The organism is Streptomyces sp. NPDC087901 (assembly GCF_044742205.1).
Classification (GTDB): Bacteria; Actinomycetota; Actinomycetes; order Streptomycetales; family Streptomycetaceae; genus Streptomyces.
The window spans coordinates 673,548-785,193 of sequence record NZ_JBIUUC010000003.1 but is presented as its reverse complement, the minus strand read 5'-3'; the positions used below and the strand labels follow the sequence as shown (position 1 = coordinate 785,193).

The 111,646-nt window shown below is 71.8% G+C and carries 101 protein-coding genes and 1 pseudogene (2 of these 102 only partly in view); 53 read left to right on the top strand and 49 right to left on the bottom strand.

Translation table 11 applies throughout. The features are described from left to right. The 3 genes in view from ACIOEW_RS13250 to ACIOEW_RS13240 are tightly spaced (at most 4 nt apart) and all read right to left on the bottom strand, a layout consistent with a single transcriptional unit that may run on beyond the window. Positions 1 to 456: the 5' portion of a hypothetical protein gene (locus ACIOEW_RS13250; protein ID WP_401963709.1), read on the bottom strand. 165 nt of this gene lie to the left of the window's left edge; the window shows 456 of its 621 coding nt (coding positions 1-456); it begins with the start codon at positions 454 to 456; its stop codon lies off the left edge, out of view. Between the two features lie 4 nt (positions 457 to 460). Beyond that, entirely contained in the window at positions 461 to 640 is a 180-nt protein-coding gene (locus ACIOEW_RS13245) for a DUF397 domain-containing protein (RefSeq protein ID WP_401963707.1), read from the bottom strand. After that, positions 637 to 1,449 carry a Scr1 family TA system antitoxin-like transcriptional regulator gene (locus ACIOEW_RS13240; protein WP_401963705.1) on the bottom strand — a complete coding sequence of 271 codons (813 nt, stop codon included), beginning with the start codon at positions 1,447 to 1,449 and terminating at the stop codon, positions 637 to 639. The genes ACIOEW_RS13245 and ACIOEW_RS13240 overlap by 4 nt, the downstream gene beginning before the upstream one ends. Before the next feature lie 81 nt (positions 1,450 to 1,530). On the opposite strand from ACIOEW_RS13240, the gene ACIOEW_RS13235 reads away from it, so the two are divergent. From ACIOEW_RS13235 to ACIOEW_RS13220, 4 genes are all read left to right on the top strand, one after another. Further along, positions 1,531 to 1,956 carry a hypothetical protein gene (locus ACIOEW_RS13235; RefSeq protein ID WP_401963703.1) on the top strand — a complete coding sequence of 142 codons (426 nt, stop codon included), beginning with the start codon at positions 1,531 to 1,533 and terminating at the stop codon, positions 1,954 to 1,956. Positions 1,957 to 2,066: 110 nt separating this feature from the next. Then, on the top strand, positions 2,067 to 3,071 hold the full coding sequence (locus ACIOEW_RS13230) for a hypothetical protein (protein ID WP_401963701.1): 1,005 nt from the start codon (positions 2,067 to 2,069) through the stop codon (positions 3,069 to 3,071). A 93-nt stretch (positions 3,072 to 3,164) separates the two neighbouring features. Beyond that, on the top strand, positions 3,165 to 3,824 hold the full coding sequence (locus tag ACIOEW_RS13225) for a TetR/AcrR family transcriptional regulator (RefSeq protein ID WP_401963699.1): 660 nt from the start codon (positions 3,165 to 3,167) through the stop codon (positions 3,822 to 3,824). A gap of 68 nt (positions 3,825 to 3,892) precedes the next feature. After that, positions 3,893 to 4,483, top strand: a complete 591-nt coding sequence (locus ACIOEW_RS13220) for a helix-turn-helix transcriptional regulator (protein ID WP_362544268.1) — start codon at positions 3,893 to 3,895, stop codon at positions 4,481 to 4,483. Positions 4,484 to 4,543: 60 nt separating this feature from the next. Here ACIOEW_RS13220 and ACIOEW_RS13215 read toward each other — a convergent pair whose 3' ends face one another. Together ACIOEW_RS13215 and ACIOEW_RS13210 are read right to left on the bottom strand one after the other, a co-directional pair. Next, a complete protein-coding gene (locus ACIOEW_RS13215) occupies positions 4,544 to 5,548 on the bottom strand; it encodes an NADP-dependent oxidoreductase (RefSeq protein ID WP_401963697.1) in 1,005 nt (334 codons plus the stop codon). Positions 5,549 to 5,693: 145 nt separating this feature from the next. Beyond that, positions 5,694 to 6,380 carry an SDR family oxidoreductase gene (locus ACIOEW_RS13210; protein WP_401963896.1) on the bottom strand — a complete coding sequence of 229 codons (687 nt, stop codon included), beginning with the start codon at positions 6,378 to 6,380 and terminating at the stop codon, positions 5,694 to 5,696. A 140-nt stretch (positions 6,381 to 6,520) separates the two neighbouring features. On the opposite strand from ACIOEW_RS13210, the gene ACIOEW_RS13205 reads away from it, so the two are divergent. Further along, positions 6,521 to 7,081, top strand: a complete 561-nt coding sequence (locus ACIOEW_RS13205; protein ID WP_401963695.1) for a TetR/AcrR family transcriptional regulator — start codon at positions 6,521 to 6,523, stop codon at positions 7,079 to 7,081. A 201-nt stretch (positions 7,082 to 7,282) separates the two neighbouring features. Here ACIOEW_RS13205 and ACIOEW_RS13200 read toward each other — a convergent pair whose 3' ends face one another. Further along, positions 7,283 to 7,987, bottom strand: coding sequence for a GDSL-type esterase/lipase family protein (locus ACIOEW_RS13200; RefSeq protein ID WP_401963693.1), 705 nt, complete (start codon positions 7,985 to 7,987; stop codon positions 7,283 to 7,285). A gap of 58 nt (positions 7,988 to 8,045) precedes the next feature. Here ACIOEW_RS13200 and ACIOEW_RS13195 point away from each other — a divergent pair, with 58 nt between their 5' ends. The 3 genes from ACIOEW_RS13195 to ACIOEW_RS13185 all read left to right on the top strand — a co-directional run bounded on the left by ACIOEW_RS13195 (position 8,046) and on the right by ACIOEW_RS13185 (position 10,029). Next, complete coding sequence (locus ACIOEW_RS13195; RefSeq protein ID WP_401963691.1) at positions 8,046 to 9,041, top strand: WD40 repeat domain-containing protein; 996 nt, start codon at positions 8,046 to 8,048, stop codon at positions 9,039 to 9,041. 137 nt (positions 9,042 to 9,178) lie between these two features. After that, a complete protein-coding gene (locus ACIOEW_RS13190) occupies positions 9,179 to 9,829 on the top strand; it encodes a DUF6338 family protein (RefSeq protein ID WP_362543908.1) in 651 nt (216 codons plus the stop codon). Continuing rightward, a complete protein-coding gene (locus ACIOEW_RS13185; protein ID WP_401963689.1) occupies positions 9,826 to 10,029 on the top strand; it encodes a hypothetical protein in 204 nt (67 codons plus the stop codon). The genes ACIOEW_RS13190 and ACIOEW_RS13185 overlap by 4 nt, the downstream gene beginning before the upstream one ends. A gap of 11 nt (positions 10,030 to 10,040) precedes the next feature. Here ACIOEW_RS13185 and ACIOEW_RS13180 read toward each other — a convergent pair whose 3' ends face one another. Continuing rightward, positions 10,041 to 14,852 carry a CHAT domain-containing protein gene (locus ACIOEW_RS13180; protein ID WP_401963687.1) on the bottom strand — a complete coding sequence of 1,604 codons (4,812 nt, stop codon included), beginning with the start codon at positions 14,850 to 14,852 and terminating at the stop codon, positions 10,041 to 10,043. A gap of 180 nt (positions 14,853 to 15,032) precedes the next feature. After that, the gene (locus tag ACIOEW_RS13175; protein ID WP_362543916.1) at positions 15,033 to 15,428 is read right to left on the bottom strand and encodes a PPOX class F420-dependent oxidoreductase; all 396 of its coding nucleotides are present in this window, start codon (positions 15,426 to 15,428) and stop codon (positions 15,033 to 15,035) included. A 101-nt stretch (positions 15,429 to 15,529) separates the two neighbouring features. Here ACIOEW_RS13175 and ACIOEW_RS13170 point away from each other — a divergent pair, with 101 nt between their 5' ends. Further along, positions 15,530 to 16,039: a GNAT family N-acetyltransferase gene (locus tag ACIOEW_RS13170; RefSeq protein ID WP_401963685.1), complete on the top strand. Its 510-nt coding sequence runs from the start codon at positions 15,530 to 15,532 to the stop codon at positions 16,037 to 16,039. Positions 16,040 to 16,049: 10 nt separating this feature from the next. On the opposite strand, the gene ACIOEW_RS13165 is transcribed toward ACIOEW_RS13170, so the two are convergent. From ACIOEW_RS13165 to ACIOEW_RS13125, 9 genes are all read right to left on the bottom strand, one after another. Continuing rightward, positions 16,050 to 16,547, bottom strand: coding sequence for a DinB family protein (locus ACIOEW_RS13165; protein WP_401963683.1), 498 nt, complete (start codon positions 16,545 to 16,547; stop codon positions 16,050 to 16,052). A gap of 44 nt (positions 16,548 to 16,591) precedes the next feature. Further along, complete coding sequence (locus ACIOEW_RS13160; protein ID WP_362543924.1) at positions 16,592 to 17,203, bottom strand: Uma2 family endonuclease; 612 nt, start codon at positions 17,201 to 17,203, stop codon at positions 16,592 to 16,594. Positions 17,204 to 17,371: 168 nt separating this feature from the next. Further along, on the bottom strand, positions 17,372 to 18,490 hold the full coding sequence (serC, locus tag ACIOEW_RS13155; RefSeq protein WP_401963680.1) for a phosphoserine transaminase: 1,119 nt from the start codon (positions 18,488 to 18,490) through the stop codon (positions 17,372 to 17,374). A gap of 104 nt (positions 18,491 to 18,594) precedes the next feature. After that, on the bottom strand, positions 18,595 to 19,803 hold the full coding sequence (locus tag ACIOEW_RS13150; RefSeq protein WP_401963678.1) for a cytochrome P450: 1,209 nt from the start codon (positions 19,801 to 19,803) through the stop codon (positions 18,595 to 18,597). Continuing rightward, positions 19,800 to 21,065, bottom strand: coding sequence for a cytochrome P450 (locus ACIOEW_RS13145; protein WP_401963676.1), 1,266 nt, complete (start codon positions 21,063 to 21,065; stop codon positions 19,800 to 19,802). Before ACIOEW_RS13145 ends, ACIOEW_RS13150 begins: the two co-directional genes overlap by 4 nt. Then, complete coding sequence (locus ACIOEW_RS13140) at positions 21,062 to 21,715, bottom strand: ATP/GTP-binding protein (RefSeq protein ID WP_350996905.1); 654 nt, start codon at positions 21,713 to 21,715, stop codon at positions 21,062 to 21,064. Before ACIOEW_RS13140 ends, ACIOEW_RS13145 begins: the two co-directional genes overlap by 4 nt. After that, positions 21,696 to 22,061: a DUF742 domain-containing protein gene (locus ACIOEW_RS13135; protein ID WP_219573777.1), complete on the bottom strand. Its 366-nt coding sequence runs from the start codon at positions 22,059 to 22,061 to the stop codon at positions 21,696 to 21,698. Before ACIOEW_RS13135 ends, ACIOEW_RS13140 begins: the two co-directional genes overlap by 20 nt. Beyond that, the gene (locus ACIOEW_RS13130; protein ID WP_362543938.1) at positions 22,058 to 22,486 is read right to left on the bottom strand and encodes a roadblock/LC7 domain-containing protein; all 429 of its coding nucleotides are present in this window, start codon (positions 22,484 to 22,486) and stop codon (positions 22,058 to 22,060) included. The genes ACIOEW_RS13135 and ACIOEW_RS13130 overlap by 4 nt, the downstream gene beginning before the upstream one ends. Then, on the bottom strand, positions 22,483 to 23,979 hold the full coding sequence (locus ACIOEW_RS13125; RefSeq protein WP_401963673.1) for an ATP-binding protein: 1,497 nt from the start codon (positions 23,977 to 23,979) through the stop codon (positions 22,483 to 22,485). The genes ACIOEW_RS13130 and ACIOEW_RS13125 overlap by 4 nt, the downstream gene beginning before the upstream one ends. 279 nt (positions 23,980 to 24,258) lie before the next feature. On the opposite strand from ACIOEW_RS13125, the gene ACIOEW_RS13120 reads away from it, so the two are divergent. Beyond that, complete coding sequence (locus tag ACIOEW_RS13120) at positions 24,259 to 27,144, top strand: FAD-binding and (Fe-S)-binding domain-containing protein (RefSeq protein WP_401963671.1); 2,886 nt, start codon at positions 24,259 to 24,261, stop codon at positions 27,142 to 27,144. A 127-nt stretch (positions 27,145 to 27,271) separates the two neighbouring features. On the opposite strand, the gene ACIOEW_RS13115 is transcribed toward ACIOEW_RS13120, so the two are convergent. Both ACIOEW_RS13115 and ACIOEW_RS13110 read right to left on the bottom strand, forming a co-directional pair. Beyond that, positions 27,272 to 28,423 carry a serine hydrolase domain-containing protein gene (locus tag ACIOEW_RS13115; RefSeq protein WP_401963669.1) on the bottom strand — a complete coding sequence of 384 codons (1,152 nt, stop codon included), beginning with the start codon at positions 28,421 to 28,423 and terminating at the stop codon, positions 27,272 to 27,274. A 75-nt stretch (positions 28,424 to 28,498) separates the two neighbouring features. Then, positions 28,499 to 29,428 (bottom strand): LysR substrate-binding domain-containing protein, encoded by a 930-nt coding sequence (locus ACIOEW_RS13110; protein WP_401963894.1) that lies wholly within the window; start codon positions 29,426 to 29,428, stop codon positions 28,499 to 28,501. 181 nt (positions 29,429 to 29,609) lie between these two features. On the opposite strand from ACIOEW_RS13110, the gene ACIOEW_RS13105 reads away from it, so the two are divergent. The 10 genes from ACIOEW_RS13105 to ACIOEW_RS13060 all read left to right on the top strand — a co-directional run bounded on the left by ACIOEW_RS13105 (position 29,610) and on the right by ACIOEW_RS13060 (position 42,275). Beyond that, the gene (locus tag ACIOEW_RS13105; protein WP_401963667.1) at positions 29,610 to 30,566 is read left to right on the top strand and encodes an EamA family transporter; all 957 of its coding nucleotides are present in this window, start codon (positions 29,610 to 29,612) and stop codon (positions 30,564 to 30,566) included. 305 nt (positions 30,567 to 30,871) lie between these two features. Beyond that, entirely contained in the window at positions 30,872 to 31,396 is a 525-nt protein-coding gene (locus ACIOEW_RS13100; protein ID WP_401963665.1) for a DinB family protein, read from the top strand. Between the two features lie 542 nt (positions 31,397 to 31,938). Then, a complete protein-coding gene (locus tag ACIOEW_RS13095; protein WP_401963664.1) occupies positions 31,939 to 32,733 on the top strand; it encodes a TIGR03084 family metal-binding protein in 795 nt (264 codons plus the stop codon). Further along, the gene (locus tag ACIOEW_RS13090) at positions 32,730 to 34,451 is read left to right on the top strand and encodes an acyclic terpene utilization AtuA family protein (RefSeq protein ID WP_401963662.1); all 1,722 of its coding nucleotides are present in this window, start codon (positions 32,730 to 32,732) and stop codon (positions 34,449 to 34,451) included. Before ACIOEW_RS13095 ends, ACIOEW_RS13090 begins: the two co-directional genes overlap by 4 nt. After that, a complete protein-coding gene (locus ACIOEW_RS13085) occupies positions 34,448 to 36,046 on the top strand; it encodes an acyl-CoA carboxylase subunit beta (RefSeq protein WP_401963660.1) in 1,599 nt (532 codons plus the stop codon). Before ACIOEW_RS13090 ends, ACIOEW_RS13085 begins: the two co-directional genes overlap by 4 nt. A gap of 8 nt (positions 36,047 to 36,054) precedes the next feature. Continuing rightward, on the top strand, positions 36,055 to 38,046 hold the full coding sequence (locus ACIOEW_RS13080; RefSeq protein ID WP_401963658.1) for an acetyl/propionyl/methylcrotonyl-CoA carboxylase subunit alpha: 1,992 nt from the start codon (positions 36,055 to 36,057) through the stop codon (positions 38,044 to 38,046). Continuing rightward, positions 38,043 to 39,203, top strand: coding sequence for an acyl-CoA dehydrogenase family protein (locus ACIOEW_RS13075; RefSeq protein ID WP_401963656.1), 1,161 nt, complete (start codon positions 38,043 to 38,045; stop codon positions 39,201 to 39,203). The genes ACIOEW_RS13080 and ACIOEW_RS13075 overlap by 4 nt, the downstream gene beginning before the upstream one ends. Positions 39,204 to 39,400: 197 nt before the next feature. Further along, positions 39,401 to 40,975 (top strand): 4-coumarate--CoA ligase family protein, encoded by a 1,575-nt coding sequence (locus ACIOEW_RS13070; protein WP_401963892.1) that lies wholly within the window; start codon positions 39,401 to 39,403, stop codon positions 40,973 to 40,975. Beyond that, entirely contained in the window at positions 40,972 to 41,706 is a 735-nt protein-coding gene (locus tag ACIOEW_RS13065; protein WP_401963654.1) for an enoyl-CoA hydratase family protein, read from the top strand. The genes ACIOEW_RS13070 and ACIOEW_RS13065 overlap by 4 nt, the downstream gene beginning before the upstream one ends. Further along, entirely contained in the window at positions 41,694 to 42,275 is a 582-nt protein-coding gene (locus tag ACIOEW_RS13060; RefSeq protein ID WP_362543973.1) for a TetR/AcrR family transcriptional regulator, read from the top strand. The genes ACIOEW_RS13065 and ACIOEW_RS13060 overlap by 13 nt, the downstream gene beginning before the upstream one ends. An 18-nt stretch (positions 42,276 to 42,293) precedes the next feature. Here the strand turns inward: ACIOEW_RS13060 and ACIOEW_RS13055 are convergent, their stop codons facing one another. Next, positions 42,294 to 42,869, bottom strand: coding sequence for a hypothetical protein (locus tag ACIOEW_RS13055; protein WP_401963652.1), 576 nt, complete (start codon positions 42,867 to 42,869; stop codon positions 42,294 to 42,296). Between the two features lie 107 nt (positions 42,870 to 42,976). On the opposite strand from ACIOEW_RS13055, the gene ACIOEW_RS13050 reads away from it, so the two are divergent. The 7 genes from ACIOEW_RS13050 to ACIOEW_RS13020 all read left to right on the top strand — a co-directional run bounded on the left by ACIOEW_RS13050 (position 42,977) and on the right by ACIOEW_RS13020 (position 48,247). Continuing rightward, entirely contained in the window at positions 42,977 to 43,522 is a 546-nt protein-coding gene (locus ACIOEW_RS13050) for a GNAT family N-acetyltransferase (RefSeq protein WP_401963650.1), read from the top strand. 50 nt (positions 43,523 to 43,572) lie between these two features. Then, complete coding sequence (locus ACIOEW_RS13045) at positions 43,573 to 44,076, top strand: GNAT family N-acetyltransferase (protein WP_401963648.1); 504 nt, start codon at positions 43,573 to 43,575, stop codon at positions 44,074 to 44,076. A gap of 337 nt (positions 44,077 to 44,413) precedes the next feature. Next, complete coding sequence (locus tag ACIOEW_RS13040; RefSeq protein WP_401963646.1) at positions 44,414 to 45,172, top strand: GntR family transcriptional regulator; 759 nt, start codon at positions 44,414 to 44,416, stop codon at positions 45,170 to 45,172. A 50-nt stretch (positions 45,173 to 45,222) separates the two neighbouring features. Then, on the top strand, positions 45,223 to 46,482 hold the full coding sequence (locus ACIOEW_RS13035) for an MFS transporter (RefSeq protein ID WP_401963644.1): 1,260 nt from the start codon (positions 45,223 to 45,225) through the stop codon (positions 46,480 to 46,482). Positions 46,483 to 46,622: 140 nt separating this feature from the next. Next, the gene (locus ACIOEW_RS13030; protein ID WP_401963643.1) at positions 46,623 to 47,408 is read left to right on the top strand and encodes a Scr1 family TA system antitoxin-like transcriptional regulator; all 786 of its coding nucleotides are present in this window, start codon (positions 46,623 to 46,625) and stop codon (positions 47,406 to 47,408) included. After that, complete coding sequence (locus ACIOEW_RS13025; protein WP_362543990.1) at positions 47,405 to 47,644, top strand: DUF397 domain-containing protein; 240 nt, start codon at positions 47,405 to 47,407, stop codon at positions 47,642 to 47,644. Before ACIOEW_RS13030 ends, ACIOEW_RS13025 begins: the two co-directional genes overlap by 4 nt. A 15-nt stretch (positions 47,645 to 47,659) precedes the next feature. Next, on the top strand, positions 47,660 to 48,247 hold the full coding sequence (locus ACIOEW_RS13020) for a hypothetical protein (protein ID WP_401963641.1): 588 nt from the start codon (positions 47,660 to 47,662) through the stop codon (positions 48,245 to 48,247). 61 nt (positions 48,248 to 48,308) lie between these two features. Here ACIOEW_RS13020 and ACIOEW_RS13015 read toward each other — a convergent pair whose 3' ends face one another. The 3 genes from ACIOEW_RS13015 to ACIOEW_RS13005 all read right to left on the bottom strand — a co-directional run bounded on the left by ACIOEW_RS13015 (position 48,309) and on the right by ACIOEW_RS13005 (position 52,466). Continuing rightward, complete coding sequence (locus tag ACIOEW_RS13015) at positions 48,309 to 49,916, bottom strand: TROVE domain-containing protein (protein WP_401963890.1); 1,608 nt, start codon at positions 49,914 to 49,916, stop codon at positions 48,309 to 48,311. Positions 49,917 to 50,407: 491 nt separating this feature from the next. Next, positions 50,408 to 51,052, bottom strand: coding sequence for a hypothetical protein (locus ACIOEW_RS13010; protein ID WP_401963639.1), 645 nt, complete (start codon positions 51,050 to 51,052; stop codon positions 50,408 to 50,410). Positions 51,053 to 51,356: 304 nt separating this feature from the next. Continuing rightward, a complete protein-coding gene (locus ACIOEW_RS13005; RefSeq protein WP_362543999.1) occupies positions 51,357 to 52,466 on the bottom strand; it encodes a citrate synthase 2 in 1,110 nt (369 codons plus the stop codon). Positions 52,467 to 52,682: 216 nt separating this feature from the next. Between ACIOEW_RS13005 and pdxH the strand changes: the two genes are divergently transcribed. Both pdxH and ACIOEW_RS12995 read left to right on the top strand, forming a co-directional pair. Next, positions 52,683 to 53,315 carry a pyridoxamine 5'-phosphate oxidase gene (gene pdxH / locus ACIOEW_RS13000; protein WP_401963888.1) on the top strand — a complete coding sequence of 211 codons (633 nt, stop codon included), beginning with the start codon at positions 52,683 to 52,685 and terminating at the stop codon, positions 53,313 to 53,315. 414 nt (positions 53,316 to 53,729) lie between these two features. Further along, entirely contained in the window at positions 53,730 to 55,085 is a 1,356-nt protein-coding gene (locus ACIOEW_RS12995; RefSeq protein WP_362544002.1) for a PAS domain-containing protein, read from the top strand. A 15-nt stretch (positions 55,086 to 55,100) separates the two neighbouring features. Here the strand turns inward: ACIOEW_RS12995 and ACIOEW_RS12990 are convergent, their stop codons facing one another. Both ACIOEW_RS12990 and ACIOEW_RS12985 read right to left on the bottom strand, forming a co-directional pair. Further along, positions 55,101 to 55,664 carry a chloramphenicol phosphotransferase CPT family protein gene (locus tag ACIOEW_RS12990; protein ID WP_401963637.1) on the bottom strand — a complete coding sequence of 188 codons (564 nt, stop codon included), beginning with the start codon at positions 55,662 to 55,664 and terminating at the stop codon, positions 55,101 to 55,103. 78 nt (positions 55,665 to 55,742) lie between these two features. Next, positions 55,743 to 56,498 carry an SIS domain-containing protein gene (locus tag ACIOEW_RS12985; RefSeq protein WP_362544008.1) on the bottom strand — a complete coding sequence of 252 codons (756 nt, stop codon included), beginning with the start codon at positions 56,496 to 56,498 and terminating at the stop codon, positions 55,743 to 55,745. Positions 56,499 to 56,704: 206 nt separating this feature from the next. Here ACIOEW_RS12985 and ACIOEW_RS12980 point away from each other — a divergent pair, with 206 nt between their 5' ends. Both ACIOEW_RS12980 and ACIOEW_RS12975 read left to right on the top strand, forming a co-directional pair. Beyond that, positions 56,705 to 57,397 (top strand): metal-dependent transcriptional regulator, encoded by a 693-nt coding sequence (locus tag ACIOEW_RS12980; protein ID WP_362544011.1) that lies wholly within the window; start codon positions 56,705 to 56,707, stop codon positions 57,395 to 57,397. A gap of 702 nt (positions 57,398 to 58,099) precedes the next feature. Then, positions 58,100 to 58,993, top strand: a complete 894-nt coding sequence (locus ACIOEW_RS12975; protein ID WP_362544014.1) for an alpha/beta hydrolase — start codon at positions 58,100 to 58,102, stop codon at positions 58,991 to 58,993. Positions 58,994 to 59,026: 33 nt separating this feature from the next. Here ACIOEW_RS12975 and ACIOEW_RS12970 read toward each other — a convergent pair whose 3' ends face one another. The 3 genes from ACIOEW_RS12970 to ACIOEW_RS12960 all read right to left on the bottom strand — a co-directional run bounded on the left by ACIOEW_RS12970 (position 59,027) and on the right by ACIOEW_RS12960 (position 62,252). After that, positions 59,027 to 60,676, bottom strand: coding sequence for a transporter (locus ACIOEW_RS12970; protein ID WP_401963635.1), 1,650 nt, complete (start codon positions 60,674 to 60,676; stop codon positions 59,027 to 59,029). Then, a complete protein-coding gene (locus ACIOEW_RS12965) occupies positions 60,673 to 61,503 on the bottom strand; it encodes an ABC transporter ATP-binding protein (RefSeq protein ID WP_362544020.1) in 831 nt (276 codons plus the stop codon). Before ACIOEW_RS12965 ends, ACIOEW_RS12970 begins: the two co-directional genes overlap by 4 nt. A 92-nt stretch (positions 61,504 to 61,595) precedes the next feature. After that, entirely contained in the window at positions 61,596 to 62,252 is a 657-nt protein-coding gene (locus ACIOEW_RS12960; protein ID WP_362544282.1) for a bifunctional DNA primase/polymerase, read from the bottom strand. 321 nt (positions 62,253 to 62,573) lie between these two features. Here ACIOEW_RS12960 and ACIOEW_RS12955 point away from each other — a divergent pair, with 321 nt between their 5' ends. Both ACIOEW_RS12955 and ACIOEW_RS12950 read left to right on the top strand, forming a co-directional pair. Further along, complete coding sequence (locus tag ACIOEW_RS12955; RefSeq protein WP_362544023.1) at positions 62,574 to 63,956, top strand: transcriptional regulator; 1,383 nt, start codon at positions 62,574 to 62,576, stop codon at positions 63,954 to 63,956. A gap of 264 nt (positions 63,957 to 64,220) precedes the next feature. Then, positions 64,221 to 65,750 carry a hypothetical protein gene (locus ACIOEW_RS12950; RefSeq protein ID WP_401963886.1) on the top strand — a complete coding sequence of 510 codons (1,530 nt, stop codon included), beginning with the start codon at positions 64,221 to 64,223 and terminating at the stop codon, positions 65,748 to 65,750. 43 nt (positions 65,751 to 65,793) lie between these two features. Here ACIOEW_RS12950 and ACIOEW_RS12945 read toward each other — a convergent pair whose 3' ends face one another. Continuing rightward, positions 65,794 to 67,074 carry an ABC transporter substrate-binding protein gene (locus tag ACIOEW_RS12945; RefSeq protein ID WP_401963633.1) on the bottom strand — a complete coding sequence of 427 codons (1,281 nt, stop codon included), beginning with the start codon at positions 67,072 to 67,074 and terminating at the stop codon, positions 65,794 to 65,796. A gap of 174 nt (positions 67,075 to 67,248) precedes the next feature. Here ACIOEW_RS12945 and ACIOEW_RS12940 point away from each other — a divergent pair, with 174 nt between their 5' ends. Next, positions 67,249 to 67,695, top strand: coding sequence for a hypothetical protein (locus ACIOEW_RS12940; RefSeq protein ID WP_266786353.1), 447 nt, complete (start codon positions 67,249 to 67,251; stop codon positions 67,693 to 67,695). 28 nt (positions 67,696 to 67,723) lie between these two features. Next, the gene (gene purU / locus ACIOEW_RS12935; protein WP_362544032.1) at positions 67,724 to 68,602 is read left to right on the top strand and encodes a formyltetrahydrofolate deformylase; all 879 of its coding nucleotides are present in this window, start codon (positions 67,724 to 67,726) and stop codon (positions 68,600 to 68,602) included. 30 nt (positions 68,603 to 68,632) lie between these two features. Here purU and ACIOEW_RS12930 read toward each other — a convergent pair whose 3' ends face one another. Then, the gene (locus ACIOEW_RS12930) at positions 68,633 to 69,961 is read right to left on the bottom strand and encodes a maleylpyruvate isomerase N-terminal domain-containing protein (RefSeq protein ID WP_401963884.1); all 1,329 of its coding nucleotides are present in this window, start codon (positions 69,959 to 69,961) and stop codon (positions 68,633 to 68,635) included. A gap of 56 nt (positions 69,962 to 70,017) precedes the next feature. Beyond that, complete coding sequence (locus ACIOEW_RS12925; RefSeq protein ID WP_362544035.1) at positions 70,018 to 70,647, bottom strand: sigma-70 family RNA polymerase sigma factor; 630 nt, start codon at positions 70,645 to 70,647, stop codon at positions 70,018 to 70,020. A 443-nt stretch (positions 70,648 to 71,090) separates the two neighbouring features. Here ACIOEW_RS12925 and ACIOEW_RS12920 point away from each other — a divergent pair, with 443 nt between their 5' ends. Next, entirely contained in the window at positions 71,091 to 71,414 is a 324-nt protein-coding gene (locus tag ACIOEW_RS12920; protein ID WP_401963883.1) for an STAS domain-containing protein, read from the top strand. A gap of 104 nt (positions 71,415 to 71,518) precedes the next feature. Beyond that, positions 71,519 to 72,040, top strand: a complete 522-nt coding sequence (locus tag ACIOEW_RS12915; RefSeq protein WP_401963631.1) for an EF-hand domain-containing protein — start codon at positions 71,519 to 71,521, stop codon at positions 72,038 to 72,040. A 614-nt stretch (positions 72,041 to 72,654) separates the two neighbouring features. On the opposite strand, the gene ACIOEW_RS12910 is transcribed toward ACIOEW_RS12915, so the two are convergent. Further along, positions 72,655 to 74,196, bottom strand: coding sequence for a class I adenylate-forming enzyme family protein (locus ACIOEW_RS12910; protein WP_401963630.1), 1,542 nt, complete (start codon positions 74,194 to 74,196; stop codon positions 72,655 to 72,657). Between the two features lie 144 nt (positions 74,197 to 74,340). Here ACIOEW_RS12910 and ACIOEW_RS12905 point away from each other — a divergent pair, with 144 nt between their 5' ends. The 4 genes from ACIOEW_RS12905 (at position 74,341) to ACIOEW_RS12890 (ending at position 78,699) form a co-directional block, all read left to right on the top strand. Then, entirely contained in the window at positions 74,341 to 75,534 is a 1,194-nt protein-coding gene (locus ACIOEW_RS12905) for an amidohydrolase family protein (protein ID WP_401963629.1), read from the top strand. 11 nt (positions 75,535 to 75,545) lie between these two features. Continuing rightward, positions 75,546 to 76,703, top strand: coding sequence for an acyl-CoA dehydrogenase (locus ACIOEW_RS12900; protein ID WP_401963628.1), 1,158 nt, complete (start codon positions 75,546 to 75,548; stop codon positions 76,701 to 76,703). Positions 76,704 to 76,710: 7 nt separating this feature from the next. Beyond that, positions 76,711 to 77,658: an acyl-CoA dehydrogenase family protein gene (locus ACIOEW_RS12895; RefSeq protein WP_401963627.1), complete on the top strand. Its 948-nt coding sequence runs from the start codon at positions 76,711 to 76,713 to the stop codon at positions 77,656 to 77,658. Between the two features lie 486 nt (positions 77,659 to 78,144). Beyond that, positions 78,145 to 78,699, top strand: a complete 555-nt coding sequence (locus ACIOEW_RS12890) for an ATP-binding protein (protein WP_401963626.1) — start codon at positions 78,145 to 78,147, stop codon at positions 78,697 to 78,699. 64 nt (positions 78,700 to 78,763) lie between these two features. On the opposite strand, the gene ACIOEW_RS12885 is transcribed toward ACIOEW_RS12890, so the two are convergent. Then, the gene (locus ACIOEW_RS12885; RefSeq protein ID WP_401963625.1) at positions 78,764 to 79,690 is read right to left on the bottom strand and encodes a cyclase family protein; all 927 of its coding nucleotides are present in this window, start codon (positions 79,688 to 79,690) and stop codon (positions 78,764 to 78,766) included. An 83-nt stretch (positions 79,691 to 79,773) separates the two neighbouring features. On the opposite strand from ACIOEW_RS12885, the gene ACIOEW_RS12880 reads away from it, so the two are divergent. Next, positions 79,774 to 80,691, top strand: coding sequence for an SDR family oxidoreductase (locus ACIOEW_RS12880; RefSeq protein WP_362544058.1), 918 nt, complete (start codon positions 79,774 to 79,776; stop codon positions 80,689 to 80,691). A 268-nt stretch (positions 80,692 to 80,959) separates the two neighbouring features. After that, entirely contained in the window at positions 80,960 to 82,009 is a 1,050-nt protein-coding gene (locus ACIOEW_RS12875) for a Zn-dependent alcohol dehydrogenase (protein ID WP_362544061.1), read from the top strand. Positions 82,010 to 82,061: 52 nt separating this feature from the next. On the opposite strand, the gene ACIOEW_RS12870 is transcribed toward ACIOEW_RS12875, so the two are convergent. After that, positions 82,062 to 83,546, bottom strand: a complete 1,485-nt coding sequence (locus tag ACIOEW_RS12870) for an MFS transporter (RefSeq protein WP_401963624.1) — start codon at positions 83,544 to 83,546, stop codon at positions 82,062 to 82,064. A gap of 114 nt (positions 83,547 to 83,660) precedes the next feature. On the opposite strand from ACIOEW_RS12870, the gene ACIOEW_RS12865 reads away from it, so the two are divergent. Then, entirely contained in the window at positions 83,661 to 84,383 is a 723-nt protein-coding gene (locus ACIOEW_RS12865; RefSeq protein WP_401963623.1) for a TetR/AcrR family transcriptional regulator, read from the top strand. 16 nt (positions 84,384 to 84,399) lie between these two features. Here the strand turns inward: ACIOEW_RS12865 and ACIOEW_RS12860 are convergent, their stop codons facing one another. Continuing rightward, entirely contained in the window at positions 84,400 to 85,392 is a 993-nt protein-coding gene (locus ACIOEW_RS12860) for a GlxA family transcriptional regulator (RefSeq protein ID WP_401963622.1), read from the bottom strand. A 143-nt stretch (positions 85,393 to 85,535) separates the two neighbouring features. On the opposite strand from ACIOEW_RS12860, the gene ACIOEW_RS12855 reads away from it, so the two are divergent. Continuing rightward, positions 85,536 to 86,741: an MFS transporter gene (locus ACIOEW_RS12855; RefSeq protein WP_401963621.1), complete on the top strand. Its 1,206-nt coding sequence runs from the start codon at positions 85,536 to 85,538 to the stop codon at positions 86,739 to 86,741. Then, on the top strand, positions 86,738 to 87,157 hold the full coding sequence (locus tag ACIOEW_RS12850; RefSeq protein WP_401963620.1) for a DUF2809 domain-containing protein: 420 nt from the start codon (positions 86,738 to 86,740) through the stop codon (positions 87,155 to 87,157). The genes ACIOEW_RS12855 and ACIOEW_RS12850 overlap by 4 nt, the downstream gene beginning before the upstream one ends. Here ACIOEW_RS12850 and ACIOEW_RS12845 read toward each other — a convergent pair. Next, positions 87,114 to 87,446 (bottom strand): hypothetical protein, encoded by a 333-nt coding sequence (locus tag ACIOEW_RS12845; protein WP_401963618.1) that lies wholly within the window; start codon positions 87,444 to 87,446, stop codon positions 87,114 to 87,116. The two genes, ACIOEW_RS12850 and ACIOEW_RS12845, sit on opposite strands and share 44 nt — an antisense overlap. Before the next feature lie 210 nt (positions 87,447 to 87,656). Here ACIOEW_RS12845 and ACIOEW_RS12840 point away from each other — a divergent pair, with 210 nt between their 5' ends. After that, a complete protein-coding gene (locus ACIOEW_RS12840; protein ID WP_362544082.1) occupies positions 87,657 to 88,976 on the top strand; it encodes an MFS transporter in 1,320 nt (439 codons plus the stop codon). A gap of 5 nt (positions 88,977 to 88,981) precedes the next feature. Here ACIOEW_RS12840 and ACIOEW_RS12835 read toward each other — a convergent pair whose 3' ends face one another. After that, a complete protein-coding gene (locus ACIOEW_RS12835; RefSeq protein ID WP_401963617.1) occupies positions 88,982 to 89,605 on the bottom strand; it encodes a flavin reductase family protein in 624 nt (207 codons plus the stop codon). 147 nt (positions 89,606 to 89,752) lie between these two features. Here ACIOEW_RS12835 and ACIOEW_RS12830 point away from each other — a divergent pair. Further along, positions 89,753 to 90,346, top strand: a pseudogene (locus ACIOEW_RS12830) (phosphatase PAP2 family protein); the annotation flags it as partial. Positions 90,347 to 90,433: 87 nt separating this feature from the next. Here the strand turns inward: ACIOEW_RS12830 and ACIOEW_RS12825 are convergent. Together ACIOEW_RS12825 and ACIOEW_RS12820 are read right to left on the bottom strand one after the other, a co-directional pair. Continuing rightward, entirely contained in the window at positions 90,434 to 91,120 is a 687-nt protein-coding gene (locus ACIOEW_RS12825; protein WP_401963616.1) for a response regulator, read from the bottom strand. Positions 91,121 to 91,158: 38 nt separating this feature from the next. Beyond that, a complete protein-coding gene (locus tag ACIOEW_RS12820) occupies positions 91,159 to 92,583 on the bottom strand; it encodes a sensor histidine kinase (RefSeq protein WP_401963614.1) in 1,425 nt (474 codons plus the stop codon). Between the two features lie 165 nt (positions 92,584 to 92,748). Here ACIOEW_RS12820 and ACIOEW_RS12815 point away from each other — a divergent pair, with 165 nt between their 5' ends. Beyond that, positions 92,749 to 93,312 (top strand): Uma2 family endonuclease, encoded by a 564-nt coding sequence (locus ACIOEW_RS12815; RefSeq protein WP_401963612.1) that lies wholly within the window; start codon positions 92,749 to 92,751, stop codon positions 93,310 to 93,312. Between the two features lie 12 nt (positions 93,313 to 93,324). Here ACIOEW_RS12815 and ACIOEW_RS12810 read toward each other — a convergent pair whose 3' ends face one another. The 4 genes from ACIOEW_RS12810 to ACIOEW_RS12795 all read right to left on the bottom strand — a co-directional run bounded on the left by ACIOEW_RS12810 (position 93,325) and on the right by ACIOEW_RS12795 (position 98,426). After that, positions 93,325 to 94,179, bottom strand: a complete 855-nt coding sequence (locus tag ACIOEW_RS12810) for an enoyl-CoA hydratase/isomerase family protein (RefSeq protein ID WP_401963610.1) — start codon at positions 94,177 to 94,179, stop codon at positions 93,325 to 93,327. A 189-nt stretch (positions 94,180 to 94,368) separates the two neighbouring features. Further along, positions 94,369 to 96,597, bottom strand: a complete 2,229-nt coding sequence (locus tag ACIOEW_RS12805) for an acetate--CoA ligase family protein (protein ID WP_401963608.1) — start codon at positions 96,595 to 96,597, stop codon at positions 94,369 to 94,371. A gap of 324 nt (positions 96,598 to 96,921) precedes the next feature. After that, entirely contained in the window at positions 96,922 to 97,191 is a 270-nt protein-coding gene (locus ACIOEW_RS12800; RefSeq protein WP_401963606.1) for an FAD-dependent oxidoreductase, read from the bottom strand. Between the two features lie 44 nt (positions 97,192 to 97,235). Then, positions 97,236 to 98,426 carry a flavin-containing monooxygenase gene (locus tag ACIOEW_RS12795; RefSeq protein WP_401963604.1) on the bottom strand — a complete coding sequence of 397 codons (1,191 nt, stop codon included), beginning with the start codon at positions 98,424 to 98,426 and terminating at the stop codon, positions 97,236 to 97,238. A gap of 148 nt (positions 98,427 to 98,574) precedes the next feature. On the opposite strand from ACIOEW_RS12795, the gene ACIOEW_RS12790 reads away from it, so the two are divergent. Together ACIOEW_RS12790 and ACIOEW_RS12785 are read left to right on the top strand one after the other, a co-directional pair. After that, positions 98,575 to 99,027, top strand: coding sequence for a DoxX family protein (locus ACIOEW_RS12790; protein ID WP_401963602.1), 453 nt, complete (start codon positions 98,575 to 98,577; stop codon positions 99,025 to 99,027). After that, on the top strand, positions 99,024 to 99,500 hold the full coding sequence (locus tag ACIOEW_RS12785) for a Zn-ribbon domain-containing OB-fold protein (RefSeq protein ID WP_401963600.1): 477 nt from the start codon (positions 99,024 to 99,026) through the stop codon (positions 99,498 to 99,500). Before ACIOEW_RS12790 ends, ACIOEW_RS12785 begins: the two co-directional genes overlap by 4 nt. A gap of 6 nt (positions 99,501 to 99,506) precedes the next feature. Here ACIOEW_RS12785 and ACIOEW_RS12780 read toward each other — a convergent pair whose 3' ends face one another. From ACIOEW_RS12780 to ACIOEW_RS12755, 6 genes are all read right to left on the bottom strand, one after another. Then, positions 99,507 to 100,097 (bottom strand): DUF1707 domain-containing protein, encoded by a 591-nt coding sequence (locus tag ACIOEW_RS12780; RefSeq protein WP_401963598.1) that lies wholly within the window; start codon positions 100,095 to 100,097, stop codon positions 99,507 to 99,509. A gap of 71 nt (positions 100,098 to 100,168) precedes the next feature. After that, the gene (locus tag ACIOEW_RS12775; protein WP_401963882.1) at positions 100,169 to 102,268 is read right to left on the bottom strand and encodes an ATP-binding protein; all 2,100 of its coding nucleotides are present in this window, start codon (positions 102,266 to 102,268) and stop codon (positions 100,169 to 100,171) included. A gap of 77 nt (positions 102,269 to 102,345) precedes the next feature. Next, positions 102,346 to 103,053, bottom strand: a complete 708-nt coding sequence (locus ACIOEW_RS12770; protein WP_401963596.1) for a DUF4255 domain-containing protein — start codon at positions 103,051 to 103,053, stop codon at positions 102,346 to 102,348. Then, complete coding sequence (locus tag ACIOEW_RS12765; RefSeq protein WP_401963880.1) at positions 103,050 to 106,175, bottom strand: hypothetical protein; 3,126 nt, start codon at positions 106,173 to 106,175, stop codon at positions 103,050 to 103,052. Before ACIOEW_RS12765 ends, ACIOEW_RS12770 begins: the two co-directional genes overlap by 4 nt. 274 nt (positions 106,176 to 106,449) lie before the next feature. Beyond that, on the bottom strand, positions 106,450 to 107,763 hold the full coding sequence (locus tag ACIOEW_RS12760; RefSeq protein ID WP_401963594.1) for a hypothetical protein: 1,314 nt from the start codon (positions 107,761 to 107,763) through the stop codon (positions 106,450 to 106,452). A gap of 116 nt (positions 107,764 to 107,879) precedes the next feature. Further along, positions 107,880 to 108,554, bottom strand: coding sequence for a LuxR C-terminal-related transcriptional regulator (locus ACIOEW_RS12755; RefSeq protein WP_362544299.1), 675 nt, complete (start codon positions 108,552 to 108,554; stop codon positions 107,880 to 107,882). 308 nt (positions 108,555 to 108,862) lie between these two features. On the opposite strand from ACIOEW_RS12755, the gene ACIOEW_RS12750 reads away from it, so the two are divergent. Further along, positions 108,863 to 110,158: a hydrolytic protein gene (locus ACIOEW_RS12750; protein ID WP_401963878.1), complete on the top strand. Its 1,296-nt coding sequence runs from the start codon at positions 108,863 to 108,865 to the stop codon at positions 110,156 to 110,158. 623 nt (positions 110,159 to 110,781) lie between these two features. Next, positions 110,782 to 111,646, top strand: partial view of a phage tail sheath family protein gene (locus tag ACIOEW_RS12745; RefSeq protein WP_362544120.1) — the 5' portion only. 662 nt of this gene lie beyond the right edge of the window; the window shows 865 of its 1,527 coding nt (coding positions 1-865); the start codon lies at positions 110,782 to 110,784; the stop codon falls past the right edge of the window.

The window sequence follows — 111,646 nt, the reverse complement described above, 5'->3', positions numbered from 1 at the left end:
CGGGAACGTGTCCGTGTCCAGGGGTTTCCCGTCACGGAGGATCTGCCGCGTCTGCGAGCCGGCGCTGCGGGTCCCGTCGATCTCCTGGTTGATGGTTTCCACCGCGTCGACCCCGAAGACCGTTCCTCCGCCGCCTCGTTGATACATCACAAGCATCCGGGGGCGGGCAAGGGCCACGTGCTTGCTGTCGAGCGGGCAGATGTACGCGCGGTGCGTGGAGAGGTCGAGCATGGCCTGCTCGTTCGCCGGCACGATCACCGCGTGGTTGTGCAGAGAGCGGAACCAGCCGATCGCGACTTCCTCGTTCCACACGAGCTTGTTGCGATTGCGGAACGCGGGATCTGCGACCAGGCCTCTGTACGCCATCAGCTCGATGCTGCGCGGCGGGCGTCCCACCAGGGCTCCGAAGTCGGCCCGGGTGATGACCTCGGGCAGTTCGTCGAACCAGGTCGTCATCGCGCTATACCACCGTGTGCTTGAGGAAGGCCGTCCAGGCGGAGGGGGAGAGGGTGAGGGCGGGGACGGTGAGGTCCTTGGAGTCGCGGACGTGGATGGCGTGGGGGCGGGTGGCCACCTCTACGCAGTTGCCGCCCTCCTCACTGCTGTGGCTGCTTTTGAACCACTGGAGGTCAGTGCTCATAGTCCTTCTGCTGTCTGTTCAATCAGTTTCCGTGACTCTTCTGGTCTGAGAGCCTGGGTCCGCAGAATGCCATATCTGGCGAACAGGGTTCCCAGATGGTCCTGTTCGCTGACAAGGAAGTTCCGGCGCTGGACCTCCAGGTACGCCAGCCGCCGCCGGTCATCCGTCTCCAGCAGGACGAAGGGCCCGCTCAGTCCCGCGTGGGTCTCCCGCTGAGGTGGCATGACCTGAATGTGCACGTGGCGCAGCCGACTGACCTCAAGAATGTGGTGGAGCTGCGCTCGGTGTACGTCCCGTCCGCCGATCGGGCGAGTGAGTGGGCTAAGTTCCAAGACGAAGCTGATGTCCGGCATCGGTTTGCGGGTCAGCATGTGCTGTCGTGCGAGACGGCCTGCGACTAATCCCTCGATCTCGTCGTCATCAAGGGGTGGGCAGGATCCGCTGAAGACGGCGCGCGCGTGCTCCTCGGTCTGCAGCAGTCCGGGCACGACGTTGGACTCGTACTCGTATCGTGCCCTGGCCATGGCTTCCTCTTCAGCGAACGGGCCGAACCAGGAAGCCACGCGGCTGGACGTCAATTTCTCACCCGCGGTGATCAGAGCACCGTTGGCACCGAGCGCGGCGTCGGCCTGTGGAGTGAAGCCCCCTTTCGGCGGGCGGTCCCCCCGCTCCACCATCGCCACCTGCGACTTTGAGAAGCCGATCTTCTGCCCCAACCCCTCCTGGGACAGCCCGGCCCGTTCGCGGTAGTGCCGCAACAACGCCCCGAACATCTCGGCGTTGCCGCCCCCGTTATTACTGGTGTGCACAGCCTGACCCCCAAGTGCACAACAGTGCACAGACGCCTTGTGTCCCTGGTCACGGTACGTGCGAGTGCCGACGCTTTCCGTATGGATCAGAAAAGTTCACCGGACCTGATGCCCTCCTGGATCCCCGCGACGGGCCACGCGCTCCGTCACGCCGGGATCCACTTCGACGCCGTGCGGATCATCGGCATCCTGGGCGAGCAAGTGGCGTACGAGGTAATGCAGTTCACGGATTTCCAGGCCGGGCCCATCGTCCGCTCGCGGATCGGCGAGCGGAGCATGTACTTCCTGCTGCCGCCCGGGAGCGCCCGTGACTACCGATGGCCCGTCGGGGCCGAGGCGTTGGTGCGGGAGGGGGCGGCCTTCGTCGGGGTGCCCGCCGTGCATGGGCTGACGTACCCGCTGGACTGGCGTTCTCTGCCGACCGCTCAAGTCCCGTTCGTGGATGCGGAACTGCTGTTCGAGCTGCTGCGGGAGGTGGTCGACGACGAGATTCGTGCTGTACGGTGATCGCGTCGTTACGCTCCGTGCGCTTCTGCGCATGGGGCGGCCCCCGGCGGTGTTACCAGCACCGTATGCCGAGGGCCTTCACCCCACGATGGATCAGAGGTCCACCGAGAATGCTTTGCCATGCTATCTCGCCGTCCTACGGCTTCGTGAAGGCCGCGCACGACATCGTGCGGCATCCGAAGCTCACCAGTGACGCGAAGATTCTCATCACCTACGTGCAGGGTCTCCCCGAGAAGTGGTCCGGTAGGCCTCTCGGTGAGCACGCCAAGAGGCTCGGCATCAAAGGGCGCGCCTACCAGAAGGCGAAGGGCCTACTCAAGGAGCACGGGTTCGTCCACGAGTGGCGGCGCCAGGACGACGGCGGGCTCTGGGTGACCGATCAGCTCCTGTCCAATGTTCCGCTCGCGGACCACGAGGCCCGGCGCATCCATGACAAAAGAGCTGAATCACCGCAGGTGGGCCCGAGTGATCACTATCCGACGGTCGGTCAACCGAGGACTCGGTCGGTCGGTGGTTACCTACCTAAAGGTGAAGAACCGGAGAAGAACTCCTCCCACCCACCCGCCGAGGATCCGAAGCCTGCGGACGAAACCGTGGAGCCCGATCCCACGGACCCGCAAGTCATTGAGGCCGAGGGCGTGTTGCTCTCCCTCGCACGCGTCGACGGCCAGTTGCGTCTCGGGGCTCGTGAGGCCCGGCGTCTGGCCGGGACGGCCGCCGAATGGCTGCGGCGCGGGGTCGACGCGGCCGGGCTGCGGCTCGCGCTCAGCAGGGGGCTGCCCGAGGACGGGGTGCGGTTCCCCTTCGGATTCCTGGGCAAGCGGCTCGAAATCATGATGCCGTCGCCGGTACGTGTGGAGGAGCCCGCTCCCGTCCCCGCCGCCGTCAGGGAGTTCATCGCCTGCGAGGCGCAGGAGGAGGGTGCCGAACACGTCTTCCGGCCCAGAGGGGCCGAGACCGTGTGCCGGCCGTGCTCGCAGCAGGCCGCCTGGGAGGCGCACACGGTCAAGTGGGACCCGCCGCCCCTGGACGACGACTTCGAGGAGCCCGAGCCACTGCCCTGGCGGGAGCGGGTCGCGGCCCTGCAAGCGGTGGATACGGCTGCGGCCGAGTGAGGCGTACGGCTGTTCGCCGTGTGGCGGTAGCACCGTCCGCGCCGTGGAACGAGCAGAGTGGGCGTGGGGGCCTGGACGGACCGAGGAGGACCGATGACGGATGCCGTGATGGAGCTGTGGAGCGGAGCGCGGGCGGCGCGGGACCCTGTGTGGGTGCGCGCGCAACTCATGTCGGCCGGGCGGACTTTGTTCGCCGTGTACGGCTATGCCCGTACGACCGTCGAAGATCTGTGCGCCTCGGCGCACGTGGAAGTGCGTGATTTCTACCGCGAGTTCGAGTCGCGCGAGGCCCTGCTCGTCGATCTGTACGACGAGGTGGCGGCGCGGGGCATGCGAGCGTCCGAGGTGGAGTTGTCCGCCGAGGGCATGGAGACCTGCCCGACCGAGGAACGGGTCCGCAGGCTCTTCGACGCCTATGTGCAGGCCGTCACGCGGGACCCGCGAGAGTCGAGGGTGGCGTTCGTCGAGGTGCTCGGGGTCAGCAGGGAGATGGACGCCCACCTCACGATGTGGCGGTCGGTGTGGATCGAGTTCCTGACCCAGGAGGCCGAGCGCGCCAGGGGGCGGGGCCACTGCGTCGACGGCAACCTCGCTGTGGTGGTGAAGGTGCTGACGCGGTCCGTCGACGAGCTCCTCGCCCACCACGGCCGTCGTCCACGCCAGGTGCCGCCCGCCTGGCTGACCAGCGAGTTCACCCGGCTCTCCATGGCCATGATCGGACCGGTGGGCGGGTCTTCGGCCGCCTCCGGTTGACAACACCGCTTGCCGGGTCGGCAAATGGAGTCATGGGAGCAGATGAGGTCGGAACAGAGGGCAGTGCGATGGGGGACGACGAGCTGTCGTCCGTCCTGACCGGCGTCGGGCCACGGCTTCGCGCGCTGCGCACCGAGCGCGGGACGACGCTGGCGCAGCTGAGCGAGACGACGGGGATCTCGCTCAGCACGCTGTCCCGGCTGGAGTCCGGCGGCCGCAAGCCCACCCTGGAGCTGCTGCTCCCGCTGGCGAAGGCGTACGGGGTGCAGCTGGACGAGCTGGTCGGCGCTCCGGAGACGGGGGATCCGCGGGTCACCTTCCGGCCCTTCAAGCGGCACGGCATGACGTTCGTGCCGCTGACCCGGCACCTCAGCGGGGTGAACGCGTACAAGCAGGTCATGCCGGGTGCGACGGGCACGGAGGGGCCGGTCGAGCAGCGGGTGCACGAGGGGTACGAGTGGCTGTACGTGCTCTCGGGGCGGCTGCGGCTGGTGCTGGGGGATCACGACCTGGTGCTGACGGCGGGGGAGGTGGCCGAGTTCGACACGCATACCCCGCACTGGTGGGGGGCGGCCGGGCCGGAGCCGGTGGAGTTCCTCAGCCTGTTCGGACCGCAGGGGGAGCGGATGCACGTACGGGCGAAGCCGACGGGGAAGTGACGAGAAGGGAGCGGGGGCGCGGGTTCCTCTCGCCGTCTTCGCCGGGTCGGGGGCCCGTCCTCACGTCATCGTGACGACGACCTTGCCGGCCTTCGCCCGGCCCCTCTCGACGTACTCCAGGGCCTCCCGGGTCTGGTCGAACGGGAAGACCCGGTCGACGACCGGACGGATCTTCCCGGCCTCGATGAGGGGCGTGAGCTCGCGCAACTGGTCGCCGCTCGCCTTCATGAACAGGAACGAGTACGTGACGCGGCGGTGCTTGGCGCGACGGCGGGTCCGGAAGCTCAGCGCGCTCATGACGAGCCGGAGAACCGCGTTCAGGCCCAGCTCGCGGGCGAAGGCCGCGTCGGGAGGGCCTGCGACGCTGACGACCCTCCCGCCGGGCTTGAGTACCCGCAGGGACTTCTCGAGCGTCTCGCCGCCGAGGGTGTCCAGGACGACGTCGTAGTCCTTCAGGACGGTCTCGAAGTCCTGCCGCTTGTAGTCGACGACGACGTCCGCGCCGAGCTCCTTGACCAGTTCGACCTTGGCCGTGCTCGCGGTGGCGGCCACGTGTGCGCCCAGCTGCTCGGCCAGCTGTACGGCGATGGTGCCGAGGCCGCCGGCGCCGGCGTGGATCAGGACCTTCTGGCCCGGCCGCACCTGTGCCCGCTCGACCAGCGCCTGCCACGCGGTCAGGGCGACGAGGGGGAGGGACGCGGCCTCCGTCATGGTGAGGTTGGCCGGTTTGACCGCCACGTCGTTCTGGTGGACGGCGATGAGTTCGGCGAACGTGCCGATGCGGTTCTTGTCGGGCCGTGCGTAGACCTCGTCGCCCACCGTGAACCGCGTGACGGCCGCGCCCGTCCGGACGACCACCCCGGCGAGGTCGTTGCCCAGGACGAGCGGGAGACGGTACGGGAGGAACGCCTTGAAGGCCCCGTCGCGGAGTCTGAGGTCGAGCGGGTTGACGCTCGCCGCGTGGATCCGGACCAGGACGTCGTCGGGGCCCACCCGGGGGTCGGGCATCTCGCCGGCGTGCACTGCGGCCTGGTCGCCGTAGCGCTCGATCATGAAGGTCTTCATCGTCGTCTCCGTCACCCGCCCGCGAGGGGGCCGGGGTCTTCGTCCGTTCTGGGCTTCTCCCGGGACGGATCACTCTGTGGTGTGTGCTTCGGTTTCCGGCAGCACCGCGCCGGTGCGGGAGTGCGACCGGTGCGGCGGTGGTGTCTCAGGCGGCAGCCGGTGAAGCGGCCAGGTTCTGCTTGACGTACCGGGTGGTCTCGTCGGCGAGGATCTCGGTCAGGCCCGCCTCGATGCCGTGCAGGGCCTGGGCGGCGACATCGGCGGGGGCCGTCTTCTGGTCGGCGGGGACGCTCGCGGCCATGTCGGTGTCCATGTATGCGACGTGCAGCGCGGAGACGGTGATGCCGCGGGGTGCCAGCTCCTCCCGGGCGGCATTGGTCTGCGCCCATGCCGCGGCCTTGGCCGCCGCGTAGGAACCGAGGCCGGCGGGGTGCAGCCAGGACAGGACGGACAGGACGTTGAGTACGGTCCCGCCTCCGTTGCCCTCGATGACGGGGGCGAACGCCCGCGTCACGGCGAGCGGGCCGAAGAAGTTCGTCTCCATCTCCAGGTGCACCGCGTCCAGGCCACCCGCGATCAGTGGCGTGGCGGTGGAGATGCCCGCGTTGTTCACCAGCAGCGTCGCGTCGGACGCGGTGCGGGCCGCAGCCCGGATCGACTCCTCGTCCGTCACGTCCAGCCGCAGGGGGATGACGCCCGGCAGGTCCACCGTCTCGGGTCGGCGGGCTGCCGCGTACACCTTGGCGCCGCGCTCCACGAGCTGGGCGGCCAGATGCCGGCCCAGCCCCCGGTTGGCACCGGTGACGACCGCGACCGTGTTCTTCAGTTCCATGACTACTCCCTGCTCCATGACTACTCCCTGCGTCACGGGCGACGGATGGCCGCTGCCGTGGCGGAATTAGATGATGATGACAATCTAAAGCACAGTCTAGAATAGATTGCAACCAACATCCAATGGGAGGTGGCTCGCTCATGGGCCGCGTATCGCAGGCGCAAGCCGAGGAGAACCGCCGCCGGGTCGTGGAAACCGCCTCCCGGCTGTTCCGGGAGCAGGGCACCCACACCAGCGTCGCCGACCTCATGAAGGCGTCCGGTCTGACGCACGGCGGCTTCTACAAGCAGTTCGCCTCCAAGGAGGCGCTCATCGACGAAGCCACTGCACAGGCCTTCGACGAACTCGCCCGGCACCACAAGGACGGGATCGAGCAGCACGCGGGACAGCGCGACGCCGCTCAGCGGGCGCTGATCGACACCTACCTCTCCGCGGAGCACCGCGACGGTGCGGCGCAGGGGTGCCCCGTCGCCGCGCTGGCCACCGACATGGCACGTGAGCACGGGGACGGTGAGGCGCGCCGCGTGTACACCGAGGGCGTGAGGGACTTCGCCGCGATTCTCGCCACGGACGACCGGGACGGCATCACCCGGCTGAGCACGATGGTCGGGGCACTCCTCCTGGCCCGGGCGACCGAGGGTTCCCCGCTCTCCGAGGAGATCCTCACCGCCGCGCGCGAGGCGCTGACGGTATCCGGCTGAGCGGGGAAACGGCCGGTCAGGGGGCTGAGGCCGACGGGCGACGGGAGAGCGGCCGGGGGGCTCGCACCATGGGCGGTGACGGTGGCGGTGGCACCGCAGGTGGCAGTGGGCGGGATGCCGGCGGTACTGGTGATCAGGGGACGCTTGCTGCCCGTCCTGCCCCAGAACTACCGCGAGGCAACCTATCCACGAACCGAACGCTCACTGAGACAGAAGCGACCGGTCCGTCGACCGGTACGCCCCGCCCACCCCCCACGCCTGCTGCATCGCGTCGGCGTAGGCGGCCGCGAGTCTGTGTTCGCCGGACGGGCCGGGGTGTGTGCCGTCGTACGTGTCCGTGTGGATGTCGTAGCCGGACGGGTGCGAGGCCAGGAGGATCGGGGACGTCGGGGTGTCGAGGTCGGCCACGGCCTTGGCGAGGAGTTCGTTGAAGCGGGCACACTCGGCGGCGAAGGGGGCGTCGGACTCGGCCCGGATGTTCGGTATGACGGGGAGCAGCACGCATCTGATGTGCGGGTTCGCCGTGCGGGCGGCGGCCAGGAACGCGCGGGCGTTCAGGGCGGTCTGCTCGCTGTCCGTGTAGAAGCCGAGGTCTATCAGGCCGAGGGAGACGAGCAGGACGTCCGCCCGGTGCTCGGCGACCGTGTCCGCGATCACCGGGGCCATGTGGAGCCAGCCCTCGCCCCAGCCGGCCAGGTGGCGGCGGGCGTCGGCGGGGAAGTCCTCGGCGGCGTAGGCGTACGAGACGGGCGTGCCCGTGTCGGTGTCGTGCAGCTCGGTGCGCGGGCCGACGATCGCGTACGGACCGTCGAAGGTCGCGTCGAGGTGCTGCCACATGCGGTAGCGCCATGTGAAGTCTCCGGCGCGTCCGATGGTCATGGAATCGCCGACACACATGAAACGCATGGCGCCATCATGGCGGATCATGGCTCCGGCCTGCGACGTGACGATGGACACTTGTGCCATGCGTTCGTACCGACTGACCGTTTCCGCCACCGTTGCCGCACTGCTGTCCCTCGCGGCGGCGGCCCCTGCCCTGGCCGACGACGGGGAGGCCGACCGGAGCTTCACGATCGAGGACCCGCGCATCACCGAGTCCAGCGGGCTGGCCGCCAGTCGCGCCCACCCGGGGATCTACTGGACGCACAACGACAGCGACGACGGGCCGTACGTCTTCGCCGTCGACTCCCGCACCGGGAAGACCGTCGCACGGATCGCGATGAAGGGTGTGGGCGCGCCCCGGGACGTGGAGGCGATCTCGATGGGGCCCGACGGGAATCTGTACGTCGGTGACATCGGCGACAACCTGAACGGCAGCTGGGACCACGTCTGGATCTACCGCTTCCCCGAGCCGAAGGAGCTCCGGGACGCGACGGTCCGGGCCACACAGTTCGACGTGAAGTACGCCGACGGTCCGCGCAACGCGGAGGCGTTGATGGTCCACCCGAAGACCGGCCGTGTGTACATCGCGTCGAAGAACGAGGACGGCGGCGGGCTGTACGAAGGGCCCGCGAAGCTCACGACCGGTGGGGACAACGTGTTCCGGCGGGTCGGGGAGGTGCCGTGGGTGACGGACGGGGCGTTCTCGCCGGACGGCAAGGAGCTGGTGCTGCGCTCGTACTTCAGCGCCCGTGGCTACCCCTTCGCGAACGGGCGGCTCGGCAAGGACTATCCGGTCGAGTCGCCTCTGCTCGGGCAGTCCGAGTCGGTGACGTACACGGCGGACGGCTCGGCGCTGATGTACGGCTCCGAAGGGGCACAGAGCGATGTCGTGCGGGTGGACCTGAAGAAGGGTGAGGGCGACGAGCCTGCCCGCGCGGGTGGCACGTCGCCGTCGGCCGCCGGTGCGGGCAGTGACGGTGGCGGTGTGCCGGTGAAGGGCACCACGCTGACCGGGGTCGCCGTGCTCGCCGGAATCGGGCTGCTGCTGTTCCTGGGCAGGCGTCGCCGGCAGGGGTGAGGGGGTCGGCGCAGGCCGGAGTTCTCAGGCGGTGCCGGTTTTCCACAGGCCGGGACGCGGGCCTGCCCGCTGCGTCATCCTGAGGCGGCAGGGAAACAGCCGACGCACGGAACAGAGCACGGGGGTGCGGTACCGCGATGGTTCCGGGAACAGTGCAGCAGTTGACCGTCCTGCTGGTCCTCGTGCTGCCCGGCGTCTTCTACCAGGCCGTACGGGAGCGGCTGCGTGGCCCCCTCGCCACCGAGCAGGAGCCGCAGAACCGCCTGGTGCGCGCCATCGCCGCGGGGGCCCTGCTCGACACCCTCTACGCGGTGATCGCGGGGCCGTGGCTGGTGCGGCTGCTGGCCGGGGGCGGCGAGGGGCCCTTCGCCGGGGTGCTGCGGCAGCCCCGCGAGGCGGGATTCGCCGCGCTGCTCCTGATCGTCGCCGTGCCGTCCGCACTGGCCTGGGCGGAGTCGGTGTGGCGGAGGCGGCACGTGCGGGCGCAGTACGAGCCGACGCCGACCGCCTGGGACGCCCTCTTCCGTGACCGGGGGTCATGTTTCGTGCGCGTACGCCTCAAGAGCGGTCTGTGGGTGGGGGGTTGGCTGGGATCCCGGTCGGCCGTCTCCGCGTATCCGCAGAGCGGGGATCTCTATCTGCAGGCTCAGTACCGTGTGGGGTCCGACGGCAGATTCCTCGGGAAGGTGCCCGGCACCGCAGGTGTGTACGTGCGGGCGAGCGACATAGAAGTGCTGGAGGTGCTGCTCCCGCCGTCTGCGGGGGCGGCCGGAGAGGGAGATCGATGACGAGCGGTCAGGAGACGGGCGATCAGGGGACCAGCGATGACGAATTGGCGGCCCTGGTAGAGGAGTTCTCCATCCGCAAGACCTATCGGCCCACCGACGGCATCGCCGAGCCGGACGAGGTGCCGCAGGGGCCTTCGGGCTCGGCGATAGGGGATGTCGTACCGCCTGTCCAGGGAGTCGCGGAGTCGGACGCGCCCTGAGCGGTTCCGTCCTACGGGCCGGTGTGGATGTGCGCCGCCCACAGGTGGGGCGCCTGCGCGTAGCGGTCGCGGAGGGCTCTGACCGGGCGGTGCAGGGCGGCGGCCGGATCGATGGGGCGGCCCCGGGCGATGTCCTCGGCGAGCGCGGTGTAGAACTCCTCGGTGAGGTGGGTCGCCAGTTTGTCGGCGATGGGCCACAGGGTCCCGATCACATGCGGGTATCCGGCCAGTTGGAAGGACGAGGCCAGCTGGACCACCTCGTCGGCCAGCTGCGCACCGCCCCGGGACGCGGAGCACGCGGACAACATGGCGAGTTCCGGGTTCCTCGGGCGCCGGGTGGCGACGTCGGACACGGTGAGCCGGCCGTCGTACAGGGCGAGACCGCTCTGCGACGGGTTGAACAGTTCGCTGATGCCGTGGCAGCTGAAGTGCACCCAGGGGTGCGCTTCGAGCGCCCCGCCGACCGCTTCCACCGTGGCATCGGGCCCGGCCAGCAGCCGCCTCGCGGGGAACAGCTCCGCGAGCAGCTCCGCCTCCCGTGCGACGCCAGGCAGGGGCGCGGCCCCCGGCGTATCGGCGAGGGCGACGACCAGCGGTGACAGCTGGGCGGGGGTGCCGGTGGGGGTTCCGGCGCGGGTGCCTGCGGCGAGACCGCTGCGGGCCCTGACCAGCGCGCGCAGGGTCGGGGTGTACGAGGAGACGGCACGGTCGATGACCCAGGTGCCGGAGTCCGCCGCGCCGCGCCCGGCCGCGTGCAGCGGCAGGAAGGACAGCCAGCCGGTGGGGCACCACCACAGTCGGGGCCAGGGGCCCCCGTCGTCCGGTTCGGCGGCCAGGCCGAGGTGGGCGAGGACGGGGGCGGCGATCGTGTCCCAGAGCCAGCCCAGGGTTCCGGAGAGGCTGCGCATCATGGCGACGGCGTTGTCGACGCCGTTCCCGCCGTACGCAGTGTCGATCCCGTCGACGAACTCCGCCGCCCGCTCCACGGTGGCCTTCAGGGTGAGATCGGGCAGCGGGACCACGTCGATCCCGGCTTCGGCGGTCACGACCAGGGCGTCGCAACGGTAGATGCTGACGTTGACGACCACGACAGGGCCTCCGGCAGCCGCTGCGACCAGTTCCGGTACGGAGGGTGGGTGCAGGAAGTTCTCCAGGCCGGGCAGTTCCCGTACCTCTGCCAGGAGTTGGGTCCAGCGCCGGGCCATGGCGTGCCGGGCCTCGGCGCTCGCACCCGCGTCATGGCCGTCCTGGGCCGGGGAGAGCGGGGGAGGGGCGCTCAGCTGGTCACGTACCCGCTCGAATTCGGCCGCACGGGCGGGGTCGAGGCCGCGCAGCTGTGACACGTCGGCCCGGTTCTCCAGGCCTTGGGCCAGCAGCACCCCCCGGCCCTGTTCGAGCAGGGCGAGGGCGCGGCCCGGATCGCCCGCGTCGATCGCCAGCGCGGCGGCATCACTCGCCAGTCCGTCGCTGCCGTTCAGCCGCGCCTCCTGATCGATGCGGGCGAGGCTGCGGGGAGCCATGCCGGGCAACAGGCCGACGGCGTACGCGTACCCTTCCAGGGCCTCCGGGCGGTCACCCGCCTTCAGTGAGGCCAGCCCCCAGCCGTGGGCGGCCTGGAGCCGGGCCGCGCTGTGGGCGACCGGATTCCGTGCGCAGCTGCGGGCGAGCCGGACCACCTCCGCCAGGTCGATCTGCTCCCCTGCCTTGGCGCGGTCCAACTGCACGCCCGCCAGCATCAGTTGGGACAAGGGGTGACTCGGGTCCCCTTCCGGGGTGCCGGCGAGGGATTCCCGGGCGGCAGCGGCCGCCCGCTGCCGCGCCTGCCTGGCCGTCGCCCCGGCGGGCTCCACCGCCAAGTCGGAGGCGAAGGCGCAGGCCATCGTCAGTTTCTGCAGGGCGAAGAAGCGTGAGGGGTGGTCCTTCCCGAGGCGGTCCACCACCTCTTCGAGGACCTGCCGGGCCTCGGCGATCGCGTGAGGGTCCTTGTTCGCCCGGGCGCGGTCGACCAGCAGGTCCCCCAGATTGATCGCGGCCGTCTCGGCGCCCCCGACGTCGCCGTGTTCCACCGCCATCGCCGCACGCAGGAGTGTGATCGCCTCGTCGGTGGCGGACATGTCGCCGATGAGCGCGGCCCAGTGGCGCAGCGCTTCGGCGAGATTGTTCAGGTGCAGGGAACGGTCCATGGCCGCCGGAAGGCTGTCCTTCACCGCGCGACGCAGCACCGTCACCGCTTCGGCCATCCAGGCGCGGTTCCCGGTGCGCCGGCCGCGGTCCATGAGCGCGCTGCCCAGGTTGGTGAGCGCCATGCTGACGCGTGTCCGGGAAGCGTGGGTCACGGCCTCGCGCAGTGTGTCGACGGCGGCGTCCATGAGGAGTTCGTCGCCGGTGTCGCGGGCCCGGCTCCACTGGAGGTAGCCCAGGCTGGTGAGGATGGAGCCCCGCAGCTCGGCCGCTGCGGGCTGCGGCGCTGAGGCCAGGGCGGCGCGGAAGTGGTGTACGGCTTCGTCGCTCTGCCGTGCGTCGTGGGTGTAGCGGTAGAGGGCTCCCAGGCTGTTCGCGAGGCCGAGGAGCGCCACGGGCGAGGGGCGCCCCGGAGCCATCACGAGCGCTTCGCGGTGCCATCGGACGGCCTCCTCCAGCGGAGCGGGGTCGGAGGCGAGACGGGCGAGGTTGCGCAGGGCGTCTCCGAGGGCCGTGCGGCAGTCGGCCCCGCCGTAGGTGTTCTCGTCGGAGGCGGCCACGGCTGCGCGCAGCACCTCGATGCCCTCCTGCCAGGCCTCGGTGGCCGAGCAGAATTCGGCGAGAGTCAGCAGGGCCTCGCCGAGGCCCATGAGCTGGTGCGCGTGGAGGAAGTCCTCCGCCGAGGACAGGGCCACGGCTGCGCGATGGGTGGCCACCGCTTCGGTGAAGAGCTCGGTGCGGCCGGTGCGCATGGCGATGTTCATCAGGCCGTGGCCGATGTTCGACCAGTACACGGCCCTTTCGGCGCGGGAGAGCGGGGCGTGCTCCACCTCCTCGCGGATGAGGCGCACCGCTTCCTCGTACAGGTCGACGCCGCTCGTCGCGTCGCCCCGTTCCATGAGGGCGTAGGCGTACTCCGCATGGAATTCCCAGTACAGCGGGTCGCCGGCCGGGAGCAGGCCGAGTGTCCGGAGCATCTCGTCGGCGCCCTGCCGCCAGGCGTCGTCGTCCGTACCGGCGCGGTGGGCCAGCGCCGCCCCCAGTCCGAAGCGCGTGATGGCCTCGAAGTGGTTGCCGGGGGAAGGGAGAACGAGGCACTTGCGGAAACAGTCGACGGCCTCGTCGACGCTGTCGGCGTCGCCCGAGAGCTGAAGGCAGCGCCCGAGCGCCAGGAGGACCCGGGCCCGCTCGGCCGAGCGGGCCGGAACCTCTCCGGCAAGGGCGCGAAGCAGGCTGATCGCGTGGTGGAGTTCTCCGGAGTCCCCGGCTTCCCCGGTGGCCCACAGGTGCCGGAAGGTGCGCTTGAACAGCAGGTCGGCGAATGCGGTGGAGTGGAGCACCCGTCGGACGAGGTCGTCGGCCGGGACGCCTTCCATTCCCCGGCGGGCATGGGCAACGGCCTCCTCCAGGTCCGCCGTGCTGCCCGTCGCCGTGTGCCGCGCGTTCAGCACCTGAGAGAGGGTCAAGTGCGCCTGGGCGCGCACCGGATGCCCGTCCGGTGCGCCGTCGAGGGCGTTGCGGGCGGCTTCGTACGCGTCGTCCAGGGCGCCCGGGTCATCGGTGTGCACGGCGCGCCCGGCCAGCAGCAGGGCGAGGTTGCTGAGGTACGCGGTGCGCTCGAAGGCGTTGGGGGCCGTTTCCGCGGCCAGGCGGCAGGCGGCGATGCCCTCCTCGTACGGCTCGGCGCCGCCACCGCCACCGCCCTCCACGGCCTCCTGGAGGAGGGAGGCGCCCAGGTCGGAGAGGAACGAGGCCCGGCCGGGCAGCATGACGTCCGGCTCCGCAAGGGTGGTGCGCAGCAGTGCGATGCCCTCGGAGCGCAGCGTCGGATCGTCCAGGACCTTGGCGGCGCTGCACAGTGCGGAACCGAGGACGGCGCTGTGCTGGGGGCGATTCGGGTTGTTCCAGGTGGTGAGCTCCACCGCCTGGCGCAGTTCGGCGACGCACTCCCGCATCTGGCCCTTGTCCGCGTTCGCCTCGGACGAGTGCCGGAGAATGTACCCCAGGTTGCCGTGCCTGCGGGCCTGTTCGTCGCGGACGCCGGGGGCGCAGACCACGGCGGCGCGGTGCGTGACGACGGCGTCGGCGAGTGCCTGGTGGCCGGCGCCGTCCTGGAATCCGTAGAAGAGGACGAGTCCGAGGTCCGACAGGCAGGTGCCCTGCTCAAGGCTTCCCTCGCCGAAGGCGGTGGCGGCGTGCCGCAGCAGGGTCTCGGCGATGGGCAGGGATCCTGGGTGGCGGCTCTGCTGGAACAGCAGCGTCAGCCCGATGGCGGCGTGGTACGCGAAGCCGGGCTCGGTCGCGGTACCGGCCGGCTCGCCGGACAGCGTGGCGCACAGCGGACGCAGCCCGTGAGGTACGTGCTCCGGGTTCTGCTCGTACACCGCGACGAACCGGAGCAGAGCGGAACCGAGCGCCCCCGGATCGGCCTCGTCCCCGGCGAGGTAGCGGCACCAGTCGGCGTAGCCGAGGGCCAGGGCCCCGAGCCCCCACACGTTCCCGTCGGGCAGGGTGAGGCCGCCGCGCACCTCGTCGGCCGCCGTCGCGGCCTCCGCCCCGAGGAACCATTCCAGGGCGGCTGGCTCGGCATCCGTGCGTTCGGCCTGCTGGAGGATGCGGTCCGCGGCGCTCTCGGGCGTCATGCGGGGATCCGGCCGCGGACGGCCATGCCCGGCAGGCCGCCTCGCGCCTCGGCGGCCGGTGTCGTATCCACATCACGCCGGGTGGCGTCCATCTTCCGCGTCATCGCTCCCCCGCCGGCCGGCACCAGGATCAACCTACCGACTACTGAGGCTACTTGAGCGAGTTCGCAGGCCCGGTGGTCAGGCTTCGAGTGGCCGGATCTCGTAGTGCAGGGTCCGGTCCCGCTTGATCCGGTGCGCGAGCGGGACGAGGACGCCCTGCACGATCGGGTGCTTGCGGGACAGCATCCGGGCGGCGTGCGTGTTCTCCTTCGAGCCGGCCTGGAGGAGGCGGGCGTGCGCGGTGATCTGCGGTCCGGTCGGTCTGCCGCGCAGCGTGCACGGGCCGATCTTCACCAGGGGGTGGTTGCGCATCCGCTCCACCTTCCATGCCGAGGAGAACGTACGGATGTAGGCGTGGTCGCCCTCGACGGCGATGTTCACGGGGGTGTCGGCATGCGTTCCGTCCTGGCGCCGCGTGCTGAGCAGGACGGCGTACTGCTTCACGAACGGCTTCAGCTCACGGATCGTGTCCATACCTTCCATGGTCCGCCGCCCCGGCGCCGTGTCATCCGCGCGGGCGGTGCGGGACGGGCGTTTCGAAGGCGGTGACGGGCCCGGGATAAGGTCGTCGGTCCATGACTACGGACAACGGCCCCACGCCCTTCTCGACCGCCCGTCTCGACGCCGTGCCCCTGCGGGTGGCGCACGCGGAGGAGATGGCGGTGGTGCTGGACGATCCCGCCCTGCACACCTTCACCGGCGGCGCCCCGGAGGACGCGGACACCCTGCGGGTCCGCTACGAACGGCAGACGGCCGGGTCCCCGGACCCGGACGAGCTCTGGTGGAACTGGGTGCTGCGCATCCGGGGCGAGGACTGCCTGGCGGGCTATGTGCAGGCCACGGTGCGCGGGTCCCGGGCGGAGATCGCCTGGGTGACCGGGACGGAGCGGCAGGGGCGGGGGTACGCGAAGGAGGCGGCGCGGGGTCTCGTCGCGCACCTGTTGAGCGGGGGCGCGGTGCGGACGGTCATCGCCCACATCCACCCGGACCATGCGGCGTCCGCCGCGGTGGCCGCGTCGGCCGGGCTGGTGCGGAACGGTGAGTGGGAGGACGGGGAGGAGCGGTGGGTGCTGGGGGAGCAGTGAGCCCGGTGCCTCAGCCGGCGGCGGGGTGGGTGCCCGTCGCCCCGTCGATCAGTTCGCGGACGATGTCCATGTGGCCGGCGTGCCGTACGACGTCCTCCAGCATGTGGATGAGGACCCAGCGCATCGACACCTCCCGGCCGTTCCACGACGTGCCCGTCGTGTCCAGGTCCGTGACCTCGATGGCCCGGTCGGCGGCGGTGCGGGCGCGGTCGTAGAACGCCAGGATGTCCGCGGTCGTCTCGTCCGGGGAGACCGTCATGTCCTCGGTGGCCGAGTCGAACCAGAGCTTCTCGACCTCGTACCCGAACGGTGCGCAGAACCAGCCGTACTCGACGGTCGCCAGATGCTTGACCAGGCCCAGGAGGTTCGTCCCCGTCGGGGTCATCGGGCGGCGCAGCTGCTCGTCGTCCAGCCCTTCGAGCTTCCACAGCACTGCGTCGCGGTGCCGGTCGAGGGCGATGTGCAGGGATTCCTTCTCGCCACCGGTGTACGGCACGGTCTTCGTCATGCGCCGGACGGTAGCAACTGCCGCTGAGAGCCTGCCAGGCAGTTTCAGCTCCGGGCCCGGCCCGCCTTGATCAGTCCGGCGACGTCGAGGACCACCTCGGCGCCGATCGAGTCGGGGAGCGGGGCCTCCTGGCCGGGGGCGTACACCTCGTGGCGGTCGTACCCACCGGCCAGGGGCTCCGTCAGGACGTGGACACGGCTGTGTCTGCGGTCGACGATCACATAGACGGGGATCTTGGCCTCGGCGTACGCGGCGACCTTGTTGCGCAGGTCGCTGCTGTAGTTGCTGGACGTGACCTCCAGGACGAGGCGGAAGACGGCCGGGTCGTAGCAGTTGTTCGCGAGTCTGTGCTCGTCGAGATCGGCGTCGACGATGGCGAGGTCGGGGATGGCGTAGTCCTCGGGGCCGCTCGGCAGCCAGAGACCGATGCCCTGGAGGACTCGCGACTCCTCGCCGTGGAGTCCTGCGGCGAGGAACGGGATCATGAGCGTCGTCAGTGCGTTCGCATGCGGGCCGTCCTGGAACGGGGCCACGGTGATGACGCCCCCGACGATCTCGACGCGGTGCCCCGGAACCTGCTCGGTGAGGGTGCCGGCCCATTTGAGCAACGGTTTCTGTTCGACGTCACCGAGGTGACCACTTGCTGCTCCGGACAATGCGGCCCTCCTGGTCGACGGTCTGGTGCCGGGAGCATCCTCGTACGACACGGCGCCCGTGCACGTCCCGCAGACGATCCGTCACCCCGCCGAGTGAAGCAGAAACGGCCCTGCACACGTGGTCACGTGTGCAGGGCCGTTCCGGAGGCGTAAGCCGAAGCCGTGGAGCTACAGCTTCTCGATCACGTAGTCGATGCACGCCGTCAGCGCCTGGACGTCCGACGGGTCGATCGCCGGGAACATCGCCACGCGCAGCTGGTTGCGGCCCAGCTTGCGGTACGGCTCCGTGTCGACGATGCCGTTGGCGCGGAGCACCTTGGCGATCGCGGCGGCGTCGATCTCGTCCGCGAAGTCGATCGTGCCGATGACCTGCGAGCGCTTGGCCGCGTCCGTGACGAACGGGGTCGCGTACTTCGACTCCTCGGCCCAGCCGTACAGGTGGCCGGAGGAGGCGGCCGTGCGGCCGGTGGTGAAGTCCAGGCCGCCCTGGCTGTTCATCCAGGTCAGCTGCTCGTTCAGAAGGAACAGCGTGGCCAGGGCCGGGGTGTTGTACGTCTGGTTCTTCAGGGAGTTGTCGATCGCCGTCGGCAGCGAGAAGAACTCCGGGATGTGCCGGCCGGAGGCGTGGACGCGCGCGGCGCGCTCCAGGGCCGCCGGGGAGAAGACGCCGATCCACAGGCCGCCGTCGGAGGCGAAGGACTTCTGCGGGGCGAAGTAGTAGACGTCCGTCTCGGTGATGTCGACGGGCAGGCCGCCCGCGCCGGAGGTGGCGTCCACCAGGACCAGAGAGCCCTCGTCGGCGCCCGCGACGCGCTTGATGGGCGCGGCGACACCGGTCGAGGTCTCGTTGTGCGTGAAGGCGTAGGCGTCGACGCCGGCCTCGGCCTGCGGGTCCGGGTGGGTGCCCGGGTCGGAGGCGATGACGGTCGGGTCGGCCAGCCACGGCGCGAGCTTGGCGGCCTTCGCGAACTTCGACGAGAACTCGCCGAAGTTGAGGTGCTGGGACTTCGACTCGATCAGACCGTGCGTCGCGACGTCCCAGAAGGCGGTGGAGCCGCCGTTGCCCAGGATCACCTCGTATCCCTCGGGGAGGGAGAAGAGGTCGCGCACGCCGTCACGTACCGCGCCGACCAGGTTCTTCACCGGGGCCTGGCGGTGGGACGTACCGAGAAGAGACGTACCGGTGGCGGCCAGCGCGTCGAGCGCCTCCGTCCGCACCTTGGAAGGACCGGCGCCGAAGCGTCCGTCGGCGGGCTTGATGTCAGCGGGAATCTGGATGTCGGCCACGAGTCGGAGCGTAGCCGCTCGCTGCGGCGGCTACGCACCCTGTCCGTCGGATGAGACAGGGATCCGACTCGTGGACCTTGGAGGTATGTCCGTACGGGCCCGGATCAGCCCAGGTCGACCGGGAGGTCGAACAGGTCGTTCTGGGTGACGATCGGCTTGTTGCGCAGCTCGGAGGCCGGCACGGCGAGCTCCAGCTCCGGGAAGCGCTCGTACAGGGCGGGCAGTGCGACCCCGGCCTCCAGACGCGAGAGCGCCGCACCCGGGCAGACGTGCGGGCCGTGGCCGAAGGCGATGTGGCGGTTGGGGGAGCGGGTCGCGTCGAACTCGCCGGCGGTGGGGCCGTACTGCTCCTCGTCCCGGCCCAGCGCGCCGAAGGACACGATCAGGGCCTCGCCCTTGGGGAGGACCTTGTCACCGACGGCGACGTCCTCCGTCGCGAAGCGGATCAGGACGTGGGAGGTCGGGGTGTTCCAGCGCAGGGTCTCCTCGATCACGTTCTCCCACGGCAGCTCGCCGTTCAGGACCTGCTTGCGCTGCTCGGGGTGGGTCTCCAGTGCGACCACGGCGTTCACGATCAGGCTGATCGTCGTCTCGTGGCCCGCCGCGATGATCAGCTGGAGGGTGTTGACGATCTCCTCGTTGCTGAGGTGGTCGCCGTCCTCGGAGGCCGCGATCAGGGCGCTGGTCAGGTCGTCGCCCGGCTCGGCCCGCTTCGTGTCGACGATCTTCGTGAAGAGCGTGCCGAGGTCCGCCATCATCTGCGGGACCTCCTCCGGCGGCGTCTGCGTCGAGAAGAACTTCTCGAAGAGCTCCTTGAGGCGCGGGTGGTCGGCGCCGTCGACGCCCATCAGCTCGCTGATCACGTTCATGGGCAGCGGGTAGGCGAACTCGGCCTTCAGGTCGACCTTCTCGCCCTTGGGCAGGGCCGCGAGGCGGTCCAGGCTCGCGGTCGTCAGCGCCTCGATCCCCGCGCGCAGCCGCTCGACCCGCTTCACGGTGAGGGCCTGCGCGACCAGGGCCCGCAGCCGGCGGTGGTCGGCGCCGTCGACGGTCAGCATGGAGCGGCCCGGGTTGGCCAGGCCGATCAGCGGCCAGTCCATCGGGATCTCGCCGCGCTGCCAGGCGCCCCAGACGTTGATGTCCTTCACGATCCGGGTGTCGGTCAGCAACTGCCGGGCCTCCGCGTGGTGCGTGACCGCGTAGCAGTGCACCCCGCCGGGCAGCTCCACCTCGGCGAGCGGGCCCGCGGCGCGCAGGGCGGCGCTCTCGCCGTCGAGGTCGGCGACGAAGGGGTCGAGGACGATCCGGGTCATATCTGGCCTCCGTTGGCGGATCCTGTGGCGGGGGTGGGCGTGAAGGCGACGGGCAGGTCCGTCAGACCCCGCAGCCACGGGGAAGGGCGCCGGGTGAGCTGTTCGGCGGGGACGTCCAGGTCGATGTCCGGGAGGCGGTCCAGCAGGACCTCGATGCCGGTACGGGCGATGACCTCGGCGGTCTCCTGGGCCGGGAACGGGCAGCGGTGCTCGCCGTGGCCGAAGGAGAGGAAGGCGTTGTTGCCGCCGGTGAGCGCGGAGCCGTCGGTGCGCACCTGCGGGTCGCCGTTGGCGGCGGCGATGCCGAGGAGCAGCAGGTCGCCGGCCTGGATGTGGCGGCCCCCGAGGTGGGTGTCGCGCGAGGCCCAGCGGCCGGCGACGTTCTGGGTCGGAGTGTCCTCCCAGAGGACTTCGTTCATGGCTTCCGCGACGCTGTGCCGTCCGCCGGAGAGGGAGGCGGCGAAGCGGTCGTCGGTGAGCATCAGCCGCAGGGAGTTGCCCATCCAGTCCGCGGTCGGCTGGTGGCCGGCGGCCATCATGACCATGAGGTCCTGGGCGACCTCCTCGTCCGTGAAGCCGCCCGGGTCGGCCAGCATCCGGGTGGCGACGTCGTCGCCCGGCTCGGCGTGCTTGTCGGCCAGCAGCTGGAACATCGACATGCCGAGGTGCTGCTGTCCGGCCAGGGCGCGTTCCCGGCCGTCGATCATGTCGTTGATCGAGCCGACGAGCGCGTCGCCGACCGCGTCGCTGAAGCCGTAGATCCTGGCCAGGATCCGGGCGGGGAGCAGCATCGCGTACTCGGCGATGATGTCGACCGAGCCCTTGGAGCAGAACCGGTCGATCAGTTCGTCGGCGAACTGCTCCGCGTACCGCTTGAGGGCGAACGGGTCGACCGCCTCCAGGGCGTCGCTGATCATCCGGGCGCGCTCGACGTGCCGCGGACCGACCGTATAGAGGATCGAGGGCTGCTTGCGGCCGATCATGGGCAGCAGCGGCCAGTTTTCGGGGATGTGCTCCCACTGGCTCCAGAGGTCGGAGTCGCGGCTGAACAGCACCGGATCGCTGGTGACCTGGTGCAGTTCGCGGTAGCCGAGGACCAGCCAGGCCGGGACGTCGCCGTCCAGGACGATGGGGGCCACGGCGCCGTGGTCACGGCGCATCTCCCGGTACAGCTGGGTGGGTTCGGTCTGGAACCGCGGACCGGACAGCGGCACGCGGCCGTGCGCGGGGCAGCCCGGGGGCGGTTCGGGGGGCTGGGTCACGGGGTGGGCTCCGGGGTCTTCTCCGGAGCGGTTTCCGGACGGGCGGTGGTGGAGGCGGAGCCGACCGTGCCCCGGGAGAGGGCGTAGAGGTGCTCCACCAGCGTGATCAGGACGTACTTGCTGGAGGACCGGTCCCGGGCGTCGCACTCCACGAGCGGGACGTCGTCCGAGAGGGCGAGCGCCTCGCGGATCTGCTGCTCGGTGTGGAGCGGGCCGCCGAAGTCGTTGCACGCCACGATGAACGGCGTGCCGTGGTGCTCCAGCCGGTCGATGGCGTACCAGGAGTCGGCGAGGCGCCGGGTGTCGACGAGGACGACCGCGCCGAGCGTCCCGGAGAACAGCCGGTCCCACAGGAACCAGAAGCGTTCCTGCCCGGGTGCGCCGAAGAGGTACAGCACGGAGCGGGCGTCGAGCGTGATCCGGCCGAAGTCGAAGGCGACCGTGGTGGACGTCTTCGACTGCACCCCGTCGAGGTGGTCGACGGCCTCGCCCGCGCGGGTCATCGTCTCCTCCGTGTTGAGCGGACGGATCTCGCTCACGGATCGGACCATGGTGGTCTTGCCGACCCCGAAGCCACCGACGACGACTATCTTCAGTCCGTTGTCGGCCGTGGCCTGCAGGGCGGCACGGTCAGAGGTTGCGGAGTCCAACGAGCACCTGTTCCAGGATGTCGGGGTCGGGGAGCCGGTCCGCGACACGTGCGGTACGGGGGTGGCGGGCGCTGATCCGGCCGGTGTCGAGCAGATCGCACAGCAGGATGCGCACGATGCTGACGGGCAGGTTCAGTCCGGCGGCGAGTTCGACGACCGCGGTGGGCCGTTCGCACATCCGCAGGATCGTGACGTGCTCCGACTGCATGCCGGGGGCCGGCTCGCATTCGGAGACGACCAGCGTCACCAGGTCGAAGGCGGCCGAGTCGGACCGGCTGCGGCCACCGGTGAGGGTGTAGAGCCGGTCCGGATCGTCGTCCCGGCCGGGGCGGGGGCGGGGAGTCATACGCTCGCGGTTTCGGAGGCCTTGGCGGGCTCGCGCGGCGGGGCGACGAGGTGCTCGCCGAGCTGCTCGACGAGCTCGCTCATGTTGTGGCCGACGAGGCCGACGTCGGCGTTGTCGGAGGCGACGACCGCGAGGTGGGCGCCTGCCCCCGCCTCCACGATGAACAGCACCCCGCCGTAGAACTCGGCCATCGCGGACCGTACGCCGCCGGTGCCGTCACCGAACTCGATGGACGCGCCGTGCGAGAGGCTCTGGATTCCGGCCGAGATCGCGGCCAGCTGGTCGGCCTGGTCGACGGAGAGCTCGGGGGTACGGCACAGCTTGAGGCCGTCCCTGGACAGCACGAGGGCGTGGCGGGCGCCGGGGGTGCGCTCAAGGAGCCCCTCCAGCAGCCAGTTGAGCTTCTCGTCGGTGGTCGCGGTCATGGGGTGTTGCCTTCCGGGTGCGGGGAGTTGGGCCGAACGGCCTGGCGGAAGCTGCTGAAGCGGGCCGCCTGGACCTTGGCATCGGCGGTACGGGGCCGGGGGGTGGCGCCGTCGGCCGTGTCCGAGTCGGACGCGTCGGTGGCGGACCGGGCGCGGGACTCGGCGGCGGCCAGGGTGCGGCCGCGCGAGCGCTTGGGCAGGCCGCTCTCGCCGAACCGGGGGAGGCCGCCGGTGGTCTCCGAGCCGGAGTCGGAGCGCAGCGGCTCCTGGGCGCGGGAGGCGTCGGGGGATGCGTCGGGGGCGGCGTCGGCGCGATCGGCGCCGGAGGCGTGGACCGGCTCGGGCTCGTGCGCGCGGGGCGCGGGGACCACCGGCACGGAGGCGGGTTCGGGGGCCGGGGCCGGGGTGCGGGTGATGATCTCGTGGGGGAGCATCATCAGCGCGCCCGTGCCGCCGCGTGCGGACGGCCGGAACGAGACGGTCAGTCCGTGCTTGCGGGCGAGGCGGCCGACGACGGCGAGCCCGAGGCGGGTGCCGGAGAGGCCGGTCAGGTCCTGGTCGGTCGCGGAGACGGCGCGCTCCGCACGGCGCAGCTGCACGTCGCTCATGACCAGACCGCTGTCCTCGACGGTCAGCACGATGCCGGCCGGGACCTCTTCCACGTACACATGGACCTCGGCCGTGGGCGGCGAGAAGTTCGCGGCGTTGTCGAGGAGTTCGGCCAGCGCGTGCATGACGCCCTCGGCGGCGTGACCGGCGATGGCGACATCGCTGGTCGAATGGAGACGGATGCGCTGGTATCCGCTGATCCGGCCCATCGCGCCGCGCAGGATGGACTCCATCACGATCGGCTTCGCCCAGCGCCGCCCGGAGCGGGCGCCGGTCAGCACGGCGATGGAGTCGGCCAGCCGGCCCGCCTGGGCGGTGCGGTGGTCCAGGTGGAGCAGGTCGCCCAGGACGTCCTCGGCGGAGTGCCGGTGCTCCATGTCGCGCAGGTCGGCGAGCATGCTGGTGGCCAGGGCCTGCATCCGTCCTGCGGCGTTGGCGCAGGCGGCGACGGCGGCGGAGCGCTCGGTGTCACTGCGGGCGGCGCGGGCCTTGAGGCGCGCGTTGTCCGTGGTGAGCCGCTCGGCGCCGGCCGCCGCCTCCTTGATGACGCGGGCCGTCTCGGCGGCTGCCGCGCCCTTGATCCGGGCGGTCTCGGCGGTGAACCGCTGGGCGTCGGCGGCCGAAGCCGACACCATCCGCGAGGTCTCGGCGGTGAACCGGCCGCTCTCGGCCGCGAGCATCTCGCGCAGCCGGTGTGCGGTGGTGCGGGCGTGGACGGTGGCGGCGACGGCGACGGAGAGCAGCACGGCGGCGGTGCTCGCCCCCCAGGCGACTGCGGTTCCGGCCGAGTCGGGAGCGACGAGGGCCGCCCACACGCTCAGGGATCCGGTGAGGGCCACGGAGACCAGCAGGGCCAGTGCGGTCGGCCGGGTTGAGGGGCGCAAGCGGAGTCCTTGGGGGGCGGACGGTGACGGATGGGACGGTTCGGGAGAGTCGTGACTGCGGGGATCAAATGCGACAACTGGAGCACATGATTCCCAGACAATTCTGAGTCACTATATGAGAATTGACGATCTGTTTGGGAAGAACTTGTGGTGCTCTCTGTTCCGTTTGTGTTCGTGAGCCCGGCATATTCCGACGTATTGACGCAATCGGCTTGATGTAGTCGGCGGAAGAGCGCGGCGCCTCCGGCGGGGCGGCCGGGCCGACGGCATCCTGGCCGGATGGCAATTGGCAAGGCTCCGAACGGCAAGGCTCCGAGCGGCAGCGCTTCGGAGAGCGGCGGCGACCCCACCGTGCTCGTCCGCGAACTGCGCGCGTCCGTAAGGGGCGAGGTCGCGTTCGACGCCACCGCGCGGGCCCTGACGACGATGGACGCCTCCAACTACCGCCGGGTGCCGCTCGGTGTCGTCGCCCCGCGCGACGCCGACGACATCGCCGCCGTGCTCGCCGTCTGCCGGGCGCACCAGGTGCCCGTCGTCCCACGCGGCGGCGGTACGTCCATCGCCGGGCAGGCCACCGGCACCGGCGTCGTCCTCGACCTCACCCGCCATCTGCGGGGCATCGCGGAACTGGACGCCGGCTCCCGTACCGCCGTGGTCCAGCCGGGCGTCGTCCTGGACGACCTGCGGGCGGCCGCCGCTCCGCACGGGCTGACCTTCGGCCCGGACCCCTCCACGCACAGCCGCTGCACCATCGGCGGCATGATCGGCAACAACTCCTGCGGCTCCCACTCGGTCGCCTGGGGCACCACCGCCGACAACGTCCACGCCCTGACCGTCGCCCGCTACGGCGGCGACACCCTGCGCCTGGAACGGGGCGCCGAAGGCCCCGCCGGACTCCGCGAACTGGTCGCCTCCCACCTCGCCCTCCTGCGCACCGGATTCCCCGAACTCCCCCGCCGCATCTCCGGATACGCCCTGGACGCCCTGCTGCCCGAGAACGGCCCCGACCACGCCCGCGCGTTCTGCGGCAGCGAAGGCACGCTCGGCGTGGTGACGGAGGCGACGCTCCGGCTCGTCGAGGCGCCCGCGGCCCGCGCGCTCGCCGTCCTCGGCTACGCCGACGAGTCCGCGGCCGCCGAGGCCGCCGCCGGCCTCCTGCCGCACCACCCGCTCACCGTCGAGGGCATGGCCGCCGACCTCGTACGCGAACCGGCCGGACTGCCCCGCGGCGCCGCCTGGCTCTTCGCCGAGACGGGTGGCGCCACCCCGGCCGAGGCACGGGCGCACGCCGAGCGGATCGTGCGCGCCGCCTCAGCGGACGCGGTGGACGCCGCCGTCGTCACCGACCCGGCCGGACAGCGGGCCCTGTGGCGGATCCGCGAGGACGCCGCGGGAACGGCGACCCGGATGTGGGGCCCCCAGGACGGAGTCTCCGGGGGCAGCAGTGAGGCCTGGCCCGGCTGGGAGGACTGCGCCGTGCCACCCGCACGGCTCGGCCCCTACCTCCGCGACTTCCGCGCCCTGCTCGCCGAACACGGGCTGCGCGGCACGCCGTACGGCCACTTCGGCGACGGCTGCATCCACGTCCGCATCGACTTCGACCTGCTGACCGCCGGCGGCGTGGCCCGATTCCGCCGCTTCTCCGAGGAGATGGCCTCGCTCGTCGTCGCCCACGGCGGCTCCCTGTCCGGCGAACACGGCGACGGCCAGGCACGCGCCGAGCTGCTGCCCCGGATGTACGGGGACGAACTCGTCGCCCTCTTCGGCCGGTTCAAGGACCTCTGGGACCCCGACGGCGGCATGAACCCGGGCATCCTCACCCGCCCGGCCCGCCTCGACGAGAACCTCCGCTTCGACGTCCTGCCACGGAAGCCGGTCGACGTCGCCTTCGGCTACCCGCACGACGGCGGCGACTTCTCCGCGGCGGTGCGCAGGTGCGTCGGGGTCGCCAAGTGCCGTACGGAGAAGGCCTCCGGCCCGTCCGTGATGTGCCCCTCCTTCCGGGCGACCGGCGAGGAGGCCCACTCCACACGCGGCCGGGCCCGGCTGCTCCACGAGATGCTGGCCGGCGCCGCGGGCGGAGTGATCACGGACGGCTGGCGCTCCACGGAGGTACGGGACGCACTCGACCTGTGCCTGTCCTGCAAGGGCTGCCGCAGCGACTGCCCGGTGGGCGTCGACATGGCCACGTACAAGGCGGAGTTCCTGCACCACCACTACCGCCGACGGCTGCGCCCCGCCGCGCACTACGCGATGGGACGGCTGCCGACGTGGCTGCGCCTGGCGTCCCCCTTCGCGGGCCCGCTGAACGCACTGGCCCGGGTGCGGCCGCTCGCGGCCCTGGCCAAGCGGCTGGCAGGCATCGCGCCGGAGCGCACGATCCCGGTGCTGGCGCGTGAGACGTTCACCCGGTGGCTCGGGCGGCGGTGGGGCAAGGGGGCGGTGATCCTCTCGAACGACCAGGCGGTCGTCCTCTGGCCGGACACCTTCACCGACCATCTCTCGCCCGAGGTGGGCCGGGCGGCGGTCCGGGTCCTGGAGGCGGCCGGCCGTACCACGCTGGTCCCCGGGAGCGGGCTGTGCTGCGGCCTCACCTACGTGTCGACGGGTCAGCTGGACAAGGCCCGCAGGGTGATGCGCCGCACCCTGGACAGGATGGGCACCTCACTGGGCGACCCCCTGGTCGTCCTCGAACCGAGCTGCGCGGCGACGCTCCGCACGGACCTCCCGGAACTCCTCCCCGACGACCCGCGGGCGGCCGGACTGGCCGCCTCCGTCCACACCCTGGCCCAGTACCTGGAGAAGTACGCCCCCGACTGGCGGCCCCCGCGCCTGGACCGCCCGGTCACCGGCCAGACGCACTGCCACCAGCACGCGGTCCTGGGCGACGACGCGGACCGACGGCTGCGCGAACGAGCTGGGCTGAAGGGCGAGTTGGCGGGCGGCTGCTGCGGCCTGGCCGGCAACTTCGGCTTCGAGCGCGGCCACTGGGAGGTGTCGGTGGCCTGCGCGGAGGACCAGCTGCTGCCGGCGGTCCGGGAGGCGGCGCCGGGCACGGAGATCATGGCGGACGGGTTCTCCTGCCGGACGCAGCTGGGCCAGGTGGGGGGTGTACGGGCGCGGCACCTGGCGGAGGTGCTGGCGGAAGGGCTGGCGGAGGAGTGATCGACGGATCCCCGGCCGGGCCGTTGGGGTGCGCCGGAACAGGCGCCCGCCTCGGGTGCCGTCAAGCGTTCGGGGGTGATCGGACGGGGACGCTCAGCCCCGTCCGATCACCCCTGGACGGCACCGGTCAGCCCCGCGCGGCCCCCAGCACCGCGGCGACCAGCCGGGTGTTCTCCGGGGCCGCCCCGCCGGGGAACGCGAAGCGGCGGCGCGTGTAGCCGTACGCGATCCCGCTCGCCGGGTCCGCGAACGCCTGCGAGCCCGCCGCGCCGCAGTGGCCGTAGGCGTCCACGCCCAGGGCCGGGTAGACCATCTGCGGGCGCTCGAAGCCGAGGCCGAAGTGGTCCGTCTCCAGGGTCACCCGGTCGGTTCCGGCCAGCCCGAGGCCGGCGAACTCGGCGCGGGTCTCCGGCTTGAGCAGAGCGGGCCGGCCCGCGAACTCCGACAGCGTGGCCGCGTACATCCCGGCCAGGGCGCGCGCCGAGCCGACACCGCCCACCGAGGCCGGGCCGAGCGCCCGTGCGGACGGGGTGTTGATCCACGCGACCAGGTCGGTCGGCACGTTGAAGGCCATCGCCTGCAGACCCTGCGGGTCGAACGGGCGGGCGGCGAGCTCCGCCTTCTGCTCCGGCGTCGGGTTCATGGGCCGGATGGGGACGTATCGCGGTTCGAGCCCGGCGGGCTGCCCCAGGTAGAGATCCAGGCCGTACGGCACGCGGACGCGCTCCTCGAACAGCTCCTGGATCGAACGCCCGGTGGCCCGCCGCACCACCTCACCGGTGAGCGCGCCGATCACGAGCGCGTGGTAGCCGTACTCCTTGCCCGGCTCCCAGAACGGGGCCCGCTCGGCCAACCGGGCGGCGAGCATCCGGTCGTCGGCCAGTTCCGCCTCGGAGAAGCCGCCCTCGACGCCGACCAGCCCGGCGCGGTGGCCCAACAGCTCCCGTAGGGTCAGCGCGCCCTTGCCCTCGGCCGCGAACTCCGGCCAGTACGAGGCGACCGTGCGGTCCAGGTCGAGGGTGCCGTCCTGCACGAGCAGGGCGACGACCAGGTGGGCCGCACCCTTGGTGGACGAGAAGACGGCGGGCAGCGAGTCGCCGTCGATCCCGTCACCCGCCCAGAGGTCGACGACCGGCCGGCCGTCCCGGTACACGGCGAGCTGTGCGCCCGGCTCGTTGTGCTCCTCGGTGAGTACGGCGGCGAACTCGTCCCGCACCGCCTCGAAACCGGCTGCCACGGTGCCGTGCACGGTGACGTTTACTGCGCTCTGGTCCGACATGGTGCCCCCTATGGCCGGCGCGCCCCTCGCGCCTCCCACAGGGCCCCAACTGCGCGTCCGTACGCGTAAATTCCCTCATCGCGCATCGTCTCGCGCCACGATCTCGCGGGCCAGCGCGGCGAGATCGGCCAGGGCCGGGTGGCCGGGGGCGTCGCGGCGGGCGAGCAGCACCGGGACGGTCGGGGCGTCCACGAGCGGCCGGTAGGCGACCCCGGCGTGCGGGTGCATGCCGGCCGTGGAGGCGGCCGAGACGCCGGTGCCGCGCCCCGCCGCGATGGCGGTCAGCCAGTCGTCGGTGTTGGCCACGGTCAGGGTGGCCGCGGGGCGGGCGGACGGCGGCCACAGTTCGGGGGTGGTGGTGCCGGAGACGGTGTTCAGGACGACGGTGCCGGTCGCCAGGTCGGCGAGCCGGAGCGTGGCGCGGGAGGCGAGGGGGCCGTCCGCCGCCACGGCGGCCACCCGCTCCTCCTCGTACAACACCTCCGTGACCAGACCGGGCGCCTCGACGGGGCCGCGCAGCAGTGCGGCATCGACCTCGCCGCGGGTCAGCCCGGCGGTGCGGTCGTCGATCCGGCGGAGTTCCAGCGGGGTCTGCGGATAGCGCTCCTCCCAGTCGCGGAGCAGCGGGGTGGTGTACCGGCCGAACGCCGACCAGGCGTGCCCCAGCCGCAACGGCCACCGGCGCAGTCCGCCGGAGTCGAGCGCCTCGTCGAACGCGGCGACCGCGGCGGCGGCCTTGTCGCGGAAGACGACGCCCTCGGCGGTGAGGGCGAGGTGGTGGGTGGAGCGGTCGACGAGGAGGACGCCGAGGTGGTGCTCCAGGGCGGCCAGGGTCCGGGACACGGCGGGCTGGGTGAGCCGGAGCCGGGAGGCGGCCCGGGTGATGCTGGACTCGTCGGCGACGGCGAGGAAAGCCCGCAGGTGGCGGATCTCGATGCCGCGGCCGGCGGTCCCGGTGTTCCTGCCCGCGTTCTTGTCCGGACCGTCGCCCGTGCCCTGTCCCATGCTCATGCGCGGGAAGCATAACGGGAGCGCAATGCGCATTTCACACGCCGCGCGCAGGTCCCTACGGTGGAGAGATGTACTGCACGAGTCGAGTGCAGTATCTTCAATCTGATAGTGCACTGTGTTGCACTATTGCTTCTCGTGATCCGTACGCGCGAAACGTCAGAAAGTCAGGCCACAGGTGAACGACCAGGGCGCCGTCACAGAACCGGCCGCAGCCGCCGTTGCCGTCCCCGAGGCGGTCACCGCGCTCGGTGAGCGCGGCACGCAGGGCCGTGCCGGAGGGCGCAGGGCGGCGCTCGCCCCGGTCGCACTGGTGGTGGCCGGCGGGCTCTCCGTCCAGTTCGGTTCGGCGGTCGCGGTGCTGCTCATGCCGAAGGCCGGAGCCCTCGGCGTCGTCACGCTGCGTCTTGCCGCCGCCGCCCTCGTCCTGCTCGTCGTCTGCCGCCCGAAGCTGCGCGGTCACTCGCGCGCCGACTGGGGCACGGTGGTGGCCTTCGGCGTCGCGATGGGCGGTATGAACACGCTCTTCTACCAGGCTGCCGACCGCATCCCGCTGGGTGCCGCCGTGACCCTGGAGGTGCTGGGCCCGCTCGCTCTCTCGGTGTTCGCCTCGCGCCGTCTCGTCAACGTGGTCTGGGCCGCCCTCGCGCTGGGCGGCGTGCTCCTGCTGAGCGGCGGGGGTCTCGACCGGCTCGACCCCGTGGGTGCGGCGTACGCGCTCGGGGCGGGTGTCATGTGGGCGGCGTACATCGTCTTCAGTGCCCGCACCGGCCGCCGCTTCCCGCAGGCCGACGGGCTGGCCCTGGCGATGGTGGTGGCGGCCGTCCTCTCGCTGCCGCTCGGCATCATGGAGTCGGGCTCGAAACTCCTGGTCCCCTCCACGCTCGGCCTCGGCGCCGCGGTCGCGCTGCTGAGCTCGGTCCTTCCGTACACGCTCGAACTCATGGCGCTGCGCCGGCTGCCCGCACCCACCTTCGCGATCCTGATGAGCCTGGAACCCGCGATCGCGGCCACGGCCGGCTTCCTCATCCTGGACCAGGCCCTCTCCACGACGGACGCCCTGGCCATCGCGCTCGTCATCGGCGCGAGCATGGGCGCGGTGCGCAGTCAGGTGCGGGGCGCAGGGAAGCGGTGAAGCCGCCCGGCCGGGGGGTGGGGGGCGGGTGAACAGGGCGGTGCGGTCCGGGGCGTTGAGCCCTGGATCTCCGCGCCGGGTGTTTGGGGAAGCGTTGTCGTGTACATGAATCCAGCGGGTCTACCCGCACACACCGAACCACCCCCCCACACCGACCGGGACCGGCTCTTCCCCAGGGGCCGGTCCCGGGCCCGGCCGCCAGAGCGCCCGGTCCTTGCGGCGCCACGCGGGCAATGCGCCTGTTCCGCCTGCGTACCCGGACATTGGATCTTAGGGTGGTCGCGATATCCGACCGGGAGGAAAACATGCCGGAACGCGACGACCTGCTGGCGCTCGTGACCGACCAGCGCACCAATTTTCTCTACACCGTCGCGAATCTCGACGACACCCAGGCACGCACCCGCACGACCGTCAGCGAGCTGACGCTCGGCGGTCTGCTGAAGCACCTCGGGCTCGTGCAGCGCAGCTGGCTGGACGTGATCGAGGGCACCGCCCCGGCCAAGGTCGACTGGGCTGACCTCGACCCCGACGGCCAACGGATGACCGACTCCGAGAAGCTGCCCGAACTGCTGGAGGCCTTCCACGCCGCGGCGGCCGCGTTCGACCGTACGGTGCGCGAGGAGGCGGACCTCGACCGTGAGGTCACCCTGCCGGCCTACCCGTGGTCGCCCCCGGAGCCCGTCCTGTGGACGGTCCGCCGCGTCCTGTGGCACATCTTCCGCGAGATCGCCCACCACAGCGGCCACGCCGACATCATCCGCGAGGCACTGGACGGCGCCAGCACCACGCTCAAGATGAAGGAGGCGGCCACACAAGGTCAGGACGGCTGATCCTCCGGGGTCGGGCGGGCTCAGGACGGCCGACCTTCCGGGGCGGGCGGGGGTGTGGGCCGATTCCGCCCAGGCCTCCCGGGGCCGCACAGGCTCAGTACGGCCGACCTTCCGGGTCCGGGCGGGGGCGTCGGCCGATTCCGCCCGGGCCTTCCGGGTCCGGACCGTGCGCCCGGCGAGCCCGAGGCGCGAGAGCGCCCTCGCACCCTCACCGCCACCGCGCGGGGCGGCGAACGGCCGTGGGGCGTCCACGCCACACCCACCACACCGGCGGCCGGCGCCGGTCCGTGAGCTCGTAGCGCCCCTTCGGTAACGCCCGGTCGGTAACGGCCCGTTCGTCACGGCACCCGTCTTCTCGGACCCCGGCCCCACGCTCCGGCCCCACCCCGGCCCATTGCTCCGGCCCACGCTCCGGAGCCGGCCGCGCGCGTGCCGCAGGCCCCGGCGGAAGAAGAGCAGAAAACAATGCAAGCACGCTTGATTGTTTTCTGCTCCGCTGGCAGGCTCCGGGACACACCGCCACGCCCCGAGGGGAGCGCACCGTGTCCGATGCCTCAGCCGTGCTCGACGACCTGCGCAGCGAGAGCGAGGAACTCGACCTGCTCGTCGCCGGGTTGAGCGCCTCGCAATGGGCGGGCGCGACACCCGCCGCGGGGTGGACCGTCGCCCATCAGGTGGCCCATCTCAGCTGGACCGACGAGGTCGCGCACCTCTCCGTCACGGAGCCCGAGAGGTTCGGAGACGAGGTCGCCAGGGCGATGAAGGACCCCGAGGGCTTCGTCGACCGTGCGGCCGAGGAGGTCGTCGCGGCGTACGCCCCCGACGCCCTGCTCGTGCGCTGGCGCACCGGCCGGCAGCGGCTCCAGGAGGCGCTGCGGGCGGCGCCCGCCGGGACCCGGTTCCCCTGGTACGGGCCGCCGATGAGCGTGGCCTCCATGGCGACCGGGCGGCTCATGGAGACCTGGGCCCACGGGCAGGACGTCGCCGACGCCCTCGGGGTCACCCGCGCCCCGACCGCCCGGCTGCGGCACGTCGCGCGGATCGGGGTCCGGGCCCGCGACTACGCGTTCCTCGTACGGGGAATGCAGGCGCCCGGAGAGGAGTTCCGGGTGGAACTGGAAGGGCCTGGCGGTGAGTTGATCGCCTACGGCCCTGAGGGGGCCGCCCAGCGCGTCACCGGTCCGCTGCGCGATTTCTGCCTGCTCGTCACCCAGCGCGCTCACCGCGACGACCTGGCCGTCCGGGCGGAGGGGGCCGACGCCGACACCTGGCTCGGCATCGCGCAGGCCTTCGCCGGGCCCGCCGGGGCGGGGCGTGCCCCGAAGGCGGGCCGATGACCGAGCCGCTGCGCATCGGCAACGCCTCCGGGTTCTACGGCGACCGCTTCGACGCCGTGCGCGAGATGCTCACCGGCGGCCCGCTCGACGTGCTCACCGGTGACTATCTCGCCGAGCTGACCATGCTCATCCTCGGCCGCAGCCGGCTCAAGGACCCCGCGCGCGGCTACGCCACCACCTTTTTGCGCCAGCTGGAGGACGGGCTCGGGCTGGCCCGCGAGCGCGGGGTGAAGATCGTCACCAATGCGGGCGGGCTCAACCCGGCCGGACTGGCTGACGCCGTGAGGGAGTTGGCCGAGAAGGTCGGCGTGCCCGTGGCCGTCGCCCATGTCGAGGGCGACAGCCTTCCGGTGCCCGACGGACACCTCACCGCCAACGCCTACCTCGGCGGGGCGGGCATCGCCGCCTGCCTGCGGGCCGGCGCCGACGTCGTCGTCACCGGCCGGGTCACCGACGCCGCCCTCGTCACCGGGCCCGCCGCCGCCCACTTCGGCTGGGGACCCGAGGACCACGACGCGCTGGCCGGAGCCGTCGTCGCCGGGCACGTGCTGGAGTGCGGCACCCAGGCCACCGGCGGGAACTACTCGTTCTTCCGCGGCCACGACGTCCGCCGCCCCGGCTTCCCCGTCGCCGAGATCCACGCCGACGGGACGAGCGTCATCACCAAGCACGACGGCACCGGCGGCGTCGTCGACGTCGGCACGGTCACCGCCCAGTTGCTGTACGAGACCGGCGGCGCCCGGTACGCGGGACCCGACGTCACCGCCCGGCTCGACACCGTACGGCTGACCCCCGACGGCCCCGACCGGGTCAGGATCTCCGGGGTTCGCGGCGAGGCCCCGCCGCCCACCCTCAAGGCCGGACTCACCCGGCTCGGCGGCTGGCGCAACGAGGTCGTCCTCGTCCTCACCGGGCTCGACATCGAGGCCAAGGCGCAGCTCGTCCGCGACCAGATCGCCGACGCCTTCGCGCGGGCCGGGCGGCAGCCGGACGAGGTGCGCTGGGAGCTCGTCCGCACCGACCGGGCCGACGCCCCGACCGAGGAGACGGCGAGCGCCCTGCTCCGGCTCGTCGTGCGCGACCAGGATCCAGACGTCGTCGGGCGCGCGCTCTCCGGCGCCGCGGTCGAGCTCGCCCTCGGCAGCTACCCGGGCTTCCATGTCACCGCCCCACCCGGAAAGGGCGCGCCCTACGGGGTGTTCGAGGCCCGTTACGTACCGGCCGGGGACGTGGACCATGTGGCCGTGCTCCCCGACGGGCGGCGCGAGGCGCAGGAGCCCGTCGCGCGTACGCGGGCCCTGGAGGATGCCGAACAGCCCGCGCTGCCTGAGCCGTTGGCCGCAGGCCCCACCCGGACCGCGCCCCTCGGGCTGGTCGCGGGGGCCCGCAGCGGCGACAAGGGCGGTGACGCCAACATCGGGGTGTGGGTCCGCAGCGACGAGGCCTGGCGGTGGCTGGCCCATGAGCTGACCGTCGAGCGGCTGCGGGAACTGCTTCCGGAGACCGCCGGCCTCACCGTCGTACGCCACGTCCTGCCGAACCTGCGCGCCCTGAACTTCACCGTCCACGGGCTCCTCGGCGAAGGCGTCGCCGCCCAGCACCGCTTCGACCCGCAGGCCAAGGCCGTGGGGGAGTGGCTGCGCTCCCGCCGGCTGGAGATACCCGTGGCCCTGCTGGGCCCGCAGGAGAGCGCCGACGCACCGGAGGTGCACGCATGACCGTCCTGCCCACCGGGCTCGACACCGCGAGCCCCGAATACGCGGCCCACCGCGCCGCCATGCTCGACAAGCTCGCCGAACTGGACGCCGCGCACACCGGGGCGCTCGGAGGCGGCGGCGAGAAGTACGTCGAGCGGCACCGCAGGCGCGGCAAGCTGCTGGCCCGTGAGCGGATCGAGCTGCTCGTCGACCGGGACACCCCGTTCCTGGAGCTGTCGCCGCTGGCGGCCTGGGGCAGTGACTACGCGGTCGGCGCCTCGCTCGTCACGGGGATCGGGGTGGTGGAGGGCGTGGAGTGCCTGATCACCGCCAACGACCCGACCGTACGCGGCGGCGCCTCCAACCCCTGGACGCTGAAGAAGGCCCTGCGGGCCAATGAGATCGCCTTCGCCAACCGGCTGCCCTGCATCAGCCTGGTCGAGTCGGGCGGCGCCGATCTGCCCTCGCAGAAGGAGATCTTCATCCCCGGCGGGGCGCTCTTCCGGGACATCACCCGGCTGTCGGCCGCCGGCATCCCGACCGTGGCCGTCGTCTTCGGCAACTCCACCGCGGGCGGGGCGTACGTCCCCGGCATGTCCGACCACACGGTCATGATCAAGGAGCAGTCGAAGGTCTTCCTCGGCGGGCCCCCACTGGTGAAGATGGCCACCGGTGAGGAGAGCGACGACGAATCGCTCGGCGGCGCCGAGATGCACGCGCGCACCTCCGGCCTCGCCGACCACTTCGCCGTCGACGAGCAGGACGCCCTGCGCCAGGCCCGCCGCATCGTCGCCCGCCTCAACTGGCGCAAGGCGCACCCCGATCCGGGCCCCGCCGAGCCGCCCAAGTACGACGAGGACGAGCTGATCGGCATCGTGCCCGGCGACCTGAAGGTGCCCTTCGACCCGCGCGAGGTCATCGCCCGGCTGGTCGACGGCTCGGACTTCGACGCGTTCAAACCGCTCTACGGGACCAGCCTGGTCACCGGCTGGGCGCGGCTGCACGGCTACCCCGTCGGCATCCTCGCCAACGCGCAGGGTGTGCTGTTCAGCGAGGAGTCGCAGAAGGCCGCCCAGTTCATCCAGCTCGCCAACCAGCGCGACATCCCGCTGCTCTTCCTGCACAACACCACCGGCTACATGGTCGGCAAGGAGTACGAGCAGGGCGGCATCATCAAGCACGGCGCGATGATGATCAACGCGGTCTCGAACTCGAGGGTGCCGCACCTGTCCGTCCTCATGGGCGCCTCCTACGGCGCCGGGCACTACGGCATGTGCGGCCGGGCCTACGACCCGCGCTTCCTGTTCGCCTGGCCCAGCAGCAAGTCCGCCGTCATGGGCCCGCAGCAGCTGGCCGGGGTGCTCTCCATCGTCGCCCGCGCCTCCGCCGCCGCGAAGGGACACCCGTACGACGACGAGGCGGACGCCGGACTGCGCGCCATGGTGGAGCAGCAGATCGAGTCCGAGTCCCTGCCGATGTTCCTGTCCGGGCGGCTGTACGACGACGGGGTCATCGACCCGCGCGACACCAGGACCGTCCTCGGGATGTGCCTGTCCGCCATCCACACCGCACCGGTCGAGGGCGCCCGCGGCGGCTTCGGCGTCTTCCGGATGTGAGGGTACGCATGATCAGCACTCTGCTCGTCGCCAACCGGGGCGAGATCGCCTGCCGGATCTTCCGTACATGCCGCGCGCTCGGCATCGCCACCGTCGCCGTGTACTCCGACGCGGACGCCGACGCCCTGCACGTACGGGAGGCCGACACCGCCGTACGGCTTCCGGGCGCCGCGCCCTCCGACACGTATCTGCGCGGCGACCTCGTCGTGGCCGCCGCTCTCGCGGCGGGCGCCGACGCAGTCCACCCCGGGTACGGCTTCCTCTCCGAGAACGCCGGCTTCGCCGCCGCCGTGCAGGACGCCGGACTCCTCTGGGTGGGCCCGCCGGTCAAGGCCATCGAGCTGATGGCGTCCAAGACCCGCGCCAAGGAGCTGATGGCTGCCGCCGGGGTGCCGTTGCTCGCCCCCGTCGACCCGACCACCGCCACCGCCGAGGACCTGCCGCTGCTGCTGAAGGCGGCTGCCGGAGGCGGTGGGCGCGGCATGCGGATCGTACGGGAACTCGGAGATCTTCCGGGCGAGTTGACCGCGGCGGCGGCCGAGGCGCTGTCCGCCTTCGGGGACGGTGAGGTCTTCGCCGAACCGTACGTGGAGCGCGGCCGGCACGTCGAGGTCCAGGTCATGGCCGACGAGCACGACGGCGTCTGGGCGCTCGGCACCCGCGACTGCTCGCTCCAGCGCCGCCACCAGAAGGTCATCGAGGAGGCCCCCGCGCCCCGCCTCGACGACGAGCTCCGCGACCGGCTGCACGATGCCGCCACGGCCGCGGCACGGGCCGTCGGCTACCGAGGCGCGGGCACCGTCGAATTCCTGGTCGCCGCCGACGGGCGGCCGTACTTCCTGGAGATGAACACCCGCCTCCAGGTCGAGCACCCCGTCACCGAGGCCGTGTTCGGCCTCGACCTCGTCGCCCTGCAACTGCGGACCGCGGAGGGCGAGCCCCTTCCTGCCCCCGCGCCCCCGCAGCCCGCCGGGCACGCCGTCGAGGCCCGGCTCTATGCCGAGGACCCCGCCCGTGACTGGCAGCCGCAGACCGGAGCGCTGCTCTCGCTCGATGTGCCGGACGAGCCCGGACTGCGGCTGGACACCGGATACACCGGCGGAGACACCATCGGCGTGCACTACGACCCGATGCTCGCCAAGGTCATCGCCCACGCCCCCACCCGTGCCGGAGCCGTACGCCTCCTCGCCCGCGCCTTGGAACGGGCCCGCATCCACGGCCCCGTCACCAACCGTGACCTGCTCGTACGCTCCCTGCGCCACCCGGACTTCGCGGCCGCCCGCCTCGACACCGGCTTCTACGACCGGCACCTGGAGGCGCTGATCACCGCACCCGACGAGGCGGCCGTACGGATGGCGGCGACCGCCGCCGCCGTCGTCGAGGCGGCCCGTAACGCCACGCTCAGGACCGCAGGGGGGTTCATGCGCTTCGGTGCCTGGCGCAACCTCCCCTCGCAGCCCCAGCTCCGGCGGTACCGCAGCGAACCGGACGGCCGCGCATACGAGATCACCTACCGCCCCACCCGCGACGGACTGGCCGTCGGCACGGAGGGCGTCCGCGTCGTCTCCGCCGGCCGCTCCCGCGCCACGCTCGAATGCGGCGGTGTCGTAGGGCACTTCGAGATCGACCGCCGCGACGACAGGGTGTACGTGGACACCGCCACCGGCGCGTACACGTTCACCGCCCTGCCCCGCTTCACCGACCCCGCCGAACGGACCGAACCCGGCTCCCTGCTCGCCCCGATGCCCGGCACCGTCGTCCGTCTCGCGGACGGCCTCGCGGCAGGGGCCGCCGTCGAGGCCGGGCAGCCGCTGATCTGGCTGGAGGCGATGAAGATGGAGCACCGCATCCTCGCCCCCGCCGCCGGCACCCTCACCGCCCTGCACGCCGCCCCCGGCCTCCAGGTGGAGGTCGGCGCCCTGCTCGCCGTCGTCACCGAGCCCACCGAGCCCGCAGACCCCGCAGACCCCGCGTCCACAGCCTCTGAGGAGAACGCATGAGCACCGTCCTCGAAACCGAAGAGCACCAGGCCCTGCGCGCCGCCGTCGCCGCCCTCGGGAAGCGGTACGGGCGCGACTACATGACCTCCGTCGTCCGCGACGGCTCCCACCCCCGCGAACTGTGGGCCGAGGCCGCCAAGCTCGGCTACCTCGGCGTGAACCTCCCCGAGGAGTACGGCGGCGGGGGCAGCGGCATGGCGGAACTCTCCATCGTCCTGGAGGAGTTGGGTGCCGCCGGCTCCCCGCTCCTGATGATGGTCGTCTCGCCGGCCATCTGCGGCACTGTCATAGCCCGCTTCGGCACCGAGGCCCAGAAGGGGCAGTGGCTGCCGGGTCTCGCCGACGGCACCCTCACCATGGCCTTCGGCATCACCGAACCCGACGCCGGGTCCAACTCCCACCGCATCACCACCACCGCCCGCCGGGACGGCGAGGACTGGGTGCTCACCGGCCGCAAGGTCTTCGTCTCCGGCGTCGACATCGCCGATGCCACGCTCATCGTCGGCCGCACCGAGGACGCCCGGTCCGGCAAGCTGAAACCCTGCCTGTTCATCGTCCCGCGCGAGGCGCCCGGCTTCCAGCGGTCGCAGATCGACATGGAACTCCAGGCGCCGGAGAAGCAGTTCGAACTCGTCCTCGACGACGTACGTCTCCCCGCCGACGCCCTCGTCGGCGATGAGGACGCGGGCCTCCTCCAGCTCTTCGCCGGGCTGAACCCCGAACGCATCATGACGGCCGCGTTCGGTATCGGCATGGGCCGTTACGCGCTCGGCCGCGCCGTCGAGTACGCGAAGACCCGCCAGGTGTGGAAGGAACCCATCGGCGCCCACCAGGCCATCGCCCACCCCCTCGCCCAGGCCCACATCGAGCTCGAACTGGCCCGGCTGATGATGCAGAAGGCCGCCCGGCTCTACGACGACGGGGACGACATCGGCGCGGGCGAGGCCGCCAACATGGCGAAGTACGCCGCCGGAGAGGCCTGCGTCAAGGCCGTCGACCAGGCGGTGCACACCCTCGGCGGCAACGGCCTGACCCGCGAGTACGGCCTCGGCTCCCTGATCACCGCGTCCCGGGTGGCGCGGATCGCGCCCGTCAGCCGGGAAATGATCCTGAACTATGTGTCCCACCAGTCTCTGGGCCTCCCCAAGTCGTACTGACCTGACCAGGGGCGGTGGCGTCCGAGGCCTTCCCAGGGGCTTGCCCCAGGGCCTGTCTCAAGGCCTGTCCCGGGTCTTCCCGAGTCCCGCAGGCAGAGGCGATGCTGACCCTCTCCACCACCGAACGGCTGCCCGGCGACCCCGCTGCCCCAGGGCGGGGTGCCGGACAGGCCGTACCCGCGTCGAAGGGAACCGCCATGGTGTTCCACAGCGAGTACGAAGACGTCCCGCCCCTCGAAACACCCATCCACGAGACGGTCCTCGGCGGGGCCGCGGCCCTCGGTGACACCGTCGCCCTGATCGACGGCACGAACGGCCTCTCCGTCACGTACGCCCAGCTCGACACCTTCCACCGCCGCATCGCCGCCCACCTTGCCGAGGCGGGACTGCGCAAGGGCGACGTCCTCGCCCTGCACAGCCCCAACACGATCGCCTACCCCGCCGTCTTCTACGGGGCCACACGCGCCGGAGCCTGCGTCACCACCGTGCACCCGCTCGCCACCGCCGAGGAGTTCGCCAAACAGCTGGGGGACAGCGGCGCCCGCTGGATCGTTACCGTGTCCCTGTTCCTCGATGTCGCCCGGCAGGCGGCCGAACTCGCCGGCGGTGTACGGGAGATCTTCGTCTGCGACCAGGCCGACGGCCACACCTCCGTGCTCGACATGCTGGGCTCCACCGCCGCGGAACCCGAGATCGAGTTCGGCCCCGAGGACATCGCCGCCCTCCCGTACTCCTCCGGGACCACCGGCGCCCCCAAGGGCGTCATGCTCACCCACCGTTCCATCGGCACCAACCTGGAGCAGCTGCGCCCCTTCATCCCGATGAGGGCCGGCCACAGCATCCTCGCCGTCCTCCCCTTCTTCCACATCTACGGGCTGACCGCCCTGATGAACGCCCCGCTGCGCTCCGGCGCCACGGTCGTCGTCCTGCCCCGCTTCGACCTCGACCAGTTCCTCGGCGTGATCCAGGAGCACCGCATCGCCGGGTTGTACGTGGCCCCGCCGATCGTCCTGGCCCTCGCCAAGCACCCGGCCGTCGGCGACTACGACCTGTCCTCGCTGGAGTACATCGTCAGCGCCGCCGCCCCCCTGGACGCCGACCTCGCCGCCGCCTGCTCCGCCCGCCTCGGCCTGCCCCCCGTACGGCAGGCGTACGGCATGACGGAACTCTCGCCCGGCACCCACGTCGTGCCCCTCGAAGCAGAGAACCCGCCGCCCGGGGCCGTCGGAAAGCTGCTGCCGAGCACCGAGATGCGGATCATGTCCATCGAGGACCCCGGGACGGACCTCGGTATCGACGCCGCCGGCGAGATCCTCATCCGCGGCCCCCAGACGATGAAGGGTTACCTCAACCGCCCCGAAGCCACCGACGAAATGATCGACGGTGACGGCTGGGTGCACACCGGCGACATCGGGCGCGTCGACGCGGACGGCTGGCTCTTCGTCGTCGACCGGGTCAAGGAACTGATCAAGTACAAGGGCTACCAGGTCGCCCCCGCCGAACTCGAAGCACTCCTCCTCACCCATGCGTCGATCGCCGACGCCGCGGTCATCGGCGTGTACGACACCGACGGCAACGAGATCCCGAAGGCCTTCCTCGTACGCCAGCCGGCCGCCCAGGACCTCACCGCCGACGACGTCATGGCGTACGTCGCCGCACACGTCGCCCCGTACAAGAAGATCCGCCGCGTCGAGTTCGTCGACGCCGTACCGCGCGCCGTCTCCGGCAAGATCCTGCGCCGCGAACTGCGCGACAGGGAGAAGCAGCAATGACGCTCGCCCCACCCACCCACGACCGGGGCATCACCACCCTCGCGCTCGACTCCCCGGCCAACCGGAACGCCCTGAGCGCATCGCTCGTGGCCGGGCTGACCGAAGCCCTCGACGCGTGCGCGGCGGACGACACCGTGCGGGCCGTGGTCCTCACCCACACCGGCAACACGTTCTGCGCGGGCGCCGACCTCAGGGCACCGGCCGACCCGCACGCCTTCGTCGCCCTCATGCGACGCATCGTCACCCTGCCGAAACCGGTCGTCGCCCGCGTCACGGGGCACGTCCGGGCCGGCGGCCTCGGCCTGCTCGGGGCCTGCGACATCTCGGTGGCGGGCCCCGACTCCTCCTTCGCCCTCACCGAATCCCGCCTCGGCCTCGCTCCCGCCGTCATCTCCCTGCCCCTGCTGCCCCGGCTGGACCCTCGCGCGGCATCCCGCTACTACCTCACCGGCGAACGCTTCGACGCGGCGGAGGCCGCCAGGACCGGCCTCGTCACCATCGCCGCCGAGGACGTGGACAAGGCGCTCGTACCGGTACTCGACGGACTGCGCAGGGCCTCGCCCCAGGGGCTGGCCGCATCGAAGGAGCTGGTCACGGCTACTGTGCGGGAGACTTTCGACCAGTACGCCGAAGACCTCATCGCCCGCTCCGCGGCACTCTTCGCCTCCGACGAGGCACGGGAGGGGATGACGGCCTTCCTGGAACGACGGGATCCCGCATGGCGGCTCTGACCCCACCCAAGCAGGACCGCAGCCGTGCCACCCGGCAGAAGCTCCTCGAAGCCGCGGTCGTCTGCCTCGCCGAACACGGCTGGGCAGGCTCCACCGTCTCCGTCGTCGCGATGCGCGCCGGGGTCTCGCGCGGCGCCGCCCAGCACCACTTCCCCACCCGCGAGGACCTGTTCACCGCAGCCGTCGAGTACGTCGCCGAGGAACGCTCCGCCGCCCTGCGCGCCGTCCCCGGCCAGGACCGGGCCGCCGTCGTCGCCGCCCTCGTCGACCTCTACACGGGCCCGCTCTTCCGCGCCGCACTCCAGCTCTGGGTCGCAGCCTCCAACGAGGAGCAGCTCCGCCCCCGCGTCACCGAACTCGAAGCCCGCGTGGGCCGCGAGACCCACCACATCGCCGTCGGCCTCCTGCACGCCGACGAAACCCGCCCCGGTGTACGGGAAACAGTTCAGGGCCTTCTCGACATGGCCCGCGGCCTGGGCCTCGCCAACGTCCTGACGGACGACGCAGCGCGCCGGGGAAGGGTCGTGGCGCAGTGGGCGGCGTTGCTGGACGAGGCGCTGGGCCGATGAGCGGGCGGCGCGCTGCCGTCAGGCGCGTACGGCCGTGATCACCAGGCCGTTCCCGGCCTGGATCCTGAGCGTTCTGCCATCCCAGACGACGGGCAGCGGGGCGGGTGTGGTGTCCACGGGTGAGCCGGGGTCGACGGGGCCGGACTCCTCGTCAAGGCCCCACTGGAGGGTGAGCGCGGCCTTCTGGCCGACCGTGGCGGGCATGCCGGACGCGGCCCATACGTTGTCGGAGGTCCGGCCGTCGACCTGGACCACCAGCCCGCTCCCGGAGAGCTCGAAGGAGCCCGTCTCGTCATCCCCGTCCAGACTCCACCGGCGGCCGGTGACTTCTATCCGCTGATACTCGTCGTTGACCTGCCCCTGCGGGGAGTACGAGAGCTTCCAGGTACCGCTGACGAAGGCCTCGACCGCCGCCCCGGCGACCGTCGGCTTGGCGGCCGGTTTACCCGCCGCGCCCGGTGCCTCCAGTGATCCGTGGGAGCCCTTGTCCTTGGAGCAGGCCGCCAGGACGACCGTGAGCAGGCCGATTCCCCCGTATCTGAGCGCGTCCCGTCTTCGGACGACCTTCCGTAACTGCCGCATGTCGTCGAGCATGGGGTGCCGCCTTTCCCTGGTTAGGGCCGGTCTGTCATGGTCCGGAGCCAGAGTGTGTCCCAGGAATCGCCTTGGTGTCAGCGACTTGCGCGTATATGGTCCGCAGCATGAGCGGCAGCACTCCACCCCCCTTCCCCGACCACGTCGAACTCGCGGGCGAAGGACTCGTCCTGCGCGACTGGACGGAGGCGGACCTGGCCGCGATGCCGGACCTCTTCGACCACCCCGACACCGCGCACTGGACACCGATCGTCTCGCCCTTCGACGCCGCGGCAGCCCGTACGCGGCTGGACAGGGCCAGGCAACTGCGGCGGGAGGGCACGACCATCCTGCTCGCCATCACCACCGACGGCGGCGCACCGCTCGGCGAGGTGATGCTGCGCCGCGCCCCCGAGGGCAACGAGATCGGCTACGCGGTCGGCCCGGCCCACCGCGGCCAGGGGCTGGCCACGAGGGCGGTGCGGGTGATGGCCGCGTACGCCTTCGAGGAGCTGGGCGTGGAGCAGGTGATCCTGGAGCTGGAGGCCGAGAACGCGTCCAGCGTCGCGGTGGCCACGAAGACCGGCTTCCGCCTGCTCGATGTGCCGCTGATCGAGGGGGAGGAGAAGGGGCGGCCGTTCGTCCTGCAGACGTGGGGGCTGAACCGTCCCTGACGCGATCGGGGTGCATGATTCCGAAGGTCCGTGGAGGGCAGGGGCGGGGCATGAGCACGTACGAGGCGATGTCGTTCCACCTGGAGACCGAGCGGCTGATACTGCGGCCGTGGGCCGAGTCGGACGCCGTTGAGCTCCGCGCCCTTCGCGCCGAACGCGGCGAGGGGACAAGCACGCTCGAGTACACCCGGACACTCATCGCGAAGCTGCTCACCGCGACGGAGACGACGGGGATCGCCCTGCTGCCCATCCAGCGCCGTGACGAGGGTGACTTCATCGGCTACTGCGGCGTGATCATCGGCCGCTCCACCCTGGAGGAGCCCGAGATCGCGTACGAGCTGTTCCGGCAGGTACACGGCCACGGCTACGCCACCGAGGCGGCCCGTGCGGTGCTCGACGCCGCTGCGGCGACCGGGCGGGAGCGGCTCGGGGCGACCGTCGACGCAGGGAACGCACCGTCGTTCCGTGTCCTTGAGAAGCTCGGGTTCGAGCGGGACCACGTCTCCATGGAGGACAAGGGTGAAGTGGTCTGGCTGACGCGCCTGTTGCCGTGAGGCGGGTGGCGACGGAGGTGGGCCCGAGGGGCACCTCAGGGAGCTTTGAGGAGGTCGCGGAGTCCGGCGACGAGTGCGGTGACGTCGCGCTCGTGTCTCGGGTCTCAAGCTCCGGGGCGAGGCTGCTCCACCATCCCTCGAACGAGTGACTGGACCCTCTCGAAGCTCGGGGTTCGGGTCCCGAGCCTCGAGCTTCGGAGGTGAGCCGATCACGCCTCGCGGAGTCGGTTCGGGGCGCCTCGGCGATATCTACTCCAGCAGCTTTTCCCAGGTGAAGTAGGTTGCCAACGGCCCCGTGGAGGCCACCAATCGCCGCAGAACGACCGGAGGTTCACGTATGCCGCGAGACGCCCCGTACCTCGCGGTCGCCGACGCCCTGCGCGCGCGCATTCTCGCTCACGAGTGGAAGGTCGGCGAGCGCCTGCCGTCCCGGGTGCGGCTCGCCGAGGAGTACGCGGTCGGGCGCAACGTCATACAGAGGGCCATGGACCGCTTGATTACCGACGGTCTCCTGGACGGACGCGCCGGCTCGGGCACCTACGTCCGTATCCCGCGCCAGCGCCTGCGGCTGGTTCGCTCGCGGCACCGGGATCGCGGGTACGGCTCCGCATCCACCACGGAGGCGAGGCAGCAGGGCAGGGCCGACGCCTGGGATTCGCACAGCCGGGTGCGCGTCCCCGCTCCTGAGGAAATTGCCGAGCGGCTCGGCATCAGCCCGGGCGATCTCTGCGTCACCACGCATTACGAGTTCCTCGCGGAGGGGCAGCCCGTCCAGCTCTCCGAATCCTGGGAGCCGCTGGCCCTCACGGACGGAACTGCGGTCGTGCTGCCCGAGTCGGGGCCCCTGGCCGGAAAGGGAGTGGTCGAGCGGATGCGTTCGATCGGCGTGGTCGTCTCGACCGTGGTCGAGATCCCGCGCGCGGCTCGGGCCACCCAGGCACAGGCGAACCTGCTGGGGATCGGCGTGGGCGAGCTCGTGCTGCAGATCGAGCGCACGATCTACGACAGCGACGGACGCCCGGTGGAAACCGCCGACATGGTCATTCCCGACGTGCGTCGAGAGGTGGTCTACGAGTTCGGGGTCGAGAGCCCGTAGGCGTGGGGACGGCCAGGGGTGCCCTTCATTTCCAACGGCAGGGGATACGCATGTCAACGACGTCCCGGCTCGGACTCCTGGGAGACCGGGACTTCGGGCGCTTGTTCGCCGCCACTGCACTCGGTCAGCTGGGTGACCGCATCATCTTCCTGGCACTGCCCCTGGTGGCCATCTCGGCATTGGGCGCGGGCGAGTTCCAGGTCGGTCTCCTGGCGGCGATGACCACGGCAGGCTCGCTCCTGATCGGGCTTCCGGCAGGGGCGTGGGTGGACCGTATGCGCAAGCGATCGGTCATGATCGGCGCCGATCTCGTACGCGCGCTGCTCCTCGTGACGATACCGATCGCATGGTGGATGGGCCTTCTCGCCATCGAGTGGCTCTGCATGGTCGCTCTGCTCCACGGAGTGCTGACCGTCTTCTTCGACGTCGCGTACGTCAGCTATCTCCCGCACTTGGTGGGACGCGGAAAACTTGTGGAGGGAAACGCGAAGCTTTCGTCAGTGCGCTCGGTGACCAGTATCGGCGGCCCGGCGTTGGCGGGGCCGCTGATCGGCCTGATCGGCGCTCCCGCGGTGCTCGTGGTGAGTTCGGCCGGCATGGCTATGTCGGGGCTGCTCGCGGCCACGATCCGCAAACGCGAAAGGAAGCCGGAGCTCGGCGACCGTAACCGATTGGGTCGAGAGGTGAGGGAGGGGCTGAAGTTCGTTCTGAAGCACCCGGTCTTGCGGGCCATAGTGATCGGGGACGCGATATTCAACCTTTCTCTCGTCATGTACCAAAGCATGTTGCTGGTCTTCCTGGAGCGGGAGGCGGGGCTCCAGCCCTTCGGTATCGGGCTTCTCCTTTCGGGGATGGGGTGCGGTGCATTGCTGGGCGCGCTGCTGGCCACGACGATCTCCGAACGTATGGGGCACGGCCGGGTCATCTGGCTTGCGTCACTGCTCACTTGCCCGCTGACCGCTCTCATGCCGTGGGCGCGACCGGGTTGGAGCGTGTACGTGGCCACTGCCGGGCTCGCGGCCCTTTCGATGGGAGGAGTCGTCCGCTTCGTGGCCCAATCAAGCTTTCAGCAGGCCATGACACCGGATCGGCTTCTGGGTCGGATGAGTGCGACGACTCGCTTCGTGTCCTGGGGCGGCATTCCTCTCGGCGGGATTCTGGGCGGAGTGTCGGGATCGGTGTTCGGAGCAGCAGGCACGTTGTGGATCGGTGCTGCCGGGATGACGCTGAGCGTCCTTCCCGCACTCCTCTCACCGCTGCGCACCGTGCGTGGAATTCCCGCAGGGGCCGCCCCGGAGGCCGCCCACTGAGGCCACTCCGCGCGGAACTTCCCCCACCTCCCGCTCGTACATATTTCTTGTACGGGTCGTCGAGGCGTGAAGTACGGGGCCGGGTGGGGAGTGGGCACCCTATGCACCCCAGGAATCGGCAGCGCAGGAACGCGTCGGCCATGAAACTCGTAGGCAAGCTGGTCAGCGTGTTCCGCGTGGCCGCCGGTCTGCCCCAGGCACAACTCGCGGACCTGGTCAGTGTGCAGGTGGAGACGATCGCCTCCATCGAGCAGGGGCGTCGCTCGCTCCTCCCCGATCTGGCGCGCCGGATGGACGAACTCCTGCAAACGAAGGGCGCGTTGTCCACGGCGGTTGAGCACATGCCGGAGGCCGATCTCGTGCCGGCATGGCCCGAGCACTACATGGATCTGGAGCGGACGGCCCTGGCCCTGTCCTGGTACGACAACCAGGTCCTGCCCGGACTGCTCCAGACCGAGGCCTACGCACGCGCGGTGTTCCGCAACAGGGTCCCCGTGTTCAGCGAGGAGAAGATCGCGATCCAGACCGCCTCCAGGCTGGAGCGCCAGGAGATTCTGCACCGCAGCGAACCGCCGACGATCAGCTTCGTCATCTGGGAGCCGGTGGTGAGGCTTCAACTCACCGACGAGGAAGCGCATAAGGAGCAGCTCCGTCACCTGGGTGCGTGCGCTGCGCTGCCGGGCGTCAGCCTTCAGATTCTCTCGCTGAGTCACCGGGTCCATGCCGGGCTCGACGGCCCGTTCACGCTCCTGGAAACACCGGACTATCAGCACGTCGCATACTCCGAGACGCAGCGCGGCAGCCTGCTCGTCGCCGACCCCGATGAGATCAGCATCCTGTCCCGGAAATATGCGATGCTGCGAGCTCAGGCCCTCAGCCCCGAAGACACCATGGGCCTGTTGGACCGTCTGCTGGGAGAGCAATGAGCACTGCACGCGCGTGGTTCAAGTCCAGCTACAGCGGTGACGAGGGCGGCGCCTGCCTCGAAGTCGCCTACGAGTGGCGGAAGTCCAGCTACAGCGGCAGCGAGGGCGGTCAATGCGTCGAAGTCGCCGCGCACCCCGCCGCCGTACACGTCCGTGACTCCAAGAACCCCGAGGGCCCGGCACTTGCTCTGCCGCCCACCGCCTGGGCCGCCTTCACCGCACACGTGGGCCACTGAGGCGCTGGGGGAATCGTGGGGGACTACTTCCAGACGATCGTCGACCTCGACGCCACCGAGCGGGATGCACAGGAGCTCGGGGCCCGGGTCCTGGAGTGGCTGATCGCGGAAGGCATCGTTGCCGCCGAGCGCACCGACTGCGTCCTGGGCGGCGACGGATACGGTCACGGCCCCGGCCCGCACTTCACCAAGGCCGTCGGTGACCCGGACCCGGTCGACCTGTGGTCCAACGGGCTCCACGTCGAGACCGGCCGCACCGTCTTCGACAGCGGCCAGGGAGACGCGGGCGCGGCCACCTGCCCGCTCTGCCGGACCGAGATCCGGCTGGTCGACGAGGTGTGGGAGCCCATCGAGTCCGCCTGGGACCCCTTCAAGGGGCGGTTCCAGGACTGGGCCGAGGACGGTGGCGAAGGGATCGTGCACTGCCCGTCCTGCGGAGGCTCCTCCGGCATCGACCGGTGGAGCTGGGAGGACGACTACTACGCGTGCGGGCAGCTCGGCTTCACGTTCTGGGGCTGGGCGGAGCTCACGTCCGACTTCACCCGGGAGGTCGGCCGCAAGCTGGGCGGCCACCGCACCTTGCTCCTCGGTGGAAAGCTGTAGGGCGGGCCACCGGACCCGGAGCCCGTTACGCGAACGGTCGGGCCCGCCCCACCGCAGTCCGTTACGCGAGCGCCGGGTGCGGGTCGGTCCACGGCCAGGTCGCGTGGCGGCCGGCCTCGATGAGGCCGACCATCCGGAACGCGGCGTCCGTGAGGCCACCGAAGGTGTGGCGGTGCCGGCCCGACGGGGCGTGGGCGGGCCGGTACCCCGTCAGGTTCCAGGTGTAGAACGGAATTCGGGCCGGGACGGCCTCCGCCGGTCCACCCGGGCGGCCCCCGAGCATGGCCTGCTCGTCGGTGATGACCAGGACCCGGTCGTGTCCCTGGTAGTGAGTGCGGACCGCGGTCGCGGTGTCGGTGCCGCCGAGGCGGTGGAACCGTTTCAGCACATCGAGCACCGGTTCCCCCGCTCCGAACGGCACCACGTTGCTGCGCCAGCCGAACTCCACCAGGTCCGCATGCTCGGCCCGCATCGCCGTCGCGGCACCGAACACCGCCGCCGCGTCCGCCCGGGTCAGCTTCGACCGCTCGGAGACGGTGTCCCAGAACATGGAGTCGGACCGGTCCACCAGGATCAGCGTGCGGCCCGGCAGGGCGGGAACGTTGGCCAGGGCGTGGCCGAGTGCCTGTTCGAGCGGGGCCGCCCAGCGCGGCGACGGCGCGTGCTGGTGGGCGGCCAGGTATCGGAGGGGGAACTGCCGGGACCGTACGACCTCGGAAACGTCCGAGAACCGCGCGGCGACGCGGTCCGCCACCGCGTCCGAGACTCCGGCCTCGTCGAAGTTCCGCAGGTTCCGCAGGATTGCCATCGGCCCCATCGACGGGATCACCGCCTCCCAGGCGGCGGCGTCCATCGGTCCGTGGAGCCAGCCCGCCACGGACTCCCAAGGCATGCCGGCCGCGGCCAGCCGTTCGGCTCCGCCCGGGCCGGTCGCCACGGCCCGGCGTTCGTCGGCCGGCAGGTCCAGCAGCGCCCGGTGCGCGGTCAGCAGCCGGTCGGAGGCCGGCGGAACCGCCCGTTCGGGATGGTGGCGGCGGTCCAAGGCGTGCTGGAAGAGCGCGCCCTGCCAGGGCTTTGCCGGATCGGGGGTGGCGTGCACCAGGTTGAGAACGTCACCGAAGCGGAATTCCTTGGACGCGGTGTCGTACTTCAGCAGCGACCGGGACGAGTACAGCCTGCGTACGGCGTCGGCGACGCCCCGTTTCACGGGCTGCGGTACGTTCCGCCCGTACGACGAGGTCCAGTGGGCGAGCAACTCGCCCGGTTCGTCCGCACGTTGGAGGACCGAGTCGATCACGGACCGGTTGGACGGGCCCTCGGACGTACCGGCGGCGAGCCGGGCCCTGACGTACGCGGCGGCGCCCACCAGGGACGCCGTGCGCATGTTGCCCTCGCCGCGGAGCCAGCGCAGCAGACCGGCCGTCCACACGGGGTCCTCGACCGCGAGATCGCCCACGAGGCGGGTGTACCGGTCGTCGCGCCCCTCGACGCTCTCGTAGAAGGTCTGCTGGGAGACGAAGTTGCCTACGGCCAGCAGGAAGAGTTCGTCCCGGGGCCGGCGGGCGAACCCGGGGCCGCCCTCGTAAGTGCGGAAGGGACCGGCGGTGCGGTGTGCCCCTGGTTCGGGCTGGGTGCGGGCGGCAGCCGATACGTGCGGAGCCACGAGCATCCGGGACCAGATCTTGGAGACGCGCTGGGTGTAGCGAGGCAGTGAATCCCCCGGGTTCAAAGGAAAGGGAAGCCCGGCCGGTGAGTTCATGAGTGCGACAGGCACGGGACACGAACGCCCGCGCCGCCCGAGATCAACAAGAGAGGCAGCGGCGTCACTTGGATGTCAGAAGGAAGTAGCCGCAGCCGGGCGCATCGGGGGCGCGGTCGCGACGTCACCCTAGGCCGGCCACCGGACCGCATGCCAGCGAATTAACTCCGATCCGGTCCCGGGCCCCATGCCGCTCGGGGCGCGCCGGCCCGTTCACGCTGCGGACCGGGTGGGCCACCGCACCGCGCGCCTCGTCCGCTTCGCATCGGACTGTGGACCGGCATCACGTTCCCCCGCACCGGCATCACGTTCCCCCGCACCGGCGCCCGAAGGCGGGCGTCCGCCGGCCGGGCATGTCGTCATGGACGAGATGCCCGGCGCGCGGACACGGGAACGGTTGGTCAGTTGGTCCAGAGGACCGGGCTGTCGCTGTACGCGTCACCCTCCTCGAACGAGGCAGCCGCGATGGGATCGGTCTTCGTCGCGCTGAGCGAGCAGGTCTCGTACGACGCGCCCTTGGTGGTGAAGTCGCGGGGTGCCGATTCGCTGTCGCACTTGCCCGGGAGGTCGCCGATCAGAATGACGCCCGTGGGGCCGCCGCCTTCCAGCTTGCCGCGCAGCCTCAGCGACGAGTACGACATGTCGGTGCCGCCGACGTTCTCCACCTTCATCCGGATGTAGTAGGGCGTCATGCCCTTGGCCTTCGCGCCGAATGCGGCCATGTCGGCCTCGGTACCCTTCTCGATCGCCGTGACGGTCACGGCGACGGTGCCCTTCTTCTCGGTCCCGTACTCGAACGGCAGGACCGCCCGGTCACCGATCTTGAACTTCGTGCCCGGTGCGGCGACGTCACCACCGGCCGGAGCGGCAGCGTCGTCGCTGGGGTCCGCGGACGGGCTCTCGCTGCTCGGGTCGGACGACGCCGGGGCGGAGGCCGAGGGCGACTCCTGCGCCGATGACGTGTCCTCGCCGTCGTTGCAGGCCGTGAGCCCGAGCGCCAGGGTGGTGAGGGCAACTGCGGAGACGATGCGTCCCTTGTGTGTCATTTTGGCCTAACTGGCAGTGAGGGCTGCCCCATACGGCAGCCGGAGTGGCGCGCCGACGACGGTCGGTCGCCGAGGCGCGCCATGACGCGTCTCAGACTGCGGTGGGAATGACACAGGCGCGCCACAGGAATGCGACGGGTGCGGCACGGCCTCGGCGGGGTGTGGCTCCTGCGGCCGTCACGTCGTCGGACGGCCCCTTTCGACGGTTGCCGACCGTCAACCGGGCGTGATTTTCGCCGTGTTGTCCGTGGTGGGCGCCGTGCGCCTCCGCACCGCCATCCCCGCCCTCTCCGGCACCGGGGTATCAGTTCCCCAGGTCCGCCAGCTGATCGAACCCCGGGATCTCCCGCGGACTCCGCGTCCCCGGGCCGATGTACTTCGCCGACGGCCGTACCAGGCGCCCCGTCCGCTTCTGCTCCAGGATGTGCGCCGACCAGCCCGCCGTACGCGCACACGTGAACATCGACGTGAACATGTGCGCCGGAACCTCGGCGAAGTCCAGCATGATCGCCGCCCAGAACTCCACGTTCGTCGCCAGCACCCGGTCCGGGCGCCGCGCGTGCAGCTCCTCCAGCGCGGCCTTCTCCAGAGCCTGCGCCACCTCGAACCGCGGCGCGCCCAGCTCCTCGGCGGTCCGCCGCAGCACCCGCGCCCGCGGGTCCTCGGCCCGGTACACCCGGTGACCGAAGCCCATCAGCCGTTCACCCTTGTCCAGGGCCTTCTTCACGTACGCGCTGGCGTCGCCGGTCCGCTCGATCTCCTCGATCATGCCGAGGACGCGGGACGGCGCGCCCCCGTGCAGCGGGCCCGACATGGCCCCCACCGCGCCGGACAGCGCGGCGGCCACGTCGGCGCCGGTGGAGGCGATGACGCGGGCGGTGAACGTCGAGGCGTTCATGCCGTGCTCGGCGGCCGAGGTCCAGTACGCGTCGACGGCCTTCACATGCCGGGGATCCGGCTCACCGCGCCAGCGGATCATGAACCGCTCGACGACGGAACCGGCCTTGTCGATCTCGCTCTGCGGGACCATCGGGCGCCCCTGCCCGCGCGCGGACTGCGCGACGTACGACAGCGCCATGACGGCGGCCCGCGCCAGATCGTTGCGCGCGGTCTCCTCGTCGATGTCCAGCAGCGGTTTCAGGCCCCACACGGGCGCGAGCATCGCCAGGGCGGACTGGACGTCGACCCGGATGTCACCGGAGTGCACCGGGATCGGGAAGGGTTCTGCGGGCGGCAGGCCGGGGGCGAACGCCCCGTCGACCAGTAGTCCCCACACGTTGCCGAACGACACATGGCCGACGAGGTCCTCGATGTCGACGCCTCGGTACCGCAGCGAACCGCCTTCCTTGTCGGGTTCGGCGATCTCCGTTTCGAACGCGACGACTCCTTCGAGTCCGGGTACGAAGTCGGACATCAGGCGGCTCCCTCGGATCGGCGGCTGCGAGCGGGCCCCAGGGCCCACCCAAGATACTGGCGGGTTCCGACGTGACCGGGAAGCGTGACATCCGGCACAGCTCCCCATTCCACCGCGTAACGGCGGGCGGACCTCCTTCGTGCCGGGCCGCTGCGGCAGGATGACACCGTGCCCACCGCAGACTCCTCCTTCGATTCCACCACCGATCCGGCCGCGATGCGCGAGCAGTACCGTTCCGAGGCCTTCACCGAGGCCGGCATCGCCGCCGATCCGATGCAGCAGTTCGCCCGCTGGTTCCGGCAGGTCGCCGCCGGCGGCATGCTCCACGAGCCGAACGCCATGGTGGTGTCCACGGCGACCCCCGAGGGCCGGCCGTCCTCCCGCACGGTCCTGCTGAAGATGTACGACGAGCGCGGCTTCGTCTTCTTCACCAACTACGGCTCCCGCAAGGGCCGCGAACTCGCGGCCAACCCGCACGTCTCGCTGCTCTTCCCCTGGCACCCCCTGGCCCGCCAGGTCATCGTCACAGGCACCGCCGCACGCGTCGCCCGCGAGGAGACGGTCGCCTACTTCCGCACCCGCCCCCACGGCTCCCAGCTCGGCGCCTGGGCCAGCGACCAGTCCACGGTGATCGGCTCGCGGGAGGAGCTGATCCACCGCTACGAGGACCTCGCGGCCCGCTACCCGGAGGGCGAGAAGGTCCCGGCGCCCCCGCACTGGGGCGGCTTCCGCGTCGTCCCCGAGACGATCGAGTTCTGGCAGGGCCACGAGAACCGGCTCCACGACAGGCTGCGGTACGTGCGGCAGCCCGGCGAAGGCGCGTGGCGCGTCGAGCGGCTCTGCCCGTAGAGCCGCAGAGCGCAGGACCCGCCCCGGACATCGGGACCCGGCCCAGGACATGCAGAAACCCGCCCCGGACATGCAGAAACCCGCAGGCTCTGGTCCCTCCTTGCGGAGGAGCCGGCCGGACTTACCGGCGAGCCTGCGGGTCGGTGACTGCTTGGGATTGGCCGATGACCGGCCTGCACTTCAAGAGCGCGACAACGGGCGTCAGCCCGCAGTCACCTCACGAGTCCGAGAAGAAATCACTTCCGGAACACCTCCTTTCCCTACGTGTGGCTTCAGCCTAGGAAGCTCCCCGGCGCCGCACAACCGAATTAATCGGAGCCATTGATTTCGGGGAAGTCGCTGTGTGCTGGGTCACGTTCGAGTTCAATGGTCTGACGTGCGGCAATGGCGGACACGTCCTGCAGGGGGTCCGGGATGAGTGCTTCCACGAGCAGCGGGACGACCGATGCTCTCGGCCCCGACCCGATTCCCGGGGCGGAGCTGCTGGCGGCTCTCCTCGACGGGATGGACGCCGCGCTGTGCGCCTTCGACGCGGACGGGACCGTCACCCACTGGAACCGTGAGGCCGAGCGGATTCTCGGCTGGTCGGCCGGAGAGGCCGTCGGGCGGCCCGGATTCGCCGGGTGGGCCGTGCGGCGGGCGGACGCCGGTGAGGTGCAGGGGCGGCTGATGGCCGTCATGGACGCGCCCGGACGGCAGGTGCACGAGTTCGCACTGCTGCGCAAGGACGGCGGGCGGGTGCTCGTGCGGACCCAGTCGGCCGGGGTGCGCGGCGCGGACGGGAAGCCCGCCGGGGTGTACTGCGCCTTCAGCGAGGTCCATGCGCAGATCGATCTGGAACGGTCCATCGCGCTGAGCGAGGCGCTGTTCGAGGACGCGTCGTGGGGTGTCGTCCTCATGGACGTGGACCTGCGGCCGACCGTCGTCAACGCGCACGCCGCCCGAGCGCTGGGCGGTGGCCGGACGACGCTGCTGGGCCGGCCGCTCGGTGAGCTGATCGTGCAGGGCGTCGAGGACCTGGAGGGCGCCCTCCAGCACGTACTGGCCGAGGGCGCGCCGCCCGCCCCCGCCGAGCTGTGGGTGACGTTGCGTACGGGCGACGGCGACCGGCGGCGCTGCTGGCGCAGCGGATTTCTGCGGCTGGCCTCGCCGCTCGCGGAGGAGCCGGTGCCGCTGGGTGTCGGCTGGCTGTTCCAGGACGTGACGGCGGCGAAGCTGGCGGCCCAGGACGCGGACCGGGTGCGGTTCCGGTCCAGCCAGCTGCACCGGGCCTCGCGTTCGGCCGCCGAGTGCGAGGACCCGATGGAGGCGGCCACGTCGTCGCTGGACTACGCGCTCGCGGGCTTCGCCGACCATGCGCTGATCGACCTGGTGGCGGGCGAGCGGCTGGTGCGCGCGGCGGAGACGCCGTCCGACGCGCCCGGCCCGTGCCTGCCGGTGGCGGGCGGCGGCATCCCGCTGCGGTACGCGCCGGGGCACCCGGCCCTGCAGGCGGTGGACCGTACGGGGTCGGTGCGGGCCTCGGCGGGAGCCGGTTCGGCGCAGGCGGCGGGGGAGTGGGCGGCGGAGCGCCGGTGGCCGGCCGGTTCGGTGCACGCCCTGTGCGTGGTGCTGCGGAGCCGGGGACGGACGCTGGGGGTGGTGACCTTCCTGCGCGCGTCCCACCGCGCCGCCTTCGAGCGCCCGGACGCGGTGTACGCGGAGAGCGTCGCGGACCGGGTGGCGGCGTCGGTGGACCTGCACCGGGCGCTGGGGGCGATCCCGGCATGAACCGAACGGGAAGCCCTACCGGGCGCCCGCCAGGTGCTGTCGGCGGAGGCGGGTGAAGGCGCTGGGGCTGGGGCGGTGCGGGAGGAACTCCCGGATGCGCTCCGCGCATGCGCGCGGGCTCGCCGTGCCGGTATCGCACTCCACGTCGTAGTCGCCGTGGGCGTGGACCAGGTCGTACTGGAACGCGGCGAGGCCCGACGGGCGGTCGCCCCGGGCCTGCTCGCGCCGGGTGAGCTCGTCCAGCGAGCAGCGGACGCCGACGAACAGCACGCTCTCGGGCGGCAGCACCGTCAGGCAGTCGACCAGACGCCACGGCTCGCTCAGCACATGGTCGACCACGATGTCATTGCCCACCTCGGCCATGGCCGCGATCGAGCGGTGGAAGCCCATCCTGGTCCGCCGCAGCGCGGCGTCGAGCTCCTCCGCCCCGAGCTCACGCTTGCTGCGCATCGCGTTGAAGCTGTCGACCGCCAGGTGGAAGAAGACGCCGTCGTCCAGGATGTCCAGGAGCTCCCGGGCGATGCTCGACTTTCCCGAACTGGAGGTGCCGTTGAGGAAGATGATCCGACCAGATGTCATGTCGGCATGCTCGCACGGTGGCCGCTCCGGCTCCGGAGCCCGCTGACCGGTCGGTGACCGGCCGCTGACCGGCCGGCCTCAGTGCCGGTAGAAGATCCGGTCCGCGTACTCCGCCATCACACGGCCGTTCCACTCGTGGCCCCCGTCGACGTTGCCCGACCGCAGCAGCGGCGGCTCGACGCCCCGTTCCAGCAGCCCCTCCGCCGCGGCGGCCATCATCGCCTGCATGATCGCGCTGGTGACCACCGTCGACGCGGGGGCGAAGGGCGCCTCGATGCCGTCGACGTCCAGCTCCGCGTCGCCGATGGAGATCTTGCTGTCGAGGACGATGTCGCAGTGGTCCCGCAGGAACCCGCCCGAGCTGTGCCGGGACCGGGTGCCTTCCGCGTACGCGACCGAGGTGACGCCGATGACCTTCAGGCCCAGCGCGCGTGCGTTCAGCGCCATCTCCACGGGCAGGGCGTTGCGCCCGGAGAGCGAGATGATCACGAGGACGTCGCCCGCCTTCGCGGGGCTGGAGTCGAGCACCGCGCCGGCGAGGCCGTCGACCCGCTCCAGGGCGGAGCCGAGAGTCGCCGGCATGATGTCGACGCCCAGGGTGCCGGGGACGGCCAGCACGTTCATGAGGGCGAGTCCGCCCGCGCGGTAGACGACGTCCTGGGCGGCCAGCGAGGAGTGCCCGGCTCCGAAGGCGAAGAGTCTGCCGCCGGCCACGACGGCGTCGGCGATCGCGTCACCGGCCGCCGCGATGGCACCCGACTCCTCGTCGCGCACGCGCTCCAGCAGGCCGATCGCTGCGTCGAAGAACTGACCGGCCAGCTTGCTTTCGCTCATCGAGGAGGGCCTTTCCGGCGGAGTGGGGTGTCCAGGGGGCGTCCGTACCGCCGATCACGTTGCGGTCTGGACCAGTGACATGTCAATACCGCACGGGCCGTTCCCGGCCTCATCGGCGGAGCTCCTTCGGACGGTGAGGCACGGTTGTCGGCGCTATGCGTCAGAATTGGACGAGGGCCAGCGCAAGACTGCATCGAGGGGCACGAATGTCCGGACTGATCGACACAACGGAGATGTATCTCCGCACCATCCTCGAACTCGAAGAGGAAGGCGTGGTCCCCATGCGCGCCCGGATCGCTGAACGGCTGGACCAGAGTGGTCCGACCGTCAGCCAGACGGTGGCGCGGATGGAGCGCGACGGCCTGGTGCAGGTCGCGGGGGACCGGCACCTGGAGCTGACGGAGGAAGGTCGCCGGCTGGCGACCCGCGTGATGCGCAAGCACCGGCTCGCCGAGTGCCTGCTCGTCGACGTGATCGGCCTGGAATGGGAGCAGGTCCACGCCGAGGCATGTCGTTGGGAACATGTGATGAGCGAGGCCGTGGAGCGGCGGGTGCTGGAGCTGCTGCGCCACCCGACGGAGTCTCCGTACGGGAATCCCATCCCGGGCCTGGAGGAGCTGGGTGAGAAGGCCGAGGCCGACCCGTTCCTCGACGCGAGCATGGTCAGCCTGGCGGAGCTCGACCCGGGCGCCGACGGCAAGACGGTGGTGGTCCGCCGGATCGGTGAGCCGATCCAGACGGACGCCCAGCTCATGTACACGCTGCGGCGGGCGGGCGTGCAGCCCGGTTCCGTGGTCAGCGTGACCCAGTCGCCCGGCGGCGTGCTGGTCGGCAGCAGCGGCGAGGCGGCGGAGCTGGACTCCGAGGTTGCTTCGCACGTGTTCGTGGCGAAGCGCTGAGCCTCGGGCGAGCGCAGACCCGGACGAGCGCAGACCCGGACGAGTGCTGAGCCTTGGGCGAGCGCTGAACCCGGGCGAGTGGTGGAACAGGGCGAAGCTCTGAGCGCGGCGGTGCTCGGAATGTGAGCAGGCGCCGAAATGCGGGTGGCGGACGATCAGCGATTGCTGTCGTCCGTTTTCCGTTTTTCCGTCCGGAATTGCAGCGCCCGGACGGATCGCGTGCCAGGCTGTCGCGGAGGGATACCTGAGAGTGTCGGCCGTATGGCCGTGCGGTCGGGGAGGGGAGCAGGGAATGCGCCCGTCGTACTGGCATGTCCGGCCTGCGCGCCGGGGGTGGACTCCCGGAGCCCCGCAGGCCGCTCCGGCGCACGCGCCTGTGACGCGCGCCCTCGCAGCCGGATTCCGCCCAGGGACCAGTGGCCCGGAAAGAACGGATGGCCCCGGCGCCGCAAGGCGCCGGGGCCTGTCCTCCCCTGTTCCGACCTGGAGCCCCGAGCTCTCGAGGTCGGTTCCCGCGAGCCCTCATCCCCGAGTGGCCCGCCTCCCGGAGAAGATCTCCCCTCCGTGGCCGACGTCAACCCTGGGAGGCGGTCACTCGAACGAGCGGTGTTGGGTGCCGGAACCCGGTTTTCGAATAAAGGTTCGATAGTCTGGCCGACGCGACCACATGGTGATCGAGGACCAGAAGGGGGTGCAGAGCACATGGTGCGGCGCATCGATGTGACCGGAACCGACGGCGTACGCCTCGCGGCCTGGGAGTTCGCCGACCCGCCCAAGGGGCGCGCGGAGGGCGACCGCGCCGGGAGCGTCTTACTGCTCCACGGACTGATGGGCCGGGCCTCGCACTGGGCCTCCACCACCCGCTGGCTCGCCGAGCGGCACCGGGCGGTCGGCCTCGACCAGCGCGGACACGGCCGCAGCGAGAAGCCGGCCGAGGGTCCGTACACTCGCGACGCGTACGTCGCCGACGCCGAGGCCGCGATCGAACAGCTCGGCCTGGCCCCCGTCACCCTTGTCGGGCATTCGATGGGAGCGCTCACCGCCTGGCAGCTCGCCGCGAAGCGACCCGACCTCGTCAGGGCCCTGGTCATCTGCGACATGCGGGCCTCCGCACTCGGTGCGGCCTCGCAGCGGGAGTGGGAGGACTGGTTCGATTCCTGGCCGGTTCCGTTCGCCACCTTGGCCGACGTACGGAAGTGGTTCGGCGAGGACGACCCCTGGGTGGAGCGCCCCAACCCGGCCCGCGGCGAGTTCTTCGCCGAGGTGATGGCCGAGCGCGCCGACGGCTGGCGGCCCGTCTTCTCCCGCCGGCAGATGCTCACCTCCCGCGCCACCTGGGTCTTCGACGCGCACTGGGAGGAGCTGGCACAGGTCAGGTGCCCCACCCTGGTGCTCCGCGGACTGGACGGCGAGCTGGGCCGGGCGGAGGCCCAGGAGATGGTCCGGGTGCTGCCCCGGGGGCAGTACGCGGAAGTGGCCGACGCCGGCCATCTCGTCCACTACGACCAGCCGGACGGCTGGCGCGCCGCGGTCGAACCCTTCCTGGAGCAGCTCGCCGAGGACGCTCAGGACGACCGGGAGCCGGTGGCTCCGTAACGACCGGGCCCGGCCTCGGCTGCCGCGCGCCCGTCACCCCTTGCTGACCGCCGTCAGGATCTCCGGCAGCCGGTCCGCCGTGCGGGGCGCGGCGACCCGCAGCCCGCCCCAGGCGATCAGCGTCCCGTACGCGGCACCCACCGGCACCAGGAGCCACAGCCACCCCTCCGCGTCGGCGAGATGCAGCCAGACCGTCAGACCGATCACGGGTGCGCACAGCAGTGCCGCCGAGACCATGCCGCCGAGGATGGAGATCCAGGCGAGCCCGGCCTGTCCGGGGGCCACGTTCTTGAACGCGCCGTCCTGCGGGATCGAGTACGGGAAGTTCGCCGAGGCCACGGCACCCGTCGCCAGCATCGCGCCCAGCAGGGCGAACGACAGCCCCATGACCCCCGGCAGCTCTGCCCAGTCCCCGAGCACCGCCGCCGTCACGACAGTGACCAGGACCGTGTACGGGAGGGTGATCAGCAGCAAGGCCAGTGCCCGCGCCCGCAGTTCGAGGTACGCGTCACGGGTCGAGGAGATCGTCAGCGCCACCATCCAGAACGCCGAGGTGTCCTGTCCGAACTGGTTGTACATCTGGATGCCGAGCATTCCGGCGCCGAAGCAGGCGAAGTAGACCGAACCCGTGCCCTGCAGGGCGTTGAGCAGCGGCACGATCAGCCCGATCGCCAGCGCCGTCACCCAGGCGGCCTTGGTCTTCGGGTCCCGTGCGACGTACCGCAGACTGCGCTGCATCACCGTGCCGGTGCGTCCCTCGGGGAACAGCGCCCACAGGCCGGAGCCCTCCCGGCCGGACTTCCGGGCCGGTTCGGCGGCGGAGAGCGTCGAGCCGTCCGGCGCCGTCATCAGCTTCTCCAGGCTGCGCCGCCACAGCACCACCAGCAGGACCAGCGCGCCGGCGGAGAGGAGCAACTGCACGGTGGCCCGCCCGTACGCCCCCTGGGAAGCGGACTCCACGGAGCCGACCGCCGAGGCGGGCGGCAGCCAGCGCACCACGTCCGCCGCCGGGTCGAGTGCGGAGAGGCCGCCCGCCCGGCCGAGCCGCTGCACGCCGAAGTTGACGGCCTGGATCCCGACCGCGATCACCAGCCCGCTGAGCACCGCCAGATCCCGGCCCTTGCGGGAGGTCAGCAGCCGGGTGTTGGCCGTGGCGACGGCCCGCGCCAGCGCGACGCAGACCAGCAGGGTCAGCGGGCCCGCCAGGACGGCGAACACCGCCGCACCCGCCCCGTGGGCCACGGCGACCACCGATCCGGCCGCCAGGCAGAGCGTGAACAGCGGACCGATGCCGACCAGCGAGGAGACCAGCAGTGCGGTGATCAGGGGCCGGGGCCGCAGCGGCAGCATCACGAGGCGGCTCGGGTCGAGGGTCTCGTCGCCGGCGGCGAAGAAGAGCGGCATCACGGCCCAGCCGAGCGCCAGCACCGCGGCCAGCAGCACGACGAGGGAGCCCGCGTGGGCGTGGCCGCGCAGTGCGATCAGCCCGATCAGCTGGCCCAGGGCGATCAGCAGGGTGGCGACGACGGAGGCGATGTACACGGCCCGGCGGCCGGCCGACTGCCGCAGCCCGTTGCGGAGCAGGGCGAGCTTGAGCCGCACGAGGACGGGGACCAGTTCCGTACCGCCCGCCGGTCCGCTCGTGCGAGGGCCGGAGGCGGCCGGGGCGTCGAGCACGCTCATCGGGCACCGCCGAGCCAGTCCAGGGTGGCGCCGTTGTCGCGGTCGCCCGCGCCGACGAGCTCCAGGAAGGCGTTCTGGAGCGAGGACGCGTCGCCGCGGACCTGGGCGAGGGTGCCCTGGGCGCGGATGGTGCCCGCCGCCATGACGGCCACCCAGTCGCAGAGCGACTCGACGAGCTCCATCACATGGCTGGAGAAGACGACGGTCGCCCCCGACCCGGTGTAGCGCTCCAGCACCCCGCGGATGGTCTGGGCCGACACCGGGTCGACGCCCTCGAACGGTTCGTCGAGGAAGAGCACTTCGGGGTTGTGCAGCAGCGCGGCGGCGAGCCCGATCTTCTTGCGCATGCCCGTCGAGTAGTCGATGACGAGCTTGTGCTGGGCGCCCGCCAGGTCCAGGACGTCCAGCAGCTGGGTGGCCCTGCTGTCCGCCTCGTTGCCGGGCAGCCCGCGCAACCTTCCGGTGTAGCCGAGGAGTTCACGTCCCGAGAGACGCTCGAAGAGCCGCAGGCCCTCCGGCAGGACGCCGATGCGGGACTTCACCTCGACCGGGTCGCGCCAGACGTCCCGGCCGCCGATCTCGATCCGTCCCAGGTCGGGGCGGAGCAGGCCGGTGACCATGGACAGGGTGGTGGTCTTGCCGGCGCCGTTGGGGCCGACCAGCCCGATGAACTTGCCCGCGGGCAGCACCAGATCGATTCCGGCTACGGCGGTGTGGCCGCCGAAACGTTTCCACAGCCCTTCCACACGTACGGCGGGCGGAGCCGCCCGCGAGGCATCGGGCTCGACGGCCCGGTCGGCCCCGTCGGTGTCTGTCCGGTCCGGCATGCTGCACGCCCTTCGAAGTCCCCTTGGAGCGTCCGGCCGCGGGGGGACGGCGTCGCATCCCCCACGGCCGGACGCTCCTGCTTGGGGCCACCCTACGAAAGGCGGCTCCGCGCGTCGGAGGCTTCGCGCCCGCAGGCGTAGGCGAGCGGGCTGATGAGCTCGTCGACCTCGGGCAGCCAGCGGTTGATCGTGGAGGGGCTGCGGGCCCACTGCACGGCACCGGCGCCGCCGACGCGGGTCGGCGGGGCGGCGATGTAGTGGCCCTCGCCGATTCCGCGCAGCCCGATCGCCGCGGCGTCCCAGCCGACCTTCCGGACGAGGCCGTCGGCCTTGGCGGCGGCGCCGGGCAGGACGAAGAACTGCATCCGGCGGTCGGGGGTGCGGGTGACCGGTCCGAGCGGCAGGCTCATCCGCTCCATCCGGGCCAGCGCCAGGAAGCCCGCCGACTCCGGTACGTCGATCGCGTCGAAGACGCGGCCGGTCGGCAGCAGGATCGAGGCGCGCGGTTGCTGCGACCACATCCGGCGGGCCGCCGCGCCACTGCCGGTGGCCCGGCCCGCCCAGTCGGCCCGGGTCGGGTGGGCGCCGGGCGCCGCGCAGCCGGTGTCACCGCACGAGCACCGTTCCGTGCCGCCGGCCGGCTCCAGCCAGGCGCCCGGGCACACGTCCCAGTGCCGCTCCTCCGCGTACCGCACCGCGGCGTCGAGCAGTTGCTCGGCTCGCTGTTGGGGGATCTGTGCGGCTTCCATGACTCCGATGGGCTCTTCCACGCACAGCACAACTCCCGCCGCCACCTGGGGTTACGGGCTCGGCGAGTGCGGTTACGGTGCAACGCTCCCGCATACGGGGCGCATTGATGCACGTGTGGGGGCGCTCGGGAGCGACGGCGGCGGCGGGCGGGTAGCCACATACCGGAGATCCGGCACAGTTCGCTCGGCAGTCTAGGGTGCGTGCCGGGAGAAAAGGGCAGAGACGCATCAAAAGTGACCAACACGATGAATCGGCGAATTTCTCAGGCATATGTCGGGCAGTGATTCCTCAATGATCACTGCGGCCTCAGGGGGAGAAACATGGCAGCCAGGCCTCTCGTCGCACGCCAGCCGAACGAACGGCTCCAGGCGCTCATTCAGGAAGCCGGATGCTCCAACGCGGGCCTGGCCCGCCGCGTCAACATGGTCGGGGCCGAGCGCGGGCTCGACCTCCGTTACGACAAGACCTCCGTGGCCCGCTGGCTGCGCGGGCAGCAGCCACGCGGCAGGGCGCCGGGAATCATCGCCGAGGCGCTCGGCCGCAAGCTCGGCCGTACGGTCACGATCGACGAGATCGGGATGGCCAACGGCAAGAACCTGGCCTCGGGCGTCGGCCTGCAGTTCGCCCCGACGGTGATCGGCGCGATCGAGCAGGTCTGCGAGCTGTGGCGCAGCGACGTCGGCCGCCGGGACTTCCTGTCCGGTTCCGCGGTCGCGTCCTCGGCGCTGGTCGAGCCCAGCAGGGACTGGCTGATCACCGGCGCGGACCCGCAGGTCGCACGGGTGGCCGGGGCCCGGGTCGGGATGCCGGACGTCGAGGCGGTGCGGGCGACGACGGCGGCACTGGTCGACCTGGACCACCGGTTCGGCAGCGGTCATGTGCGGCCGGTCCTGGTGCACTACCTGAACAGCGTGGTCTCCGGGCTGCTCTCTGGGGCGTACCGCGAGTCGACCGGGCGGCAGCTGTTCGGAGCGGTCGCGCGGCTCACCGAGCTCGCCGGGTACATGGCGATCGACACGGGCCAACCGGGCCTCGCCCAGCGCTACTACATCCAGGCGCTGCGCCTTGCCCAGGCGGCGGGCGACCGCGCCTACGGCGGCTATGTGCTGGCCGCCTCGATGAGTCATCTCGCGGCCCAGCTCGGCAATCCGCGGGAGATCGCCCAGCTGGCAAGGGCGGCGCAGGAGGGCGCGCGCGGGCGGGTCACGCCGCGGGCGGAGGCGATGTTCTACGCGGCCGAGGCCCGGGGGCACGCGCTGCTCGGGGATGCCCGTACCACGCAGGCGGTGGCGGGCCGGGCGATGGCGGCGCTGGAGCAGGCCGACCCGGAGAGCGGTGACGATCCCGACTGGATCGTCCACTTCGACCACGCGTATCTGGCCGACGAGCTGGCGCACTGCCACCGCGACCTCGGCCAGGCGGAGGCGGCCGCGCGCCGGGCGAAGGAGGCACTGGGCGGTCTTCCGGAGTCCCGTGCCCGTCGCCGGGGCATCGGTCTGGCCCTGCTGGCCGCGGCGCAGGTGCAGCTGCGTGAGGTGGAGCAGGCCTGCCACACCGGGACGCGTGCGATGGAGCTGCTCGGCACGGTGCGCTCCAGCCGGGGCGCGGAGTATCTGGACGATCTGCAGCAGCGTCTGCTGCCGTACGGGGACGAGCCCGCGGTGCGGGAGTTCGGGGCCCGTCTGGAGCTTCAGGCGGCCTGAGGCGAGGGCGCTCCGGGGCCCGTGATCCCCGCAGGCGAGCGCGGAATCGCAAGGGCGCCCCCTTAACTGCGCCTTAAGGGCGCTGCGCGTTACAGCTGCTGTGAAGGGGAGGTGAGTGACAACACGCGCTTGGCGAACGGCAGGGACCACCCGATAGCGTGAGCCGACGATTCCATAGGTTCACACGTAGGAGTCCCGGTGACACAGAGCGGACAGGGTGACGAGCAGCAGCTCCCTGCTGTACGACCCGCGCACGAGGGCGTCGTGCTGCCCGCGGGTGGCGGCGAGCCCTGGACGCCGGGGGGACCCGCGGACCAGGCCGCCCCGGCAGGCGGCCAGCCGTGGGGGCAGCCCTGGGGGCCGCAGGCGCCCCACCAGGACCCTGCGCAGCAGGGGCAGCAGCAGGGCCAGGGCGGGTACGGGCAGGACCCGCAGGGCGGCGCGTACGGGGCGGGCCGGCAGCCGGGGCCGTACGGGCAGCAGGCGCAGCACGGGCAGTACGGCCAGGGGCAGCAGGTTCCGGGCTACGGCCAGCTTCCGCAGGCCCAGCCGCAGCAGCCCGCCCAGCACCACCAGAACCAGCAGCCCCACCAGAACCAGAACCAGAACCAGCAGCATCAGCCGTCGCCGTACGCCCAGCCGTTGCCGCCCGAGGCGGTGCCCGGCGGGGGCGGCGACGTGGACGCCACGCAGTACATCGCGCCGGTGCCGGGCGGACCCGGGCCGGGCGGTCTGCCGCCGGAGAATCCCGCGGAGTCCACGCAGTTCCTGGGCCGCGCCCAGCAGCAGGCATACCAGCAGCCCGGCGGTCACGCCGCACCGCCACCCGCGCAGGGCGGCCAGGACGCCGACGCGACCCAGTACATACCGCCCGTGCCAGGCGGTGCCCCGTACGGCATCCGGCCCGGGGCGCCCGGCGAGCGGCAGCCGCCCGCCGAGTTCGACAACCTCTTCCGCAACGACGAACCCGCGGGCGCCACACAGCAGATGCCCCGGTTCGACCCCTCGCAGCACCAGCAGCACCCGGCTCAGGGCGGGCAGCAGCAGTACCAGGCCGGGCAGCAGCAGTACCAGGCCGGGCCGCCCCCGCAGGCGTACCAGCAGGGGCCCCCGTACACAGGCCCCGAGGACGGGCTGCCGCAGGACGGGCAGGACGGGCGGCGGAAGAAGTCCGCGCATGTCCCGCTGATCGCCGCGGTCGTCGTCGGCTGTGCCGTGATCGGACTCGGCGCCGGCGCCCTGCTGAGCGGTGGCGACGAAAAGGACGAGGACGCCAAGCAGCCGTTGGCGGCGGCGAGTTCGCCCTCGGTCCAGCCCTCCGCCAAGGCCCCGGTGGACCCGGCGAAGCCGCAGGCCGAGGCGCTCGACAAGCTGCTCGCGGACAGCAACAACAGCCGGTCCGCGGTGATCGGCGCGGTGGAGAAGACCAAGAGCTGCACCGACCTGGACAAGGCCGTGGCAGACCTCAAGGGCGCCGCCCAGCAGCGTCGCGATCTGGTGACCCGGCTCAAGGACCTGTCGGTCGACAAGCTGCCGGACAACGGCGAGTTGACCGCCTCGCTCACCAGGGCCTGGCAGGCGTCCGCCTCGGCGGACGACCACTACGCCGCCTGGGCGGCGCAGGCCAAGAGCAAGAAGGTGTGCAAGCACGGCAAGGCCCGGACGACGTCGCAGACGCAGCAGGCGAACGTCCAGAGCGGCGAGGCGACCAAGGCCAAGCGGGAGGCGTCCAAGCTGTGGAACGCCATCGCGACGAAGTACGGCCTGACGAAGCGGGCGTCCACCGCACTCTGAGTGCGGTCCCCGCCAGGAGACCCCGGGTGCCGGTGCCGGGGTCTCAGCCGGTCGCGCTGGCGTCCGACAGGGTCTGCGCCACGTCCACGAAGCCCTTCCTGTCGGCGACCAGCCGGCCGTCGCGCACGACCTGGAACGTCACCTTGCTGTTCACGATGCGCGGGTACGAGGACGAGCCGATCATGTCCTCGTAGCGCCAGCGCAGTGCGGGAGTGAGGCCGCCGGTGTTCACCTGCATGCCGTCGTTGAGGGCCTTGGTGACCTTCGGGGACGTGATCTCCGCCTCGTTCAGCGACTCGACGATCGACTTCAGGGCGGTGTAGGCGATCCATGTCGTCTGGACACCCGTGTCGTCGGGGTCGATGCGGTTGTCGCCGAAGGCGTGCTTGTCGATCACCTCCCGCATCAGATCCCAGCGGTTGTCGCCGGGGGCCGGGTACCACCCCGTGACGTACGCGCCCTCGAACGGGCTCTCCCGGCCGCCGGTGCGGTCGATGAGCGGCTGTCCGATGCTGCCGAGGACCGAGGAGATCCGCACCGTTCCGCCGGCCGGCTCCAGCCGTCTGAACGAGTCGAAGAACGTCTCCGTGCGGTCACCGAGCACGGCCGTCACGCAGCCCCCGTCGGACCCCGCCCCCGCCAGTGCGCGCCCGGCCGCCTCGTCGTACGACGAGGCTTCCTCGGCGGTTTGGACGTCGACCGGCGCGGGCCGGCGGGCCGCGGTGAGGCCGGTGCTGAGGAGCCAGGCCTGGCTGTCGCCGCCCAGGGTTTCGGGACGCACCAGTGAGACCCGGTCACAGGTGGCGGCCAGCTGCTTCGCGTTGCCCGCCAGGAGCGCCGACTGGCCGCCGGTGGCCGGGTAGGACATGTAGCTCCGGAACTCCTCCTCGGAGGCGCCGTAGCCGCCGATGTACGGGATCCCGGCGACCTCGAGCGGTGCCATGAACGCCCGTCCGTGGCGGCTGTAGGAGCCGAGGACGGCGGCGGCTTTCTCCTTGACGGCCCGGCGGGCGCAGTTGCCCGCGCCGATCGAGGTGTCCTGCTCGTCGCAGGTGATCACGCGCAGCTCGTGTCCGTCGATCCCGCCCTCGCCGTTGATCCAGCGGGCGTACGTCTGCGCCATCGCGGTCATGCCCGCCATGTTGTCGGCGTCCGCACCCGTGGCGCCGCTGGGTGCCCAGGTCACGACGGTGACGGGCTCCCTGGAGCCCCCCGATGCCCCAGGGAGTGCGCCGCAGCCGGTCATCAGCAGAGCCCCTGCCGCCACCGCACCGGTGAGCAACCTGAAGGAGCGGGGGAGGGTGGGGCGTCGCCGTCCGGTCATGGGCACAGACACTTCCCGCCCCCGGGTAACGCCGCAGTGTGCTCCGTTCAACGCTCGGTGACGCCCAGGTGAATTACAGGGGCCCGTACAGGAAGCCGAGAAGGGAACGTACGATCGACAACCGTGCAGCAAGGTTCCGAGAACTCTTCCCGTCGCGGCCGTCGCTCCTCCACCATGGGCGGCATGCCGCTCAATGACATTCCGTGGTGGCGCTGGCGCAGCAACGTGCGCTCGGCGCTGCACATGCTCTCCGACCCCGTCTTCCATCACGAGTGCTGGCTGGCCGGCCGGGAGGGATACGGCGACGTCACCGACGCCGTGTACCGCCTGGTCGAGGACACCTGGCTCGACAACTGGTCCGCCGAGAAATACGTCGGCACGGTCTTCCGGGACTCCGGTGAGGCCGCCCTCGTCGACGTCGCCGTGCTGCGGGTGCTGCGCATCATGCACCAGGTCGGCGCGGACGCCCCCGTCTCCGCCTATCTGGAGCATCACGGCTGGCCGGAGGCCGTCCGGGCCGCCCGCGAGGCCCATGTGCTGCTCGCCACGAACGACGGCGAGGACCCCGACGTCCCGCCCCGCTCGCTGGACGTGCTCCGCATCATGACCAGGACCGCCTGAGACCGGGGCGGTGTGGCACCCTACGGGGATGACCGCGCCGCAGCCTGCCGAGACCGCCCCCGAGCAGTACGTCCTCACGCTCTCGTGCCCCGACAAACAGGGCATCGTGCACGCCGTGTCGAGCTATCTCTTCATGACCGGCTGCAACATCGAGGACAGCCAGCAGTTCGGGGACCACGACACGGGCCTGTTCTTCATGCGCGTGCACTTCTCGGCGGACAGTCCGGTGACGCTCGACAAGCTGCGGGCGAGCTTCGCCGCGATCGGCGACTCGTTCCGGATGGACTGGCAGATCCACCGCTCCTCGGACCGGATGCGGGTCGTGCTGATGGTCAGCAAGTTCGGCCACTGCCTCAACGACCTGCTGTTCCGTTCCAGGATCGGGGCCCTGCCGGTCGAGATCGCGGCGGTCGTCTCCAACCACACCGAATTCGCCGAGCTCGTCGCCTCGTACGACGTTCCCTTCCGCCACATCCCCGTGAGCAGGGAGAACAAGGCGGAGGCGGAGGCGCAGCTGCTGGAGCTGGTCCGCGAGGAGGACGTGGAACTGGTCGTCCTGGCCCGCTACATGCAGGTCCTCTCGGACGATCTGTGCAAGCAGCTCAACGGCCGGATCATCAACATCCACCACTCGTTCCTGCCGAGCTTCAAGGGTGCCAAGCCGTACCACCAGGCGCACGCCCGCGGTGTGAAGCTGATCGGTGCGACGGCGCACTACGTCACGGCCGACCTCGACGAGGGTCCGATCATCGAGCAGGAGGTCGAGCGGGTGGGCCACGGCGTGACGCCGGACCAGCTGGTCGCCATCGGGCGCGATGTGGAGTGTCAGGCCCTGGCGCGCGCGGTCAAGTGGCACGCGGAGCGGCGCATCCTGCTGAACGGCCGCCGTACGGTGATCTTCGCGTAGCCCGTACCGACCGGTGGAGCGCCGAGCGCCTCAGAGCCTGCTGAGAGAGGCCGCGGCGAAGAGCACGTCCCGGATGGCGTCGCGGTCCCCGCGCTGCCCGGCCGCCGCCTCCACGGGCGGCACGTGCCCCGCCACCAGCTGACAGAACTCCACGCCGTCCAGCGCGACCTGCGCCACCGTGTGGTCGGCGGAGCCGACGGCGGCGGGGGAGTCCAGCGCGATGTACCAGTTGCCGCCGCCCGAGCCCTCGACCTCCAGATGGAGCGAGCGGCCCGGGGACCCGGCCGTCACCAGCCGGCGGGCCGGACCGGCGAGCCCCGCCCGGCGCCGCACGGCGAGGGCGGCCGGCAGGAGCCGCGCCGCCAGGTCGATCATCCGGTGCAGATGGGCGGCGGAGGGCGGCTCGTACGGGTAGTCCACCGCGTCCGCGATGTCATCGGCGTGCACCCAGCACTCGAACGCCCGGTCCAGCAAGGCGTCCTGCAACGGCAGAGCGAAGTCGCCGTAGGAGACGGAGAGATCCGAGACACCGCGCCCCGCGAAGGACGCGGTGCGGATGAGGGTGTGGCTCTGGTCTCGCCACGGTTCGCGGATGCTGCGGGTCGGCGGGCGCCGGGCGGAGGACCAGTACATCTCGGTGCGCGAGGTGGGCGTGAGCGGCAGCTCCGAGCCCCGGCGCGGGGTGCCGGGGACGCTTTCCGCGAGCGGGTCGTCGAGGCCGAGGGCGGTGCTGACCAGGCCGTCGACGGTCAGCAGATGACCGATGACACCGGCGACCGTCGTCTTGCGGTTCACCCCGCGCTCGTCCTCGAACCACTTCAGCCGCACCGGGGCGTGCCACTCCGAGTCGCCGATGTCGCGCAGCAGCGCGTCGAGCCGCGCCGTCTCGGCGTCGTACGGGGCGGCCCACTCCGGAACCGGGATCCTGGCCGGCCGGCGGTTCAGACAGTTCTCCAGCACCCGGGTCCGGAGCAGCGGATCCAGGTCCAGGCTGCGGTCGGTGTGCAGCAGGCCGACCGCGTCGCGCAGTCGCAGGGCCTCGTCCGCACAGGGGGCGCATTCCGTGAGGTGCGCCTCGACGGCCTCGGTCTCCTCGGCCGAGCACGCGGCCAGCGCCCAGGCTCCGAGAAGGGCCTTCAGGACGTGGTGCGGCAGCGCCGGTGGGGGCGGGCCGGGCGGATCGCCGTCGGGCCGCGCCTGCGCCTCCTCCGGCGCAGGTTCCGGTTCCGGTTCCGGTACTGCTTCCGCTTCCGGTTCCGGAGGTACGTGCACGGGTCGCTGCGGCGGGACGAACCGGCTCGGGTCGAAGTCGTCCGCGGCGGCCCGTGGGCCCGGTATGCGCGGGGCGCCCCGTGCCATGTCGTCCCGTCCGTCTCCCTCGCGGCCGTCCTCGTCGCGGCTGTCCGCGTCGTCGGTCACAGCGGCCGCCCGTATCCCGGCGGTGAGGAGCCCTCCAGCGGCCGGGTGTGCGCGGTGGACAGCAGTTGCAGCCCCAGCCGCAGCCGGCGGCGCGCCTCGTCCTCGGTGACCCCGAGGTCGGTCGCGGTCTGCCGGTAGTCGCGGCGCTGGATGTACGCGAGCTCCAGCGCGGCCCGCAGCGGTGCGGGCATGGACGCGACGATGTAGTCGGCGCGGGCCGCCGCGGTGGCCAGGCGCACCCGTTCCTCCAGGCCGGCCGGGTCGACGCCGGTCCCGCCGTACGCGTCGTCCTCCCCGCGTCCGCCGTACGTGCCGTACGCGTCGTCCGTCCGCGGGGCGGCGGCGGTCCGGCGCAGCCGCTGCACGGATTCGCGGTGGGTGAGTCGGGCGACCCAGGAGCGCATCGAGCCCTGCTTGGGGTCGTAGGCGTCGGGGTTCTCCCACACGTAACCGAAGACCTCACGGGTGACGAGGTCCGCTGCGCTCTCGTCGTCGAGCATCCGGTTGGCCTGGCTGTGCACGAGGGAGGCGAACCGGTCGTAGAGCTCGCCGAGGGCGGCCGCCTCGCCGCGTGCCAGACGCTGCTGCATCCTGCGGTCCCAGCGGGGTGGTGCGTTTTTGGCCATGCGACCCCCAGCCCTGTGCCGTCAGGGCCTCTCGCCCTGTACCCCTCGTCACATCGAATGTAGTCGGCAAGGCTGACCGAGCACGCCCCTTTACGGCAAGTACGTCCCCGCGGTCGCCCTGGATGGTAGGGAATGCGGCACCCCGCAGCGACGGAATCGGACCTGAAGTGATCATTTCTGCCCGAAACAGTTCTGGGCCTTCCTGCGGGAGGCGGTGTTTCATGGGGAGTGCGCCTGGGCAGCCGCGAGGAGGAACGCAAACTTCCGGATCACTGGAACCCCCGGATCCCCGGAACGAGAGGCCCAGCCGCGTGAGCACACCATGCCCTCCTGGAAACCAACCTCCGGCCGCAACGTCCCACACCCCCTGGCTGACCCAGGAACGTTCCCGGAAGCCGCTGGAAGTGGCCGAGACCGAGCAGGGCGTGTGGACCGTGCTGCACATGCGCGGTGAACTGGACCTGGTGACCTCGCCCGTGGTCCGCCAGTCCGTCCACGACGCCGTGGCCGTGGGCTGCCACAACGTGGTGCTCGACCTCTCCGAGGTCTTCTTCTGCGACTCCAGCGGCGTCGGCGTCCTGATCGCCTCCCGCCGCCTGATGCGCTCCTGCGGCGGCCGCCTGCGGCTGATCCTGCCCGCCCGGGGCGCCGAGGAGGGCTCCCACGTCAACCGGGTGCTCGCCGCGCTGGGAGTACGCCGACTGTTCGAGGTCTACCCGGACCGGAACTCCGCCGTCGACGAGGAAGCCCAGCCGCTCTCGGCCTGAAACGGCTGCCGGCCGGTCGCCTGCCCGGACATTAATACCGGGTTGTCACACTGGTGACGCGCGTAAGTGACACGTGACGCCTGCGGGCGTCGTACGCTCCCCGCATGGACAGCGCAGAGTATGAGCGCAAGATCGCCTTCCGCTTCGCCGCCTTTGACCAGGACGGCAACGGATACATCGATCGCGCGGATTTCAACGCCGCCGCGGCCCGTCTGCTCACCGAGTTCGGTACGACGGCCCGCTGCGACAAGGGCCAGGCGCTCTACAGCGGGGCCGAGGCGTTCTGGCAGGGCATGGCGGGCATCGCCGACGTCGACGGGGACCAGCGGGTCACTCGCGAGGAGTTCGTGGGCGGCGCGGTGAAACGGCTCCGCGACAACCCCGAGCGCTTCGCGGAGATCGCCCGCCCCTTCCTGCGGGCGGCGATCGCGGTGGCCGACCAGGACGACGACGGCGCGGCCGCGGTATCGGCGGTCGAGCGGGCCCTACGGGTTCTGGGCGCGAGCCCGGACGCGGCGGCGTTCGCCGCACAGAGCCTGGACGCCGACCGTGATGGGCGGATCGCCGAGGCGGAGGCGGTGGCGGCGCTCGCCGGCTACTTCACGGTGATCGAACCCGACGCGTAGCCCTTGGGCGGGCGGCAGCGGGGCCCTTGGGCTCGGGGCCCTGGCCGTTGCCCCGGACCGGGGTGCGGGGTTCCGTCCTCAAGCGCCGGACGGGCTTGTTTGTGCGGGTGCTCCGCGTGGGGTGCGCGGTGTGCCGGTGGGTGGGGGTCCGGGGCCCCTCCGGGGTGTCTCCTCGGACGACGAACGTTCGGCGGGTACGCAGCCGGAGCCGGGTATCTGTTCGTCGTCCTGCGGGGACTCCCCTGCACGGCCCCGGACCCGGCCGTCCTGCGTCTGCGACAGTCGCAGGGCCGGTGTGCAGGCGCGGGTGAGGCAGGGTGGGGCCGTGCAGGGGGGTCCCCGCAGGAAATGGCGTACGACCCGGGTTCATCACGGTCCCGGGTGCACACGCCATTTCTGAGGAGACGCCCCGGAGGGGCCACACCCCCACCCACCGGACAAGGCGCACCCCCACGGGGAAAGCCGCACCCAACCAAGCCCGTCCGGCGCTTGAGGACGGAACCCCGCACCCCGGACCGGGCGCACCGAGGAGCGAGCCGCGCCCGGGACCGGGCACACCGGCGGAGCCAGCCGCGCACCCGCGGAGCCGGCCGCACCCCGGAACGGGGGACCGTTCAGGCCGTGAAGCGTTCGCGGAGGCGGTACTTCAGGACCTTGCGGAGCGCCTCGTTGCGGGGCAGCGCGTCCACCAGTTCCAGTTGCTCCGGGAGCTTGTGGACCGACAGGCCCTCGTCGCGCAGGTAGGCCGTCAGTTCGGGGAGGGTGAGGGGGGCGGCGTTCGGGGGCTGCTCCACCACCGCGCAGACACGTTCGCCGCGTGACTGGTCGGGAAGGCCGATCACCGCCGCGTCGCCCACGCCTGGGTGGCGGGCCAGGAGGTCCTCTATCTCCTTCGCCGAGATGTTCTCGCCCTTGCGGATGATGATGTCCTTCAGCCGCCCGGTGAGCACCAGGTGCCCGCTCGGCCGGAGGTGCCCGACGTCGCCCGTGATGAGGAAGCCGTCCTCGTCGAAGGGGGTGGCGGCGGAGGCGAGGTAGCCCTGGCAGACCGCCTCGCCCCGCAGACGCACCTCGCCGTCCGTCCCGTGCGGCACCCGCTTGCCGTCCTCGTCGGTGATCCGGATCTCCATGCCCTCGGGCGGCCGGCCCTCCGTCTCTGCGAGGTGTTCCACCGTGTCGTCGGGGGCGCCCATCGTGATCATGGGGACCTCGGTCATGCCGTAGCCGTGGGTGAGCTGGACACCCATCTCGCGGACCACCGCGTGGTAGATCTCGGGGGGCTTCGGGGCGCCGCCGCCCGCGAGGAGGCGGAGGGTGGGGATGAGCGGGGCGGACGGGGCCTTGCGCTGTTCCGTCAGGAACATGGAGTAGAAGGCCGTGGAGCCGCCCGCGACCGTCACCCCGTGGCGCCGGTAGCCCGCAAGGGCGTCGGGCATCGCGAAGTGCTCGAACAGCACGGCGGGGAAGCCGTACAGCAGCAGCATCACCGAGTAGTCCGGCCCGGCGACATGGGCGAACGGGAAGGCCATCGAGCCGACGTCGTCCGCCGACAGGTGCAGGGCGTGGGCCAGGCAGGAGCCGCCCGCGATCAGGCTGCGGTCGGTGTGCAGGACGCCCTTGGGGTCGGATGTGGTGCCCGAGGTCCAGTAGATCCAGCGCACCGTCGTGCCGTCGGCGGGCGGCGGGGGCAGGATCGCCGGGTCGGCGTCCGGGAGGGTGTCGTACGCCTCGAAGATCCGGGGCGGGTGTGCGAGGTCCGACGACAGGCGGGCGGCCATCGCCGTGTGGTCGAAGCCGCGCCAGGTGCCCGGCACCGCGAAGAACTCCGCCTTCGCCTCACGCAGCGCGAACCCGACCTCGCGGTCTCGGTAGAAGGGGATGACGGGCGTCTGTACCGCACCGATCCGGGCCAGCGCGAACGACAGCAGGGCCGTCTCCAGCCTGGTCGGCAGCTGCCAGGCGACGACGGTCCCCGGGCGTACTCCCATGGCGTACAGGCCCGCCGCCACGCGTTCGGCCCGGGTGCGCAGTTCGCCGAAGGTGAGCGTGCGGTCGTCCTGGATCAGGAAGGGCCGGTCCGGCGTCAGGGCGGCCCGGCGTTCGATGAGCTCCCAGAAGGTGCCTGATGCACCCAGGGAGTGTGCGGTCTCGTTCACGGCGAACCCCTCACAGCTGACGGGTAGTCAGATCGTGCGGAGAGCGTAGAGCGCTGCGCCTTGTCGGTCCAGGGGTGCGGGGCTAGCCTGTGGGCGACGTCAATCTGACGGGCCATCAGAAAAGCGTGCGCCGAAGGGGACACCATGACGGAACTGCCTCGGATCGTCAGCGTCGACGACCATGTGATCGAGCCGCCGCACCTCTTCTCGACCTGGCTGCCCGCCAAGTACCGCGAGCGCGGCCCACAGCCCCTGACCGCGGGCATCGGTGAGCTGGCGTACACCGGCGGCAAGTACGTCATCACCATGGATCCGGACGGGCCGCCCACCGACTGGTGGATCTACGAGGACCTCAAGTTCCCGTACAAGCGGAACATCGCCGCGGTGGGATTCGACCGCGACGACATGACGCTGGAGGGGATCACCCGGGCGGAGATGCGGCCCGGCTGCTGGGATCCCGTCGAGCGGCTGAAGGACATGGACCTCAACCATGTCGAGGCGAGCCTCTGCTTCCCCACCTTCCCGCGCTTCTGCGGGCAGACCTTCGCCGAGGCCCACGACAAGGAGGTCGCGCTCGCCTGTGTGCGCGCGTACAACGACTGGATGGTCGAGGAGTGGTGCGGGGACAGCGGCGGCCGGCTGATCCCGCTCTGCATCATCCCGCTCTGGGACATCGATCTGGCTGTCGCGGAGATCAGGCGGAACGCGGCGCGCGGGGTGCGGGCGGTGACCTTCTCGGAGATCCCGACCTACCTGGGGCTGCCGTCGATCCACTCCGGCTACTGGGACCCGTTCTTCGCGGTCTGCCAGGAGACCGGCACGGTCGTGAACATGCACATCGGGTCCAGCTCGCAGATGCCCGCCGCGTCCCCGGACGCCCCGCCCGCCGTCCAGGCCTCGCTCTCGTTCAACAACGCTATGGCCTCGATGATGGACTTCCTCTTCAGCGGGGTGCTGGTCAAGTTCCCGCAGCTCAAGCTCGCCTACAGCGAGGGCCAGATGGGCTGGATCCCGTACGCCCTGGAGCGCGCCGACGACGTCTGGCAGGAGCACCGGGCCTGGGGCGGGGTGCGCGACCTGATCCCCGAGCCGCCGTCCACGTACTACTACCGGCAGATGTTCTGCTGCTTCTTCCGCGACAAGCACGGCATCGCCTCGCTCGACGTCGTCGGGCGGGACAACGCCACGTTCGAGACCGACTACCCGCACGTCGACTCGACCTTTCCGCACACCAAGGAGGTCGCGCTCGACCACGTCAAGGGACTGGACGACGAGACCGTCTACAAGCTGATGCGCGGGAACGCGATCCGGATGCTCGGCCTGGACCTCGACAAGTAGGCGCGCACGTCATGGACCTTGCGTACACGGAGGAAGAGGAAGCCTTTCGGGCGCGGCTGCGGGAGTGGCTGGGCTCGGTGCTCCCCGGGCTGCCCGGGAAGCCGGACCCCGGTGACTGGCCGGGGCGGCGGGCGTACGACAGCGGGTGGCAGAAGCTGCTGTACGACGCCGGGTACGCGGGCCTGCACTGGCCCGCCGACGCCGGCGGCCGGGGCGCCACCCCCACGCAGCACCTGATCTTCCTGGAGGAGACGGAGCGGGCCGGGGCGCCCTACGTCGGGGCCAACTTCGTCGGGCTGCTGCACGCCGGGCCCACCATCGCCGCCGAGGGAACCGCCGGGCAGCGGGCCCGCTGGCTGCCGCCGGTGCTGCGCGGCGAGGAGATGTGGTGCCAGGGGTTCAGCGAGCCGGACGCGGGTTCGGACCTGGCCTCGCTGCGTACCCGGGCGGTGCGCGATGGCGACGACTACGTGGTGAGCGGGCAGAAGATCTGGACCTCGCACGCGGAGGTCGCCGACTGGTGCGAGTTGCTGGTGAGGACGGATTCGGATGCGCCGAAGCACCGGGGCATCAGCTGGCTCGCCATGCGGATGGACGCCCCCGGCGTCACCGTCCGGCCGCTGCGCACGCTCGCCGGGTCCACCGAGTTCGCCGAGATGTTCCTGGACGAGGTGCGGGTGCCCGTCTCGCACCGGGTCGGCGCGGAGAACGACGGCTGGCGGGTCACGATGGTCACGCTCTCCTTCGAGCGCGGCACCGCCTTCGTCGGCGAGGTCGTCGCCTGCCGCCGGACCCTGGACGCGCTGGCCGCCGAGGCCCGCAGGAGCGGGCGCTGGGACGACGCGGTGCTGCGGCGACGGCTGGGCAGGCTCAACGCCGAGTTCCGCGCGCTGTGGCGGCTCACCCAGTGGAACGTCAGCGAGGCACAGAGCACCGGTGGCGTTCCGGGGATCGGGGGCTCGGTCTTCAAGCTGCGGTACTCGCACGCCCGCCAGGAGCTCTACGAGGCGGCGGCCGAGGTGCTCGGCGGGGGTGACGCCCTCGATCTGGACCGGGAATGGGTGCTGGACCGGCTGTCCTCGCTCTCGTACACGATCGCGGCCGGCACCTCGCAGATCCAGCGCAACATCGTCGCCGAGCGGATACTCGGCCTGCCGAAGGGGCGGTGAGCGGAGGGTGGACTTCCAGCTCTCGGAGGACCAGCGGGCCCTGCGGGCGGGCATACGGGACCTGCTCGCCGGCCGGTTCGGCAGGGACCGGATGCGGGCGGCGCACGAGAACGGCGGGGGAGCCGACCGGGCGCTGTGGCGGGAGCTCGGCGCGGCCGGGTTCTTCGCGCTGCGGCTGCCGGAGGAGGCGGGCGGGGTGGGACTCGGCCTGCCCGAGTCCGTCCTCCTGTTCGAGGAGGTCGGGCGGGCGCTGCTGCCCGGTCCGCTCGCTGCCACCCAGCTTGCCGCGGGCGCGGTGAAGGGGGCGGCCGAGGGCGAGGCCGTGGTGGCTCTGGCGCAGGCGGGACGGCCCGTGGGGCACCTGGAAGGGGCCGATGCGCTGCTGGTCCTGGACGGCGACCGGACGCGGGTGGTGACCGGCACGGTGCTGCGGCAGGTGGTGGACGGGGCCAGGCCCGTGCGCTCGCTCGACCCGGGTACGCCGCTGTGGCGGGTGCCGGACCTCGCCGCGTACGGCGGTGAGCCGCTGGCCGATGGGGCGCGGCTGCGGTGGGAGGGTGCCCTGCTGACCGCGGCCGAACAGCTCGGCAGTTCGACCCGCAGCCTGGAGGCGGCGGTCCAACACGCCGGTGAGCGGGAACAGTTCGGAGCGCCGATCGGGGCCTTCCAGGCGGTCAAGCATCTGTGCGCCGGAATGCTGGTGCGTTCCGAGCCGGCCCGCAGCGCCGTCTACGCGGCGGCCGTGACCGGGGACCCGGTGGAGGCCGCCGGGGCCAAGCTCCTCGCCGACGAGGCCGCCGTCGACAACGCCCGCGACTGCCTCCAGGTGCACGGCGGTATGGGCTTCACCTGGGAGGCGGACGTTCATCTGCGTCTCAAGCGGGCCTGGCTGCGGGCCGGGCAGTGGGTGACGGCGGCGGATGCGGAGGAGGCGCTGGCGGCCGATCTGGGATGAGGCGGGGCGGGTGGGTGCCCGGCGCACGCACGTGACGCGACGGACCCCTGAGGTTCACGCTGCGGAGTGACGCAGCGCAGTCGGTATCGGTCGATACCGGCTTGTGTCCTTTGCGTGATTCGTCACGGGGTGGAGTCGGTGCCGGGCTCGGGTACGCTCCGTTGGATGCGAGTGGTTCTGGAACCTGGCGATCCGGATGTGGCCTGTGCGGCTACTCCGGTCCGCGAGAGGTGCCCTGCTCGTGATCCACACGGAAGCGCCGGGCCTGCCGGGGAAACGATTCCCGGGGCCGTGAGGCGCCTCTGTTCGACTCCCCGCAGAGCGCGTCGCACAGTATGCACCACGCGTACTCCTTCGCGTTGGAATATGCCCGAAGCGCTTGTTGCGGTGACTGTACGTCAACCATGCTGTCTCGCAGGGGAATCACGTTCCGTGACCCTGAGGAGGCGCGAGGCGATGTGTCCGCCGGTTCGGATGGTGTGAGCGGTGCAGGTGCTTCAGGTTCAGTTGGAGGTCGGGCCCGACCCCGCGGAGGTCGGACGGGCCCGCAGATGGGCGCGTTCGAGGCTCGTCGGGTCCGGGATAGGAGACGACGAGCCGCTGGCCGAGACGCTCATCCTGCTCATCTCGGAGCTCGTCACCAACGCGGTCGTGCACACCGGCTGTCCGGCCGTGCTGCGCATGCTGTTCGGCTCGACGGGGGCCCCGGGCAACGCGGGGACCGTCCGGGTCGAGGTGGCCGACACCAGCTGCCGCCCGCCGCAGCAGCGGCATGCGGAGGGCGAGGACACCGGCGGCCGCGGGCTTGAGCTGGTCGACGGCCTGGCCGACCGCTGGGGCTGGCAGCCGGAAGGCGCGGGCAAGCGCATCTGGTGCGAGGTCGACCGGGGCATCCCGCTGATTCAGGTGCAGCTGCAGCCCGGCCCCCACGGAGTGGGCCCGCAGGCCGCCCCCGAGTGTGACGGCACGGGTCATGACGCCGACGGACGCGGCGCGGGTGTCGCGTACGAGGCCTCGCACGCCGGTATCCACCGCGCCTGAGGGCTGTCGCCGCCGCGCACGGGGACGCCCGCCGCGTATCGGGCCCCCGGCGTGCGGCAGCGGCTCAGAGGACGGCGACCGGGGCGACCGGTGTACCGGTGGCGCCGACGAAGGGCTCCGGCATGGCGGAGAGCAGGAAGGCGTAGCGCCCCGCGTCCGCACAGGCTGTGGACAAGCCCTCCAGGTTCCAGTTCTGGCCCTGGAGCATGCCCATCTCGACCAGATCGAGTGCGTGCACCCCCAGCCACAGGTCCTCGATCTCCGGCGGGAAGATCTCGAAGGTCAGCGTGTCATTGGCGACCGCGGCCACATCCCGGGTCCGGAACCACTCCGGCGTACGGATCGAAAGACCCGGCGACGGATACCCGTAGGCGTTCTTGTCCCCGGAGAGATACACCTGCACCTGTCCCGTCCGTACGAGCACGATGTCCCCGGACCGCACCCGGACCCCGGCCAGCTCCTCGGCCGCCTCCAGGTCCTCGGGGGTGACCGCGTGGCTGCCCGGCAGCCGGTCCACGCCGTGGGCGCGCGCCACGTCGAGGAGGACCCCGCGCGAGACGACGTGCGGTGCCTTGTCGATGCCGCTGAACTGTGCGCCGCCGTGGGCGGTGATGGTCGCGGCGGGCCGGCCGTTGTAGATCTTCCCCGAGTGCGACGCGTGGGTGAGCGCGTCCCAGTGGGTGGCGGTCTGGAGGCTGAGGACCGCGGTGTCGTCGCTGGTGGCTACGGTGCCGGGGCCGAAGAGCTCCTGGTTGATCTGGATCATGGTGTGCAGCGGATTGACCCGCCCCGGGATCAGCCCGTTCTGTACGCCGTCCTGCTGGAGGGGGAGCGCGAGCGGGATGCGCCGGCCGGAACGGACGGTGGCCGCCGCCTCGCGTACGACCTCGTCGGTGATGAGGTTGAGCGTCCCGATCTCGTCGTCTGCTCCCCAGCGACCCCAGTTGTTCACGCGCTTGGCGAGGTCGTGGAACTCGGCCGGCAAAGACATGGCGCCTCCTGGGGCTTGTGCCGGTGGACCTGATGACCCATAGAATCTAACGGTCCGTCAGAAACCGCGGGAAGGGGCCGGGCATGGGGAACTTCTTGGCAGGCAAAGTGGTGGCCGTGACGGGTGCCGGGCGCGGCATCGGGCGGGCCGTCGCGCTCGCCGCGGCGGCCGAGGGGGCGCGGGTCGTGGTCAACGACTACGGCGTCTCCATCGAGGGAGGTGAACCCGCCAGCGAGATAGCCGAGTCCGTCGTCAAGGAGATCGTGGCGGCGGGCGGCGAAGCGGTCGCGGTGGCGGACGACATCTCCACCATGGCCGGAGGGCAGCGGGTCGTGGACACCGCGCTCGCGCAGTTCGGCCGGATCGACGGCGTCGTGTGCGTGGCCGGGATCCTGCGCGAACGCATGCTCTTCAACATGTCCGAGGCGGAGTGGGACCCCGTAGTCGCCACCCACCTCAAGGGCACGTTCACCGTCTTCCGGGCGGCGTCGGCGGTCATGCGCAAGCAGGAGGGCGCCGGCACGCTCATCGGTTTCACGAGCGGCAACCACCAGGGCAGCGTGGCCCAGGCGAACTACAGCGCGGCCAAGGGCGGCATCATCTCGCTGGTCCGCAGCGCGGCGCTCGGCCTGCACAAGTACGGCGTCACGGCGAACGCGGTCGCGCCGGTGGCACGTACCCGGATGTCCGCGAACGTCCCCATGGAGCTCAAGGAGATCGGCGAACCGGAGGACGTGGCGGCGCTCGTCGTCTACCTGCTCAGCGACCGGGCACGGGCCGAGAAGATCACCGGCCAGGTGTACACGATCGCGGGCCCGAAGATCGCGGTCTGGGCCCAGCCGAGGGAGCTGCGCGCGGGCTACGCGGAGGGTGCGGCGTGGACGCCTGAGCGGATCGCGGACTTCCTGCCCGGGACGGTGGGCACGGACCCGATGCCGATGCTGGCGCAGCTGGAGGAAATGGCGGCGGCGGCGAAGGCCGCGGCGCGCCCGAACGCGTAGCCGGCTGGGCCTTCCCGCCCCTGGGGCGGGCGCCCACCGGGCTTTCGCTCCTGCGGGGTGCGAGGCGCAGTTTCAGCCCTTCCGGCGCTTGAGGAGCGGGGGTACGGGGGCGGAGCCCCGGTTGGCGCCGAGCCCCGGCTGCCGGGGCTCGGGGGACCCCCTCGGCGGGCTTGATTCCGCTCCCGTGCACGTACGAGTGCGGGAAGGGCCCCGGGAATTCAGGGAACACCACCGCCGAGCGCGTGCTCGGCCTACCGAGGGAGCCGAGATGAGAGGCGTCGTCTTCGACGGCAAACGGACCGAGGTCGTCGACGACCTGGAGATACGCGACCCCGGCCCCGGCGAGGTGCTGGTGGCGGTGGCCGCGGCAGGGCTCTGTCACAGCGATCTGTCGGTGATCGACGGGACGATCCCGTTCCCGCTGCCGGTCGTGCTCGGGCACGAGGGCGCGGGGGTGGTCGAGGCAGTCGGCGCGGGCGTGAGCCATGTCGCGCCCGGCGATCATGTCTCCCTGTCCACACTCGCCAGCTGCGGCGCGTGCGCGCAGTGCGACCGGGGCCGGCCGACGATGTGCCGGAAGGCGATCGGCATGCCGGGGCAGCCGTTCTCGCGCGGCGGGAAACCGCTGTACCAGTTCGCGTCCAACTCGGCCTTCGCCGAACGGACCCTGGTCAAGGCCGTGCAGGCGGTCAGGATCCCCGAGGACCTGCCGCTGACCTCGGCCGCCCTGATCGGCTGCGGGGTGCTGACCGGGGTCGGAGCCGTACTGAACCGGGCCAGGGTCGACCGCGGCGAGAGCGTCGTCGTGATCGGCACCGGCGGCATCGGGCTCAACGTGATCCAGGGCGCGCGCATCGCCGGCGCGCTGACGATCGTCGCGGTCGACTCCAACCCGGACAAGGAGGCGGTGGCCCGGCAGTTCGGTGCCACGCACTTCCTCACCTCGGCCGAGGGGGTCAAGGAGATCCTGCCGCACGGCGCCGACCACGCCTTCGAGTGTGTGGGCCGCACCGAGCTGATCCGTACCGCGATCGATCTGCTGGACCGGCACGGTCAGGCGATCCTGCTGGGCGTACCGGCGGCGACGGCCGAGGCGTCGTTCCTCGTCTCGTCGATGTACCTGGACAAGTCCATCCTGGGCTGCCGCTACGGCTCCTCACGCCCGCAGCGGGACATCGCGCTGTACGCGGAGCTGTACCGGGAGGGCCGGCTGCTGCTGGACGAACTCGTCACCGAGACCTACCCGGTGGAGGACTTCGCCAAGGCGGCGGACGACGCGCACCACGGGCGGGTGGCCCGGGGGGTGCTGGTCTTCTGAGGAGCGGGCGCGGCCGGGGGCACCGGCCGCGCCCCGGGTCCGGGGGCCTTGCTCAGAGGGAAACGCTCCGGGCGTCTCCTCCCGTCTCCGTCCTCGTCCCGGAACCGATGCCGTCCGGCCCGGCTGCCGTCCGCGGCTTGCGGAGAGAGAAGGCGAGCAGGCCGCCGACGGCGGAGGCGGCGCCCCCGATCCACATCGCACCGCGGAGCCCGTCGGCCACCTCTGCCACCGCCGGGGCGGCCCCGGTGTCTCCGGCCGTACCCGCGGTGGCCACCGCGACGAGCAGGGCGAGCCCCGCCGCGCCGCCGATCTGCTGAGACGTGCTGGCCAGCGCGGAGGCGATGCCGGCTTCCTGCGGGGCGACACCGGACGCGGCGCAGGCGAACATCGCCGGGAACGTGACGCCGCCGCCCACACCCCAGACGACCAGGCCGGGGACCAGGTGCCAGAAGGAGGCGTCGGCGGACATGGCGACCGCCAGCGCGACCATGCCGGCACCGTTTGCGGTCATGCCCAGGAAAAGAGTGGTGCGCGGGCCCAGCCTGCCGAGCATCGCCCCGGCGAGCTTCAGCGATGCCCCCATGGAGATCACCGTCAACGGCACGAAGGCGAGGCCGGCCTCCAGGGCGTCGTAACCCAGCACGCCCTGAAGGTAGTTGGTGAAGATGTAGTACGAGCCGCCCAGGGCGCTCTGGAAGACCAGGATGATCAGGATCGCTGTCACCAGGCTCCGGTTACGGAACAGCCGCAGGGGGACGAGAGGGCCCTTCGCCCGCTTCTCGACCAGTACGAAGACCGCGAGGACCACAGCTCCGGCCACGATCGAACCGGCCCCGCGCAGCGTGCCCCAGCCGGCCTCCGGGCCGCTGACCAGGCCGAGAACGAGGAGTGAGGAGCCGACGGTGGCGAGCAGCGCGCCGAAGGCGTCGAAGCCGTCGCGGTCGGGGGCCGTGCGTGCGTCGGGTGCCAGCACGGCCGGCGCGGCGACGGCGGCGAGCAGGGCGAGCGGGACGAGAACGAACAGCACCCATTCCCACCCCCACGCCTGGGTGAGCACGCCGCCGAGCAGCGCACCGGCAGCCAGTCCGCCGCTGCCGGCCGCGCCCCAGAGAGCGAGCCCCTTCGTGCGCTCGGGCCCCTCGGCGAACCGGGTGTGGATGAGGGCGAGGGTGGCGGGCGTGAGCAGCGCGGCGCCGAGGCCCTGGATCGCGCGGGCGGCGACGAGGAGGGCAGGGCTCTCCGCGAAACCTCCCAGCAGGCACGAGAGCCCGAAGACCGTCAGGCCCAGGACGAATACGCGACGGGCGCCCAGCCGGTCGACCGCGCGGCCGCCGAAGAGCAGGAATCCGCCGAAGGCCACCGCGTAGGCGCTGACCACCCACTGCAGGGAGCGGGTGCTGAAGCCGAGCGCACTGCCGATCTCCGGGAGCGCGACGAACACGATGTTGTAGTCGACGGCGACGATGAACTGGGCGAACGCCAGCAGCGCGAGCATCGCCCCGGTGCGCCGCGCCGGGGGGACGGGAAGGGTGACCACTGATCCGACTCCTGAGTGCACAAGCGTGGCTCTGCACGCCATGGATATACACGCCGTGGATTTACTGAACGGCGTGTAGTGACTGCACGGAGGTTAGTACCTGCACGCTGTAAGATGTCAAGCGTGGGAGACCAGACACCGAACCGCCGGGCTCGCCTCCGCGCCGAAACGGGCGCGGAGATCAAGACGATTGCCCTCGAGCTCATGGCCGCCAGTGGGCCGGACGCGATCACCCTGCGCGCCATCGCCCGCGAGATGGGCATGACGGCAGGCGCCATCTACGGCTACTACGCGACGCGCGACGACCTCATCACCACGCTGATCAGGGACGTGCACACCTCACTCATCGATACGCTCGAAGCCGCCCGGGACGGAGCGCTCCGCGATGACGCGGCCGGCCGCATGCTGGCGTGGGCCGGAGCGTTCCGTGAGTGGGCGCTGGCCAACCCCGAGGGGTTCCGGCTCATCTACGGCGACCCCGTGCCGGGCTATGTGGCTCCCGATGAGGGGGCGGCACCCGAAGCGGGGCTGCGTACATGCGCGGGGCTCACCGGGCTCGTCGCCGACGCCTGGCCCGAGGCGGAGTCCCGCCAGTCGCGGGGCGACTACCAGTGGTCCGACTTCGACCCGCACCTGACGGCCATGGTGCGGGAGCGGTTTCCCGGACTGCCTCCTGCGGCGGTCGCGTTGGCCCTGCGCGTCTGGGGGCGCCTGCACGGACTGGTGTCCCTGGAGGTGTACGGCCACCTGCGCCGTCAGACGCCCGATCCGGGGAAGATCTACCGGGCCGAGATGCTCGATCTGCTCGCCTCGTTGGGCCTCGCGGCACAGGCGTAGGGCGAGCGCGGCCGCCTCAGACCCGGTTCGCCTCCGTCGACCGGAACGTCCGCCGGTACACCGTCGGTGACACCCCCAGTGCCGCCTGCAGATGCTGGCGCAGCGAGGTGGGGGTGCCGAATCCGGCGTCCCGGGCGATCCGGTCGATCGACAGATCGGTGGACTCCAGCAGGTGGCGGGCCCGTTCCACCCGCTGCCGGGTCAGCCACTGGACCGGGCTGATCCCGGCCTCCTCGCGGAACCGCCGGGTGAACGTCCGTACGCTCATCGACTCCTGCTGCGCCATGTCGCGCAGCAGGATCGGCGACTCCAGCCGCCCGAGCGCCCAGGCGCGGGCGGTGGTGGTGGCCGAGGCCCCCGTGTCGGGGACCGGGCGCTGGATGTACTGCGCCTGGCCGCCGTCGCGGTGCGGCGGTACGACCGTGCGCCGGGCGACGTCGTTGGCGACGGCGGTGCCGTGGTCGCGGCGCACCATGTGCAGGCAGAGGTCGATGCCGGCGGCCACCCCGGCCGACGTCAGGACGTCGCCGTCGTCGATGAACAGGACGTCGGGGTCGACCCGGACGGCGGGGAACAGCTTCTGGAAGTGGTCGGCGGAGGACCAGTGGGTGGTGGCCGGGCGCCCGTCGAGGTATCCCGCCGCGGCGAGGACGTAGCTGCCGGTGCAGATGGAGACCATCCGGGTGCCGGGCCTGATGTGTGCGAACGCGGCGGCGAGTTCGTCGGTCAGCCGGCCCTCGGTGTAGACGGGGCCGAGCTCGTGACTGGCGGGGATCACCACGGTGTCGGCCGTGGCGAGGGCCTCCGGGCCGTTCTCGACGGCGATCGCGAAGTCCGCGTCGGTGCTGACCGGGCCGGGTGGACGGACCGAGCAGGTCACGACTTCGTAGAGTTTGCGGCTCCGGTTCGGCTGCTCGGAACCGAATGAGCGGCCGAAAATCCTTTGGGGGATGCCCAGTTCGAAGGGGAGCAGCCCATCGAGGGCGAGAACGACGACCCGGTGCGGCACGGTACGGACTCCCTTCGGCACTAGCTGGTATAGACCATAAGCTGATACATGTCATCGGTGTGAAGGAAAAGTCAGCAGACCTCGCAGGCATTCCCGCCGCGGACCATGAAGCCGCTTTGCGCGATTCGCCACCCTTGTCACCCTTGCCCGTTGGGCCGGACCCGCTCTGGAACCGGAACTTCCGGCTCTTCTTCGTCGCCCGGACCGCGGCGCTCTTCGGCGACGGAATGATTCCGGTGGCGCTCACCGCGGGGCTGCTGGGGGCCGGACGTCCGCACTCCTCGGTGGGGTTCGCGCTGGCGGCTTGGATGGGGCCGCTGGCCCTGTTCGTCCTCTTCGGCGGCGTCCTGGCGGATCGTTTCACCCCGCGCCGGATGATGATCATCGCCGATGCGCTGCGGCTGATCGGCGCCTCCGTGCTCGCGGTCTCCTTCGCCATCGGCAACCCGCCGCTGTGGGCGGTCTACGCACTCAGCGCGGTGGCCGGTGTGGGGGCGGCGCTCTTCCAGCCGGGCGTCGCCTCGACCACGCCGCGGGTCGCGACGGACGTGCAGCGCGGCAACGCGGTGCTGCGGGTCTCCGAGGCGCTGATGACCATGGCGGGACCGGCGTTCGCGGGAGTGCTCGTCGGGCTGGCGAGCGCCGGGGCGGTCTACGCGGCGAACGCGACGACGTTCCTCGTCTCCGGTATCTGCCTCTTCCTGCTGAAGCTCGCGCCCGCCCCGTCGGACGAGGCCCCGCGCGGAACGTTCGTCGCGGAACTCGTCGACGGGTGGCGCGAGTTCAGGGCGCGCAGCTGGCTGTGGGGAGTGATCGCGATCTGGACGGTGTACGGCTTCACCGTGCTCGGTCCGATGCTCCCGCTCACCGCAGTCGAGGTCACCGAGGCACATGGTTCGGGGACGTACGGCGCGATGATGGCGGTGAACGGCGCGGGCAGTGTCGTCGGCGGCCTGCTGGCCCTGCGGCTGCGGCCGCGCCGCCCGCTGGCGGCGGGTGCCGTCGCTCTGACCGGGGTGTGCGTGAACCTGGTGGTGCTGGGGCTCGGCCTGCCGGTGTTCGCGTTGGGCGTGGGCCAGTTCGTGGCGGGCTCGGCGTTCGCGTTCTGGCTGGTGATGTGGTCGACGACCGTCCAGACGCACGTGCCGCCGGAGGCCCTGAACCGGCTGCACGCGTACGACGTGGCCGGCTCGCTGCTCATGCTGGCGGCGGGCCGCGCGCTGGCGGGGCCGGTCGCTGACCGGGTGGGGGCCCCGGAGGTGCTGCTCGCCGGTGCGGTGATCAACATGCTGGCGGTGGGCGTGCTGCTGGCGGCCCGGCCGATCCGGCGTCTGGAGCGGATCGGGTGAGCGGGCGCGGCCGAAGTGCTACCCGGGCCCGTGCCGTTGCGGCGGGAGCCGCCGTGCTGACCGTCGTGGCCGGGCTCGGGGTGCGTACCGTGGCCGACGGCGCTGTCGCCAAGTACGCCGGGGACGCGCTCTACACGGTCCTGATCTGCGCCCTCGTCGCGCTGTGCGCACCCCGCGCACGCCCACTCGCCGTGGCCGGGGCCGGGCTGGGGATCAGCTGGGCGGTCGAGCTGCTCCAGCTCACCGGGGTCCCGGCGGAGCTGTCCCGGCACAGCGCGGTGGCGCGACTGGTGCTCGGATCGACGTTCAACGCACCCGATCTGCTCTGGTACGCGGTGGGGGCGGCCGCCGCCTGGGCGGCGCACACGGCGGCTACTTCGCGCGCGCCCGGTCCTCGGACTGCTGCATCTCGATGACGCGGAGGACGTGTGCGCTGGTCTGCCGGCGCACACTGCCCGCGACGAGCAGCGCCGAGCCGGCCACCGAGAGGGGCGCGGAGAGGGCCAGGAGGATCAGCTGCTTGGGCATGGTGCTGTCCAGCTCGCAGACCGACGACGCGCGGAAGCAGTACAACGTGTCGTCCTGGCCCCACAGCAGGAAGCCCAGCCACACCCACAACACGCAGGCGACGAGCAGCAGAACGGCACCCCAGCCCTGCATCAGCGCGGATTTGTGGTGGAAGTGCTGGCGTTCGACCCACTGCATGAGAATCCCCCGGGGACGTGGACGAAGCGGCGTGGGCGTGTACGCACGCGACGCACCGTGCGCGGCGTGCCCGGCCGCCGATCGACGCAGATCGTACGCGCATGGGGGCCGGTTGGTCCGGGGCGGGCGGCGGGATATGGCCCGATCCTTGCGAACCATGTCCGTCGGGCCGCTCGTGGGAGGGGCGGCGCAGGCCGGATGCTGGGCGGCGTGAGTCAGACAACCGAGAGCGCCGCCCGGGACAACCTCCCGCGCCCCGTCGTCAAGGCGCCCCGTCGCCGCCACATCCACCGCGCCTGGATGGTCGCCGCCGTCGCCTTCGTGACGATCATCGGCGGCGCCGCCTTCAACGCCCTGCCCGGTCTGCTCATCGACCCCCTCCACGAGGAGTTCCGCTGGTCGCGCGGAGAGATCGGGCTTGCCGTCTCCTTCGACATGGCGCTGTACGGGCTCACCGCGCCGTTCGCCGCGGCGCTGATGGACCGGTTCGGCATCCGCCGGGTCGTGGTCGTCGCGCTCAGCGCCGTCGCGGCCGGTGCGCTGGCCAGTGTCTGGATGACCGCGGCCTGGCAGCTGATGATCTATTGGGGGCTGCTCGTCGGGCTCGGCACCGGCGCGATGGCGATGTCCTTCTCCGCGACGGTCACCAACCGCTGGTTCGTCGCCCGCCGCGGCCTGGTCACCGGCATCCTCACGGCCGCCGGCGCCTCGGGACAGCTCGTCTTCCTGCCCCTCTGCGCCTGGATCGTCGACCGGCATGGCTGGCGCCCCGCCTCGGTGACCGTTGCCCTGGCCGCCCTGCTCGTCGTCCCGTTCGTCATGCTCCTGATGCGCGACCACCCGGCCGACGTGGGCGTGGCCCCGTACGGCGGGGAGTACGTGGCGAAGCCCGCGCCCGCACGCGGGGCGGCGAGCCGGACCGTGCGCGTCCTGGTGGACGCGGCCCGCACCGGACCGTTCTGGCTGCTGGCCGGGTCCTTCGCGATCTGCGGAGCCTCGACCAACGGCCTCATCCGCACCCATTTCGTGCCCTCGGCCCACGACCACCACATGCCCATCACCGCGGCGGCCTCACTGCTCGCCGTCATCGGGATCTTCGACATCATCGGCACGATCTTCTCGGGCTGGCTCACCGACCGCTTCGACGCCCGCCGGCTGCTGGCCGTCTACTACGCCCTGCGCGGGGTGTCGCTGCTGTTCCTGCCGATCCTGATGCAGGCCACCGTGGAGCCGCCGATGGTCTTCTTCATCGTGTTCTACGGACTCGACTGGGTCGCCACCGTCCCGCCGACCCTGGCCCTGTGCCGGGAGCAGTACGGCGAGGACAGCGCCATCGTCTTCGGCTGGGTCCTCGCCTCCCACCAGGTGGGCGCGGCACTGGTGGCGTTCCTGGGCGGCGTGGCGCGCGACCACTTCGGCTCGTACAACGTGGTCTGGTACTCGGCGGGGGCGCTGTGCGCGATGGCGGCGCTGATGGCGCTGATGATCCGCCGGGTGAAGGGCCTGCCCGTGGACGCCGTCCCGGGGTGAACCGCTCAGCCGCTGAAGCGCCCGAACGCGCCTCGGTGGAACAGCAGAGGTCCGTCCCCCTCCTCGTCCGCCACCGCCCCCAGCGCCTCCACCCGGCCGACCACGATCAGATGGTCGCCGCCGGTGTGGACGGCCTGGATGCGGCAGTCGACCCAGGCGGGCACGGAGTCCAGCAGCGGCGAACCGGTCACGGGGGCGGGGGAGTGCGCCACCCCGGCGAACTTGTCGGCCCCGCTGACCGCGAAGCCACGGCAGAGTGCGCCCTGGTCCGCGCCCAGGATGTTGACGCAGAAGGCCCCGGCGCGGGCGATGCGCGGCCAGGTCGTCGACGTACGGGCGACCATGAACGTGACCAGCGGCGGGTCCAGCGAGAGTGACGCGAACGACTGGCAGGCGAAGCCGGACGGACCGCCCGGGCTGTCCGGACCGCCCGGATCGTGTGCCGTGACGACGGTGACGCCGCTCGCGAAGTGCCCCAGCACGCGGCGGAATTCGCCCCGGCCGAGCGGCAGCCGCTCGTCCTCGGTGACGGCCCGCAGGGCCGGGCGCGGCAGCGGATCGACCCGCTGTGGACCGGCGGTCGTCGGGGCGCCGACGGACCTGAGGTAGCGGACGGCGGTTGCGGCCATGCCTGCGTGTCCCATCACCCCTCGATTAGAACTGACGACACGTCAGATGGGAAGGGCGGGGAAAGACGGACCCCCGACCTTCGTCAGGGGTGACCCCTGCCGTTCGGCCCGGGAGTCCCGCCGCCGTCGTGCCTAGGTTCGGGCCTCATGAGAAGAGAATCCGGAAGCCGGACCCGAAGCGCACGGCCCCTGCTCGCCTGCGCGGTCCTGGGGGCGGGAGCGGCCACCGTCATGGGCCTCGCCCCGGGAGGCCTGGGGACCGAACGGGCCGTGGAGGTGACGGACGGCGCCTCGGCGTCGGTGTACCGCTCGGTGACCGGGGCGGTGGACGACGTACCCGCCTGGGCGGGAACGTTGCTGGAGGCGGCCTGCGACGGGACGCTGGTGGCCCTCGGACTGCTGCTGGTGTGGGTCTGGTGGTGTGCCTTACGACGGGGTGACACCCAGGTCTCCGCCGGTGCGGTGCTCACCGGGACCGGCACCGTACTCGCCTACGCGATCAGTGAGGCCGTGAAGCTCGTCGTCGACGAGGAGCGCCCCTGCCGGGTCCTGCTCCGTGGCGCGGCGGCGGTCGCCGAGTGCCCGCCACCGGGTGACTGGTCCTTCCCGAGCAACCACGCCACCCTCGCGGCCGGTCTGGGCGTGGGCCTGGCGCTGCTGCGGCCCCGACTGGCCGCCGTCACCCTGCCCTTGGCAGCGGCGGCGGCGCTGCTGAGGGTCCTGGTGGGGGCGCACTATCCGCACGATGTGCTGGCCGGCGCGGTGCTCGGCGGTTCGGTGGCCGCGGCCGTGCTGCTCGCGTTCCTGCCGCTCGCCCGGGCGGCGGCGTCAGCAATCGGCGGGCGGCTGCGCAGGGGCGACGACCCCGGCCTCGTGGGCGACGACCGCGGCGGCGGCCCGGTTGTCCACGCCCAATCGGGCCAGGATGGAGCTCACATGGGCCTTGACCGTCCCCTCGACCAGGTGGAGCCGGCGCGCGATCTGCCCGTTGGACAGCCCGCCGCCGAGGAAGGCCAGCACGTCGCGTTCCCGGGCGGTGAGCGCGCGGACCCGTTCCCGGGCGGCGGTACGGCGGCCGGCCAGGGCACCCGCGCCCGTCGCCGAGAGATGGGCGACGACCCGGGCCGCGACCTTCGGTGACAGATAGGCGGCGCCGTCGGCCACCGCGCGGACTCCCGCGATCAGCTCCTCGGGCTCACCCGACTTGATCAGGAACCCGGCGGCGCCGCCTCCGAGCGCCTGGAGGATGTAGTCGTCCTCGCCGAAGGTCGTCAGCATCACGACGCCCGTCGCCGGGACGGTCCGCCGGATCTCGGCGGCCGCCTCGATGCCGTCGGTCCCCGCCATCCGGATGTCGAGCACGGCCACGTGGGGGTGGTGACGGTGTACCTGTTCCACGGCCTCGTGGCCGTCCGACGCCTCGGCGACGATCTCGATACCGGGATCGGTGGAGAGCACAGCACGCACCCCGGCGCGGATCATCGGCTCGTCGTCGGCGATGAGGACGCGGATCATCTGTCTTCCTTCGTGGTGCGGGAGGGGGCGTGCGGCGTTCACGGGGCGAGTGCCTCCTTGGACAGCAGTCTGCCGTCCCGGAAGCAGAGCCGGTACGCGTCCCCGGACCGGTCGTCGAAGCGGTCGGCGGTCATCGCGTAGTACACACACGTGACGCCCGGCCCCTTCGGTTCCCCGGCCACCGGTCGCTGCCTGGTCTCGCGTTCGGGCAGCAGGTGGGTGACCGAGGCCCGTTCCTGGCCCACCCGGAGCCTTGCGTAGTCGCCCGGGTCCAGGACGGACTGCCGGGCCGAGTGGATGTCCCACCCCATGAGCGCGGCGCTCAGTACCGCCCACGCCGCCAGTGGCAGCACGACGGCGAGGGCCAGGGCCCGGCGGACGCGGCCGCGGGCGCGCCGGTGCTCCGGGGGCAGGTCCTGCCGGACGGTTTCGGGCACGGAGGCGGGGAGGTGTACGGGCGGGGTGTGCGGGAGGCGCGCGATGACTGCGAAGCCGTCGGCGTACGGGCCGTGGGTGAAGGTGCCACCCGCCAGTCGTACGCGTTCGTCCAGCCCGATCAGCCCCAGCCCGGTGCCGGGGGCGTCCGGTGGGCCCGTGGGTTCGGGCGCCGGGCCGTTCTCGACCCGTACCGTCGTCACCCCGCCTCCGTGGACCAGCCGCACGTCCACCCGGGCCCGCGGCGCGTGCTTGGCCGCGTTCGTCAGGGCCTCCTGGACGACGCGGTGGGCGGCCCGTGCGGTCGGCGGTGGCATGGCCGCGGCGTCGCCCTCGGTATGGAGAGCGACCGGGAGACCGGCGGCGGCGGCCTCCGCGACGAGCCGGGAAATCCCGGTGCCGGGCGGTCCGGGCGGTCCGTCGTCCGCCTCCCCGGACAGGAGGCCGATCACCTCGCCGAGCCGCTCCACCGAGGCGGCTGCCCGCGCCCGGATCTCCCCGGCCGCTGCCCGGTGGCCCTCGTCCAGGCCGGGAGCGAGCTTGAGGGCGCCTGCCGACAGGGCGATGAGGCTCAGCTCGTGTCCGAGGACATCGTGCATGTCCTGCGCGATGCGGGCCCGCTCACGGGACCGGGCCTGCTCCGCGACGAGCCGCTGCTCGCGCTCCAGCCGCCCCGCCCGCTCCCAGCCGGCCCGCACGAGCTCTTGGTACTGACGCCAGAACCGTCCCGCGAACCACGGCAGCATCGCGGCCACCACGACCACCGCGACGAACCGCCCCGCCATCAGCAGCCAGGAAGGCACCAGGGCAACCGCCACCACTCCACCGGCCACCACCGTGACGAGCACCAGAAGGGTCGGCCCGGTCCTGCCCGGCTCGCGCCCGGCGAGGAACGCCGTCACCGCGGCAGGCAGCGCCCACCACAGGCTGACCGTGCTCAGTGCGACGCAGGCCCCGGCGGCCACGGTCAGCAGGGTCCCCGGGGCGGCGGCACGCCGGGCCGCGTCGCTGATCGTCGCTCTCTCCACCCGGCCGACCGTACGCAACCGGAGGTTGCGGCGGCACTGCCGAAAGTCAGGGGTACCCGACGCCGCACATGGCGGACGGCCGCGGCTTCCCGTACGGCGGCTACAGCGGGTGGCGCAACGGATACCCTGAGTTGTGACAGGTGGGGGAGCGCGAGGAGACGCGAGATGACCAGTGCGCCCGACTGCGGGCAGGGCATCGACTCCGAACGCGCCCTGAAATGCGCCGAACAGCGCATCCGCGGAGATCGTGTCCAGATCATTGAGGGGATCATCGAGCCCGCGTCACCGACCTGGGGCCACGAACGCGCCGCCCGGGTACTCCGCCGCCAGATCGAGGACCGTGTCGACGCACTCGGATGCGTCGAGGGCTCGGGGAACCTGGACCTGCCCGGCTCGTCGAACTGGTACGTGCCCGACATCGCCGTCGTACCCGAGGCGCTCGCCAAGGGCGGCGGGGCTCTGCTCCCCGACCGGACGCTTCTCGTCGTGGAGGTCACGTCCGAGTCGAACGCGGAGACCGACCGGGTCGTGAAGCGCCGCCGGTACGCCGAGTACCGTGCCCCCCTCTACCTCCTCGTCGACCGGATCGAAGGCAGCGTCACCCTGTTCTCGGAGCCCGGCGATCCCGGGTACACCCACGCGGACGGCCCGCACCCGTTCGGTTCGGTGCTGCGGCTGCCGGACCCGTTCGGCCTGGACCTGGACACGAGCGGGCTGTCCCCGGCGTGACGCGGGCGCCCCTCACACCCCCCGGTACTTCGGCACCCGCCGCTCCACGAAGCTCGCCACGCCCTCGTTGGCGTCCTGCGTCGTCATGTTGATCTCCTGAGCCATCGCCTCGGCGGCGAACGCGGTGGCCCGGTCCGCGTCCAGCGACGCGTTGACCAGCTGCTTCGTGAGGGCGATCGCGCGGGTCGGCCCGTCGGCCAGCCGCTGGGCCCAGGCCCGTGCCGTCGCCGTCAACTCCTCGTCCGGCACGGTCCGGTTGACCAGGCCCAGGCGTTCCGCGTCCGCTGCGGGGAGCGCGTCGCCGAAGAACATCAGCTCCTTGGCGCGCTGCGGGCCGATCAGGCGCGGCAGCAGGTACGCCCCGCCGCCGTCCGGTACGAGGCCGCGGCGCACGAACACCTCGATGAACTTCGCCGACTCGGCGGCCAGCACCAGGTCGCACGCGAACGCGAGATGGGCGCCGATGCCCGCCGCCGTGCCGTTGACCGCCGCGAGGACGGGCTTCTCGCAGTCCAGGACCGCGGCGATCAGCCGCTGCGCGCCGAGCCGGATCGTACGGGCCACGTCGCCCGGCACCCGGTCGCCGGTGGCGGGGGAACCGGTAGCGGGGGCGCCGCGCAGGTCGGCGCCCGCGCAGAAGCCGCGGCCGGTGGCGGTGAGGACCACGGCCCGGATGCCGGGGTCGGCGGAGGCCTCGGCGAGCAGGGCGATGATGCGTTCGCGCTGGTCCCAGGTGACGGCGTTCATGGCCTCGGGACGGTTGAGCGTGATCCAGGAGACGCCGTTGTCAGTGGCGTGGAGTATCAATGATTCAGGCGATCCGGACAGGTCGGTGTGGTCAGTGGTGTCTTCGGGGGAGGACGGCATGAGGCAGCTCCTGAGCAGGTGGAAAGAGGACGGGAACCCGGCCCGTTCGGCGATTGAGGACGGAAGCCTGCCCTCCGGTCCGGGGCGGCCGGCCGAGGGGCCCGCGCCCCGGACCGGAGGGGGCCGGCGGCCCCGCCCCGGACCGGAGGGGGCCGGCGGCCCCCTCCGCGGGCGTGGTGGCGGGGCCGGTCAGCGGCAGACCGCCAGCGCGTCCAGGGCGACCGCGCCCTGTCCGCGGCCCAGCACCATCAGCGGGTTGATGTCGAGTTCGCTGAGGTCGTCGCCGAGTTCCAGGGCCATCCGCTGCACCCGCAGGACGACTTCGACGAGCGCGTCCACATCCACCGGCGGGCCGCCCCGCACGCCTTCCAGCAGCGCCCGGCCGCGCAGTTCACCGAGCATCGCCCGCGCCTGGTCCTCGCCGAACGGCGGCACCCGCACCGCCGCGTCGTGCAGCACCTCGACGAGTACGCCACCGAGCCCGACCGTCACCGTCGGTCCGAACAGGGCGTCCTGTGTGACGCCGACCATCATCTCGACGCCGCGCTCGACCATCTGGCAGACCAGGATGCCGTCCAGTTCGATGTCCTCGTAGCGCGCGATGTCGGTGAGCTCGCGATAGGCGTCCCGCACCTGGCTGGCGGAGGTGAGGCCGACCTTGACCAGGCCCAGTTCCGTCTTGTGGGCCAGCCGCGCGCCGGACGCCTTCATGACGACGGGGTAGCCGACGAGCCCCGCCGCCCGGACGGCCGCCGCGGCACTGGTCACCAACTGCTCGCGGGGCACCCGGATTCCGTACGCCCGCAGCAGCTGCTTCGCCGCGTGCTCGCTCAGCTGGTGGCCCGGACGCATCAGTGCCTGCGCCTTGCGGAAGGAGGGGGACGGGGTGCGAGGGGCCTCGTCGAACGGGGAGCGGTAGGACGCGGCGAAGCGGTGGTGGTCCAGATAGGCCTTCACCGCGGTGATGCAGTTGCCGAACGTACGGAAGGTGGCGACGCGGGACGAGCCGAGCAGCGTCGTGCGGTACGCGTCCTCGGTGCCGACCGGCGACCCCCACACCACGCACACCAGCTTGTCCGTGGCCTCCGCCGCGTCCACCAGGTCCTGCGCGAGCTTGTCGCTCATCGGCGGGAAGGGGCCGGTGATCGGACAGATCAGCACCCCCACCTCCGGGTCGGCGAGGATCGCGTCGATGATCTTCCGGCCGCGCCAGTCGCCGACCGGATGGCCGCCGTTGTCGACCGGGTTCGCCACGTTCAGGTAGCCGGGTATCCAGGTGTGCAGTTCGGCCTGCTTGTCCTCGGACAGCACCGGGAGGGAGAGCCCCGCCCCGGTCGCCAGGTCCGAGAAGTGCGCGCCCGTGCCGCCCGAGATCGAATACACCACGACGCCGTCGGCCAGCGGCTTGCGGGCGCGGGCCAGGAGGGCCGCGGTGTCCTGGAGTTCGTCGAGGCCGTCCACCCGGATCACGCCGAACTGCCGCATCGCCGCGTCGACGACCTGGTCGGCGCCGGTCAGCTTGCCGGTGTGTGACGCGGCCATCCTGGCCCCCGTCTCCGTACGGCCCACCTTGACCGCGACCACCGGGACACCGGCCCGTGCGGCCCGGTCCGCGGCGAGCAGGAAGGAGCGCCCGTCCTTGAGCCCCTCGACGTAGCAGGCGATGGCCCCGACCTCGGGGCGCTGCGAGAAGTACGCGATGAAGTCGGCGGTCTCCAGGTCAGCCTCGTTTCCCGTGGGAGCCCAGTGCGAGAGCCGCACGCCCAGCTCCTGGAGCGTGTAGACGGGGCGCCCCTGGTGGCCGGACTGGGTGATCAGCGCGATCGCCGGCCCGTCCAGGTCGTCGCGGAACTCCTCGAAGGCGTTGAGGTTGGTGTTCGGGCCGAGCAGCCGGAGTCCGGAGCGTTCCACGGCGGCGGCCAGGCGGGCCTGCGCGGCGGCGCCCTCCGCACCGGTCTCCGCGAAGCCGGAGGCGAAGGCGACGGCGAACTTCACCTTGGCCTGCGCGAGTTCCTCGATGACGGGGAGCGGGTCGCCGACCAGCAGCACCGCCAGGTCCACCTGTTCCGGCAGATCGGCGACGGAGGGGGCGCAGGCCCGGCCGAAGACGGTCTCGCGCGTGGGGTGCACGGGATACAGCCGGGCTCCGACCCGCTCGGACCAGGCGATCAGCTGTCGGGTGATCCCGGTGTTCGGCCGCCCCTCGGTGTCGGACGCACCGATGACGGCGACGGACTCCGGCCGGAAGAACCGGTCCAGATCCGGCACGGGCGCGTGCAGCGGGCGGCCGCTGACGTCGAGGTCGCCCTCCGCGGCGGCGGCCGCCATGCTGTGGACGGCGGCATGCGGTTCCTCGCCGCAGGCCACCACCCTGGCGCGGAAGTCGGTGGTGAGGGTGCCGTGAGTCGATCCAAGCATCGTTCCGCCCACTCCTGCTCGAAAGTCCGTCGGCACTTGTGGTGCCCGGCCCGCGCCCAGGGAAGTCCGGAAAGCCGGGGGAGGTGGCGGTGCGGGGCTGGGCCCGCACCGTGCCCCACCCACCCTCGGTCGCCGAACCCTCTTAGCTGACGCACTGTCAGGTTACTGAACTGACGGCCCGTCAGGAATGGTTGTGCAGGCAAAGGTTGAGAGCGGTGGCCCGGGAGGTCACCCGGATCACCGCTCTCATGTGCCGACACCCCTCGGGGTATCGGCACTCATGTGCCGACGCCCCGGGGGATCGGGGCGGCACCGCTTGGTGCATCAGAGGGCCGCGACGACCTCCCTGGCGACGCGCCCGCCCGAGCGGACCGCGCAGTCCACGTATCCGTTCCAGTGCGTCGACGTCTCCGTGCCCGACCAGGGGATCGCCCCCAGGGGTGCGCAGCGCGCGGTGCCGTAGCGGGTCGGGACGCCGGGAGGGGCGTAGGTGACCGGGCCGCCGCGGGAGCAGGTCTCGTTGTCCCGGCGCTGGAGCACGACCTCGCCGCCGCCCTCGCTGACGCCGCCGTTCGGCAGGGCCGGGTTGAGCACCCGGCCGCCGGCGCGGTCGCGCGCCCCGCGACCGGGGGTGCGGGTCAGGCGGTGCGCGCCAGCCGTTTGGCGATCTTCTGCGCGTCCAGGGCCATTTCGCGGAGCATGCCGCTGATCGGGTTGGTGAACCCGGTGAAGTAGAGGCCGGGAGCCTGCTTCGGCGTGCGGCCGCCGTGCGTCACCGGCCGGCCCCTGGCGTCCAGCACCCCGAGATGACCGACCAGCGGTTCCAGGGCCCGCAGATAGCCGGTCGCGGCGATGACCGCGTCCGGGGTGATCCGGGTCCCGTCCGCCAGCACCACCGCGTCCTCGTCGAACGACTCGACGGCCGCCACCGGCACCACCCGGCCGCCCTTCACCGCGTCGATCAGCCCCACGTCCTGGACCGGGATGGCCCCGTCCCTGACCCGGGAGTACAGGCCCGTGTCCGGGCGGGGCAGCCCTTGTCCGGCGAGGTCCGGCACCGCGACGCGGGCCATCAGGCGGCCGGCCCGGTCGACGAGCGCGACGGGCAGCCGGCGCACCAGGATGCCGGTCGCCTGCGCGGGCCAGCCCGCCGTGGAGCGGCGCACGATGTGCGGAACGGTGCGTACCGCGAGCCGTACGCGTGACGCCCCGCCCTCCACCAGGTCGACGGCGATCTCCGCCCCCGTGTTGCCGACGCCCACGACGAGGACGTCCTTGCCCGCGTACGGGGCAGGGTTGCGGTAGTCGGAGGCGTGCAGCAGCTCGCCGGTGAAGGTGTCGCGCCCGGACCAGTCGGGGATCCGCGGGGTGTGGTTGTAGCCGGTGGCCACGACCACGGCCCGGCCGGTCAGCTCACGCCCGCCGGTCGCGGTCAGCCGCCACCCGGAGCCGTCGGCCGCCCGGTCGATGCGGGAGACCTCGACGCCCGTCACCACTTCGAGTCCGTGGTGCTCGACGTACTTCTCCAGGTAGCGCACCACGTCGTCCCGGGAGACCCAGCGCCCGAACCTGCGGGGCATGGCCAGTCCGGGGAGGGCGGACCAGCGCCGGGTCGTGTGCAGGTGCAGCCGGTCGTAGTGGCCGCGCCAGGACGCGCCGACATCCCCGGACTTCTCCAGGACGACGGCCCGCACCCCCTGCTCGCGCAGGGCCGCCGCGGCGGCCAGGCCGCCCGGGCCGCCGCCGATGACGTAGACGGGGCGGTCCTCGGTGATGTCGGTGGGGGCCGGGGTGGTGCTGCTATCAGGGGCAGGTGTGCTGTCGGACATGCTTCGGAGCGTAATCGCGCGACTCCTTGATGGGTCTCGGTCAAGACCGGAATCGATTGCGAATTGATCACGGGTGCGCGCCTCTTGCGCAGTTCTCCGACATCGGGTGAACTGACGTACCGTCAGATTACGTGAACGGGAGGGCCCCATGCGGACGATCTGGCTCGACGGAGCACAGTGGCTCGCCGTGCTCCGAATAGGTCTCGGCCTGTGGTGGCTGGAGAGCTGGCGCCACAAGGACAAGAAGGGCTGGTTCGAACGCGGCACCGGCATCGCGTGGGCGGCGGACGTCGCCGGCAAGCACCGCTGGCCGGTGGTCCGGACCGGCTTCGAGAAGATCGTCGCACCGCGCCCGAAGCCCATGGCGTACGTCGTCGTGTACGCGGAACTCGCCCTGGGCCTCGGCCTGGTGACCGGCTTCCTGACCCCGGTCGCCCTCGTCGCGGGACTCCTGCTGAACCTGCTCTACCTGGTGCTGATGATCCACGACTGGGCCGAGCAGGGGCAGAACGCGATGATGGCGCTCGTCTCCCTGGTCGCTCTCTTCGCCATGTCCTGGCAGGCCTGGTCCCTCGACAACGCGATCGGACTCTTCCTGTGACGACGCCGACCCCGGACCCTGCCCCGGCCGCCGCATCCCCCGCCCCGGCCCCCCGCTACGACCTCCCGGAACCCGACGCCTTCACGCGCCCCTACTGGGACGCCGCCGCCGAGGGGCACCTGCTGCTGCGCGGCTGCCGGGACTGCGGCCGGGCGCACCACTACCCGCGCGAGTTCTGCCCGCACTGCTGGAGCGAGGACGTCGAGTGGGAGCGGGCGAGCGGCCGGGCCACGCTCTACACCTGGTCCGTCGTCCACCGCAACGACCTGCCCCCGTTCGGCGGCCGGGTCCCGTACGTCGCCGCGGTCGTCGACCTGGCGGAGGGGCCGCGGATGATGACGCAGGTCGTGGAGTGCGAGGAGTCCGAGCTCGCCATCGGAATGGAGCTGCGGGTCACGTTCCGGCAGGAGGAGGGGTGCGAGGCGGTCCCGGTCTTCAGGCCGTCACCAGGGGCGCAGATCCCGGAGCGGTGAACGGGCTCAGCGCGACAACTCCTTGCGCTGCTTGCGGCGTTCGCGGAGGTTCGGGTAGCGGATGACCACACCGCCCGCGCCGCACGAACCCGTGACCCGGAGCACCGGTGTGCCCGGCAGCCGTTCGCCCGAGGTCTTGTCCTTCAGGCCGCCGAAGGCGAGATCCAGCGCGTCCGTGTCCGCCTTCCAGCCCACCGGGACCACGAGCACCACCCCGGCCATCTGCGCGTCCACCTCCACCTCGATCTCGCGCAGCCGGCACTCGGCCTGCGTGAAGTCGAGGCGTACGCCGCCCAGGCCCCCGTACACGAGAATCCGCGGCGGCACCTTCCAACGGCCCGTCCGGGTCGCACCGTGCATGCCGCCCTTCAGGGTCAGCGGCTCGCCCGATTCGAGGACGGCCGGTCCCAGGTCGTCGGTGAGCGGCGCGAGTTCGGCGTGGGTCTTGGCCGTGAGCGCCAGCCCCAGGCGCTCGTCCAGCTCTTCGAGATCGATGCGCCCCTCGGCCGCCGCCTCCCGCAGCTGTTCCACCACCGCTTCGCGGTCGGCGTCGGAGGCGCGCATACGGCCGGCGGATCGCGAGGGTTCTGCAGTCATGCAGCAGATGATACGGACGCCGGGACGCGGGACCAGGGCTCGCGGCAGGGTTCCCGGCCGTGCTCCGCCGGTCAGTCCCCGCGCCGGGTGCGCTCCATCCATGGGCCGAACTCGCTGTCCAGGACCAGCCGTCCGAGTTTGCGGTACTCGGCGAGGACCGCCGAGACGAGCTGTTCCGTGTCCAGGGGGTGGCCCGACTCCGCCGCCTGGTAGGCGGCGGTGACCGCGCAGGCGCGGATGGATCCGCCCGTCAGCTCGAACCGCTCCGCACAGGTCCGCAGGTCGAGACCGGGGGCGCGGGGGATCTCCGTGCCCAGGCAGCGTTCCCACAGGGCGAGCCGCTGCTGTGCGTCCGGCACGGGGAAGTCGGCGACCACGTCGAGACGGCGGGTGAACGCCTCGTCGAGGTTGGCCCGCAGATTGGTGGTGAGCACGGCGATGCCGTCGAAGGACTCGATCCGCTGGAGGAGATAGGCCGACTCCACGTTGGCGTGCCGGTCCTGCGCGTCCTTGACCTGTGAGCGCTTCCCGAAGACGGCGTCCGCCTCGTCGAACAGCAGCACCGCGTTGACGTCGGACGCCTCGACGAAGATCCTTTCCAGGTTCTTCTCGGTCTCACCGACGTACTTGTCCACCACGGAGGACAGGTCCACGACGTAGAGCTCCATGCCCAGGTCGGCCGCGACCACCTCCGCCGACATGGTCTTCCCGGTGCCGGACTCCCCGGCGAACAGTGCGACGATGCCCCGGCCCCGGCCACCGCCCGGCCGCATCCGCCACCGGCCGAGCACCTGCTCACGGTGGCGTGCGCGCAGGGCCAGATCGGACAGCTGGCGGCGGGTCGACGGGGGCAGCACGAGGTCGTCCCAGCCGACCGTCGGCTCGATGCGGCGGGCGAGCCGTGCCAGTCCCGCCCCGTTCTGGGCCCGGACGGCGGTGCGCAGGTCCTGTGCCTCCACCGGACGGCCCTCCAGGTCGGCCAGCCGGGAGGCTACGGCGGCGGCCCGGCGTATCTGGCCGGAGTCGAGGCGGTAGGCGCGGGTGGCGTCGGCGAGGTGCGCGTCGGCCTTCGCCGTACCGGCGGCGAGGCCCGACGCGGCGCCGGCCCCGGTGAGCGCGCGGCGCCACCGTCGTGCCGCGTCCGCCGGGTCCGGAGGCAGGACAGGGACCGTCACCGGGCTCTCGCCTGCCCACAACGGGTCCCAGTTCTTCTTCCCGTACATGATCATGGGGGAGCCGCCGCCGACCGCGTCGCAGAGCCCTCCGATCAGTCCGGCGCCCTTGGGCTGCTCGGGGGTGAGCGTCTCGAGCGGGCCGACGACGATACCGCCACCGGTCAGCCGGGCCTCGGTCGCCAGCATCCGCGCGGTCCGCAGCGGTTCCGGGGCGGCGGCCAGGGCGGCGACGTCCACCACCAGCGGGCGGAGTCCGGCCGCGAGGAGTGCGTCGGCCGCGAGCCGGCCGGGGTCGCCGCCGCGGTCCAGCAGATGCACCAGGCCGCTGCCGGTCCCCAGCGCCGCCACGACCCGCAGCGTCGTCGGACACCGGTCCGGCGCCTCCTCGGGCGCCTCCTCCGGTCCCGCCGCCCGGACGAGGCCGTGCAGCCTTCCGTCCACCCCGTCGTCGCCGAGCAGATGAGCGGTGACCCGGTCCGGCACGCGCAACACCCTTGAGAGCAGCGGACGGTCGCCGTCCAGCACCTCCACCAGACCGGCCGCGACCAGGGGGGCGGACGGGGAGAAGCGGAAGCGGCCGGAGCCCGCTGCGGGCAGTCCGCAGAGTTCGAGGGCCAGGCCGATGGTCGCTCGGCGCCGGGTGAGGTCGTCGTTGAGATAGCCGTAAAGCCACTCGAACCGGGCGTCGATGTCCGGGGCCATCACGACGAGCAGCAGATCGACGTCCGGCGCGACCAGACCGAAGTTCTCCGCGAGGGCGGCGATCCTTCCTTCCGCCGGGGAGTGCGGCGGGGCGTCGGGGCCATGGGTGTCGGGGCCATGGGCCGGGACGGGGACGAACGCGTCGCGTGAGTCCAGGATCCGTTCGGCCGCGGCGGGGGTCAGGTACTGCCCCCGGTACGGGTCGTTCGGTTCCGGGTCGGTGTCCTGGCGCAGCGCGACCGCGTGCCGTACCCGCCGCTCGATGTGCCCCAGCCGTTCCCAGAGGTCCTCCACAGCCGTCGGCGGGGTACCGGCCGTCGGCTGAGCGCCGCCCGGCTCGCGGACGCCGGCCGGGGTCTCGTACGCCGTGGTCACCTTGCCGGACCTCCACGCCTGCGCCGGCCCGGCGGAAGCTGCCGTTCACGCTCGGCGGCGAAGCCCTGCCCGTCGGCGCCGGACTCCCCGTCGTAGCGCAGCCGTCGCCCCGGCTCCGCCGCCTCGCCGTCCCGTCCGGGCGCCGTCCGTACCAGCAGGCCCTCGGTGACCGGTGGCCCGACGGCCGTCACCTCGCCGGCCAGCGGCGCCCACACCCGCAGGTCGATCGCGGCCTTCAGCTCGCCGCCGAGCGCTGACCACACATCCACGGTGGACGGCCGGTCGCCGGAGCCCGCGGACGCCGCCTCCATCTCCACCGTCAGACCGAGCGTGGCGAGGCTTCCGGTCAGCATCCGGGCGGGCAGGGCGTCCGTGTGGATCACGCAGCGCAACACCTCGGAGAGCAGGCGGTGTTCGTCCTGCGGCCGGTTGGTCCAAGCGGTCAGGAGATAGGTCAGTTCGAACCAGCGCGGAGGCGTCCGCCGTCCCGTGACGACGCCTTCGCCGTCGTACTCCTCGGCGGTGCCGGTACGGCGGCGGGTGGCGTCCTCGCGGATCCCGTAGAGAAAGATGCTGACCGTGGGAGCGTTGCGCCGCGCGGACCAGTCGCTCGTCGGGGCGTCGAAGACCAGGTCCACCCCGCTCTCCTGGAGGCCGGCGTCGACCAGCAGCAGCCGTAGTGCCTCGTCGACTTCGTGGATCACCTGCGTCCCACCTCGTCCGGCGGGACGATGGTGCCGACCACCACCAGGAAATCAGTGGTGACCGGGCTGAACCCGGGCCCCGAGGCCGTGATCGTGCGCGGCCCCGTCCGGTCCTTCACCAGGATCAGCAGCTGGGCGATGAAGGTGCCGTCGCCGCCCGGCCGGGCCGGCGGCGCGGTCGCCGTGATCCCCGGCTTCCAGGTGAGCTTCACCGGTGCACCGGGCGGGAAGTCCTTGCCGCGCACCGAGGTGACGAACCCGGGCTTGCCGACCGCGGGCACCGAGACGATGCGCGGCTGGAGGATGCGCAGCGGGATCCGGGAGACGTTGTCACCGCGGTCCGCGTCGGTGCCGCTCGTGGTCAGCGTCCCGGTGACCCGCGTCCGCAGGGCGTGGTCGGGGGCGAGCACCACGCGCAGGACGGAGGAGGCACCCGGCGCCAGGTCGGACAGTGCGCACACCCCGGCCTTGCAGCCCGGCGGGAGGGTGGCCACCGGGATCCCGGCGGGCAGCCCGAGCCGGAGCCGCAGGCCGGTGGCGAGGGCGTTCTTCCCGTTGCGCACGGTGTACGTCACCACGACCCGTCCGCCCACGTATCCGGGGCTGGGCTGGGCCCGCACGACGACTCCCGGTCCCGCCTCGGGCTCGGGGGGCAGGGGGGCTGGGGGTGCGGGAGAGGGGGCCGGCGGGGCCGGGGTGGGCGCCGACGGGGACGGGCTGGGCTGCGGGGGGACGTCACTGACCTGGACGGACGTCCCCGTGGCGTTGTCCGTGGGGTTCGGGTCGACGACGGCTCCGGTGACCGACCAGCCGATCTGCCAGGGCCCCGTCGTGATGCCTGTCAGCCGTGCGGTGACCTTCACCTCGGCGCCCGGCGCGAGCACGCCCAGGTTGCAGCTCGGCGAACCGGCGCCGCAGGAACCGGAGTCGGTGGTGAGCTCCTCCAGGCGTACGCCCGGCGGCACATCGGCGACGAACGTGGTGCCGGGGGAGGGGGCCGGACCGCGGTTGGTGACGGTGACCGTCACGGTGTCCGAGGAACCGGCCTCCACCGACGGGCCGACGGGCGGCGCGGTCAGCGCCAGATCGACCTGCTGCTGGACGGCGGGCTCCTTCTGGCGGCCCGGCAGTTTCGCCGTCAGCGGCGTCAGTGTTCCCGTGGCGAGGTCGAGTTCGGACAGCTGCTCGGGGGAGTTGGGCGCGATGTCCCGGCGGGAGCTCAGCACCAGCCGCTTCGCGTCCGCCGACCAGGCCACGTCACGCGGCTGGTAGGGCCCGGTCACCGAGACATCGGGGATCGGGGCGCCGCACGCGGTGGGATCGTCGCGCCGGTAGGACGGCAGCACGACCCGGCAGTCCTCGCCGTCCGGCGAGGTGACGACGACGCTCGCCCGGTGGTTGATCTGATCGGCGCGGTCCTTGCGGTTGAAGGCGATGGCCGTGCCGTCGGGGGAGAAGGCGGGGCTGTCGTCGATCACCTTGCACTCGCCGGGGCAGCCGGTGAGGCTGAGGTCCTCCTGCTGGTGGAGCGCGTTCACCGGGGCGGTCCAGACGTGCTTGATCCCGCCGAGGCCCCGGATCACCTGGTTGCGGGTGAAGGCGAGCGTGGTGCCGTCCGACGACCAGGTGGGCTGGGCGTCGGCGCCCGCCACCTGCCCCGCGGGCGGGACGACCTCGCCGAGGATCTTCCCCGTGGCGACGTCGGCGACGAGCACCTTGCTCGGTCCGGCCGCGTCGCCCACACCGCCCGGTGAGGTCCGGGTGAAGGCGAGCTTCGTGCCGTCCGGGGAGAAGGAGGGGTCGGTGTCCCAGTCCTTCGGGCCCTGTCCCTCCAGCGTCATCTCGACCGGGGCCGTGCCGTCGGCGTCGGCCATCCAGATCCGCTGGACCCGCTGGCCGTCCACGGTCGCGAAACGGGTCACGGCGATGTGCAGTCCGTCGGGCGTGTACGTCTGGCGCTCGGTCCAGGGGTCGTAGCCGGCCGCCGGGTGGAACAGCGGATCGTCGGCGGGGTCCTCGCTGGTGTTGGTGAGGGCCGCCGGGTCCTCACGCAGTACGTCGATTCTCAGGTCGCGCGGGTCCGAACCGTCCTGCCGCATGTCCTGGAGCGTGACGAGGCTCCCGTCCGCGGTGGTTTTGCGGGTGACGATCAGTTCCCAGGTGTTCACATCCCCGAGCACGGCCGGTGAGTCCACCGCACGGTCCTCGTCGAGCTTCTTCACCGGTACGGGGTCGGTGAGGGTGTCGGCCCGGTACACGTGCTCGTAGGTGGAGCATCCGCAGTCCGTGTTGGGGCTGAGGAAGACCAGACCGTTTCCGCTCGGGAGCCAGGCGGCCGAGCGGGTGCCCCAGCCGGCGAAGTCACCGGTCAGCAGAGGACGGCCGGTTCCCGGGCCGTCGGCGATCCGCAGCCGGTCCCCGGTGTCGGTGCTCGACTGGGGCTCGGTCCGCAGCGTGTAGAGGATGAGGGAGCCGTGGGCGTCGTCGTTGACCGGATTCCACTCCGGTTCGCTCGCGTCGCCCTCCGCGGGGTCGCTGATGCAGGTCACCGTCCCGCCGGACAGGTCCCGTGCGTAGATCTGGGTGCCCTGCTCCGGGCCTCCGTCACTCGCGTACGCGATCCGGATGCCGTCGGGGGAGAGAGTCGGGTGGGTCTCGTCGGCGGGTGTGTTCGTCAGCTTCCGCAGTCCGAGGCCGTCGACACCGACCGACCAGAGGTCGCGCTGGGCGGACTGCCCGGCTCCCGCTTCGGGCGAGTCGAACACCACGGTCCGGCCGTCGGGGGAGAGTTCGGGGTGCGCGGCGTCAAGTCCTTCGGTGAGCCTGCGTACGTTTCCGTCCGCACCGCGCATGTACACCTGGGGCTTCGCCTCGTCGCGCAGGCTCGTGAAGACCAGGGTCGCGCCGCGCCCGTAGGAGTCCTGGTCGTAGTGCGCGGGACCCGAGGGGAACAGGTCCTTGCTGGTCGTCACGGAGGTACGTTCCCCGAGGCTGCGGTGCCCGGTGCCGGCGAAGGCGATCCGCCCGGTGTCCAGCGGCGCCGCGTCCGAGGCGGCGACGGCTTGTGTCGCACCCTGTGGGGCGGCGATGGAACCCGCCACCAGCAGCGGGGTCAGCAACACCACGACACCGCTCAGTCGGTGAAACCGGTTACGGCGTGCCGGGCCAGCAGGACCGCCCACGGTCCACCTCACAGTCTGGTCGATGGTTCTCCACCTCAAGCATCGGGCCCGCGGGGGAACGTGGACAGGGCCCGGAGTACCCGGAACGGGGGAAGACCTGGTGCCCTTTGCGGCTGCCCGCCGCGGGCCGGCGCCTCGCGTGCGCATCGAGTGACCCTCACGGCACCCGTCCGCGACACCGTCCGCCGCACCGCTTCCGGGGCCATGGCCGGCCCTACGCCGTCCCGGATGCGCTCCCCTCCCCGCCCTCGCCCCTGTCTGTTTCTCCGTCTCCGCTTCCGCTCCGGTTTCCGCGGGCGTTGTCGCGGCGGGTGCGGGCCGCACCGGAGGCTGCCAGCAGCCGTACGTAGAAGGGGTTCTTCTCGCTGATCCCCCACATGTGCAGGTAGACCAGCATCTGGTTGAGCACCGTGTCGTACTCGACCAGCGTGCCGGACGCGGCTCCGGCAGCCTCGCCCCAGCTCATCAGGCGCTTCTTCTGTTCCTCGGTGATGCGGCCCGCCCCCGCGAGGCCGATCGCGTAGCTCTCCAGCTTGCCCGGCTGTGCCCCGTAGCTCAGTTTCTCGTCGAGCAGTTGGTATTGGGGCGCGGTGAAGCCGGCGTTCTCGTGCAGTGCCGACTGCAGGCCTTCGAGTGTCTTCCTGCGTTCCTCGGCCAGGGCCGCGACCTGCTTCACGGTCGCTCCGGATTCCACCAGTTCCATCGCCGGACTGCTGCCGAAGGCCTGATGGGCCGCCACATGCGTCAGCTCGTGCGCGATGTGGCCGAGGAGGAAGGGGGTGCCGCCCGGAGCCTGGGTGCCCACATTGAACGAGTACGACTGGTCCTGGCCCTCCGCGGCCGCATCGAGCTTCATCCCCGGTCTGCCGGTCCATGGGTACTGCAGCACCTTCACCAGAGGCACCACGGCCATCAGCTCCCCGATGACGGCGCGCGTCTCCTCGGGCAGGGTGTCGTCCGAGCGGAGCCCGCCGAGTTGTTCGACGTAGCCGCTCATCATCGTGTGGAACCGGTCGGCGGGTATCGACTGGGCGGTCATGTGGGCCTGGTCCGTCTGCTCCATGGTGTGGAGGTTCTGGGCCAGCAGGAGGTCGATCTCTTCCAGCAGGCCGCGGTAGACCGATTCGAGGTCCAGCTCCGTTCGCGCCTGTGCCGCCTGCCGGGCGAGCTCCTCGGTGCCCGCCACGCGCGAACCGTCGGCCGGTTTACGGGAGGTGTAGGTGCGGCACGCGTCGATGACGGCCCTGAGCGCGAACGACCGGGCCCGCGGATCGTCCTCCGGAATCCGCTGGAAGGCCGCCAGCGCCGCGTCCACCTCGGTGATCCTGGAGCGGCCGCGTGGCATCCGGGTCGAGGTGCTCTCTCTGAACGCCTCCGGGGTCATCATCCGGGACACCGTGATCAACCGTGTCGTCACCGCGTTGCCCAGGGTGCTCTGAAGCCCGTCCAGCGTGCGAGGGCGGCTGCTCCGCGCAGGGGAGGAGGACGCCGAGTCCCGGGACGGACCGGCACTCTCATGGGTACGCATACCGCCACGCTAGGCCGGGTGCGACGGGCCCCCCAGGGGTCCCGGGGCACCGCGGGGGCAACACCGGTTGCCCCCGCGGGCGCGGGGAAGTGACTGGCCCGGATGCGAGGGGCGGCTCAGATGAGGCCGTGGCGCATGGCGTAGCCCACCGCGTGGGCCCGGTTGCGCAGATCCAGCCGCGTCGCCACCTCGTGCAGCACGTTCTTGACGGTCCGTTCGGAGTACGACGTCTTCTGCGCGATCTCCGCGGTGCCGTACCCCTCCGACACCAGCCGGATCATCTCCGCCTCGCGCGCCGTGAGAGTGGAGAGCGAGAGCCCCCTGGGGTCGAGCACCGTGCGGTGAAGGCTGCTGACGTGGTCGAGGAGCTTCCCGAGGAGGTCGCCCGGCAGCACCCCTTCGCCCTTCGCGATCGCCGTGACCAGATGGACGAGACGGTCCTGGTCGGCCTCGCCGCGCCTCAGTACGGCGGCGACGCCGTACTCGATCAGGGTCTGGAGCGCCCCCGGCTCGAAGAAGCCGACGACGAGACCGGTGCGGGTGGAGGTGTTGCGCTGGAGACGGTGCAGGAGCTGGACGGTGGCCTCGTTCACCATGTCCACCACTACTAACGAGACCTGCGCACGGTCGGCCTCCTCCTCCGGTATCAGCTCTATCTCCGGTCGCAGGCGCAGCTGGTGCACCATGCCGGTCTGCAGGATCAGGTCCTCCGCGTACACGGCGACGGAGACCCTGCCTGCCGGGGACCTCGGCGGCGCGGCCTTCATGGGTTGCTCGGGGACGGAGGGCATGCGGGTGTGGCCACTCACTGCCTCCGTCTTCGTCAGATCTGTTGTGGTCAGGGTCATGTGTTCGTCTTCCTCAGCTGCTTCCGCCGGTTCCCCGATAGGTGTGTGCGCTGTTTCCCGATACGTCGGGCTTCGTGCTCGCTCGTTCCGGGGACCGGACAGGGAGACCTGGCCCGGGGGCGGGGTGCGAGGAGGCGGCGCGGGTGTGCCGCCAGGGCACCTGCCCTGCCCGCACGTTGCCCTCCCGCCTCTGCTGCCGGGACCGGGGCGCGGCCTAACGTCGCATCGTGACCACATCTGCCGAATTCGACATACCCACGGTGACGGTGTCGCCAGGCGCCGAAGCGACGACCACGCTGACCGTGCGCAACGACGGCGACATCGTCGAGGCGTACACCCTCGAAGTGGTCGGCGACTGTGCGGCATGGACCACGGTGGAGCCGGCGCGGGTCTCCCTCTACCCGGGCACCTCCGAGACCGTGACGGTGCGGCTCGCGCCGCCCCGGTCCCACGAGGTCAAGGCGGGCGAAGTCCCCCTGGGCGTACGTGTCCTGCCGGCCGAGCACCCCGAGTCGGTGGCCGTGCCCGAGATGACGGTGGTCGTCGAGCCGTTCCGTGAACTGCGGGCGAGGCTGGAGCCGGGCCGGCGCAGGGGCTGGCTGGGAGCCCGCTTCCGGACCTCGGTCCAGAACCGTGGGAACGCTCCCGTCGACGTCGTGTTCGCCGGCAAGCAGGAGGGGGAGGAACTCCGCCTCGCCTTCACGCCGGAACGCCGGAGTCTGGCACCGGGCGAGTCCGCCGAGGTGGGCCTGCGGGTGCGGGCCCGGAAGCTGATCTGGTTCGGTGCCCCGGCCACCTGGCCGTTCGAGGTCAGGGCCCTGGACAGCGAAGGCGCCGACACGGAGGGCGAGCAGCCCGGCCGGGCGGAGCCCCTGCCCGGTGAGTTCGCGCAACTTCCGCTGCTGCCCAAGTGGTTGCTGATCGTCCTGGCGGCGCTGATCGCGCTGCTGGTGGCGTGGTTCGCACTGGTGCGGCCGGAGATCCGCAGCACCGCGAAGGAAGCGGGGGCCAAGGCGGCTCAGGAGGAGAACCGGGAGCGTCCCCAGGGCGGTGCGGCGACCGGTGGTGGCACCGGCGGCGGCAGCGGCGGGGAGAGCCAGGAGCCGGGCACCGGAACCGGCAAGGGCGGGACCGCCGGTGCCGGCACGGGCGGCTCCGGATCGACGGGCGGTGTAGGCGAGTTGAACGCCCAGCAGAGCTCCGAGACCATCGACGTGCAGACGGGCGCCGGAGCCAAGAAGGACGGGACGTATCAGGTTCCGGAAGGAAAGGTATTCGGCGTCACCGACATCGTGGTGGCGAACTTCCAGGGAGACGAAGGGGTGCTGACCATCTCCTTCGGGGAACGGAAGATCACCACCATTGCTCTGGAGACGTTCCGCAACCAGGACTATCACTGGGTCACCCCCATTCGGATTCAGGAAAATGCCAAGGTCACTGCTTCCGTGACCTGCTCCAAACCAGGCACTCCGGCGACCGGAACGCAGGCCACCAAGTGCCACCAAGTACTCAATGTCAGTGGCGTGCTGAGCGATATCGCACCGTAGGAACGATAGCGCCGGATTCCTGCCCGTCCGTTCCGGGAACGTGAACAAACAGGGTCCCTGCCAGCGGAAACCTCCATCTGACCGTTCATCGGGGTGTGGTTCTTCACACACCGGTCCCGGAAGGGAACCGAATCGGCGGAGCAGTTCCGACTGGTGAATACCGGTCCTTCGCGGGTGATTCCCGGTATTTCGCGGGCGGATGGATCCGCTCGAACCGCAAAGGTCCCTGCTCACCGGAGCGGATCAGGGGCGGGACGGGGTCGGATCGGGGTCGGACCGGAGTCTCGAAGGCCTCTGTAACGACCGTGGCGATCCGGCCGGTTCGGCCGCCCTGGCCAGTAGTTTCTGGCTGAAACTAACCCTTGCCGTGTTGATCGGGCGGGCTGCGGGGATTCCCCCGGCCCGCCTTTCCGGCCGCCGGGCCGCATCTGTCGTGCCGTCACCTCGGCACCCGCGGTGGGGAGGGCCCTCTCCCGGCCGCGGCCGAGACGGCCCTCCCGGCCGTCCGGGGTGCCTGGGAAGGCAGCTGCCCTGCCCCGTGGCCAGGACTCTGAGGCCTACTGCTTGCAGACATCCCGGGCAAGACTGGACAGGCGAACGACTGACCACCCGAAGGAGCGAGCATGCCGTCGTACCTCACCCCAGGTGTATACGTGGAGGAGGTGCAGTCCGGAGCACGGCCCATCGAGGGAGTCGGCACCGCGGTCGCAGCCTTCGTCGGGTTCGCGGAGACCGGACCCTTCCACCGGCCGACGCTGGTGACGAGCTGGGACCAGTACGTATCGGCCTTCGGCACCTTCACCCCCGACACCTACCTGACGCTCGCCGTCCACGGTTACTTCAGCAACGGTGGCGGCGCGGCCTACATCGTGCGCATCGGCGGTCCGGCCGAGGACGCCCAGCAGGGCTCCGCGCCCGCGGCGGCCCCGTCCGTCGCCATCGGCGGCTTCCTGGTCTCCGCCCGGCCGGGCGCCGGTGACGGCCTCTCCATCGAAGTCGCCGACCCCGAGGGCGAGAACCCTCCGGAGGACCGGTTCAGGCTGCTGGTGCGGCAGGGCGGCAAGGTGGCGGAGACCTACGACACCTCCGTACGCAAGAACGTCAAGGGCTACCTGGTCACCCAGGCCCGGCAGTCCAAGCTCATCGAGGTCACCGAGCAGCCCGGTGCGGCCCAGACCCGCCCCGAGAAGCAGAGCCTCTCCCTCGCGCCCGCCGCCCCGGACGCCGGCACCACCGCCCGGAGCGGACCGACCGAGTACGTGGGCGACGCGTCGGCCCGTACGGGCATCGCGGCCCTCGAGGCGATCGACGAGATCACCATGGTGGCCGTCCCGGACCTGATGAGCGCCCACCGGCGCGGCGACATCGACGACGAGGGCGTCAGGGCCGTGCAGTTGGCCGTCATCGCGCACTGCGAGCAGATGGGCGACCGGGTCGCAGTCCTGGACACCCCGCCGGGGATGAACGCCCAGCGCGTCCGCACCTGGC

What these genes read in the sequence shown, in the direction of transcription:
- ACIOEW_RS13245 (WP_401963707.1), bottom strand. Translation starts at nt 640, where the DNA reads ATGAGCACTGACCTCCAGTGGTTCAAAAGCAGCCACAGCAGTGAGGAG.
- ACIOEW_RS13235 (WP_401963703.1), top strand. Translation starts at nt 1,531, where the DNA reads ATGGATCAGAAAAGTTCACCGGACCTGATGCCCTCCTGGATCCCCGCG.
- ACIOEW_RS13230 (WP_401963701.1), top strand. Translation starts at nt 2,067, where the DNA reads ATGCTTTGCCATGCTATCTCGCCGTCCTACGGCTTCGTGAAGGCCGCG.
- ACIOEW_RS13225 (WP_401963699.1), top strand. Translation starts at nt 3,165, where the DNA reads ATGACGGATGCCGTGATGGAGCTGTGGAGCGGAGCGCGGGCGGCGCGG.
- ACIOEW_RS13220 (WP_362544268.1), top strand. Translation starts at nt 3,893, where the DNA reads ATGGGGGACGACGAGCTGTCGTCCGTCCTGACCGGCGTCGGGCCACGG.
- ACIOEW_RS13215 (WP_401963697.1), bottom strand. Translation starts at nt 5,548, where the DNA reads ATGAAGACCTTCATGATCGAGCGCTACGGCGACCAGGCCGCAGTGCAC.
- ACIOEW_RS13210 (WP_401963896.1), bottom strand. Translation starts at nt 6,380, where the DNA reads ATGGAACTGAAGAACACGGTCGCGGTCGTCACCGGTGCCAACCGGGGG.
- ACIOEW_RS13205 (WP_401963695.1), top strand. Translation starts at nt 6,521, where the DNA reads ATGGGCCGCGTATCGCAGGCGCAAGCCGAGGAGAACCGCCGCCGGGTC.
- ACIOEW_RS13200 (WP_401963693.1), bottom strand. Translation starts at nt 7,987, where the DNA reads ATGCGTTTCATGTGTGTCGGCGATTCCATGACCATCGGACGCGCCGGA.
- ACIOEW_RS13195 (WP_401963691.1), top strand. Translation starts at nt 8,046, where the DNA reads ATGCGTTCGTACCGACTGACCGTTTCCGCCACCGTTGCCGCACTGCTG.
- ACIOEW_RS13190 (WP_362543908.1), top strand. Translation starts at nt 9,179, where the DNA reads ATGGTTCCGGGAACAGTGCAGCAGTTGACCGTCCTGCTGGTCCTCGTG.
- ACIOEW_RS13185 (WP_401963689.1), top strand. Translation starts at nt 9,826, where the DNA reads ATGACGAGCGGTCAGGAGACGGGCGATCAGGGGACCAGCGATGACGAA.
- ACIOEW_RS13180 (WP_401963687.1), bottom strand. Translation starts at nt 14,852, where the DNA reads ATGACGCCCGAGAGCGCCGCGGACCGCATCCTCCAGCAGGCCGAACGC.
- ACIOEW_RS13175 (WP_362543916.1), bottom strand. Translation starts at nt 15,428, where the DNA reads ATGGACACGATCCGTGAGCTGAAGCCGTTCGTGAAGCAGTACGCCGTC.
- ACIOEW_RS13170 (WP_401963685.1), top strand. Translation starts at nt 15,530, where the DNA reads ATGACTACGGACAACGGCCCCACGCCCTTCTCGACCGCCCGTCTCGAC.
- ACIOEW_RS13165 (WP_401963683.1), bottom strand. Translation starts at nt 16,547, where the DNA reads ATGACGAAGACCGTGCCGTACACCGGTGGCGAGAAGGAATCCCTGCAC.
- ACIOEW_RS13150 (WP_401963678.1), bottom strand. Translation starts at nt 19,803, where the DNA reads ATGACCCGGATCGTCCTCGACCCCTTCGTCGCCGACCTCGACGGCGAG.
- ACIOEW_RS13135 (WP_219573777.1), bottom strand. Translation starts at nt 22,061, where the DNA reads ATGACTCCCCGCCCCCGCCCCGGCCGGGACGACGATCCGGACCGGCTC.
- ACIOEW_RS13130 (WP_362543938.1), bottom strand. Translation starts at nt 22,486, where the DNA reads ATGACCGCGACCACCGACGAGAAGCTCAACTGGCTGCTGGAGGGGCTC.
- ACIOEW_RS13120 (WP_401963671.1), top strand. Translation starts at nt 24,259, where the DNA reads ATGGCAATTGGCAAGGCTCCGAACGGCAAGGCTCCGAGCGGCAGCGCT.
- ACIOEW_RS13115 (WP_401963669.1), bottom strand. Translation starts at nt 28,423, where the DNA reads ATGTCGGACCAGAGCGCAGTAAACGTCACCGTGCACGGCACCGTGGCA.
- ACIOEW_RS13110 (WP_401963894.1), bottom strand. Translation starts at nt 29,428, where the DNA reads ATGGGACAGGGCACGGGCGACGGTCCGGACAAGAACGCGGGCAGGAAC.
- ACIOEW_RS13100 (WP_401963665.1), top strand. Translation starts at nt 30,872, where the DNA reads ATGCCGGAACGCGACGACCTGCTGGCGCTCGTGACCGACCAGCGCACC.
- ACIOEW_RS13090 (WP_401963662.1), top strand. Translation starts at nt 32,730, where the DNA reads ATGACCGAGCCGCTGCGCATCGGCAACGCCTCCGGGTTCTACGGCGAC.
- ACIOEW_RS13085 (WP_401963660.1), top strand. Translation starts at nt 34,448, where the DNA reads ATGACCGTCCTGCCCACCGGGCTCGACACCGCGAGCCCCGAATACGCG.
- ACIOEW_RS13080 (WP_401963658.1), top strand. Translation starts at nt 36,055, where the DNA reads ATGATCAGCACTCTGCTCGTCGCCAACCGGGGCGAGATCGCCTGCCGG.
- ACIOEW_RS13075 (WP_401963656.1), top strand. Translation starts at nt 38,043, where the DNA reads ATGAGCACCGTCCTCGAAACCGAAGAGCACCAGGCCCTGCGCGCCGCC.
- ACIOEW_RS13070 (WP_401963892.1), top strand. Translation starts at nt 39,401, where the DNA reads ATGGTGTTCCACAGCGAGTACGAAGACGTCCCGCCCCTCGAAACACCC.
- ACIOEW_RS13065 (WP_401963654.1), top strand. Translation starts at nt 40,972, where the DNA reads ATGACGCTCGCCCCACCCACCCACGACCGGGGCATCACCACCCTCGCG.
- ACIOEW_RS13060 (WP_362543973.1), top strand. Translation starts at nt 41,694, where the DNA reads ATGGCGGCTCTGACCCCACCCAAGCAGGACCGCAGCCGTGCCACCCGG.
- ACIOEW_RS13055 (WP_401963652.1), bottom strand. Translation starts at nt 42,869, where the DNA reads ATGCTCGACGACATGCGGCAGTTACGGAAGGTCGTCCGAAGACGGGAC.
- ACIOEW_RS13050 (WP_401963650.1), top strand. Translation starts at nt 42,977, where the DNA reads ATGAGCGGCAGCACTCCACCCCCCTTCCCCGACCACGTCGAACTCGCG.
- ACIOEW_RS13045 (WP_401963648.1), top strand. Translation starts at nt 43,573, where the DNA reads ATGAGCACGTACGAGGCGATGTCGTTCCACCTGGAGACCGAGCGGCTG.
- ACIOEW_RS13040 (WP_401963646.1), top strand. Translation starts at nt 44,414, where the DNA reads ATGCCGCGAGACGCCCCGTACCTCGCGGTCGCCGACGCCCTGCGCGCG.
- ACIOEW_RS13035 (WP_401963644.1), top strand. Translation starts at nt 45,223, where the DNA reads ATGTCAACGACGTCCCGGCTCGGACTCCTGGGAGACCGGGACTTCGGG.
- ACIOEW_RS13030 (WP_401963643.1), top strand. Translation starts at nt 46,623, where the DNA reads ATGAAACTCGTAGGCAAGCTGGTCAGCGTGTTCCGCGTGGCCGCCGGT.
- ACIOEW_RS13025 (WP_362543990.1), top strand. Translation starts at nt 47,405, where the DNA reads ATGAGCACTGCACGCGCGTGGTTCAAGTCCAGCTACAGCGGTGACGAG.
- ACIOEW_RS13015 (WP_401963890.1), bottom strand. Translation starts at nt 49,916, where the DNA reads ATGCTCGTGGCTCCGCACGTATCGGCTGCCGCCCGCACCCAGCCCGAA.
- ACIOEW_RS13010 (WP_401963639.1), bottom strand. Translation starts at nt 51,052, where the DNA reads ATGACACACAAGGGACGCATCGTCTCCGCAGTTGCCCTCACCACCCTG.
- ACIOEW_RS13005 (WP_362543999.1), bottom strand. Translation starts at nt 52,466, where the DNA reads ATGTCCGACTTCGTACCCGGACTCGAAGGAGTCGTCGCGTTCGAAACG.
- pdxH (WP_401963888.1), top strand. Translation starts at nt 52,683, where the DNA reads ATGCGCGAGCAGTACCGTTCCGAGGCCTTCACCGAGGCCGGCATCGCC.
- ACIOEW_RS12995 (WP_362544002.1), top strand. Translation starts at nt 53,730, where the DNA reads ATGAGTGCTTCCACGAGCAGCGGGACGACCGATGCTCTCGGCCCCGAC.
- ACIOEW_RS12990 (WP_401963637.1), bottom strand. Translation starts at nt 55,664, where the DNA reads ATGACATCTGGTCGGATCATCTTCCTCAACGGCACCTCCAGTTCGGGA.
- ACIOEW_RS12985 (WP_362544008.1), bottom strand. Translation starts at nt 56,498, where the DNA reads ATGAGCGAAAGCAAGCTGGCCGGTCAGTTCTTCGACGCAGCGATCGGC.
- ACIOEW_RS12980 (WP_362544011.1), top strand. Translation starts at nt 56,705, where the DNA reads ATGTCCGGACTGATCGACACAACGGAGATGTATCTCCGCACCATCCTC.
- ACIOEW_RS12975 (WP_362544014.1), top strand. Translation starts at nt 58,100, where the DNA reads ATGGTGCGGCGCATCGATGTGACCGGAACCGACGGCGTACGCCTCGCG.
- ACIOEW_RS12970 (WP_401963635.1), bottom strand. Translation starts at nt 60,676, where the DNA reads ATGAGCGTGCTCGACGCCCCGGCCGCCTCCGGCCCTCGCACGAGCGGA.
- ACIOEW_RS12965 (WP_362544020.1), bottom strand. Translation starts at nt 61,503, where the DNA reads ATGCCGGACCGGACAGACACCGACGGGGCCGACCGGGCCGTCGAGCCC.
- ACIOEW_RS12960 (WP_362544282.1), bottom strand. Translation starts at nt 62,252, where the DNA reads ATGGAAGCCGCACAGATCCCCCAACAGCGAGCCGAGCAACTGCTCGAC.
- ACIOEW_RS12955 (WP_362544023.1), top strand. Translation starts at nt 62,574, where the DNA reads ATGGCAGCCAGGCCTCTCGTCGCACGCCAGCCGAACGAACGGCTCCAG.
- ACIOEW_RS12945 (WP_401963633.1), bottom strand. Translation starts at nt 67,074, where the DNA reads ATGACCGGACGGCGACGCCCCACCCTCCCCCGCTCCTTCAGGTTGCTC.
- ACIOEW_RS12940 (WP_266786353.1), top strand. Translation starts at nt 67,249, where the DNA reads ATGGGCGGCATGCCGCTCAATGACATTCCGTGGTGGCGCTGGCGCAGC.
- purU (WP_362544032.1), top strand. Translation starts at nt 67,724, where the DNA reads ATGACCGCGCCGCAGCCTGCCGAGACCGCCCCCGAGCAGTACGTCCTC.
- ACIOEW_RS12930 (WP_401963884.1), bottom strand. Translation starts at nt 69,961, where the DNA reads ATGGCACGGGGCGCCCCGCGCATACCGGGCCCACGGGCCGCCGCGGAC.
- ACIOEW_RS12925 (WP_362544035.1), bottom strand. Translation starts at nt 70,647, where the DNA reads ATGGCCAAAAACGCACCACCCCGCTGGGACCGCAGGATGCAGCAGCGT.
- ACIOEW_RS12920 (WP_401963883.1), top strand. Translation starts at nt 71,091, where the DNA reads ATGCGCGGTGAACTGGACCTGGTGACCTCGCCCGTGGTCCGCCAGTCC.
- ACIOEW_RS12915 (WP_401963631.1), top strand. Translation starts at nt 71,519, where the DNA reads ATGGACAGCGCAGAGTATGAGCGCAAGATCGCCTTCCGCTTCGCCGCC.
- ACIOEW_RS12905 (WP_401963629.1), top strand. Translation starts at nt 74,341, where the DNA reads ATGACGGAACTGCCTCGGATCGTCAGCGTCGACGACCATGTGATCGAG.
- ACIOEW_RS12900 (WP_401963628.1), top strand. Translation starts at nt 75,546, where the DNA reads ATGGACCTTGCGTACACGGAGGAAGAGGAAGCCTTTCGGGCGCGGCTG.
- ACIOEW_RS12885 (WP_401963625.1), bottom strand. Translation starts at nt 79,690, where the DNA reads ATGTCTTTGCCGGCCGAGTTCCACGACCTCGCCAAGCGCGTGAACAAC.
- ACIOEW_RS12880 (WP_362544058.1), top strand. Translation starts at nt 79,774, where the DNA reads ATGGGGAACTTCTTGGCAGGCAAAGTGGTGGCCGTGACGGGTGCCGGG.
- ACIOEW_RS12875 (WP_362544061.1), top strand. Translation starts at nt 80,960, where the DNA reads ATGAGAGGCGTCGTCTTCGACGGCAAACGGACCGAGGTCGTCGACGAC.
- ACIOEW_RS12865 (WP_401963623.1), top strand. Translation starts at nt 83,661, where the DNA reads ATGTCAAGCGTGGGAGACCAGACACCGAACCGCCGGGCTCGCCTCCGC.
- ACIOEW_RS12845 (WP_401963618.1), bottom strand. Translation starts at nt 87,446, where the DNA reads ATGCAGTGGGTCGAACGCCAGCACTTCCACCACAAATCCGCGCTGATG.
- ACIOEW_RS12835 (WP_401963617.1), bottom strand. Translation starts at nt 89,605, where the DNA reads ATGGCCGCAACCGCCGTCCGCTACCTCAGGTCCGTCGGCGCCCCGACG.
- ACIOEW_RS12825 (WP_401963616.1), bottom strand. Translation starts at nt 91,120, where the DNA reads ATGATCCGCGTCCTCATCGCCGACGACGAGCCGATGATCCGCGCCGGG.
- ACIOEW_RS12815 (WP_401963612.1), top strand. Translation starts at nt 92,749, where the DNA reads ATGACCAGTGCGCCCGACTGCGGGCAGGGCATCGACTCCGAACGCGCC.
- ACIOEW_RS12810 (WP_401963610.1), bottom strand. Translation starts at nt 94,179, where the DNA reads ATGCCGTCCTCCCCCGAAGACACCACTGACCACACCGACCTGTCCGGA.
- ACIOEW_RS12805 (WP_401963608.1), bottom strand. Translation starts at nt 96,597, where the DNA reads ATGCTTGGATCGACTCACGGCACCCTCACCACCGACTTCCGCGCCAGG.
- ACIOEW_RS12795 (WP_401963604.1), bottom strand. Translation starts at nt 98,426, where the DNA reads ATGTCCGACAGCACACCTGCCCCTGATAGCAGCACCACCCCGGCCCCC.
- ACIOEW_RS12790 (WP_401963602.1), top strand. Translation starts at nt 98,575, where the DNA reads ATGCGGACGATCTGGCTCGACGGAGCACAGTGGCTCGCCGTGCTCCGA.
- ACIOEW_RS12780 (WP_401963598.1), bottom strand. Translation starts at nt 100,097, where the DNA reads ATGACTGCAGAACCCTCGCGATCCGCCGGCCGTATGCGCGCCTCCGAC.
- ACIOEW_RS12760 (WP_401963594.1), bottom strand. Translation starts at nt 107,763, where the DNA reads ATGCGTACCCATGAGAGTGCCGGTCCGTCCCGGGACTCGGCGTCCTCC.
- ACIOEW_RS12755 (WP_362544299.1), bottom strand. Translation starts at nt 108,554, where the DNA reads ATGCCCTCCGTCCCCGAGCAACCCATGAAGGCCGCGCCGCCGAGGTCC.